General features: G+C 72.2%; 107 protein-coding genes and 2 pseudogenes (2 of these 109 only partly in view). 55 read left to right on the forward strand and 54 right to left on the reverse strand.

Annotation, left to right across the window (positions count from 1 at the left end; genetic code table 11):
* Positions 1-930 carry the 3' portion of an FAD-binding dehydrogenase gene (locus ACFULQ_RS01355; RefSeq protein ID WP_383536443.1) on the forward strand. Its footprint begins 744 nt before the window's first position, so 930 of the gene's 1,674 nt are visible here — the last part of the coding sequence; its start codon lies off the left edge, out of view; its stop codon occupies positions 928-930.
* Between the two features lie 392 nt (positions 931-1,322).
* Here ACFULQ_RS01355 and ACFULQ_RS01360 read toward each other — a convergent pair whose 3' ends face one another.
* Entirely contained in the window at positions 1,323-1,673 is a 351-nt protein-coding gene (locus ACFULQ_RS01360) for a DUF488 domain-containing protein (RefSeq protein ID WP_383536445.1), read from the reverse strand.
* 141 nt (positions 1,674-1,814) lie between these two features.
* Between ACFULQ_RS01360 and ACFULQ_RS01365 the strand changes: the two genes are divergently transcribed.
* The 5 genes from ACFULQ_RS01365 to ACFULQ_RS01385 all read left to right on the forward strand — a co-directional run bounded on the left by ACFULQ_RS01365 (position 1,815) and on the right by ACFULQ_RS01385 (position 7,039).
* Positions 1,815-3,200, forward strand: coding sequence for a M1 family metallopeptidase (locus ACFULQ_RS01365; protein ID WP_383536447.1), 1,386 nt, complete (start codon positions 1,815-1,817; stop codon positions 3,198-3,200).
* A gap of 41 nt (positions 3,201-3,241) precedes the next feature.
* Entirely contained in the window at positions 3,242-3,991 is a 750-nt protein-coding gene (locus tag ACFULQ_RS01370) for a L,D-transpeptidase family protein (RefSeq protein ID WP_383536449.1), read from the forward strand.
* Between the two features lie 18 nt (positions 3,992-4,009).
* Entirely contained in the window at positions 4,010-4,711 is a 702-nt protein-coding gene (locus ACFULQ_RS01375; RefSeq protein WP_383536451.1) for a response regulator, read from the forward strand.
* Positions 4,708-6,519 (forward strand): sensor histidine kinase, encoded by a 1,812-nt coding sequence (locus ACFULQ_RS01380; protein WP_383536453.1) that lies wholly within the window; start codon positions 4,708-4,710, stop codon positions 6,517-6,519. Before ACFULQ_RS01375 ends, ACFULQ_RS01380 begins: the two co-directional genes overlap by 4 nt.
* Before the next feature lie 70 nt (positions 6,520-6,589).
* Positions 6,590-7,039, forward strand: a complete 450-nt coding sequence (locus ACFULQ_RS01385) for a DUF6098 family protein (protein WP_383536455.1) — start codon at positions 6,590-6,592, stop codon at positions 7,037-7,039.
* Between the two features lie 59 nt (positions 7,040-7,098).
* On the opposite strand, the gene ACFULQ_RS01390 is transcribed toward ACFULQ_RS01385, so the two are convergent.
* Both ACFULQ_RS01390 and ACFULQ_RS01395 read right to left on the reverse strand, forming a co-directional pair.
* Positions 7,099-7,353, reverse strand: coding sequence for a WhiB family transcriptional regulator (locus tag ACFULQ_RS01390; protein WP_383536457.1), 255 nt, complete (start codon positions 7,351-7,353; stop codon positions 7,099-7,101).
* A 108-nt stretch (positions 7,354-7,461) separates the two neighbouring features.
* Positions 7,462-8,682 carry a saccharopine dehydrogenase family protein gene (locus ACFULQ_RS01395; RefSeq protein ID WP_383536459.1) on the reverse strand — a complete coding sequence of 407 codons (1,221 nt, stop codon included), beginning with the start codon at positions 8,680-8,682 and terminating at the stop codon, positions 7,462-7,464.
* Between the two features lie 113 nt (positions 8,683-8,795).
* Between ACFULQ_RS01395 and ACFULQ_RS01400 the strand changes: the two genes are divergently transcribed.
* Positions 8,796-9,500 carry a TetR/AcrR family transcriptional regulator gene (locus ACFULQ_RS01400; protein WP_383536461.1) on the forward strand — a complete coding sequence of 235 codons (705 nt, stop codon included), beginning with the start codon at positions 8,796-8,798 and terminating at the stop codon, positions 9,498-9,500.
* Between the two features lie 56 nt (positions 9,501-9,556).
* On the opposite strand, the gene ACFULQ_RS01405 is transcribed toward ACFULQ_RS01400, so the two are convergent.
* On the reverse strand, positions 9,557-10,447 hold the full coding sequence (locus ACFULQ_RS01405) for a LysR family transcriptional regulator ArgP (protein ID WP_383536815.1): 891 nt from the start codon (positions 10,445-10,447) through the stop codon (positions 9,557-9,559).
* A gap of 69 nt (positions 10,448-10,516) precedes the next feature.
* Between ACFULQ_RS01405 and ACFULQ_RS01410 the strand changes: the two genes are divergently transcribed.
* On the forward strand, positions 10,517-11,134 hold the full coding sequence (locus ACFULQ_RS01410) for a LysE/ArgO family amino acid transporter (RefSeq protein WP_383536463.1): 618 nt from the start codon (positions 10,517-10,519) through the stop codon (positions 11,132-11,134).
* A gap of 110 nt (positions 11,135-11,244) precedes the next feature.
* Entirely contained in the window at positions 11,245-12,543 is a 1,299-nt protein-coding gene (locus ACFULQ_RS01415) for an MFS transporter (protein WP_383536465.1), read from the forward strand.
* 3 nt (positions 12,544-12,546) lie between these two features.
* Here the strand turns inward: ACFULQ_RS01415 and ACFULQ_RS01420 are convergent, their stop codons facing one another.
* The 3 genes from ACFULQ_RS01420 to ACFULQ_RS01430 form a co-directional block, all read right to left on the reverse strand.
* The gene (locus ACFULQ_RS01420; RefSeq protein WP_383536467.1) at positions 12,547-13,002 is read right to left on the reverse strand and encodes a cyclic nucleotide-binding domain-containing protein; all 456 of its coding nucleotides are present in this window, start codon (positions 13,000-13,002) and stop codon (positions 12,547-12,549) included.
* A 255-nt stretch (positions 13,003-13,257) separates the two neighbouring features.
* Positions 13,258-14,736, reverse strand: a complete 1,479-nt coding sequence (locus tag ACFULQ_RS01425) for an aminotransferase class I/II-fold pyridoxal phosphate-dependent enzyme (RefSeq protein WP_383536469.1) — start codon at positions 14,734-14,736, stop codon at positions 13,258-13,260.
* Positions 14,737-14,766: 30 nt separating this feature from the next.
* Positions 14,767-15,006, reverse strand: coding sequence for a hypothetical protein (locus ACFULQ_RS01430; RefSeq protein ID WP_383536471.1), 240 nt, complete (start codon positions 15,004-15,006; stop codon positions 14,767-14,769).
* Positions 15,007-15,224: 218 nt separating this feature from the next.
* Between ACFULQ_RS01430 and ACFULQ_RS01435 the strand changes: the two genes are divergently transcribed.
* The 5 genes from ACFULQ_RS01435 (at position 15,225) to ACFULQ_RS01455 (ending at position 18,325) form a co-directional block, all read left to right on the forward strand.
* Positions 15,225-15,668 (forward strand): ATP-binding protein, encoded by a 444-nt coding sequence (locus ACFULQ_RS01435; RefSeq protein WP_383536473.1) that lies wholly within the window; start codon positions 15,225-15,227, stop codon positions 15,666-15,668.
* Between the two features lie 203 nt (positions 15,669-15,871).
* Positions 15,872-16,732: a SigB/SigF/SigG family RNA polymerase sigma factor gene (locus ACFULQ_RS01440; RefSeq protein WP_383536476.1), complete on the forward strand. Its 861-nt coding sequence runs from the start codon at positions 15,872-15,874 to the stop codon at positions 16,730-16,732.
* Positions 16,733-16,751: 19 nt separating this feature from the next.
* Positions 16,752-16,970 carry a DUF5133 domain-containing protein gene (locus tag ACFULQ_RS01445; RefSeq protein WP_383536479.1) on the forward strand — a complete coding sequence of 73 codons (219 nt, stop codon included), beginning with the start codon at positions 16,752-16,754 and terminating at the stop codon, positions 16,968-16,970.
* A gap of 52 nt (positions 16,971-17,022) precedes the next feature.
* The gene (locus ACFULQ_RS01450; RefSeq protein WP_383536482.1) at positions 17,023-17,862 is read left to right on the forward strand and encodes a DUF1206 domain-containing protein; all 840 of its coding nucleotides are present in this window, start codon (positions 17,023-17,025) and stop codon (positions 17,860-17,862) included.
* Positions 17,863-17,890: 28 nt separating this feature from the next.
* Complete coding sequence (locus tag ACFULQ_RS01455) at positions 17,891-18,325, forward strand: hypothetical protein (protein WP_383536485.1); 435 nt, start codon at positions 17,891-17,893, stop codon at positions 18,323-18,325.
* A gap of 69 nt (positions 18,326-18,394) precedes the next feature.
* Here the strand turns inward: ACFULQ_RS01455 and ACFULQ_RS01460 are convergent, their stop codons facing one another.
* From ACFULQ_RS01460 to ACFULQ_RS01470, 3 genes are all read right to left on the reverse strand, one after another.
* The gene (locus tag ACFULQ_RS01460) at positions 18,395-20,626 is read right to left on the reverse strand and encodes an FUSC family protein (protein ID WP_383536488.1); all 2,232 of its coding nucleotides are present in this window, start codon (positions 20,624-20,626) and stop codon (positions 18,395-18,397) included.
* Positions 20,627-20,688: 62 nt separating this feature from the next.
* Complete coding sequence (locus ACFULQ_RS01465; RefSeq protein ID WP_383536491.1) at positions 20,689-20,901, reverse strand: DUF4287 domain-containing protein; 213 nt, start codon at positions 20,899-20,901, stop codon at positions 20,689-20,691.
* A 93-nt stretch (positions 20,902-20,994) separates the two neighbouring features.
* Positions 20,995-22,371, reverse strand: coding sequence for an NAD(P)/FAD-dependent oxidoreductase (locus ACFULQ_RS01470; protein WP_383536494.1), 1,377 nt, complete (start codon positions 22,369-22,371; stop codon positions 20,995-20,997).
* A gap of 243 nt (positions 22,372-22,614) precedes the next feature.
* Here ACFULQ_RS01470 and ACFULQ_RS01475 point away from each other — a divergent pair, with 243 nt between their 5' ends.
* On the forward strand, positions 22,615-22,974 hold the full coding sequence (locus ACFULQ_RS01475; protein WP_383536497.1) for a PRC-barrel domain containing protein: 360 nt from the start codon (positions 22,615-22,617) through the stop codon (positions 22,972-22,974).
* A gap of 16 nt (positions 22,975-22,990) precedes the next feature.
* On the opposite strand, the gene ACFULQ_RS01480 is transcribed toward ACFULQ_RS01475, so the two are convergent.
* Together ACFULQ_RS01480 and ACFULQ_RS01485 are read right to left on the reverse strand one after the other, a co-directional pair.
* Complete coding sequence (locus tag ACFULQ_RS01480) at positions 22,991-23,338, reverse strand: ATP-binding protein (protein WP_383536817.1); 348 nt, start codon at positions 23,336-23,338, stop codon at positions 22,991-22,993.
* 211 nt (positions 23,339-23,549) lie between these two features.
* Positions 23,550-25,454, reverse strand: coding sequence for an AMP-dependent synthetase/ligase (locus ACFULQ_RS01485; protein ID WP_383536500.1), 1,905 nt, complete (start codon positions 25,452-25,454; stop codon positions 23,550-23,552).
* A 152-nt stretch (positions 25,455-25,606) separates the two neighbouring features.
* On the opposite strand from ACFULQ_RS01485, the gene ACFULQ_RS01490 reads away from it, so the two are divergent.
* Positions 25,607-25,840, forward strand: a complete 234-nt coding sequence (locus ACFULQ_RS01490; protein ID WP_383536503.1) for a DUF6480 family protein — start codon at positions 25,607-25,609, stop codon at positions 25,838-25,840.
* A 19-nt stretch (positions 25,841-25,859) separates the two neighbouring features.
* On the opposite strand, the pseudogene ACFULQ_RS01495 reads toward ACFULQ_RS01490, so the two are convergent.
* From ACFULQ_RS01495 to ACFULQ_RS01520, 6 genes and pseudogenes are all read right to left on the reverse strand, one after another.
* A pseudogene (locus ACFULQ_RS01495) lies at positions 25,860-26,949 on the reverse strand (glutamate--cysteine ligase).
* 67 nt (positions 26,950-27,016) lie between these two features.
* A complete protein-coding gene (glgB, locus tag ACFULQ_RS01500) occupies positions 27,017-29,218 on the reverse strand; it encodes a 1,4-alpha-glucan branching enzyme (RefSeq protein WP_383536506.1) in 2,202 nt (733 codons plus the stop codon).
* A 3-nt stretch (positions 29,219-29,221) separates the two neighbouring features.
* A complete protein-coding gene (locus ACFULQ_RS01505) occupies positions 29,222-30,586 on the reverse strand; it encodes a maltokinase (RefSeq protein ID WP_383536509.1) in 1,365 nt (454 codons plus the stop codon).
* A 26-nt stretch (positions 30,587-30,612) separates the two neighbouring features.
* Positions 30,613-32,331 carry a maltose alpha-D-glucosyltransferase gene (gene treS / locus ACFULQ_RS01510; protein WP_383536512.1) on the reverse strand — a complete coding sequence of 573 codons (1,719 nt, stop codon included), beginning with the start codon at positions 32,329-32,331 and terminating at the stop codon, positions 30,613-30,615.
* Positions 32,328-34,304 carry an alpha-1,4-glucan--maltose-1-phosphate maltosyltransferase gene (locus ACFULQ_RS01515; RefSeq protein WP_383536515.1) on the reverse strand — a complete coding sequence of 659 codons (1,977 nt, stop codon included), beginning with the start codon at positions 34,302-34,304 and terminating at the stop codon, positions 32,328-32,330. The genes treS and ACFULQ_RS01515 overlap by 4 nt, the downstream gene beginning before the upstream one ends.
* Before the next feature lie 75 nt (positions 34,305-34,379).
* Positions 34,380-34,679 (reverse strand): DUF5133 domain-containing protein, encoded by a 300-nt coding sequence (locus ACFULQ_RS01520; RefSeq protein WP_330269074.1) that lies wholly within the window; start codon positions 34,677-34,679, stop codon positions 34,380-34,382.
* 292 nt (positions 34,680-34,971) lie between these two features.
* Here ACFULQ_RS01520 and ACFULQ_RS01525 point away from each other — a divergent pair, with 292 nt between their 5' ends.
* Both ACFULQ_RS01525 and glgX read left to right on the forward strand, forming a co-directional pair.
* Positions 34,972-35,466: a pep a2 gene (locus ACFULQ_RS01525; RefSeq protein ID WP_383536519.1), complete on the forward strand. Its 495-nt coding sequence runs from the start codon at positions 34,972-34,974 to the stop codon at positions 35,464-35,466.
* Positions 35,467-35,509: 43 nt separating this feature from the next.
* Positions 35,510-37,606 carry a glycogen debranching protein GlgX gene (glgX, locus tag ACFULQ_RS01530; protein WP_383536820.1) on the forward strand — a complete coding sequence of 699 codons (2,097 nt, stop codon included), beginning with the start codon at positions 35,510-35,512 and terminating at the stop codon, positions 37,604-37,606.
* 16 nt (positions 37,607-37,622) lie between these two features.
* On the opposite strand, the gene ACFULQ_RS01535 is transcribed toward glgX, so the two are convergent.
* Complete coding sequence (locus ACFULQ_RS01535; protein ID WP_383536522.1) at positions 37,623-38,426, reverse strand: VOC family protein; 804 nt, start codon at positions 38,424-38,426, stop codon at positions 37,623-37,625.
* 169 nt (positions 38,427-38,595) lie between these two features.
* On the opposite strand from ACFULQ_RS01535, the gene ACFULQ_RS01540 reads away from it, so the two are divergent.
* Positions 38,596-38,928, forward strand: coding sequence for an ANTAR domain-containing protein (locus ACFULQ_RS01540; RefSeq protein WP_383536525.1), 333 nt, complete (start codon positions 38,596-38,598; stop codon positions 38,926-38,928).
* Between the two features lie 27 nt (positions 38,929-38,955).
* Here the strand turns inward: ACFULQ_RS01540 and ACFULQ_RS01545 are convergent, their stop codons facing one another.
* Positions 38,956-39,744, reverse strand: a complete 789-nt coding sequence (locus ACFULQ_RS01545; protein ID WP_383536528.1) for a SigB/SigF/SigG family RNA polymerase sigma factor — start codon at positions 39,742-39,744, stop codon at positions 38,956-38,958.
* Positions 39,745-39,994: 250 nt separating this feature from the next.
* Here ACFULQ_RS01545 and ACFULQ_RS01550 point away from each other — a divergent pair, with 250 nt between their 5' ends.
* From ACFULQ_RS01550 to ACFULQ_RS01565, 4 genes are all read left to right on the forward strand, one after another.
* Complete coding sequence (locus ACFULQ_RS01550) at positions 39,995-40,450, forward strand: MarR family winged helix-turn-helix transcriptional regulator (protein WP_383536531.1); 456 nt, start codon at positions 39,995-39,997, stop codon at positions 40,448-40,450.
* Positions 40,447-41,268 (forward strand): ABC transporter ATP-binding protein, encoded by an 822-nt coding sequence (locus tag ACFULQ_RS01555; protein ID WP_383536534.1) that lies wholly within the window; start codon positions 40,447-40,449, stop codon positions 41,266-41,268. Before ACFULQ_RS01550 ends, ACFULQ_RS01555 begins: the two co-directional genes overlap by 4 nt.
* Positions 41,228-42,070: an ABC transporter permease gene (locus ACFULQ_RS01560; protein WP_383536537.1), complete on the forward strand. Its 843-nt coding sequence runs from the start codon at positions 41,228-41,230 to the stop codon at positions 42,068-42,070. The genes ACFULQ_RS01555 and ACFULQ_RS01560 overlap by 41 nt, the downstream gene beginning before the upstream one ends.
* Positions 42,071-42,262: 192 nt before the next feature.
* Positions 42,263-42,778, forward strand: a complete 516-nt coding sequence (locus tag ACFULQ_RS01565) for a hypothetical protein (RefSeq protein ID WP_383536540.1) — start codon at positions 42,263-42,265, stop codon at positions 42,776-42,778.
* Between the two features lie 13 nt (positions 42,779-42,791).
* Here ACFULQ_RS01565 and hemC read toward each other — a convergent pair whose 3' ends face one another.
* On the reverse strand, positions 42,792-43,727 hold the full coding sequence (hemC, locus tag ACFULQ_RS01570; RefSeq protein ID WP_383536543.1) for a hydroxymethylbilane synthase: 936 nt from the start codon (positions 43,725-43,727) through the stop codon (positions 42,792-42,794).
* Between the two features lie 112 nt (positions 43,728-43,839).
* Complete coding sequence (locus ACFULQ_RS01575; protein WP_383536546.1) at positions 43,840-45,039, reverse strand: MFS transporter; 1,200 nt, start codon at positions 45,037-45,039, stop codon at positions 43,840-43,842.
* A 112-nt stretch (positions 45,040-45,151) separates the two neighbouring features.
* Between ACFULQ_RS01575 and ACFULQ_RS01580 the strand changes: the two genes are divergently transcribed.
* Entirely contained in the window at positions 45,152-46,141 is a 990-nt protein-coding gene (locus ACFULQ_RS01580; RefSeq protein WP_383536549.1) for a DUF5937 family protein, read from the forward strand.
* Here the strand turns inward: ACFULQ_RS01580 and ACFULQ_RS01585 are convergent.
* From ACFULQ_RS01585 to ACFULQ_RS01600, 4 genes are all read right to left on the reverse strand, one after another.
* Entirely contained in the window at positions 46,138-47,163 is a 1,026-nt protein-coding gene (locus tag ACFULQ_RS01585; protein WP_383536552.1) for a questin oxidase family protein, read from the reverse strand. The genes ACFULQ_RS01580 and ACFULQ_RS01585 overlap by 4 nt on opposite strands.
* A 123-nt stretch (positions 47,164-47,286) precedes the next feature.
* Entirely contained in the window at positions 47,287-48,066 is a 780-nt protein-coding gene (locus ACFULQ_RS01590; protein ID WP_383536555.1) for an NPP1 family protein, read from the reverse strand.
* 129 nt (positions 48,067-48,195) lie between these two features.
* Positions 48,196-49,176: an ATP-dependent DNA ligase gene (locus ACFULQ_RS01595; RefSeq protein ID WP_383536558.1), complete on the reverse strand. Its 981-nt coding sequence runs from the start codon at positions 49,174-49,176 to the stop codon at positions 48,196-48,198.
* A 154-nt stretch (positions 49,177-49,330) separates the two neighbouring features.
* Positions 49,331-50,083 (reverse strand): SDR family oxidoreductase, encoded by a 753-nt coding sequence (locus ACFULQ_RS01600; protein WP_383536560.1) that lies wholly within the window; start codon positions 50,081-50,083, stop codon positions 49,331-49,333.
* A gap of 118 nt (positions 50,084-50,201) precedes the next feature.
* On the opposite strand from ACFULQ_RS01600, the gene ACFULQ_RS01605 reads away from it, so the two are divergent.
* Positions 50,202-50,891, forward strand: coding sequence for a TetR/AcrR family transcriptional regulator (locus tag ACFULQ_RS01605; protein ID WP_383536563.1), 690 nt, complete (start codon positions 50,202-50,204; stop codon positions 50,889-50,891).
* Positions 50,892-51,021: 130 nt separating this feature from the next.
* On the opposite strand, the gene ACFULQ_RS01610 is transcribed toward ACFULQ_RS01605, so the two are convergent.
* The 3 genes from ACFULQ_RS01610 to ACFULQ_RS01620 form a co-directional block, all read right to left on the reverse strand.
* A complete protein-coding gene (locus tag ACFULQ_RS01610; RefSeq protein WP_383536566.1) occupies positions 51,022-51,705 on the reverse strand; it encodes a response regulator in 684 nt (227 codons plus the stop codon).
* Positions 51,702-51,893 carry a hypothetical protein gene (locus ACFULQ_RS01615; protein WP_383536569.1) on the reverse strand — a complete coding sequence of 64 codons (192 nt, stop codon included), beginning with the start codon at positions 51,891-51,893 and terminating at the stop codon, positions 51,702-51,704. Before ACFULQ_RS01615 ends, ACFULQ_RS01610 begins: the two co-directional genes overlap by 4 nt.
* Before the next feature lie 150 nt (positions 51,894-52,043).
* Entirely contained in the window at positions 52,044-53,528 is a 1,485-nt protein-coding gene (locus ACFULQ_RS01620; RefSeq protein ID WP_383536572.1) for an MFS transporter, read from the reverse strand.
* A gap of 279 nt (positions 53,529-53,807) precedes the next feature.
* On the opposite strand from ACFULQ_RS01620, the gene ACFULQ_RS01625 reads away from it, so the two are divergent.
* The 9 genes from ACFULQ_RS01625 to ACFULQ_RS01665 all read left to right on the forward strand — a co-directional run bounded on the left by ACFULQ_RS01625 (position 53,808) and on the right by ACFULQ_RS01665 (position 62,152).
* Positions 53,808-54,461, forward strand: a complete 654-nt coding sequence (locus tag ACFULQ_RS01625) for a TetR/AcrR family transcriptional regulator (protein WP_383536575.1) — start codon at positions 53,808-53,810, stop codon at positions 54,459-54,461.
* 75 nt (positions 54,462-54,536) lie between these two features.
* Positions 54,537-55,259 (forward strand): response regulator transcription factor, encoded by a 723-nt coding sequence (locus ACFULQ_RS01630; RefSeq protein WP_383536578.1) that lies wholly within the window; start codon positions 54,537-54,539, stop codon positions 55,257-55,259.
* A 229-nt stretch (positions 55,260-55,488) separates the two neighbouring features.
* Positions 55,489-56,721: a cytochrome P450 gene (locus tag ACFULQ_RS01635; protein ID WP_383536580.1), complete on the forward strand. Its 1,233-nt coding sequence runs from the start codon at positions 55,489-55,491 to the stop codon at positions 56,719-56,721.
* An 83-nt stretch (positions 56,722-56,804) separates the two neighbouring features.
* Positions 56,805-56,999 (forward strand): ferredoxin, encoded by a 195-nt coding sequence (locus ACFULQ_RS01640; protein WP_383536583.1) that lies wholly within the window; start codon positions 56,805-56,807, stop codon positions 56,997-56,999.
* A complete protein-coding gene (locus tag ACFULQ_RS01645; protein WP_383536585.1) occupies positions 56,996-58,192 on the forward strand; it encodes an NAD(P)/FAD-dependent oxidoreductase in 1,197 nt (398 codons plus the stop codon). The genes ACFULQ_RS01640 and ACFULQ_RS01645 overlap by 4 nt, the downstream gene beginning before the upstream one ends.
* Positions 58,193-58,231: 39 nt before the next feature.
* Positions 58,232-58,759 carry a MarR family winged helix-turn-helix transcriptional regulator gene (locus ACFULQ_RS01650; protein ID WP_383536588.1) on the forward strand — a complete coding sequence of 176 codons (528 nt, stop codon included), beginning with the start codon at positions 58,232-58,234 and terminating at the stop codon, positions 58,757-58,759.
* A 126-nt stretch (positions 58,760-58,885) separates the two neighbouring features.
* Positions 58,886-59,266, forward strand: coding sequence for a DoxX family protein (locus ACFULQ_RS01655; protein ID WP_383536591.1), 381 nt, complete (start codon positions 58,886-58,888; stop codon positions 59,264-59,266).
* On the forward strand, positions 59,263-59,730 hold the full coding sequence (locus tag ACFULQ_RS01660; RefSeq protein ID WP_383536594.1) for a peroxiredoxin: 468 nt from the start codon (positions 59,263-59,265) through the stop codon (positions 59,728-59,730). Before ACFULQ_RS01655 ends, ACFULQ_RS01660 begins: the two co-directional genes overlap by 4 nt.
* A gap of 64 nt (positions 59,731-59,794) precedes the next feature.
* Positions 59,795-62,152 carry a SpoIIE family protein phosphatase gene (locus tag ACFULQ_RS01665; protein ID WP_383536597.1) on the forward strand — a complete coding sequence of 786 codons (2,358 nt, stop codon included), beginning with the start codon at positions 59,795-59,797 and terminating at the stop codon, positions 62,150-62,152.
* 27 nt (positions 62,153-62,179) lie between these two features.
* Here ACFULQ_RS01665 and ACFULQ_RS01670 read toward each other — a convergent pair whose 3' ends face one another.
* Positions 62,180-62,614, reverse strand: coding sequence for a cupin domain-containing protein (locus tag ACFULQ_RS01670; RefSeq protein WP_383536600.1), 435 nt, complete (start codon positions 62,612-62,614; stop codon positions 62,180-62,182).
* A 145-nt stretch (positions 62,615-62,759) separates the two neighbouring features.
* Between ACFULQ_RS01670 and ACFULQ_RS01675 the strand changes: the two genes are divergently transcribed.
* Positions 62,760-63,146, forward strand: coding sequence for a VOC family protein (locus ACFULQ_RS01675; RefSeq protein WP_383536603.1), 387 nt, complete (start codon positions 62,760-62,762; stop codon positions 63,144-63,146).
* 19 nt (positions 63,147-63,165) lie between these two features.
* Here the strand turns inward: ACFULQ_RS01675 and ACFULQ_RS01680 are convergent, their stop codons facing one another.
* On the reverse strand, positions 63,166-63,753 hold the full coding sequence (locus tag ACFULQ_RS01680) for a DNA polymerase ligase N-terminal domain-containing protein (RefSeq protein WP_383536606.1): 588 nt from the start codon (positions 63,751-63,753) through the stop codon (positions 63,166-63,168).
* Positions 63,754-63,778: 25 nt separating this feature from the next.
* On the reverse strand, positions 63,779-64,609 hold the full coding sequence (locus ACFULQ_RS01685) for an aldo/keto reductase (RefSeq protein WP_383536609.1): 831 nt from the start codon (positions 64,607-64,609) through the stop codon (positions 63,779-63,781).
* Between the two features lie 95 nt (positions 64,610-64,704).
* Here ACFULQ_RS01685 and ACFULQ_RS01690 point away from each other — a divergent pair.
* Positions 64,705-64,881, forward strand: a pseudogene (locus ACFULQ_RS01690) (LacI family DNA-binding transcriptional regulator); the annotation flags it as partial.
* A gap of 52 nt (positions 64,882-64,933) precedes the next feature.
* Positions 64,934-65,899, forward strand: a complete 966-nt coding sequence (locus ACFULQ_RS01695; protein WP_383536612.1) for a TauD/TfdA dioxygenase family protein — start codon at positions 64,934-64,936, stop codon at positions 65,897-65,899.
* 37 nt (positions 65,900-65,936) lie between these two features.
* Here the strand turns inward: ACFULQ_RS01695 and ACFULQ_RS01700 are convergent, their stop codons facing one another.
* The 3 genes from ACFULQ_RS01700 to ACFULQ_RS01710 form a co-directional block, all read right to left on the reverse strand.
* Entirely contained in the window at positions 65,937-66,965 is a 1,029-nt protein-coding gene (locus ACFULQ_RS01700) for an LLM class flavin-dependent oxidoreductase (RefSeq protein ID WP_383536615.1), read from the reverse strand.
* Between the two features lie 75 nt (positions 66,966-67,040).
* Positions 67,041-68,543: a metallophosphoesterase family protein gene (locus ACFULQ_RS01705; protein ID WP_383536618.1), complete on the reverse strand. Its 1,503-nt coding sequence runs from the start codon at positions 68,541-68,543 to the stop codon at positions 67,041-67,043.
* Between the two features lie 43 nt (positions 68,544-68,586).
* Positions 68,587-69,483, reverse strand: a complete 897-nt coding sequence (locus tag ACFULQ_RS01710; RefSeq protein ID WP_383536621.1) for an MHYT domain-containing protein — start codon at positions 69,481-69,483, stop codon at positions 68,587-68,589.
* A 274-nt stretch (positions 69,484-69,757) separates the two neighbouring features.
* Here ACFULQ_RS01710 and ACFULQ_RS01715 point away from each other — a divergent pair, with 274 nt between their 5' ends.
* On the forward strand, positions 69,758-70,531 hold the full coding sequence (locus ACFULQ_RS01715; protein WP_383536624.1) for an SDR family oxidoreductase: 774 nt from the start codon (positions 69,758-69,760) through the stop codon (positions 70,529-70,531).
* A 26-nt stretch (positions 70,532-70,557) separates the two neighbouring features.
* Here the strand turns inward: ACFULQ_RS01715 and ACFULQ_RS01720 are convergent, their stop codons facing one another.
* The 3 genes from ACFULQ_RS01720 to ACFULQ_RS01730 all read right to left on the reverse strand — a co-directional run bounded on the left by ACFULQ_RS01720 (position 70,558) and on the right by ACFULQ_RS01730 (position 73,077).
* Positions 70,558-71,322: an alpha/beta fold hydrolase gene (locus ACFULQ_RS01720; protein ID WP_383536627.1), complete on the reverse strand. Its 765-nt coding sequence runs from the start codon at positions 71,320-71,322 to the stop codon at positions 70,558-70,560.
* Positions 71,323-71,420: 98 nt separating this feature from the next.
* The gene (locus tag ACFULQ_RS01725; protein WP_383536630.1) at positions 71,421-72,164 is read right to left on the reverse strand and encodes an ABC transporter permease; all 744 of its coding nucleotides are present in this window, start codon (positions 72,162-72,164) and stop codon (positions 71,421-71,423) included.
* Between the two features lie 4 nt (positions 72,165-72,168).
* Entirely contained in the window at positions 72,169-73,077 is a 909-nt protein-coding gene (locus tag ACFULQ_RS01730; RefSeq protein WP_383536633.1) for an ABC transporter ATP-binding protein, read from the reverse strand.
* Positions 73,078-73,122: 45 nt separating this feature from the next.
* Here ACFULQ_RS01730 and ACFULQ_RS01735 point away from each other — a divergent pair, with 45 nt between their 5' ends.
* The 5 genes from ACFULQ_RS01735 to ACFULQ_RS01755 all read left to right on the forward strand — a co-directional run bounded on the left by ACFULQ_RS01735 (position 73,123) and on the right by ACFULQ_RS01755 (position 78,772).
* Entirely contained in the window at positions 73,123-73,764 is a 642-nt protein-coding gene (locus ACFULQ_RS01735) for a TetR/AcrR family transcriptional regulator (protein WP_383536636.1), read from the forward strand.
* 32 nt (positions 73,765-73,796) lie between these two features.
* Positions 73,797-74,897, forward strand: coding sequence for an ABC transporter substrate-binding protein (locus tag ACFULQ_RS01740; RefSeq protein ID WP_383536639.1), 1,101 nt, complete (start codon positions 73,797-73,799; stop codon positions 74,895-74,897).
* A 112-nt stretch (positions 74,898-75,009) separates the two neighbouring features.
* On the forward strand, positions 75,010-75,837 hold the full coding sequence (locus ACFULQ_RS01745) for a phosphotransferase (protein ID WP_383536641.1): 828 nt from the start codon (positions 75,010-75,012) through the stop codon (positions 75,835-75,837).
* 136 nt (positions 75,838-75,973) lie between these two features.
* The gene (locus ACFULQ_RS01750; protein ID WP_383536644.1) at positions 75,974-76,537 is read left to right on the forward strand and encodes a dihydrofolate reductase family protein; all 564 of its coding nucleotides are present in this window, start codon (positions 75,974-75,976) and stop codon (positions 76,535-76,537) included.
* Between the two features lie 54 nt (positions 76,538-76,591).
* Positions 76,592-78,772: a prolyl oligopeptidase family serine peptidase gene (locus ACFULQ_RS01755; protein ID WP_383536647.1), complete on the forward strand. Its 2,181-nt coding sequence runs from the start codon at positions 76,592-76,594 to the stop codon at positions 78,770-78,772.
* On the opposite strand, the gene ACFULQ_RS01760 is transcribed toward ACFULQ_RS01755, so the two are convergent.
* Both ACFULQ_RS01760 and ACFULQ_RS01765 read right to left on the reverse strand, forming a co-directional pair.
* Positions 78,769-79,524 (reverse strand): dienelactone hydrolase family protein, encoded by a 756-nt coding sequence (locus ACFULQ_RS01760; RefSeq protein ID WP_383536650.1) that lies wholly within the window; start codon positions 79,522-79,524, stop codon positions 78,769-78,771. The two genes, ACFULQ_RS01755 and ACFULQ_RS01760, sit on opposite strands and share 4 nt — an antisense overlap.
* 124 nt (positions 79,525-79,648) lie before the next feature.
* Positions 79,649-80,269 (reverse strand): L-threonylcarbamoyladenylate synthase, encoded by a 621-nt coding sequence (locus tag ACFULQ_RS01765; protein WP_383536652.1) that lies wholly within the window; start codon positions 80,267-80,269, stop codon positions 79,649-79,651.
* Between the two features lie 301 nt (positions 80,270-80,570).
* Between ACFULQ_RS01765 and ACFULQ_RS01770 the strand changes: the two genes are divergently transcribed.
* The 3 genes from ACFULQ_RS01770 to ACFULQ_RS01780 all read left to right on the forward strand — a co-directional run bounded on the left by ACFULQ_RS01770 (position 80,571) and on the right by ACFULQ_RS01780 (position 83,464).
* Positions 80,571-82,103 carry a helix-turn-helix domain-containing protein gene (locus tag ACFULQ_RS01770; RefSeq protein WP_383536655.1) on the forward strand — a complete coding sequence of 511 codons (1,533 nt, stop codon included), beginning with the start codon at positions 80,571-80,573 and terminating at the stop codon, positions 82,101-82,103.
* Positions 82,104-82,287: 184 nt separating this feature from the next.
* Positions 82,288-82,524, forward strand: coding sequence for a hypothetical protein (locus tag ACFULQ_RS01775; protein ID WP_362666239.1), 237 nt, complete (start codon positions 82,288-82,290; stop codon positions 82,522-82,524).
* A 151-nt stretch (positions 82,525-82,675) separates the two neighbouring features.
* Positions 82,676-83,464, forward strand: a complete 789-nt coding sequence (locus ACFULQ_RS01780) for an alpha/beta fold hydrolase (RefSeq protein WP_383536657.1) — start codon at positions 82,676-82,678, stop codon at positions 83,462-83,464.
* 66 nt (positions 83,465-83,530) lie between these two features.
* Here ACFULQ_RS01780 and ACFULQ_RS01785 read toward each other — a convergent pair whose 3' ends face one another.
* Complete coding sequence (locus tag ACFULQ_RS01785; RefSeq protein WP_383536660.1) at positions 83,531-84,274, reverse strand: CbtA family protein; 744 nt, start codon at positions 84,272-84,274, stop codon at positions 83,531-83,533.
* A 16-nt stretch (positions 84,275-84,290) separates the two neighbouring features.
* Positions 84,291-84,509 (reverse strand): CbtB-domain containing protein, encoded by a 219-nt coding sequence (locus tag ACFULQ_RS01790; RefSeq protein WP_383536663.1) that lies wholly within the window; start codon positions 84,507-84,509, stop codon positions 84,291-84,293.
* A 259-nt stretch (positions 84,510-84,768) separates the two neighbouring features.
* On the opposite strand from ACFULQ_RS01790, the gene ACFULQ_RS01795 reads away from it, so the two are divergent.
* Positions 84,769-85,353, forward strand: a complete 585-nt coding sequence (locus ACFULQ_RS01795) for a histidine phosphatase family protein (RefSeq protein ID WP_383536666.1) — start codon at positions 84,769-84,771, stop codon at positions 85,351-85,353.
* A gap of 53 nt (positions 85,354-85,406) precedes the next feature.
* Here the strand turns inward: ACFULQ_RS01795 and ACFULQ_RS01800 are convergent, their stop codons facing one another.
* Positions 85,407-86,039 (reverse strand): class I SAM-dependent methyltransferase, encoded by a 633-nt coding sequence (locus tag ACFULQ_RS01800; RefSeq protein WP_383536669.1) that lies wholly within the window; start codon positions 86,037-86,039, stop codon positions 85,407-85,409.
* A 99-nt stretch (positions 86,040-86,138) separates the two neighbouring features.
* Between ACFULQ_RS01800 and ACFULQ_RS01805 the strand changes: the two genes are divergently transcribed.
* Positions 86,139-86,591, forward strand: coding sequence for a flavodoxin family protein (locus ACFULQ_RS01805; protein ID WP_383536672.1), 453 nt, complete (start codon positions 86,139-86,141; stop codon positions 86,589-86,591).
* A gap of 40 nt (positions 86,592-86,631) precedes the next feature.
* On the opposite strand, the gene ACFULQ_RS01810 is transcribed toward ACFULQ_RS01805, so the two are convergent.
* Positions 86,632-87,354 (reverse strand): response regulator, encoded by a 723-nt coding sequence (locus ACFULQ_RS01810; protein ID WP_383536674.1) that lies wholly within the window; start codon positions 87,352-87,354, stop codon positions 86,632-86,634.
* Entirely contained in the window at positions 87,339-88,637 is a 1,299-nt protein-coding gene (locus tag ACFULQ_RS01815) for a sensor histidine kinase (RefSeq protein WP_383536677.1), read from the reverse strand. The genes ACFULQ_RS01810 and ACFULQ_RS01815 overlap by 16 nt, the downstream gene beginning before the upstream one ends.
* Positions 88,638-88,893: 256 nt before the next feature.
* Between ACFULQ_RS01815 and ACFULQ_RS01820 the strand changes: the two genes are divergently transcribed.
* Together ACFULQ_RS01820 and ACFULQ_RS01825 are read left to right on the forward strand one after the other, a co-directional pair.
* On the forward strand, positions 88,894-89,586 hold the full coding sequence (locus ACFULQ_RS01820; RefSeq protein WP_383536680.1) for an ABC transporter ATP-binding protein: 693 nt from the start codon (positions 88,894-88,896) through the stop codon (positions 89,584-89,586).
* Positions 89,583-91,931: an FtsX-like permease family protein gene (locus ACFULQ_RS01825; RefSeq protein WP_383536683.1), complete on the forward strand. Its 2,349-nt coding sequence runs from the start codon at positions 89,583-89,585 to the stop codon at positions 91,929-91,931. The genes ACFULQ_RS01820 and ACFULQ_RS01825 overlap by 4 nt, the downstream gene beginning before the upstream one ends.
* 51 nt (positions 91,932-91,982) lie before the next feature.
* Here the strand turns inward: ACFULQ_RS01825 and ACFULQ_RS01830 are convergent, their stop codons facing one another.
* Both ACFULQ_RS01830 and ACFULQ_RS01835 read right to left on the reverse strand, forming a co-directional pair.
* Positions 91,983-93,146 (reverse strand): alanine--tRNA ligase-related protein, encoded by a 1,164-nt coding sequence (locus ACFULQ_RS01830; protein ID WP_383536686.1) that lies wholly within the window; start codon positions 93,144-93,146, stop codon positions 91,983-91,985.
* Positions 93,147-93,485: 339 nt separating this feature from the next.
* Positions 93,486-93,857 (reverse strand): ANTAR domain-containing protein, encoded by a 372-nt coding sequence (locus tag ACFULQ_RS01835; protein WP_383536689.1) that lies wholly within the window; start codon positions 93,855-93,857, stop codon positions 93,486-93,488.
* A 211-nt stretch (positions 93,858-94,068) separates the two neighbouring features.
* Here ACFULQ_RS01835 and ACFULQ_RS01840 point away from each other — a divergent pair, with 211 nt between their 5' ends.
* Together ACFULQ_RS01840 and ACFULQ_RS01845 are read left to right on the forward strand one after the other, a co-directional pair.
* Complete coding sequence (locus tag ACFULQ_RS01840; protein ID WP_383536692.1) at positions 94,069-95,028, forward strand: helix-turn-helix transcriptional regulator; 960 nt, start codon at positions 94,069-94,071, stop codon at positions 95,026-95,028.
* 152 nt (positions 95,029-95,180) lie between these two features.
* A complete protein-coding gene (locus ACFULQ_RS01845) occupies positions 95,181-96,896 on the forward strand; it encodes a hypothetical protein (RefSeq protein WP_383536695.1) in 1,716 nt (571 codons plus the stop codon).
* 134 nt (positions 96,897-97,030) lie between these two features.
* Here ACFULQ_RS01845 and ACFULQ_RS01850 read toward each other — a convergent pair whose 3' ends face one another.
* The 6 genes from ACFULQ_RS01850 to ACFULQ_RS01875 all read right to left on the reverse strand — a co-directional run bounded on the left by ACFULQ_RS01850 (position 97,031) and on the right by ACFULQ_RS01875 (position 107,314).
* On the reverse strand, positions 97,031-97,672 hold the full coding sequence (locus tag ACFULQ_RS01850; RefSeq protein WP_383536696.1) for a cutinase family protein: 642 nt from the start codon (positions 97,670-97,672) through the stop codon (positions 97,031-97,033).
* A gap of 81 nt (positions 97,673-97,753) precedes the next feature.
* Positions 97,754-98,986, reverse strand: a complete 1,233-nt coding sequence (locus tag ACFULQ_RS01855; protein ID WP_383536699.1) for a PucR family transcriptional regulator — start codon at positions 98,984-98,986, stop codon at positions 97,754-97,756.
* A 122-nt stretch (positions 98,987-99,108) separates the two neighbouring features.
* Positions 99,109-100,032 (reverse strand): alpha/beta hydrolase, encoded by a 924-nt coding sequence (locus tag ACFULQ_RS01860; protein ID WP_383536702.1) that lies wholly within the window; start codon positions 100,030-100,032, stop codon positions 99,109-99,111.
* 16 nt (positions 100,033-100,048) lie between these two features.
* On the reverse strand, positions 100,049-104,038 hold the full coding sequence (locus tag ACFULQ_RS01865; RefSeq protein WP_383536705.1) for a beta-ketoacyl synthase N-terminal-like domain-containing protein: 3,990 nt from the start codon (positions 104,036-104,038) through the stop codon (positions 100,049-100,051).
* Complete coding sequence (locus ACFULQ_RS01870) at positions 104,035-105,735, reverse strand: fatty acyl-AMP ligase (RefSeq protein WP_383536708.1); 1,701 nt, start codon at positions 105,733-105,735, stop codon at positions 104,035-104,037. Before ACFULQ_RS01870 ends, ACFULQ_RS01865 begins: the two co-directional genes overlap by 4 nt.
* 25 nt (positions 105,736-105,760) lie before the next feature.
* On the reverse strand, positions 105,761-107,314 hold the full coding sequence (locus tag ACFULQ_RS01875; protein WP_383536823.1) for an acyl-CoA carboxylase subunit beta: 1,554 nt from the start codon (positions 107,312-107,314) through the stop codon (positions 105,761-105,763).
* 496 nt (positions 107,315-107,810) lie between these two features.
* On the opposite strand from ACFULQ_RS01875, the gene ACFULQ_RS01880 reads away from it, so the two are divergent.
* The 3 genes from ACFULQ_RS01880 (at position 107,811) to ACFULQ_RS01890 (ending at position 110,617) form a co-directional block, all read left to right on the forward strand.
* Positions 107,811-108,254 (forward strand): DUF485 domain-containing protein, encoded by a 444-nt coding sequence (locus ACFULQ_RS01880; protein WP_383536711.1) that lies wholly within the window; start codon positions 107,811-107,813, stop codon positions 108,252-108,254.
* Positions 108,248-109,840 carry a cation acetate symporter gene (locus ACFULQ_RS01885; protein WP_383536714.1) on the forward strand — a complete coding sequence of 531 codons (1,593 nt, stop codon included), beginning with the start codon at positions 108,248-108,250 and terminating at the stop codon, positions 109,838-109,840. Before ACFULQ_RS01880 ends, ACFULQ_RS01885 begins: the two co-directional genes overlap by 7 nt.
* A 108-nt stretch (positions 109,841-109,948) precedes the next feature.
* Positions 109,949-110,617: a YceI family protein gene (locus ACFULQ_RS01890; RefSeq protein ID WP_383536716.1), complete on the forward strand. Its 669-nt coding sequence runs from the start codon at positions 109,949-109,951 to the stop codon at positions 110,615-110,617.
* Positions 110,618-110,710: 93 nt separating this feature from the next.
* Here ACFULQ_RS01890 and ACFULQ_RS01895 read toward each other — a convergent pair whose 3' ends face one another.
* Positions 110,711-111,745, reverse strand: partial view of a cytochrome gene (locus ACFULQ_RS01895; protein WP_383536719.1) — the 3' portion only. The gene runs 381 nt beyond the window's last position; 1,035 of the gene's 1,416 nt are visible here — the last part of the coding sequence; the start codon falls outside the window, past its right edge; its stop codon occupies positions 110,711-110,713.

The following is a 111,745-nucleotide window of genomic DNA, read 5'->3' on the forward strand; positions in this document are numbered from 1 at the left end:
GTCACCGGCGTCCCGGCCTACGTCGACGGCCGGATGCTCGACATCAGCGCGGACGCCGGTGTCCGGCTGGTCAACCGCGACCGCATGTGGCACTACACCGAGGGCATCCAGAACTGGGACCCCATCTGGCCCGGCCACGGCATCCGCATCCTGCCCGGCCCGTCCTCGATGTGGTTCGACGCCCTGGGCCGCCGGCTGCCCGAGCCGTGTCTGCCCGGCTACGACACCCTCGGCACCCTCAGGCATCTGCGCACCACCGAGGACATCGCGGAGCACGGCCACTCCTGGTTCATCCTCACCCAGAAGATCATCGAGAAGGAGTTCGCGCTCTCGGGCTCCGAGCAGAACCCCGACATCACCGCCAAGGACCGCGCGGGCTTCCTCAAGGAGCGCGTCCTCGGCAAGGGGGCGCCGGGGCCGGTCGACGCGTTCCTGCGCAAGGGCGCGGACTTCGTGACCGCGCCGAACCTCGAGCAGCTCGTCGAGAAGATGAACGGCCTGACGGACAAGGCGCTCCTGGACGCCGCCTCGATCCGCCGCCAGATCGAGGCCCGCGACCTCCAGATCGCCAACTCCTACAGCAAGGACGCCCAGGTGCAGGGCATCCGCAACGCCCGCCGCTACATCGGCGACCGCCTCGGCCGGGTCGCCACCCCGCACCGCATCCTCGACCCCGCCGCGGGCCCCCTGATCGGCGTCAAGCTGCACATCCTGACCCGCAAGACCCTCGGCGGCATCCAGACCGACCTCGACTCCCGCGCCCTGGGCACCGACGGCAAGCCCCTGGAGGGCCTGTACGCGGCAGGCGAGGTCGCCGGCTTCGGCGGCGGCGGAGTCCACGGCTACAACGCCCTGGAGGGCACCTTCCTCGGCGGCTGCCTCTTCTCCGGCCGAGCGGCAGGCCGGGCGGCGGCGAAGCAGGTCGGCTAGCGCCGAGGCAGCGAGCCTGGGCGCGGCGGTCGAGCGCGGGCGGGCCTCCGGAGTGTCGTGCCCGGGTGCCAGGGGCAAGCGTGAGCGGGCCTCGGGAGTGTCGTGCCCGGGTGCCAGGGGCGAGCGCGAGCGGGCCTTGGAGACAACGCGCCCCGGTGGCGCCGCCGCGCATGGTCGGCGGTCGGTGAGCCGGTTCCGGAACCGCCGACCGGCCGCTGCCCGGGGCCGGTCGCGAGCGCGCCACGGAGACAACGCGCCCCGGGTGCCGGCGCTGCCCGCGGCCGGCGGCTGGGGCCGCCGACCCCGGAAACCGGTGCACCGCGCGCAGCCGAGAAGGAGAGCCGGGACCCGTGCGGTGCAGGTCCGTGGGACGGCCTCGCCGCAGGTCCCGGCTAGGACTCCAACAGCCCTGCCAGCACCGTGGCGTGGCTCTGCTCCGGTGTCTTCGACGCGGTCAGCAGGGTGACATCGCCCTCGCGGGCCAACTCCCGGACCCGGTCGAGGAGCTCGACCGCCTCGGGAGCGGTCAGCTCCGCCTCGTACCGCTCGGCGAACTCCTCGTAGGAGCCCTCGCCCGTGTGGTACCAGCGGCGCAGCTCGGTCGACGGGGTGAGCGCCTTCGGCCACTCGTCCACGCGGGCCGCGTCCTTCGACAGCCCACGCGGCCACAGGCGGTCGACCAGGACGCGTACACCGTCCGCGGGCTCTGGCGGGTCGTAGACGCGGCGGACGCGGACGCTCACGGGAGGCCTCTCGACGAAGGGGCGGGTGTGCCGGGAGAGTACTGCGCCGACGGGTGCGACTTGACCTGATCATGGGTGAGTCGCGCAGGTGACGGCCTTTAGTGTGAGGCGACCACCCGCCCCCCATCCGTAGGAGCGCACGTGCCGAAGGCCGCCAGACGCACCTTCGTCCTCGTCACCACCCCCGTCGCCCTCGTGGCCCTGCTGGGCGCCGCGGCACCCCCGTCGACGGGATCCAAGGGAGTGGGCGACCCCTACTTCCCGCTCGCCGGCAACGGCGGATACCACGTCGAGCACTACGACCTGACACTCGGTTACGACCCCGGAAGCCGCCATCTCGACGGCAAGGCGGTCCTCACCGCCCGCGCCACCCAGCGCCTGACCCGCTTCGACCTCGACTTCAAGGGACTGACCGTCACCGGCCTGACGGTCGATCACACCAAGGCCCGCTTCCGCCGCGACGGACAGGAACTCGTCGTCACCCCCGAGCACGCCCTGCGCAAGGGGGAGCGCTTCACCGTCACGGTGACCTACAAGGGCAAGCCCGCCCCCGTCACCGACCCGGACGGCTCGCTCGACGGCTGGATCCCCACCGACGACGGCGCCTTCGTCGCCGGTGAGCCGCAGGGCGCGATGACCTGGTTCCCGGCGAACAACCACCCCAAGGACAAGTCGTCGTACGACTTCACCCTCACCGTCCCTCAGGGACGCACCGCGGTCGCCAACGGCGTCCTGCGCTCCCAGCGGACCGCGCACGGGAAGACCACGTTCCGCTGGCGGCAGAGCGAGCCCATGGCGGCCTATCTGGCCACCGCGACCGTCGGGAAGTTCAAGGTGGAGCAGTTCACCACCCGCACCGGCATCCGCGTCTACAACGCCGTCGACGCGCGCGAGGCCGCCGCCGCGGCCCCCGTCCTCAAGAAGCTGCCCTCCGTCCTGGAATGGGAGAGCAAGCTCTTCGGGCGCTACCCGTTCCGTGCCGCCGGCTCGATCGTGGACCACGCCCCGAACGTCGGCTACGCGCTGGAGACCCAGTCCCGTCCCGTCTACGACAGCGCGCCCGACCTGAGCACCCTCGTCCACGAGAACGCCCACCAGTGGTTCGGCGACTCCGTCTCGCTGACCTCCTGGAAGGACATCTGGCTCAACGAGGGCTTCGCGACCTACGCGGAATGGCTCTACGCCGAGCAGCACGGCGGCGACAGCGCGCAGAAGGCCTTCGACGACCTGTACGCGAAGCCCGCGAGCGACGAGCTGTGGGAGTTCCCGCCCGGCGATCCCGGCAGCGGTGCCAACATCTTCGGCACGCCCGTCTACGCCCGCGGCGCCATGACCCTGCACGTGCTGCGCACGACCGTCGGCGACCGGGCGTTCTTCGGGATCCTGCGTGCCTGGGCGGGCGGACACCGTGACGGCCACGGGACCACCGCGCAGTTCGAGCGACTGGCGGAGCGGGTCTCGGGGAAGAAGCTGGACGGACTGTTCCACACCTGGCTCTACTCGCCGGGCAAGCCGAACCGGCCCTAGAACCTGACGAGTTCCTCACAACTGTCGGTCAGAGTCATTCCATGATCACACGCAGAACCCACATGGCCCTGCTCGCCGCGTCCCTGCTCCTGACGGGATGCGGCGGCGGTGCCGTGGCCAGTACCCAGGGCGCACCCGCGCCCGCACGCGAGACTCCGGAGCCGGAGACCACTCCCTCTCCGGAGATCTCGATCGAGGTCGCTCCGCAGCAGATACCCGGCCTCGGCCCGAAGACCTGGGCGAAGGTACCGGCCGACGCCCGCCAGGCCGTCGTGGTCACCGGCCGCGGCCGCGACTCCTCGGACTCGACCGTCGTCCTGTACCAGCGCACCGAGGCCGGCTGGCGGGCCGGCGAGAGCTGGCCGGCGCACAACGCCCTCAAGGGCTGGACCGACCACCACCTGGCGGGCGACCTGCGCTCGCCGATCGGCGTCCACACCCTCACGGACGCCGGAGGGCTGCTGAAGAACCCCGGCACGAAACTGCCGTACGACCGCTCCACCGGCTTCACCGCATACGGCACGGGCTTCGAGGGCGAGCCGCTGGCCGGGTCCTTCGACTACGTCATCGCCATCGACTACAACCGGCGGCCCGGCACCTCGCCCCTGGACTGGACCCGCCCGATGGGCGCGGGCCGCGGCGGCGGCATCTGGCTCCACGTCGACCACGGCGGGCCCACCCACGGCTGTGTGAGCATCGCCGAGGAGCACATGAAGGAGCTGCTCCTCGCCCTGGACCCGGACCTGCACCCCGTGGTCGTCATGGGCGACCGCACCTCCCTGGCCCGCTGAGCGCCTAGGATCCGCCGAGTGTGCGCACATGTGCTGGTCGCCGAGGACGACGAGATGCAGGCCGAGCTCATACGGCGGTCCCTGCTCGCGGAGGGCCACACCGCCACCGTGGTCCACGACGGGCGGGCCGCCCTGGACGCGGCCCGGCGGATCGCCCCCGACCTCGTCGTCCTGGACCTGATGCTGCCGGTGATCGACGGCTTCGGGGTGTGCCGGGTGCTGCGCCGGGACGCCGACGTCCCGGTCGTGATGCTCACCGCCCGGTCCGACGAGGACGACGTTCTTATGGGCCTGGAACTGGGCGCCGACGACTACATCACCAAGCCGTACAGCCCGCGTGAGCTGATGGCCCGTATCCGCACCGTCCTCAGACGCAGCGGCCGGGGCGCCGACGCCGAGCGCCGCGAGGACCCGGTGGTCCGCTCCGGAGACCTCGCCGTCGATCCGGTGCGGCACGAAGTGCGCTGCGACGAGGCGCCGGTGGAGTGCACGCCGGCCGAGTTCGAGATCCTGCTCGCCATGGTCGCCGAGCCCGAACGGGTCTTTACGCGGCGGCAGTTGCTGGAGGTGACCCGGGGCACCGACCGGGCCTCCACCGAACGGGCCGTGGACGTGCACATCATGAACCTGCGCCGCAAGATCGAGGCCGATCCGCGCCGCCCGGCCCGGCTCCTGACCGTGTTCGGCGTCGGCTACAAACTGAGCGGCGGCCGCGGGTGACCCCCCGGCCGTCGAGCGCCCGGATACCGCTGCACAAGCGGCTGCTGGTCCGGCTGCTGATCACGTCCGGGCTCATCGCGGTGTGCTCGGTGGCCGCGACGGCCTGGCTGGCCGTGGCCACCACCACCCAGGCCCTGCGCGAGGAACAGGGGCAGGCACTCGCCGACGACATGGAGGTCCTCGCCGAGCTCAGCGGGTACGCGGCGACCCATCCCGACTGGACGGGCGTGGCCGCCACCGTGCGGAGGCTGTCCGACAAGACCGGCCGGCGCATCGCCCTGACCGCCTCGGACCGCCGGGTCATCGCCGACTCCGCGCCGACGCGCACCCCGCTGCCCCCGAGCGCGGCCGCCGCGATCGATCCCCTGCACACCGACACCTACAGCGAGCGCGGCGCCCAGATCACCGGTATCGACCCCCGCGCGGTGGGTCCGTACCGGCTCACGCAGGGGGAACGCGTCACGGTCGACGCGCTGGCCCGCAAACGACAGCTCTGTTTCTCCCAGTTCGGTGTCAAGACCGACCTGAGCCGCACACCGAGCGGGCGGATGGTCCTCACCGACCCGGACAGCGGTACCGCACCCGACTACGTCCCGGACGCCTGCGCCGACGGCCGGCTCAACACCCCCACCCTGACGGAGCAGAAAGCGATCAAGACGGCTCGGGAGCTGGCCCGGGACTGTCTGATCAAGAAGGGGCTGAGCATCGAGTACGCAGGGCTGTTGGGGAGCGGACCGGGTGCGGTGGACGTGCGCTCGCCCCTGAGCGGCAAGCTCGGCGACAAGGAGGCGCGCCTGGCGCAGCCCTGTTTCGACGACGCCCTGCGCACCCAGCTCGACCCCTATGTGGCACCCCCGGCCGAACTCTTCCTCGGCACCGGGGACACCCCCGCCGTGCTCTTCGACATGTCCCCGGGCAACAAGGCCAAGGTCGTCGGCACCGCCGCACTGGTCTTCGCCGTCACGGTCGCCGCGACCGCCCTGGTCGCCGGCCGGCTCGTGCGGCCGCTGCGCGCGCTCACCGCGGCGGCCCAGCAACCGCCCGAACTCCATGTCCGGGTGCCCGTCACCACCCGGGACGAGACCGGCATCCTCGCCGCCGCCTTCAACGACCTGACCGAACGCCGGGAGCGACTGGAGGCCCAGCGCAAGGCGATGGTCAGCGACATCGCCCACGAACTGCGCAGCCCGCTCACCAACATCCGCGGCTGGCTGGAGGTCACCCGGGACGGTGTCGTCGATCCCGACCCCGCCCTGCTCGCCTCCCTGCACGAGGAGTCCCTCGTCCTCCAGCGGGTCATCGACGACCTCCAGGACCTCGCGGCCGCCGACGCCGGCACCCTGCGGCTGCACCGCGAGCCCGTGCGCTGCGACGAGCTGCTCCAGCAGGTGGCGGCGGCCTACCGGGTCGCGGCCCCGGCACGGTTGTCCACCCGGTCGCAGGACGGGCTGTGGCTGGACGCCGACCCCGTCCGCATGCGGCAGGCGCTCGGCAACCTGGTCTCCAACGCGCTGCGGCACACCCCGCCCGACGGCACGGTCACCCTCTCCGCGCGCCGGGACGGCGACGACGTCGTCCTGGAGGTCGCCGACACCGGCACCGGCATCGCGCCCGAGGACCTGCCGCACGTCTTCGACCGGTTCTGGCGCGCGGAGAAGTCCCGCAGCCGCCGTACCGGAGGCTCGGGGCTCGGCCTGCCCATCGTCCGCCACCTCGTGGCCGCCCACGGCGGGACGGTCGACGCGGCCAGCGAACCCGGGACGGGCAGCGTCTTCACCCTGCGGCTGCCCGGGGCGCCGACCCCGTAGTGGGGCGGCAGGTTCCCTCCGTGGCCGGCGGGTACCCCGTAAGCCCGCGGCGGGAGAGGGAGGTCATGAGATGGGTGTGTGGGACGGGCTGCCGGTGGTGCGGACGCTGGCCGAGCTCGCGGACCTGACCGAGCGGCACGAGCGGCTGTACGTCCGCTGGTCGCGCGGCCCCGAGGTCGACCTGGCCCGCTCGTCCAGCACCGACGACCTCACCGGTGTGGCCCTGCCAGGCCTCTCGGCCAATCCTCTCGACATGGAGGAGTGGTGGCAGGGCCGGCCGGTACGGCTGTGGGTGGCCCGGCGGCTGTACGACTACTCCCATCTGCCGCACGACAAGGGCCCCGGGGTACGTCCCTGGGTGCTCCAGGGGCGTGAGCGGGGCCGGGGGCCGGACAACGAGCCGCTCGTCGCGGAGGTGCGGCCGATGTGCTGGATCGACCCCCGGGTCATCGAGGAGGCGCGGGACGCGGTGGACGGCCAGGAGACCACCTGGGGCCCACTGCGCCGGACGGGCCACTGAACGGGCCCGGTGCACCGGCCGCATGCGCCGGTGCCCGGGCCCGCCGACGGATCGCTCCGTCAGCCGGACCTTCTCCGCGCGGCACTCGCGCGCCGCGCCATCGCGCGGCGTTCGGTCTCGCTGGTGCCGCCCCAGACGCCGATGCCCTGTCCCGTGTCCAGGGCCCACTCGAGACACTGCTCCTGGACGGGGCAGCGCCGGCACACGGCCTTGGCCTGCTCCGTCTGCGTGGCAGCGGGACCCGTGGTGCCGATCGGGAAGAAGAGGTCGGGGTCCTCATGGCGGCACGCGGCATGGGTTCGCCAGTTGTCCATCAATGTCACCTGCGATCGAAGTCGTACGTGCCCTCGTGCATGCCTTACTCGCTTTCGGGTCACCTGTCGATGCGCCGTGAAACAACCGGGTCCCGTGGGACATCCCGGTCACTGCTCGCGCAGGCCCCACGGGGAGCCGTACGCGGTCAGCAACTCCAGGAAGGGCGCGGCCGGGAAGGCCTCCGGGCCCAGGACGCCGGTACCGGACCAGGCGCCCGCGGCGAGGAGTTCGAGGGCGACGACCGGGTTCACGGCCGTCTGCCACACCACGGCCTGACAGCCGTACTCCGCCATGGACCACTGGTTGTCGACCACGTGGTAGAGGTACACCTCGCGCGCCGAACCGTCCTTGACGCCCTTCACCCACGTCCCCGCGCAGGTCTTGCCGTGCATCCGCTCGCCCAGCGTCGCCGGGTCGGGCAGGCACGCGGCCACGACGTCCCGGGGCGAGACCGCGACCGGACCGGCGGCGCTCGGCACGGTCACCGGCTCGGTGCGGTCCAGCCCCAGCAGGTGCAGCGTCTTGAGCGTCTCGACGAACTCGCGGCCCAGGCCGTACTTGAAGGTCACCCGGCGCGCGCCGACCCAGCGCGGGACGAGCAGCACCTCCTCGTGCTCGACGTTGACGCACTCGACCGGGCCGATGCCCTCGGGGAAGTCGAAGACCTCGGGCTCGCTGAAGGGTTCCGTGGTGAACCAGCCGCGGTCGGCCTCGTAGACCACCGGCGGGTTCAGGCACTCCTCGATGGTGGTCCAGATGCTGAAGGAGGGCGCGAAGTCGTAGCCGTCGACGGTGAGGTTCGCGCCGTCGCGGACGCCGATCTCCTCGATCTCGTCGAACAGCTCGTCGGCCGCGTACCGGGCGAAGACGTCGGACAGGCCCGGCTCCACCCCCATGCCGACGAGGGCCAGGGCGCCCGCCTTCTCCCACTCCTCGGCCTGCGCGAACTGCTCGTCACCGAGCCTGACCCCGCACTCCTCGTAGGGGCGCGAGGGGTGCGGTCGGGACAGGGACATCGCCATGTCGACATAGGTGGCCCCGGCGGCGCGGGCCGCCCGGAACAGGGGCATGACGAACCGGGGGTCGGTGGCGTTGAGCAGGACGTCACAGGCGTGCCGCTCCAGCAGGGCGGTCACGGCCGACTCGTCGCTCGCGTCCACGCGCTCGGCGGTGAACCGGCCGGCCCGGTCGCCGAGCGCGGCCACGGCGGCCTCGGCGCGTGCCGGGTCGTAGTCGGCGACGACCATGGCGTCGAAGAAGGGCCGGCGGGCGGCGATCCGGGTGATGGCGGTGCCGACGCCTCCGGCGCCCACGAGCAGGACACGCATGACAAACACTCCCTTTACGGGTCGAAGGTCGCAGATGTGTGGGGCCCTGGCGCAGATACAACGCCTTGCGCTCGTTTAAGGTCAATGGCGTTGGCATAAGGAGGGAGGGTCGCATGCCCAAGCCCGTCGTCCCCGAGGAGAAACGCCGTCGGCGCCGGCCCACCAGGAGTGGCACCGTGCTGTCGGAGGAGCTGATCGTCGAGACGGCCCTGCGCATGCTCCGCGAACACGGCAGCGGCGGCCTCACCGCCCGCCGCCTGGGCCTCGCCCTGGACGCCGATCCGAGCACGCTCTACCGCTACTTCCGCGGCATGGACGACCTGACGCTGGCCATCGGGGACGCGCTGATCGGGCAGGCGCTGCAGGGCTGGGAGCCGGCGGGGGAGTGGCGGCGGGATCTGCGTGACGTGGGCCTGCGCATCCATGCCGCGTACCTCGCCCACCCCCAGGCCGCCGTACTGACGACCAGCAGGGTCACCGGCCGGGCCAACGAACTCGCCGCGGACGAGGCGGTCCTCGGCATCCTGCGCACCGCGGGCTTCCCGCTCCCCGACACGGTCCGGATCTACCACGCCTTCATCGACCAGACACTGGCCTTCGCGGCCCTGGACGCGGCGTCCCTGGCGCTGCCGAGCGCCGCGCTGGACGAGGACGAGGCCAGGTGGCGGTCGACCTATGCGCGGCTGCCCGCCGACAGGTATCCGAGGATCGCCGAGGCGGCACCCCTCCTGGCGCAGCGCATGATCACCAGCGCCTATCCCACCGCCCTGGAGATGTTCCTGGACAGTGTGGAGAGACGGTTGGACAGCGCCCCGTAAGGGTCGCGGCGAACCGCGCGACCGGCCACAACGGGCCCCAGTCGCCCGACGGCAGGTCATCGGAGCGACTCCGAAGCCGCGGCGGCCACCGCCGAGGCCACCGTGGCCAGCGCGGGCGAGTCCAGCTTCCACTGCTGCCAGTACAGCGGCACGTCCACCGGCCGGTCCGGCGCCAGCCCGACCAGCCGCCCGTCCCGCAGCAGCGCGTCCGCCTGCACCTCCGGCACCATCCCCCACCCCAGCCCCAGCGCGACCGCCTCCACGAACCCCTCCGACGTGGGCACCGCATGCCGCACCCGGCTCGCCCCACCGCACCCGAGGCCGCGCAGAAACCCGTCCTGGATGTCGTCACTGCGGTCGAACGTCACCACCGGCGCCTGCGCGAGCACGTCCCGCAGCGTTCCCCCGAGATGCCGCGAGGCGAACTCCGGACTCGCCGCTGCGAGGTAGCGCATCCGCCCCAACTGCCGTACGGAACACCCCGCCACGGCCTCCGCCGAGGACGTCACCGCCGCCATCACCACCCCCTCCCGCAGCAGCTCCGCCGTCCGCTTCTCGTCCTCGCGGCGCAGCTCGAAACAGAGCCGCTCCCGCTCGGGGACCCGCGTCAGCGCCGACAGGAACCAGGTCGCCAGCGAGTCCGCGTTCACCGCGACCGAGACCCGGGTGATCTCCCCCTCGCCCGGCATCCCCAGCTCGGCGAGCGCGTCCCGCTCAAGGCGGGCCAGCTGCCGCCCGAACCGCACCACGACCTCACCCGACTCGGTCACCCGCACCGGCTTGGTGCGCACCAGCAGCACCCGCCCGGTGCGCTGCTCCAACGCCTTGACCCGCTGGCTCACCGCCGACGGCGTCACATGCAGCGCCGCCGCAGCGGCGTCGAACGTGCCCTCGTCGACCACCGCGAGCAGAGTCCGGACCTGATCCAGGGGAAGTTCGGTCATCATCACGACAACTAATGATACGTAAGAATCTTTAGCTGTACCTGCGGTGATCGTCTCCGTACCGTCGAAGCCATGTCAGCCTCACTGTCCGCCGCCGCCGCAGGGTTCGGCACCGGCCTCTCGCTCATCGTCGCCATCGGCGCCCAGAACGCCTTCGTCCTGCGCCAGGGGATCCGCCGTGACGCGGTCCTGGCCGTCGTCGGCATCTGCGCCCTCTCCGACGCCGTGCTCATCGCCCTCGGCGTCGGCGGAGTCGGTGCCGTGGTGGTCGCCTGGCCGGGCGCGCTGACCCTGGTCGGCTGGATCGGCGGCGGCTTCCTGCTCTGCTACGGCGCCCTCGCCGCCCGCAGGGTCCTGCGGCCGGCCGGGTCCGGGCTGCGGACGGAGGGCGAGGCGACGGGCTCCCGCCGGCGCGCGGTGCTCACCTGCCTGGCGATGACCTGGCTCAACCCGCACGTCTACCTCGACACCGTGTTCCTGCTCGGCTCGGTCGCCGCCGACCGCGGCCCGCTGCGCTGGACCTTCGGGCTGGGCGCGATGCTCGCGAGCCTGTGCTGGTTCGCCGCGCTCGGCTTCGGGGCCCGGCTGCTCAGCCGCTTCCTGGCCAGGCCGGCCGCCTGGCGGGTCCTCGACGGACTGGTCGCCGCGACGATGGTCGCCCTCGGCGCCACGCTGGTGGCCGGAGCGTGAAGTCCGCGCGTCTGCGTCCCACAAGCTGAGACATCCCGTCCCGAACTCCTGGACGGTGCTGCCATAGTGAACCCTGGCCCCGATAGATGTAACGAGCAACCAGGAAGCGCGTGGACACCGGCGAGAGCAGCACCGAACCCCAGACCCCGCCCGCGGACGAGGCGCCGGCGCCCCGGCGCGGCTGGCGCCGCTGGGCCATGGACACCCGACCGCTGGGCATCCCGGCCTACCGCCGCCTGTGGAGCTCGACGATCGTCACGGCCGTCGGCAGCCAGCTCACCGCCGTCGCGGTGCCCAAGCAGATCTACGACATCACCGGCTCCTCGGCCTGGGTCGGCGCCGCGAGCATGGCCGGGCTGCTGCCGCTGATCGTGTTCGCGCTGTGGGGCGGCGCCGTGGCGGACACCATGGACCGCCGCAAGCTGCTCCTGATCACCAACAGCGGTATCGCCGTCACCTCGGTCCTGTTCTGGCTCCAGGCCGTCACCGGACTCGACTCGGTGGCCGCCCTGATGGTCCTGCTCGCGCTCCAGCAGGCCTTCTGGGGCCTCAACTCCCCTGCCCGCAACGCCTCCATCGCCCGTCTGGTGCCCGCGGACCAGCTGCCCGCGGCCAACGCCCTCGGCTCCACCGTCATGCAGACCGGCCAGGTCATGGGACCGCTGCTCGCGGGGGTGCTGATCCCGGTGATCGGTCTGCCGGAGCTGTACCTCCTCGACGCCCTGGCCCTGTGCGTGACGGTGTGGGCGGTGTACCGACTGCCCTCCCTGCCACCGCTCGCGACCGCGGTGGCGCGCCGGGCCGGCGTGCGCGAGATCGCCGAGGGCTTCCGGTACATCTCCGCGCACAAGGTGCTGCTGCTGTCCTTCCTCGCCGACATCATCGCCATGGTCTTCGGCATGCCCCGGGCGCTGTTCCCGCAGCTCGCCTCCGAGACCTACGCCCCCTACGGGGAGGGGCTCGCGCTCGGCCTGCTGTTCGCCGCGATCCCGATCGGCGCGGTGGTGGGCGGGCTGTTCTCCGGCACGTTCTCCCGGGCCCGGCGGCACGGCTGGATGGTCATCGGGGCGGTCGTCGCCTGGGGTGCGGCCATCACCGGGTTCGGGCTGAGCGGCAGTCTGTGGCTCGCCGTGGTGTTCCTGGCCGCGGCCGGCGTCGCCGACATGGTCTCGATGGTCTTCCGCGGGGCGATCCTGCTCTCCGCCGCCACCGACGAGATGCGCGGGCGGATGCAGGGCGTCTTCACCGTCGTCGTCGCGGGCGGCCCCCGCCTCGCCGACGTCCTGCACGGCACCGCGGGTTCGGCCTTCGGCGCGCGCACCGCGGTCGTCGGCGGTGGCCTGCTGGTCGTCGTCGTCATGCTGGGCCTCGCCTTCGCGATGCCGGCGCTGCGCCGCTACCGGATCTGAGGCCTACAGCGCACTCCTGCGGTGCGAGCCGTACTGCTCCATGAGCTTGCCGCGCGTCGTCTCCAGCCGGTGGGCGAGGATCTCCGCCACCGTGCGCACCAGGATCATCCCGAGCTGCCGGTCCTCCTCGCACAGCCGCAGCACCGCCGCCGCGTCGAACTCGTAGGCCCGCACCGGGCTGAAGGCCTCCGCGCCGAAGTCCCACTGGTACGGCGGGAACAGCCAGGACCAGCCGAGCAGGTCGCCCGAGCCGAGCCCGGCCACGGTGACCCGGTGGTGGGCGGTCACGTCCTGGGTCAGCGAGACCGCCCCGGAGCGGATGACCCAGAAGCGGTCGGCCGTCCCGCCCGCCTCGAAGATGCGGTGGTCCTCGGGGAAGGAGACCTCCTTGGCGAGCGTCATCAGGCTCTGGCGCTGCGGCTGCGGCAGGGCGGTCAGCAGTTTCGTCGCTTTGGTCATGACGCGGGGCTCCTCGCCGGCGAGGGATTCCGGTGTTGTGCCTATGCCCATTTCAGCCGCTGCCACCGTCCGGGGCACCTCGGCGGAGGGGAGGATCTGCCCACGGCATGGAAAAGCCCTGGCTGGACGGGGGAGGCCAGCCAGGGCAGTCAGAGGTGGTGCGGAGGAGGGTGTCGACCCCGTCACCACGTATGGATGAACCGTAAACCATCCATGGCGATTTCGCGCAATCGAATCCGGGTCGGGTGACCGGTTTCACTCGGAGTCGGCGTTTACCACCCTGATCGTCTCCAACTCGGCGTCGGCGGGATCGGGAAGGTTCATGCCCGCGGCCAGCCCGGTCCGCAGATACTCCAGCACCGGTTCGGTCAGCCGCTCACCGGGCAGCACGGCCGGGATCCCCGGCGGATAGGGCGTGATCATCTCCGCCGCGATCCGTCCCGCGGCCTCGCCGACCGGAACGTTCTCGGCCGGCCCGAAGAACGCGTCCCGGGGCAGCCGCACCTGCTCCATCCGCAGCTCGGACGGCTCCGGAACCGCCACCCGCGGGGCCGGACCCAGCTCCGGCGCGGCCCGGGCGAGATCCCTCAGCGCGTCGAGCAGCTGCCCGGTGGTCTCCTCGTCGTCGCCATGGGTGATCTGCATGCCGATGCGCCGGTGGTCGGTGAGATGGGCGTCGATGCTCCGGTGCTCGCGCAACCAGTCCGCCGCCTGGTACCCGGTGATGCCGAGCCCCGTGATGTCGATGACGCAGGGCAGCGGATCGAAGTCGTCGGCGAGGCCGGGCCCGCAGAAGTCGTCCCGGTCGTGGACGTGCATCCCCTCGATGTCCTCGATCGCCGGCCGGACCCGGGCCGCGAGATCCAGCGCCCCGCCCATCAACTCCTTGCCGTGCAGCGCCATCTGCCGGCGCCAGCCGTCGATACCGGCGTACAGCAGCACCGAGGGACTGGTGGAACCCAGCAGATCGGCGCGCATCTTCAGCAGGTCCGGCGGGACAAGAGAGCCCTGGAGGTGGAACACGGACCCCTGCTCCAGACCGCTGCCCATCTTGTGGATGCTGGTCACGCAGATGTCGGCGCCCGCGTCCATGGCCCAGGACGGCAGATCGGGGTGGAAGGGCAGATGCGCGCCCCAGGCCTCGTCCACGATCAGCGGCACCGAGCGGCGGTGGCACACCTCGGCGATGTCCTCCAGCGCCGCGCAGCCGCCGTACGGCGTCGGACTGACGACCAGGGCGCCCTTCGCGTCCGGGTGGGCCTCGAAGGCCCGCTCGAAGTCGGCGGCGGACGGCGGGTGCGCGAGATGGCGCTCGGCGTCCCATCGCGGGTCCACCCACACCGGCTCGATCCCGGACAGGATCAGCCCCGACACCACCGACTTGTGGGCGTCCCGGCCGATCAGCAGCTTCTCGTGCGGGCCCGCGACGGCCAGCATGGCCGCCTTCACGGAGAGGGAACTCCCGCAGGTGGTGAAGAAAGTGTGCTCCGCGCGCACCGCGTCGGCCAGCAACTCCTCGGCCCGCTCCAGCACCCGCCCCCGGGTCAGCCGGTCGTCCAGACCGCCCGAGGCCAGCACATCACCGAGGAAGACCGCGTCACCCAGCACCTCCCGCACCTCGGGGTCGGCCCCACGGGCCTGTTTGTGGCCCGGCGGAGCGAACGACAGCCGGCCCCGGCGGTGGTAGTCCGCCAGGGCTTCCAGAACCGGTGCTCGCGTGTGGTCGACAGTCATGTGGCCCCGGGTGCCCGGACCCTACCCGCGTCAATCAGCCGGTCCCGCACCACCCGCCGGCCCGCGGCTGCCCGGCCTCAGCACCTCGTCCAGCACACGGGTCACGGCCTCGTAGGCCAGCGTGCGTACGGTCGCCTCCCGGGCGGCGTCCGGGTCGGCGGCCCCCAGCTCCTCGCTCCGGGCCCGCCAGGACCGCTCCTCCTCGGCCGCACAGGCCCGGGCCCGCTGGATACGGCGCAGCAGTTCGTCTGAGTCCACGACATCCGTCATGCAGTCCGCGTACCCCCGTCGAGCCGACGAATGACCGGGAGATCCGCCCGGAACAGGGAGGTTTGACCGGACGGGCAGAGGTGAGCCGATTAGGGAGGCCCACGGAGAGCGCGCAGCGTACACCGCGGTTCACCGTGTCCGCGGGCCGGGCCGGGCCGGGCCCGACTCCTGCTTCACCGACCAGACAGCCAGTCGATCCACCGATCAGGAGCCACGTCATGTGCGAGGAGCACAGGACCGACGCCACCCCCGAAACCTCCGTGGCGTACCGTCACGCACCGACACGTACCTACCGGCCCGCCGAGGCGCGCCGGGCCGTCGAGCGGGCCGTGTCCGAGCGGTGCCGCGCCACCCACACCCCCTGCGACGCGCAGGCCCTCTCGGACGCCCTGCTCGTCACCTCGGAACTCACCACCAACGCCATCCTGCACGGCGGCGGCATCACCGACTTCGACGTCACCGTCGAGGGGCGCGGCGTGCGCGTCTCGGTGAGCGACCGCAGCACCGCGCTGCCGGTCGCCAAGGAGCCCGTCGACCGGCAGGGCAGGTGGCGGCCCGGCGGCCACGGCTGGCCCATCGTCTGCCGCCTGGCCCACGACGTCCGCGTCACCGATCTGCCCGCGGGCGGCAAGTGCATCACCGCGATGGTGCCCCTGAGCTGATCCGGCACCGCCGGGACCACTTCGGAAACGGAGTTGGTCCAGCGGTGTTTGGGCCCCATGCAGCAGGGCAGACGCAGTTTCGTGCTTCGGACCGGAGGCGCGCCAGCGGGAGCCGTACGGCTGCTGCGGGCCCCTCTTCGGCGGTCCCGGCGGCGTACCTCCCGCGGTCAGTCCCTGAACCCGTTCTTCAGGAGCGAATCCGCATGCTCACCGACACGTCGACCAGCCGTCCCACCACCCAGGACCGTCCCACCACCTCCGGCAGGCGGCGCCATGACGACGCCCCCGACACCATGGCCCTCTTCGCCCGGCTGGCCGGGCTGGAGGAGGGGCCCGAACGAGACGCCCTGCGCGACGAACTCGTCACCGCCTGGCTGCCCATGGCCCACCGCATCGCGGGCCGGTTCCGCGACCGCGGGGAGTCCCTGGAGGACCTGCGCCAGGTCGCGGCCCTCGGGCTCGTGAAGGCCATCGACCGGTTCGAACCGGAACGCGGTGCCTTCGAGAGCTATGCCGTGCCCACCATCACCGGCGAGGTCAAGCGCCACTTCCGCGACCGGATGTGGGCCCTGAGGGTGCCCCGCCGGGTGCAGGAACTGCGCAACAAGGTGCGGGTGGCCCGACGCGAACTCACCCAGAACCCCGGTTCCCCCGAACCGTCGCCCGCCGACCTCGCCGCCCACACCGGCCTGACCGAGGAAGAGGTCACCACCGGCCTCGAAGCCCTCGAAAGCTTCAGCACCCTGTCCCTGGACGCCGAACTGTCGGCCGGCGACGACGGCTACAGCCTCGCGGACACCCTGGGCGGCCCCGACACGTCGTACGACGTCGTGATCGACCGCGAGTCCGCCAAGGAGGGCCTGCGCAGGCTGCCCGAGCGTGAACGCGCCATTCTCTACATGCGTTTCTTCGAGGACATGACGCAGAGCCGCATCGCCGACCAGCTCGGCATCTCGCAGATGCACGTCTCCCGGCTCATCAGCCGCAGCTGCGCGCGCGTGCGCGACGAGGCGATGGCGGACCGGGCGAGGCGGCATGCCGCCGACGGGCCGGCCGAGGCCTGAGACGACAAGGGGGAGCCAGATGCTGATACCCGACCCCGCGTTCCTGCGGCGGCTCGTCGAGGACTACGAGGCACTGCGGGCCGCGGAGGCCCGTACGGTCTCCGAGCCGAGCCCACGGGCGCGGGACCTCGCCTACACCCTCTGTGTGTCGACCGGCACCCGGGACGTGCGGCTGGCCCTGGAGACCGCCCACCGTCTCCTCGGGGCCGTCCCCGAACGCGCCCGAATGGCCGACTGACCGCAAGCCGCGCGACCGCCCGCCCAGGGCGTCCGGACACCCAGGAGTGGACATGAACACGAGCTCCATGGCACAGACCGGCCGTATCGAGGCCAGGCGGGCGGCCCGCGGCTCCCTGGTGGAATGGGCCGCCCGGGTGGGCTTCACCGCCCGCGGGGTGATCTACCTGCTGGTCGGGGTCCTGGCGCTCCAGATCGCCTTCGGCGACGGCGAGCGCCAGGCCGACCGGGGCGGCGCCCTGGAGACCATTGCCGACAAACCCTTCGGTTCGGTGGTCCTGTGGGCCCTGGGCATCGGGCTGGTCGGCATGGCCCTGTGGCGGCTGTCCGAGGCGCTCTTCGGCGCGGCCGGACCCGACGGCCGCAAGGCCGGCAAACGGCTGCTGTCGGCGGGGCGCTTCCTCTTCTACGCGTTCGTCGCCTACTCCGTGCCGTCCTTCGCCGTCGGCTCCGGCTCCGGCGGCAGCGGATCGAGCGACAAGCAGTCCAAGGACATCACCGCCCGGGCCCTGGAGTGGCCGGCTGGCCAGTGGCTCGTGGGCGCCGCGGGCGTCGGCGTGGCGGTGGCCGGTGTGTGGATCGCCGGACGGGCCCTGCTGCGGTCCTACCACGACAAGCTCAAGCTCTACGAGATGAGCCCGCGCGTCCGCAAGCTGGTCGACGTGACGGGTGTGGGCGGCGGAGTGGCCCGGGGCGTGGTGTTCGCCGCGGCGGGCGCGTTCGCCGTCCGCGCGGCGGTCGACTACGAGCCGAAGAAGGCGAAGGGCCTCGACGACACGCTCCGTTCGTTCGCCGACACCCCGCTCGGGCCCTGGCTGCTGGTCCTGGTCGCGGCCGGACTCGTGCTGTTCGGGGTGTTCTCCTTCGCGATGGCCCGCTGGCGGCGGGTCTGAGCGGCTGCTCGTGGGGAACCCGAGGCGTATGAACGAACCCGAGCTTCCGCCCGACGGTAGGCCCGTGGACGTCTACCTGGACCTTCTGCGCATCCGCATGGCCTCGGAGGACTACGAGCTCCTGCTCAGCGTGGTCCGCCCGGTCCTGCGGGCGATCGACGAACATCAGCTGCCCGCCCTGGACTTCGCCCTGGAGGACAGTCAACAGGACGGGCTGCCCCAGGAGATCCGCGACGAGGCCGCACTGGTCATCGCCACCGCCGTCACCGGGCGCATGGACAACAAGGTGATCGAACTCCACGTCGACGAGAAGACCGACCCGATCCGGGTGGTGACCGACGCGGACACCGCCGACGATCCGGTGCGCCTCGGCGAGATCGCCGACTACATCCGCGAACGCCGGCGGCTCGACGACGAGTTGCGGGGCATCGCCGAGGTGAGCGGTCTGCCCACGGAGCTGTAACGCGGTCTGCCCGCGCAGTCGTGAACGCCGGGCGCCCTCCACCGGCTGCGCCGAACGCCGGGGCGCCCGCTACCTCTTCGGCGCCGAAACCGGCACGTGCAGCGGCCGGGCCAGACCCACCAGGGTCTCGTCCAGCCGCTGCACGTGCCGCAGCACCCGGTCGGTGACCCGGCCGAACCGCGGCGTGCCGGGGACCTCGCTCTCCAGCAGCGACGCGATGCTCGGCCCGGTCTCGACCGCGGCGGTGGAGCGCTCGTCGGCCACATGCGCGGCGATCGCCGCGATGTTGTCCCCGATGCGCCGGCCCGCCCGCCGCAGCCGGGGATCCGCCGCGATCGAGGGGTGGGTGGGCAGCAGTTCGGCCGTCGCCGCCAGCGAGCGCGCGTGGTACGCGCACGTCTCCAGCAGCGCCACCACATAGCGAGCGGTGTCCCGCCGGGCCCGCAGCGGTGTGATCGGATGCGTGAGCGGCTGGGTGGCCGCCCGCAGATCGGCCAGTGCCTGGTCCAGGCCGCGCGCCTGGTCGAGCAGTTCGACCGGGGTGCCGCCGCTGAGCTGGTCCACGGCGGCCTCGGTGACCTCGTCGAGCCGCTCCAGGACGGTGACGAGCAGGTCGTTGGTACGGCGGTCCGTGCGCACCGGCAGGACGAACGCCGCCGCGATCACCCCGCAGGCCGCCCCGAGCGCGGTCTCCTCCACCCGCAGCACCAGCACCGAGAGGCTGTAGGTGTGCAGCAGGGTGTAGAGCAGGCCCAGGGCGGCGGTGACGAAGAACGACATCAGCGTGTAGGAGAGCGGCGCGGTGTAGAACATCGCGAACACCAGCACCAGGACCAGGGCGAACGCGGTCCAGGTGTGCTGCCCGACCGCCCCGGCCAGCACGATCCCGGCCAGCACGCCGAGGACCGTGCCCAGCAGCCGGCGGTAGCCCTTCACCAGGATCTCGCCCGTGGACGCGGTGTTGAGGAAGACGATCCAGCAGGTCAGCACCGCCCAGTACCAGCGGTGGCTGGAGAGGAACTCCCCGCCGACGATGGCGAGCGAGGATCCGACGGCCACCTGCACCGCGGCCCGGGTCGTGGGCCGCTTCAGCCCGGTGAGCTCCTCCTGCGCCTCGCCGTCCGCCTCGTCGGCGTCCAGGACGGCGTCCTCGGCGTCCAGTTCCTCACGCGAGCGTGCCGTCGCGGGGGAGTCGTCCGACTCGTCCTGCGGACCGTCCAGGGCGATCCTCAGCCCCAGCACCGCCCGGGCCGTCTCGCCGATGCCCCGGAAGACGTCCTGCACGGCCGGTGGCGCGGGCGGCAGCCGGTCCTCCTCGCGGTAGCCGAGGAGCCGATTGCGCACCTGGGACAGGGCGGTACCCGACCGGGTGGCCCCCGGCCGCAGCACCAGCAGCCGCAGCGCCTCCAGGTCACGGCGCACCTGCGCCATCGCCTCGTCCCGGCCCGGCATCCGGTCCGCCCGCGGGGCCGGCGCGCCCGGCAGATGCAGGGTCAGGGTGTCCGCCCGCTCGGAACTGCGGGCCGTCAGCACCAACAGGCCGAGCCGCTCGGCGGCGATCTCGGCGTCCGCGATCCGCCGCTGCACCAGCCGTGCCGTGGCCTCGTCGGCGGTCCCCTCCTCCAGCCGCCCCTGGATCATCAGCGCCGTCTCGTGCAGCCGCGCCGTCCCCTCACGTACGGCCTCCAGCGCCTGGTCCATCTCCTCGGGCCCGGCGTCCAGCAGCCCGAGCTGCGCGGACACCAGCTGGGCCAGCCGGGCCCGGAAGGCCTGCCGCAGCCGCTCCAGCAGGCCCGCCGGGGTCTCCGGCACCAGCAGGAACCGCGCCGCCGCACTGCACAGGAAGGCGACGCCGAGGACGCCGTACAGCTCGGGCAGACCGGAGACGGTGGCGCCGATGAACAGGGACACGAAGTAGATCTGGAAGCCGATCAGCCCGAGTGCGGTGCCCCGCTCGCCGAACCGGCGGCCGTAGACGGCACAGAAGATCAGCACCACGAAGAAGAGGTCACCGGCCACCACCCGGGAACCGAGCAACGCCCCGAGCGTCAGGGAGACCAGCGCCACCGGCAGGCCCAGGGCTAGGGTCACCGCCTGCGGGACGCGCTGCTTCTCCCGGACGGCGAAGGTGGCGACCATGGCGGCGATGGCACCGGCCACCAGATGTGGGACGCTCACCCCGAGCAGTCCGAGCACGGCCAGCGTGAGCGCGATCGCCGTGACCGTGCGCAGACCGGCGGCCAGTCGCAGCAGCCCCGGGTCCGACGCGGCGATCCGGTCCCGCAGCCTCGCTGTGTTCACTCCGCCGTACTCGCTCCCGTGTCACGTCATGATCCGTTTCCAGCATGGCACGGCGGAGTGGATCACTTCCCCTTGGCCTCCGCGAGGGTGTGGGCCACCAGCGCGTTGGCGTGTCCGTGACCCAGTCCGTGCTCGGTCTTGAGCCAGCCGACCAGCTCCATGTGCCGGGTCAGCGGCGAGGAGCGGATCAGTTCCTGCCACTCGGCGATCGGGCGGCCGTACTTCTTCTCGATGGAGGGGAAGTAGCTCGCGGGGCCCTTCACGGTCTCTGCCATGGCGGTGTCCTTTCGGCCGGCGTTGTGCTGTCCCCACTGAGACCGCCGACCGGACGGAAACCGATCGGCGGCCCCATGTGAGGTGCGCCACACCTACGGGTCCAGTCGCTTCGTCCCCTCGACGTGCGCCCTGACCTGTTCCGGCGTCAGATACGCGTCGGTGTACTCGAAGTCCTTCAGCTTGGCCGGCTTGCGGGCCTGGAAGCCGGTGCGGACGAAATCGTCGCCGGCGAGGGCGTTCAGCGTCCAGTTCGTCGCCACTCGGACCTTGGCGACGTTGGTGCGCAGCGCCGCCCAGTGGTAGCCGCGGGCGGCGATCTGGGCGGGCAGTCCGCGCAGTTCGATGCCGAGCGGCTTGGAGACGGCGTCCGTGCCGCCGAGGTCGACGACCAGACCGAGGTCCTTGTGGACGTACGGCTTCAGCGCCTGGCCCCGCAGCGTCGCGATCACGTTGTCGGCGACCACCTTGCCCTGCCGCATGGCGTGCTGAGCCGTGGGCGGGCACACCGCGCCGTCGTCGTCCTTCGCCTTGTCGGGCACGGCGGCGGAGTCACCGAGCGCGAAGACGCCGTCCTGGCCGGGCAGCGTCATCTCGGCCGTCACCGCGAGCCGGCCGCGAATCGTTTCCGCGCCGAGCGTGGCGATCAGCGGGCTCGCGACGACCCCGGCGGTCCAGATCAGGGTCCTGGTGGGCACCACCCGGCCGTCGGTGAAGGTGACCTCCTCGGCGCCCGCCTTCTCGACGGACACGCCCAGCGACACGTCGATGCCGCGCCGGCGCAGGATTTCCTGCGCGCTGCGGCCCAGTTTGTCGCCCAGCTCCGGCATCAGCTTCGGGGCGATGTCGATCAGATGCCACTTGATCAGCGCGGGGTCGATGCGCGGGTAGCGCTTGACCGCGGCGTGCGTGAGCTTCTGCAGACAGGCCGCGGTCTCGGTGCCGGCGTACCCGCCGCCCACCACCACGAACTGGAGCCGCGCCGCCCGCTCGGCCGGGTCGTGGCTGGCGTCGGCCAGGTCGAGCTGGGAGATGACGTGGTCGCGGATGTAGGCGGCCTCGGCCAGCGTCTTCATGCCGAAGGCGTGCTCGGTGAGGCCGGGGATGTCGAAGGTCCGGGTGATGCTGCCGGGCGCCAGCACGATGTAGTCGTAGGGCTCGTTGACGATCTCGTCCGTGATGGTGCGGATCACACAGACCTTGGACTTGAGATCCACGCCGATCGCACCGCCCGGGATGATCCGGGTGCGGTACTTCTTGCTGCGGCGCAGGGAGACGGCGATCGACTGCGGCGTCAGCACGCCGGAGGCGACCTGGGGCAGCAGGGGGAGATAGAGCTGGTAGGCGAACGGCGTCACCAGGGTGACGTCCGCCTCGTCCGGCGAGAGTTTGCGTTCCAGCCGGCGCACGCACTCGACACCGGCGAAGCCGGCGCCGACCACCAGGATCCTGGGTCGTGTCACGGTGTTCATCCCTTTCTGCGGCTCCAGGCGGTCTGCCTCGAACGCCCTTCGTCTGCCCATGCGGACGCGACGAATGCGTCGAGGACCACCATGCCCGTCCTGACCTGAAAACGCACCGGGAGAAAGGTGACGGAAGAGCGCGGAGCGGAGGCGGGGAAACCGCTTGTGAGGGCACCGATCGCCGAATGCGCGTGCGGCAGACGGGTAGTTGGTGCAGTGGGACCCGAGCAGCGTGCGGAGGGAAGGAGCAGCGTGACCACCGACAGAATCTGGACGTACGCGCCGGACAGCGGTTACGTCGAGGGACAGGACCTGACGGGCTTCGGCGTCGTCGCGAGCGACGGCACGATCGGGCAGGTGGACCGGCAGGCCGCCCCCGAGGGACTGGCCCACCTCGTCGTGGACACGGGCGTCTGGGTCTTCGGTCGCAGCGTCCTGGTTCCGGTGGGCGTGGTGACCCGCATCGACACCGAGGGCCGCCGGGTCACGGTGGCCTGCACCAGGTCGGAGGTGAAGGCGGCCCCGCGCTTCCGTACCGACAGCGAGACCCGGGACCGCGCCTACCTGTCCGAGGTCGGCGCCTACTTTCTGCGGCTCACGGCCACCGCCTGACCTTCCCTCGGGCACCTCACCACGGCAGGAAGACGTGCACGTCCTTGCCGCGCTCGTCCGGCACCACGCTGACCTGGTCGCACAGGGCGTGGATCAGATGCCAGCCGATGCCGCCGCCACCCGTGCGGGGATTGAAGGAGCGCGGGGCGGGCGGCGTCGGGTTGGTGTCGCGCAGGGTCACGTGCACGCCGTCGAAGGTCCGCCGCATCCGCAGCGCGAACGGCCCGGGCGCGTACTGGACGGCGTTGGCGGCCAGTTCGGTGACGACCAGCAGGATGTCGTCCCAGTGCTCGGGGCTCGCGGGCGGCACGCTCTCGCCGAGGTCGCAGAGGAATTCCTCGGCAGCGAGCCGCGCACCCGTCACACAGTGCGGTTCGCCCGCGAAACGGGTGGTGCGGCTCGGAATCGCCTCGGAAGTCAGTGTCTCTCCCAACGCGGATCGGGCGCCGTGTCGCTCACGCGGCCCAGCGTCTGCGGAGTTGTCGGACATCGGTCATGGTGTCATTGATCCGTGTTCCCGGCGGCGCGCGCCCCAATCGTTTCCACCACCTGGAACGCGCCCCGGCGGCCCCCGGTCAGCGGAACACGTTGTCCGAATCGTCCCAGCTCAGCAAGTCCTCGGTGGCGGTGCGCCGGGCGCCGGCCGAGCGGGCCTGGTACATGGCGTCGATCTCGGCGGCGTACCGGTGCACGATCTCGTCCCGGCGCAGCTTCATGGACGGCGTCAGCAGCCCGTTGGCCAGGTCGAACGGCTCCGACAGCACCCGGAACACCCTGATCGACTCCGAGCGCGAGACGGTGCTGTTGGCGGCGGCCACGGCACGGGCGATCTCCTCGCGCAGGGCGTTCTCCTCCCGCGCCTCCCGCGCCGAGGGGTCCTGCTGGGCGACCATCACTCCGCGCCAGTGGGCTAGGAACACCGGGTCCAGGGTGAGCAGGGCTCCGACACAGGGCCGGTTGTCACCGACGACCACCGCCTGGTGGATCAGCGGATGCATCCGCAGCCGGTGCTCCAGGGCGGCGGGAGCCACGCTCTTGCCGCTGGTGGTGACAAGGATGTCCTTCTTGCGGCCGGTGATCGTCAGATAGCCGTCGGCGTCCAGCCGGCCCAGGTCCCCGGTGGCCAGCCAGCCGCCGTACAGCGCGGCGCGGGTGGCGGCCTCGTCGTTGACGTATCCCTGGAACACCGACGGGCCGCGCACCAGGATCTCCCCGTCGTCCGCCACCCGCAGATCCACGCCCGGCAGCGGCCGGCCCACGGTCCCGGACTTCTCCCGGCCCAGCGGCTGCATGGTGATCCCGCCGCAGGTCTCGGTCAGGCCGTACCCGTCGTGGACGTAGAGACCGATGCCCTCGTAGAACAGGGAGAGCTCACGGTTGAGGGTCGAGCCGCCCGAGGTGCCCCGGCGGGCCCGGCCGCCCAGCGCGGCTCTCAGTCTTCGGTACACCGTCCGCTCGTACAGGGCGTGCTGGAGCCGCAGGTCGAACCCGGGGCCCGGGCCCTCGCCGAGGCGCTGCCGCTCACTGGCCAGGGCGAAGTCGCGGGCGGTCTCGGCGGCCCGCTCGAACAGGGCACCGCGGCCCGACTGCTGCGAGGCGCGCAGGAAGTTCTTGTAGATCTTCTCGAAGACCGAGGGCACCGCGTAGAAGTACGTGGGCCGGAACGACTGCAAGGAGGCCGCCAGCGCCTCCTCGCCCAGGTCGGGCTCGTGGGCCATGAGGAAGCCGCCCCGGATGCACAGGCCCTGGACCATGAGGCCGTAGACGTGCGAGAAGGGCAGGAAGGCGAGCACGGACGGCTGCTCGCCCGGCGCGGCCGTGATCTCCCGCCACCCCTCCAGCAGGGTGTCGCACGGGCTCGCGAGGCCGCGGTGACTGAGCGCGCACCCCATCGGATGCCCGGTGGTGCCGGAGGTGTAGGCGACCACCGCCGTGGAGTCCGGGAGCACGATGCGGCGCAGCGACTCGACCGTGGCGAGCGGGATCACCTCGCCGCGCTCGGCCAGCTCCTCCAGCGCCCCCGCGTCCAGCTGCCACACGTGCCGCAGCCGGGGCAGCGCGGCGCACACCGAGCCGACCGTCATGACCGACTGCTCGTCCTCCACCACCACGGCCACACAGCCGGCGTCCCGCAGGATCCACTCGACCTGGTCGCGCGAGGCCGTCGGGTAGATCGGCACGACCTCGGCGCCGACCGCCCACAGGGCGTAGCTGAGGACCGTCCACTCGTAACGGGTGCGGGCCATGATTGCGACCCGGTGGCCCGGCGAGATCCCGCAGGAGACCAGCCCCTTCGCGAGGTCCACGACCTCGTCCCGCAGCTCCACCGCCGTGACCTCCTGCCAGCCCGCCGAGGATCCCTCGGGGCGGCGGGCGAGCACGGGCAGGGTGGGGTCGAGCTCCGCTCTCTCGAAGACGCTGTCGGCCAGACCGCCGCTGGAGCGCGACAGGGTCCGGGGAGCGAGGGCGAAGTCGCGCATGCGCTGCTCCTGACGTGTACGGGCTGTGACTGCGCCGACGAGCTCGGTCATCCGCGGTGCTCGAATCTAGCCCAGGAGGCAGCAGGGGGTGCCGGTATTGCGGAAGTAGGCGGTCACCTGTGATCTCGTCGAGATCGGGGGACTCGGACCCCATGAGTTACACGAATCCCGACCCCGAACCCGAGCGCACCACCGGCCTGGAGCCGGGCGGCGGCGTACCCCCGGGGGAGACCCCGCCAGCGGAGAGCAGCCTGCCCGAGGCCGGTCCCCGGGAGACGCACAACCCGACCAAGGGCTGGGCCAAGGGCCCGCTGACCCTGATCCTCCTGCTGGTGGTCGTCGTCGCCGCGTTCTTCCTGGTGTACGCCATCATGCTGGCCCTGTGACCCCTACGTCCGGGTGACCCTACGTCTGGGTCAGACGCACGCACTCGGTGACCACGTCCCGCAGGCTGCCGGTGCGCTCCAGCAGCTCGCGCTGCACCCGGGCGCCGTTGCCGTGCCGCAGCAGCTCCTCGGAGTACTCGCGGGCCCACTCCAGGTCGCCGCTGTCGGCGAGCGCCTCCTCGACGTGCTCCAGCAGGGCCCGCACCACGGTGTCGGTGGGCATCCGGTGCATCGTCGCCGGGTGCAGCAGCTCCCCGGACAGCCCGGAGCGCGCCGCCTGCCAGGCGGCGAGCCGCAGCAGGCTCACGCTGTGCGTCACCGGCTCCCCCCCCGGCCCGCCACTCGCGGGCGGCCGTCTCCACCAGGCCGCGGGCGAGCGTGGCGAGCAGGACGGCGGTGTCCGCGTGCAGACAGACGTCCGCGACCCGGATCTCCACCGTCGGGTAGGTCCGGGACAGCCGCGCGTCGAAGTAGATCATCCCCTCGTCGAGGATGACCCCGGTCGCCACCATGTCGGCGACCCGCCGGTGATAGCGCTCCGCCGAGCGGAAGGGCTCGGTGGGACCGGCCGACGGCCAGCGCTGCCACACCCGGCTGCGGTAACTGCTGTAGCCGGTGTCCTTGCCCTGCCAGAAGGGCGAGTTGGCGCTCAGCGCGGCCAGCACGCTCAGCCAGGGCTGGATCCGGTCCACCACCGCGACGGCCTCGTCGTCGGACTCGACGGACACATGGACGTGGCAGCCCATGACGAGCTGCTCCTGGGTGGCGATGCCGTACTGGTCCGCCATCCACCGGTAGCGGCGCCCGATGCCCACGGAGGGGCTGACGGGCAGCGGCGAGGTGGCGAGGGCCGCCACGGCACAGCCGCTCTCGCCGGCGAGCCGGGCCGCCTCCTTGCGGCAGCGCACGATCTCCGTGCGGAGCGCGTCCATCCCCGACTGCGGGTGGGTGGCGAACTCCAGCATCTGATTGTGCAGTTCCTTCTCGAAGACGTCCTGGTCCGCTTCGTCCTGCGCGGCCCGGGCGAGTACCGCGGCGGACAGCGCCTGCGGTTCCCCGCTCTCCGGGTCGACCAGGAGGAGTTCCTCCTCCACTCCCACGGTGCGCACGTGAGCAGCCCTTTCTGCCGAGACGACGGTGTGGTCCGTACGCCCCGACTGCCCACCGGACGGTTGATCACACAGGCGTCATCCACACGGTGGCCAGCGGCGGCAGGGTGAGCGTCACGGCACCGTCCTCGGGCTTGACCGGATCGGGAGCGACGAGGCCGCTGCCGCCGTAGCGGTCCGCGTCCGTGTTGAGCACCTCCTGCCAGGCGGGGACGTCGTCGGGGACGCCGAGGCGGTAGCCGTGCCGCACGACGGGCGAGAGGTTGGAGACCGCGAGGAGGGGGTTGCCCACCGTGTCGTAGCGCAGGAACGCGAAGACGTTGTCCTCGGCCGCGTCCCCGATCACCCACCGGAAGCCGCCGGGGTCGGTGTCGCGCTGCCACAGCGCGGGCGTCCGGAGATAGACGGTGTTCAGGTCGCGCACGAGATCACGGACGCCCCGGTGGTCCGGCTCGGCGCTGTACGCCGGGTCGAGCAGCCACCAGTCCGGGCCGTGCTCCTCCGACCACTCGGCGCCCTGCGCGAACTCCTGCCCCATGAAGAGGAGTTGCTTGCCGGGATGCGCCCACATGAAGCCGAGGTACGCCCGGTGGTTGGCGCGCTGCTGCCACCAGTCGCCCGGCATCTTGGACACCAGCGCCTGCTTGCCGTGGACGACCTCGTCGTGGGAGATCGGCAGCACGTAGTTCTCGCTGTACGCGTACACCATCGAGAAGGTCATCTCGTTGTGGTGGTACTTGCGGTGCACCGGCTCGTGGCTGATGTAGCCGAGGGAGTCGTGCATCCAGCCCATGTTCCACTTCAGGCCGAAACCCAGGCCCCCGCCGTCGGTCGGCCGGGTCACGCCGTCCCAGGCCGTGGACTCCTCGGCGATGGTGACGACTCCCGGTGCCCGGCGGTAGACGGTCGCGTTCATCTCCTGGAGGAAGGCGACCGCGTCGAGATCCTCCCGGCCCCCGAACACGTTCGGGCTCCACTGGCCGGAGTCGCGCGAGTAGTCGAGGTAGAGCATGGAGGCCACCGCGTCGACCCTGAGGCCGTCGATGTGGAACTCCTCGCACCAGTACACGGCGTTGGCGACGAGGAAGTTGCGCACCTCCACGCGCCCGAAGTCGAACTCGTACGTGCCCCAGTCCGGGTGCTCCGCGCGCCGCCAGTCCCCGGGCTCGTACAGCGGGTCCCCGTCGAAGCGGGCCAACGCCCAGTCGTCCTTGGGGAAATGGGCCGGCACCCAGTCCATGATCACACCGACGCCGGCCCGGTGCAGGGCGTCGATCAGGTACTTGAAGTCGTCCGGGGAGCCGAGCCGGGAGGTCGGCGCGTAGAACCCGGTGACCTGGTATCCCCAGGAGCCGCCGAAGGGGTGCTCGGCGACCGGCATCAGCTCGACATGGGTGAAGCCCAGGTCCTTGACGTAGGCGGGGAGCTGCTCGGCGAGCTGGCGGTACGTCAGTCCCTTGCGCCAGGACGGCAGATGGACCTCGTAGACCGAGAACGGCGCCTCGTGCACCGGGACCTCGCCCCGTCCGGCCATCCACTCCTGGTCGCTCCACTCGAAGTGCGACGAGGTCACCACCGACGCGGTGTCGGGCGGTACCTCGGTGCCGCGCGCCATCGGGTCGGACTTCAGGAAGCGGTCGCCGTGGCGGGAGGTGATCTCGAACTTGTAGCGGGTGCCCTCGCCGATCCCGGGCAGGAACAGCTCCCACACCCCGGACGCGCCGAGCGAGCGCATCGGGAAGGCCTGTCCGTCCCAGAAGGTGAACTCCCCGGCGACCCGGACCCCTTGGGCGTTCGGCGCCCAGACGGTGAACCGGGTGCCGGTGACGCCCTGGTGGGTCATCGGCTCGGCGCCCAGCGCCTTCCACAGTTGCTCGTGGCGTCCCTCGCGGATCAGATGGAGGTCGGTCTCGCCGAGCGCGGGCAGGAAGCGGTACGGGTCGTGCACCTCCTGCTCCCCGTCCGCGTACGCCACCAGCAGGGTGTAGTCGGGGATCGCGTCGAGGGGCAGCAGACCGGAGAAGAGGCCGTCGCCCTCCGAGGCCAGCGGGCTGCGCTTGCCGTCGATCACGACGCTCACCGCGCGGGCGAACGGGCGCAGCGCCCGGAACACGACCCCGCCCGCGACCGGGTGGGCGCCGAGCAGCGCGTGCGGGTCGTGATGGGCGCCCGCCAGCAGCCGGGACCGGTCGGTGGCATCGAGCGGCGGGGCCGGGGCACCCTTCGCGGGTGCGGACGGCTCGGGCAACGAAGTGTCACGCAGGGCCACGGCTCAGTCTCCTCTCACGGCGAGGCGCTCGATCGCCGCCATCGGCACAGGCAGCCAGTCGGGTCGGTGTCGCGCCTCGTACAGGACCTCGTAGACGGCCCGGTCGGTCTCGTAGGCCCGTAGCAGGCCGTGCTTCTTGCGCGGGTCCCAGCCGGCGAGGGCCGCGTAGCCCGCGCAGAAGGCCTCCCGGCAGCGGCGTGCCCACTCCGGACGCCAGGGGCGGCGCTGCCGGGCGGCGTAGTCGAAGGAGCGCAGCATGCCCGCGATGTCCCGCACGGGAGACTGCGCGGTGCAGCGCTCGACGAGCGGCCGGGACGGCTCGCCCTCGAAGTCGATGACGAACCACTCGCGGCCCGCCCGCAGCACCTGCCCCAGATGCAGGTCGCCGTGCACCCGCTGCGCAGGTGGCCCGGCGTCGCAGGTGGCCAGCGCGCCGAAGGCGTTCCGCAGTCCCGGCACGAACGGCCGCAGCGCCGGCACGCTGTGCGCGGCGGAGTCCAGGCGTTCGGCCATCGCGGCCGCCGTGGAGCCGTTGTCGCCGTGGGCGCCGTCACCGGGGAACGCGGCGGCCAGCGCGAGGTGCACCTCGGCCATGGCCCGCCCCAGCTCGTGCGCCTGCACGGTGAAGTCGTCACCGGAGGCCAGCGCGTGCAGGGCCAGCGTCCAGCCGTCGGAGGCGTCGCGCAGATACGGCTGGAGCACGCCGAGGGTCGCCTCCTGCGGATGCGTGGTCCGGAACCAGGCCACGGGTGCGGGCACCCGGCGGCAGCCCTGGCCGGCCAGCGCGACCGGTACCTCCAAATCGGGGTTGACCCCGGGCTGGATCCGGCGGAACACCTTCAGGATGAACTCGTCGCCGTACACCAGCGAGGAGTTGGACTGCTCCGCCTCCAGCAGCCGCGGGGGGAGTCCGGCGGGCACCGGCACCGAGGGGGTGCCCTCGAAGCGCAGGGGTCCGGCGGTGCCGGGCTGCCGCAGCCGTTCGAGGAGCAGCTGAGCCGAACGCGGGTCGTGCAGGGCGTCGTAGATGGTGAGCCCGGCCAGCGGGCCCTGCTCCGCGCGCCCGATCAGGGCCCGGCCGAGCCGCGGCGCGAGGTGTTTCCGCACGCCCAGCAGCAGCTGGTAGCAGTCCCCGGCCGGGGTGGCGCCGCCCGGCGCGGGCACTCCGCCGTGACTGGCGTGGACCAGCAGATGCAGACAGCCCGGGAACAGCTCGGTCATGGACAGCAGACCGAGTTCGCTCACGGGCCGGTCCTTGCCCGCGAACCAGCGCTGGCGGGGCAGCCACTGGCGCAGCAGCCCGCCCAGCGAGGCCATGAGGTCGCTCGCCGGTGCGGGTCTCGGGCCGAGGGGTGCGGTCTTCGGCATGGTGACGCGTCCTTTCGTCGGCACGCTCAAGAGCGTCGGCCGATGCGGGATGCGACTCGGGAGAGCCGGAACCAGTAGAAGCCGTGCCCGCCGAGGGTCAGCAGATACGGCAGTTCTCCGATGGCCGGGAAGCGCACCCCGCCGAACAGCTCGACCGGGTGCCGGCCGGCGAACTCGCGGAGGTCCAGCTCGGTGGGCTGGGCGAACCGCGAGAAGTTGTTCACGCACAGGACCAGGTCGTCCTCGTACTCCCGCAGGAAGGCGAGCACGGCGGGGTTGGAGGACTGGAGCTCGGTGAAGGTGCCGAGGCCGAACGCCGGGTTCTGCTTGCGGATCTCGATCATGCGGCGGGTCCAGTGCAGCAGGGAGGACGGCGAGGCCATGGACGCCTCGACGTTGGTGACCTGGTGCCCGTAGACCGGGTCCATGATGATCGGCAGGCTGAGCCGGCCCGGATCGGCGGTGGAGAAGCCGGCGTTGCGGTCGGGGGTCCACTGCATGGGCGTGCGGACGGCGTCGCGGTCGCCGAGCCAGATGTTGTCGCCCATGCCGATCTCGTCGCCGTAGTAGAGGATCGGCGAGCCGGGCAGGGCCAGCAGCAGGGCGGTGAACAGCTCGATGGTGTCCCGGTCGTTGTCCAGGAGGGGGGCCAGGCGCCGCCTGATGCCGATGTTGGCGCGCATCCGCGGGTCCTTGGCGTACTCGGCCCACATGTAGTCGCGTTCCTCGTCGGTGACCATTTCGAGGGTCAGCTCGTCGTGGTTGCGCAGGAAGATGCCCCACTGGCAACTGGCCGGGATCGCGGGGGTCTTGGCGAGGATCTCGGAGACCGGGTAGCGGGACTCGCGGCGCACCGCCATGAAGATGCGGGGCATGACCGGGAAGTGGAAGGCCATGTGGCACTCGTCGCCGCCAGCCTGGTAGTCGCCGAAGTAGTCGACGACGTCCTCAGGCCACTGGTTCGCCTCCGCCAGCAGCACCGTGTCCGGGTACATCGCGTCGATCTCGCTGCGCACCCGCTTCAGGAACTGGTGCGTGGCGGGCAGGTTCTCGCAGTTGGTGCCCTCCTCCGCGTAGAGATAGGGCACGGCGTCGAGCCGGAAGCCGTCGATGCCCAGGTCGAGCCAGAAGCGGAGGGCGGCCAGGATCTCCTCCTGCACGGCCGGGTTCTCGTAGTTGAGGTCCGGCTGGTGGGAGAAGAAGCGGTGGAAGAAGTACTGCTTGCGGACCGGGTCGTAGGTCCAGTTGGAGGCCTCGGTGTCGACGAAGATGATCCGGGCGTCCTGGTACTGCTTGTCGTCGTCGGCCCACATGTAGTAGTCGCCGTAGGGGCCGTCGGGGTTGGCGCGGGACTCCTGGAACCACGGGTGCTGGTCGCTGGTGTGGTTCATGACGAAGTCGATGATGACGCGCATGCCGCGCTGGTGGGCGGCGTCGACGAACTCCACGAAGTCGGCGAGGTCACCGAACTCCGGCAGTACGGCGGTGTAGTCGGAGACGTCGTAACCGCCGTCCCTGAGCGGTGACTTGAAGAACGGCGGCAGCCACAGGCAGTCGACACCGAGCCACTGGAGGTAGTCCAGTTTGGCGGTCAGGCCCTTGAGGTCGCCGACACCGTCGCCGTTGCTGTCCTGGAAGGAACGGACCAGCACCTCGTAGAAGACCGCGCGTTTGAACCAGTCGGGGTCCCGGTCCTTCGCCGGGGTGTCCTCGAAGGTGTCGTGGACGGGCTCGTTGACAGTCACGCTGTGGATCCTCCGATCTGAGGCGCCGACCTCCGGACCTGGAACACGTGAGCGGGTGCCCGGCCGGGCTCCAGGCGCACGTAGTTGGTTCTGCTCCAGCGGTAGGTCTCACCCGTCAGTTCGTCGTGGACGGAAAGGGACTCGTGCCATTCCAGGCCGAGTTGTGGCATGTCCAACGAGACCGTGGCCTCCTGGGTGTGGTGCGGATCGAGGTTCACGACCACCAGAACCGTGTCGTCACCCGTGCGCTTGCTGTAGGCGATGACCGAGTCGTTGTCGGTGTCGTGGAAACGGAGGTTCCGGAGCTGCTGGAGCGCCGGGTGGCGGCGTCTGGTGGTGTTGAGCCGGGTGATCAGGGGGGCGAGGCTGTCGGGGGTGTCCCAGTCGCGGGTCTTGAGCTGGTACTTCTCCGAGTCGAGGTACTCCTCGCTGCCCTCGCGCAGCGGGGTGTGCTCGGCCAGCTCGTAGCCGGAGTAGATGCCCCAGGTCGGCGAGAGGGTCGCGGCCAGCACCGCGCGCAGCGCGAACGCGGGCCGGCCGCCGTGCTGGAGGAAGGCGTGCAGGATGTCGGGGGTGTTGGCGAAGAAGTTCGGCCGCATGTAGGAGGCCGCCTCCCCCGACAGCTCCGTCAGATACTCGGTGAGCTCCTGCTTGGTGGTGCGCCAGGTGAAGTACGTGTACGACTGCTGGAAGCCGATCTGGGCCAGGGTGTGCATCATCGCCGGCCTCGTGAACGCCTCCGCCAGGAAGATCACGTCCGGGTCGGTGGCGTTGATGTCACCGATCACCCGCTCCCAGAACACGACCGGCTTGGTGTGCGGATTGTCCACCCGGAAGATCCGCACCCCGTGGTCCATCCAGTGCCGCAAAACCCTCGTGGTCTCCGCGATCAGGCCGTCCATGTCCGCGTCGAAGGCGATCGGGTAGATGTCCTGGTACTTCTTCGGCGGGTTCTCCGCATACGCGATGGTGCCGTCGGGGCGGTGGTGGAACCACTCCGGGTGCTTGTGGACCCAGGGGTGGTCCGGGGAGCACTGCAGAGCGAAGTCCAGCGCGATCTCCAGGCCCTGCTCGGCGGCCTGCTGCACGAACCAGTCGAAGTCCTCGATCGTGCCCAGATCCGGGTGCACCGCGTCATGGCCGCCCTCCGGCGAGCCGATCGCCCAGGGCACCCCCACGTCGTCCGGCCCGGCCGAGAGGGTGTTGTTGCGGCCCTTGCGGAAGGTGGTGCCGATCGGGTGGATCGGCGGCAGGTAGACCACGTCGAAGCCCATCGCCGCGATCGCCGGCAGCCGCCGGGCCGCGGTACGGAACGTGCCGTGCGGCCGCTGCGGGGTGCCCTCCGAACGGGGGAAGAACTCGTACCACGAGCCGAACAACGCCCGCTCCCGCTCCACCAGCAGCGGCAACGACTCCGACGCCGTGATCAACTCACGCAGCGGATGGCGGGCCAGCACCGCGTCCACCTCGGGCGTGAGCGCCCCGGCCAGCCGGGTGGCGACCGGCAGCGAGTCGTCGGCGAGTGTCTTCGCCGCCGCCAGCAGCACCGCCCGCTGCGGGCCCTCCGCGACGCCCGCGGCCGCACGGGTGTAGAGCTCGGCACCCTCCTCCAGGACCAGTCCCGTGTCGAGGCCGGCCGGCACCTTTATGCGGGCCGTGTGCCGCCAGGTGCTCACCGGGTCGCTCCAGGCCTCCACCCGGTACGTCCAGCGCCCCTCGACGTCCACCGTCACCTCGGCGACCCAGCGGTCGCTGCCCGGGGCCGCCTCCCGCATCGGGGTCCAGGGACTGTGCCGGCCCTCCGGGTCGGTGAGGACGACGTTCGCGGCGACCGCGTCGTGTCCTTCGCGGAACACGGTGGCGCTGACCTCGAAGGTCTCTCCCACGACCGCTTTCGCCGGGCGCCTGCCCGACTCGACGGCAGGACGGACGTCCCGTACCGGGATGCGGCCGATGACCGGGGTGGTACTCATGCTCTCGCCTCCGTCGTGCTCGAGGCCGGGCACCGAGGGCGCCCGGCCGGGGATCGAAGCTGCGCCGGAAGGGGGTTACCTCCCCGCGGGGGAACGTTCCGCCGATCTCGGTGGACCCCGTCTGACCGCGGCGCTCGCGTGCGGGAGGTCGCTCTGCTCCTGCAGATAGGCGATCACGCTGCTGCGCAGATAGCGCTCGGCCGCGTCGGCCGCCTCCCGGGCACAGCGCTTGCCCATCAGGACGCACAGCGTGTAGCCCGAGTCCTCGAAGGTGCTCCGGACGGCGCGGTCGGCGGGGGAGGCGAGCATCCGGCGCTCCCAGGCGCGGTAGCGCCTCAGTTGCCTGGCGACTTCGGCTTTGGCCGGTAGCAGCATGGCGCCGTTCACCTTTCGGAGCTGGAGCAGATCCGGGACTCGCGAGATCTTCACTCATGGTGCACGGGTAACGACTCAGCGTCTTGTTGGGTCTTCAACGACCTTTATGCCGTCTCGTCCCGCCACATCCGCGTGATTGCGCCCCATGACTCGCTCGTGTTGCACGAATGGCGTAGCACTCCCACTCTGGAGTGACTCTGAAGCGAACAGCGCTCACGCTCCGTGTGTTTCGGGGCCCGGTCCCGCGGGGGCCGGGAGGAGCGGGAGCTTCGCCGGTGAGGAGCGAGCGACGATGAAGACCGCAGTGCCCTGCTACTACCACCTCGACGTGGAGGTCAGCCCGGAACGGGTCGGGCAGGTCCAGCGCATCCTGGCCGCCCATCTACGGCTCTGGGACCTGGAGACCCTGGTCGAGCCCGTCTGCCGCGGTGCCGTCCTGCTGCTGAAGGCCATCGACGAGCACGCGACGGACAAGAACACCTCCATCGAGCTGTGGTGGAACGGTCAGCACCTCATCACAGCCATTGGCGAGAACGACAGCGATCTGCGCCCGGACCTGGATCTGCGCGCCTGCCTCGAACGCATCGCCGCGATGAGCGACGGCTGGGGCTGCTGCGCCACGGAGACCGGCAGCAAGGTCATCTGGTTCTCCCAGCGGGCCCGTTCCGGTGAACGCGTCCCGCTGGTGCCGACAGCCCCCGCGCCCAGCCTGCGGGAGGTCCTCCAGGTGCCGCGCGAACTGCCGGTCGCGGCCCTGGCCGCGGCTGCCGCCGACGGCGGGAGCTGACGTGCCGGCGTCCAGGAGGAAGCCGTCCAAGAACGGGAAGCGGGTGCCCGCCTGGAGCGGGCGCCCGTACCCGCTGGGCGCCGCCTACGACGGCGAGGGCACCAACTTCGCGCTGTTCAGCGAGGTCGCCGAGCGCGTCGAACTCGTCCTGGTCGACGACAAGGGCGGCCACAGCACTGTCCCGCTGACCGAGGCCGACGGATTCGTGTGGCACGGCTATCTGCCGGGGATCGGACCGGGTCAGCGCTACGGCTATCGGGTGCACGGCCCCTGGCAGCCCGAGTTCGGCCACCGGTGCGACCCGTCGAAGCTGCTGCTCGACCCGTACGCCAAGGCGGTGGACGGGCAGACGGACACTCACCCCTCCCTGCTCACCCCCGGCGCCGACAGTGCCGGGCACACCATGCTCGGTGTGGTCACCGACCCTGCCTTCGACTGGGGCGACGACAAGCCGCCGAGCCGGCCCTACGCCGACAGCGTGATCTACGAGGCGCACGTCCGAGGGCTCACCCGCACCCACCCTGACGTGCCGCCCGAACTGCGCGGCACCTACGCCGGTCTCGCCCACCCGGCGGTGATCGACCACCTGACCTCGCTCGGTGTGACGGCCGTCGAGCTGATGCCGGTGCACCAGTTCGTGCAGGACGGCGTGCTCCAGGACCGCGGCCTCGCCAACTACTGGGGCTACAACACGATCGGCTTCTTCGCGCCCCACAACGCCTACGCCGCCCACGGCACCCGCGGGCAGCAGGTCACCGAGTTCAAGGCGATGGTGAAGGCGCTGCACGCGGCCGGGCTCGAAGTCATCCTCGACGTGGTCTACAACCACACCGCCGAGGGCAACGAGAAGGGGCCGACCCTCTCCTTCCGGGGCATCGACAACGCCTCCTACTACCGGCTGGTGGACGGCGACTGGGGCCACTACTACGACACCACCGGCACCGGGAACAGCCTGCTGATGCGGCACCCGTACGTGCTCCAGCTGATCATGGACTCCCTCCGGTACTGGGTCACGGAGATGCACGTCGACGGCTTCCGCTTCGACCTCGCGGCCACCCTGGCCCGGCAGTTCCACGAGGTGGACCGGCTGTCGGCGTTCTTCGACCTCATCCAGCAGGACCCGGTGATCAGCCGCGTCAAGCTGATCGCCGAACCGTGGGACGTGGGGGAGGGCGGCTACCAGGTGGGCAACTTCCCGCCGCTGTGGTCGGAGTGGAACGGCAAGTACCGGGACGCCGTACGGGACTTCTGGCGCGCGGAGCCGCACACGCTCGGTGAGTTCGCGTCCCGGCTGACCGGGTCCTCCGACCTGTACCAGCACAGCCGGCGGCGCCCGCGCGCGAGTGTCAACTTCGTGACCGCGCACGACGGTTTCACGCTGCGCGACCTCGTCTCCTACAACGACAAGCACAACGAGGCCAACGGAGAGGGCGGCCGGGACGGGGAGAGCACGAACCGGTCCTGGAACTGCGGGGCGGAGGGGAAGACCGACGATCCGGCGGTGCTGGAGCTCCGGGCCCGCCAGCAGCGCAACTTCCTCGCCACGCTGCTGCTCTCGCAGGGCATCCCGATGATCGGCCACGGTGACGAACTCGGACGCACCCAGGGCGGCAACAACAACGCCTACTGCCAGGACAACGAGGTCTCCTGGATCGACTGGGCGCTGAGCGAGGAGCAGCGTGAACTCGCCGCGTTCACGCGGTACGTGATCGGGCTGCGGGCGGCGCATCCCGTGCTGCGCAGGCGCCGCTACTTTCGCGGTGAGACCGTGACGCATGCGGGGCAGCCGCTGCCGGACCTGGTCTGGCTGCTGCCGGACGCCCGCGAGATGACCGAGGCGGACTGGCAGCGGTCCGACGCGCACTCGGTCGGTGTCTTCCTCAACGGCGACGCCATCGCCGAACCCGATCCGCGCGGCCGGCGCGTGGTCGACGACTCGTTCCTGCTGCTGCTCAACGGCTACTGGGAGCCCGTCGACTTCCGCCTCCCGGACGCCACGTACGGCGAACGCTGGACCACCCTCCTCGACACGGCCGAGCCCCAGGGAGCGGACGAGTCCGAACACAAGGCCGGCACGGTGATGCCGGTCGAGGCGAGGAGTCTGGTACTGCTGTCCCGACCGTCCCATGGGGGCGGCTGACAGTGCGAGGAGGCTCTCAGTGAGGGCGGCGGGACGTCACCGTGAACTGGGCTCCGTCCGGGTCTCGTAGGACGGCCTCGGTGCTGTGCTTCGTCAGGACGCTGCCGCCGTGGGCCTCGGCGGCCCTGGCGCAGGCGGTCACGTCGGTGACCGCGAAGTGGACCTGCCAGTGCGGGCGGATCGTGGGGTCGGGCGCGGAGCCCAGGGCTCCCGACTCGATACGGGCCACCACGTCGCCGCCGCTGCGCAGCACAACCTCGCCGCCCTCGTAGCGGACCTCGCAGCAGCCGGGGCGTTCCGTGGCCCAGTCGAGGACCTCGCCGTAGAAGATCGCCGCGTCGAACGCGTCACGGGTGTGCAGCCGCACGAAGGCCGGCTGGGCCCGGCGCCACACCTCCCAGTTGGCGACCAGCTCGCCCTCCCAGATGCCGAAGGTCGCGCCGTCGCGGTCGGAGAGCAGCGCCGCCCGCCCCGGTGGGAACGACAGCGGGCCCACCGCCAGCGTGCCGCCGCGCTCCTGGACCCGGGCGACCGCCTCGTCCGCGCTGGGCACCGCGAAGTACGGCGTCCAGGCCACCGCCATCTGCCACATCGACGCCACCGCCGCGATCCCGGCGACCGGCGTGCCGTCCACCAGCGCGACCCGGAAGCGCTCGCCGAGCTTGGCCGGCTTCCACTCCCAGCCGAGGACGGCTCCGTAGAAGTCCTCCGTGGTCTGCTGGTCGTGGCTGGTCAGGCTCACCCAGCAGGGCGCGCCGAACACATGGTGCGTGGACACGACGTCCGCGGTCGTGCCGGGAAGTCTCGGGTCATGGTTCATGGCGGTCGCGTCCTGCTCTCGTCGGGCTGCGGCCAGTGGGTCTCTCATCCAGTGTCGTTCCGGAACCGCTGTGGCCGCCTGCCGAGTACCCCGGGTCAGCCGCCGAAACGGTGCCCCGTCCGGCCTCCTGCCCGGTGCCGGGGACCCGTCCGGGTGACAGGATGGACGGGTGTCAGGCGTACCCGAGGAACCCGCCGCGGAACCGGACCGGATCTTCGAGCTCCAGGAGGAGATCGACCAGCTGAAGGAGGCGGTCGCCTCCCACGCTGTCGTGGACCAGGCCATCGGTATGGTCGTCGCGCTCGGCAGGGTGACCCCGGACGAGGGCTGGGCCGTACTGAAAGAGGTCTCCCAGCACACCAACATCAAGCTGCGCAACGTCGCCGACCTCATCCTCATCTGGGGCAGGTCCGGAGAAATCCCCAAGGAGATCCGCGTCGAGCTCCAAGAGGCCCTGGAGCGCTACGGCCCGACACAGATCCCGGGGGCGCCATCGGAGTGACGGCGCCCCAGGAGTCCGCGGGTGGGATCAGCCGGCGTCGGACAGGACCTCCTCGCGCAGCCGGTCGAAGCAGGTGCTGAGCAGCCGGGAGACATGCATCTGGGAGATGCCGAGCTCCTCGGCGATTCCGCTCTGGGTCATGCCCCGGAAGAACCGCAGATACAGGATGGTCCGCTCGCGCTCCGGCAGGGCTTCCAGACAGGGTCTGACGGCGACCCGGTCGACGACGACGTCGTAGGAGGGGTCGGGGCCGCCGAGCGCGTCTCCCAGGGCGTAGCCGTCCGTGCCCGGCATCTCCGCCTCCAGCGACAGCGCCGAGAAGCACTCCAGCGCCTCCGCCCCGGTGCGCACCTCGTCCTCGGTCAGCTGGGCCCGCTCGGCGATCTCGGCGACAGTGGGGGACCCGCCGGGGGCCTGCGCGAGCTCCTTCGAGGCCTGCCGGACCCGGTTGCGCAGGTCCTGCACCCGGCGAGGCACGTGCAGGGTCCACATGTGGTCACGGAAGTGCCGCTTGATCTCGCCGGTCACGGTCGGCACCGCGTACGCCTCGAAGGCGCTGCCGCGGGCCGGGTCGTAGTGGTCGACGGCCTTGACGAGGCCGAGGGCGGCCACCTGGTAGAGGTCTTCGAGGGACTCCCCACGGCCCCGGAAGCGGACGGCGATCCGCTCCGCCATGGGCAGCCAGAGCTCCACCAGCTCGTCCCGCAGCGCCTTGCGCTCCGGACCTTCGGGCAGCTCCGCCAGACGCTCGAACGCCGCGTTGGTGTCGGGGGCGTCGTCGTGCGGGTGGGGCTTGGTTCGGGTGGCGACGGTCATGTCGCGCACCTCCCTGAGCGGGTGCTGGATGGACAGACACCGTGGGAGGAGCGCACGCGGACTGTGAGGCAGTTCCGGAACCCGCTCGGTGGGCTCCCACGGAGGTGCCTCCTGTCCGAAGCACTGTGGTACGGATTCCCGCTATCGGGTGAAACAAAACAAAAGCCCTGATGATCCTATATAGGGCTGAGGTGTGAGCTTGACCGGTCCTTGGTCGAGATTACCTCTGACACAGAGGTAATCTCGGCGCATGGACGAGGAGACCTTTCCCGAAGAGCTGGCCGACGCCCTCGTCGGAATCCAGAGGCTGCTTCGGCGCAGACTGCGCGCCGGACTGACCGTGCCGCGGCTGCGCGGCGCCGAGGTCGAACTGCTGCGCCTGGTCGAGGCACGGCCCGGTATCGGCGTCTCCGAGGCCGCCAAGGAGCTGCACCTCGCCGGGAACTCCGTCTCCACCCTCGTCAACCAGCTCGTCAAGGAGGGCCATCTGGTGCGCGAGACCGACCCCGCCGACCGGCGCGCCGCCCGCCTGTTGCTCACCGAGCGGGCCGAGACCCGGCTCAGGGACTGGAAGCAGCGGCGCGACGCACTCGTGGGACGGCAGGTCGCCCGCCTCGACGAGGCCGATCAGGAAGCCCTGCGCGCCGCCCTGCCCGCCCTGCGCGCCCTTGCCGTCACCCTGCACGAGGAGGCCGAGGAATCATGACAGCCGACGCTGTCGCCTGCACCGGGCTCGACTACGCCTTCGGCGCCACGAAGGCCGTGGACGGACTGGACCTGACCGTGACGGAGGGCGAGGTCTTCGGACTGCTCGGCCCCAACGGCGCGGGCAAGACCACCGCCATCCGCTGCATCACCACCCTGCTCCCGGTGCCGGCCGGCATGATCCACGTCTTCGGCCGCGACACCGCCGAGGACGCGATGGCCGTACGGCGCCTGCTGGGCTACGTCCCGCAGCAGCTGTCCGCCGACGCGAACCTGACCGGCCGGGAGAACGTCACCCTGTTCGCCCGCGTCTTCGACGTCGCCCGCAAGGAACGCGCCGAGCGGGTGGCCCAGGCGCTGGCCGCCGTCGACCTCACCGACGCCGCCGACCGGCTCGCCGGCACCTACTCCGGCGGCATGGTCCGCCGCCTCGAACTCGCCCAGGCCCTGGTCAGCGCGCCCCGGCTGCTCATCCTCGACGAGCCGACCATCGGCCTCGACCCGATCGCCCGCACCGGCGTGTGGGAGCACATCAACGCCGTACGCGAGGCGACCGGCATGACCGTCCTCGTGACCACCCACTACATGGACGAGGCCGACCAGTACTGCGACCGGGTCGGCCTCATGCACCGCGGCCGCGTCCGCGCCCTCGGCACCCCCGAGGAGCTCCGCCGGGGGCTGGCCGAGAAGCGGGGCACCGACACCCTGCCGACGCTGGAGGACGTCTTCCGGGACGTCGCCGGCAGCGGGCTCGAAGACGAAGGAGGGGATTTCCGCGATGTCCGAAGCACCCGCCGCACCGCGAACCGTGTCGGCTGACATCGGCCTGCTGCTGAAGCCGCCGGAGCCCCGCGCGGGCTGGCGGCTGCTGCCCGCCCGGGTGGTGGCGATGTGCGCCGTCGAACTGCAGAAGCTCCGCCACGACCGCACCGAGCTCTACACCCGCGCGGTCCAGCCCGCCCTGTGGCTGCTGATCTTCGGCCAGACCTTCACCCGCATCAAGGCGATCCCCACCGGGGGCATCCCCTACATCGACTACCTGGCGCCCGGCATCATCGCCCAGTCCGCGATGTTCATCGCCATCTTCTACGGCATCCAGATCATCTGGGAGCGGGACGCGGGCATCCTCAACAAGCTCCTGGTCACCCCCACCCCGCGCTCGGCACTGACCACCGGCAAGGCCTTCGCGGCCGGAGTGAAGTCACTGATCCAGGCCGTCGTCGTGGTCATCATCGCCGCCCTGCTCGGCGTCTCCCTGACCTGGAACCCGCTGAGGCTCCTCGGCGTAGGCCTGATCGTGATCCTCGGCTCGGCCTTCTTCTCCTGTCTGTCGATGACCATCGCCGGCATCGTGCTCAGCAGGGACCGCCTGATGGGCATCGGGCAGGCCATCACCATGCCGCTCTTCTTCGGCTCCAACGCCCTGTATCCCCTCTCCGTCATGCCGGGCTGGCTCCAGGCCGTCAGCAAGGTGAACCCGCTGAGCTACGAAGTCGACGCCTTGCGCGGCCTCCTGCTCGGCACCCACGCCCATCTGGCGCTCGACTTCGGCGTGCTGGCCGTGGCCGCCGCGCTCGGCATCACCGCGGCCTCGTCGCTTCTCGGCCGGCTGGCGCGTTGATCATGCGTGGGGAACGTGATGTGCGGCACGCCCGTGGAAGGATTTTTCCGGCCGCCTGGCGGATTCTTCCTGCGCACGGCTTGATCAGCGATCAAAGGGGGTGAATTCCCTGGCCACAGCGCATTCTGCTCATTTGACAGTGCATTGAGCACACAGATAGGAAGCAGCTCTCTGAGGTCGAAGAGGTGCACTGTGTACGAGCCGAACGTGGTCGGGGACTGGCAGGAGTACGACGAGCATGCCGGTCTGCGTGTCCGCGTCCACCGTCTGGAGGCGGCCGAGCCGCCGCGGGGACGCGACGACGCCGCCGAAGGGCTCACCTACTTCAGCGTCCGCGTGACCGTCGAGAACCGCGGTGAGAAGCACCCGACGGTCCACCTGGAGGACGGCCAGATCGACGTCCGGATCGGTCCCGACGGGGAGAGCGCCTTCATCGACTGGCGCAACTCGCAGTTCATCGAGGGCTTCGACGTCTACCCGCTGCGCCGCGCCACCGCCGTGCTGTTCGCGGCGGGTCCCGAGGCGAGCCTGAACCAGATCGACGTGCAGATCCAGCTGCGGGTCGACGACGAGTGGGCCGACCGCCGGCTGTGGGCCGGCGGCATCGGACTCGACGAGCGGGCCGCCCACCCGGGCGCGGGCCGCGAGGGTCTGGCCTGCCAGGTCAGCAACTTCCTGCGGGACCAGGCCGAAGAGGGCACCGCCTGATCCCGCGCCGGGATCAGTGCGGGATGCCGTCGATGATCTCGCGGGCCCCCTGACGCAGCAGCGCCACGGCCACCGAGGTGCCCAGGGTGGCCGGATCGAGCCGGCCCGCCCACTCGTGGGCGTTCAGCCGCGTCTTGCCGTCCGCGGTGAAGACACAGGCCCGCAGGGAGAGTTCGCCGCCGTGGTCCACGCGCGCGTACCCGGCGATCGGGCTGTTGCAGTGGCCCTGCAGGACGTGCAGGAACATGCGCTCGGCGGTGGCCTCCCGGAAGGTGTCCGGGTCGCCCAGCGCGCTGACCGCGTCGATCAGCTCGGTGTCGCCCTCGCGGCACTGGAGCGCGAGGATGCCCGCGCCGATCGGCGGCATCATCGTCTCCGGCGAGAGGATCTCGGTGATGACGTCCTCGCGGCCGATGCGCTCCAGCCCGGCGACCGCGAGCAGCAGCGCGTCCGCCTCACCCGCCGCCAGCTTCGCCAGCCGCCGGTTGGCGTTGCCGCGGAAGGGCACGCACTCCAGATGCGGATGGGTGGCGGCCAGCTGCGCCACGCGGCGCACCGAGGAGGTCCCGATCCGGGTCCCCTCCGGAAGCTCGTCCAGGGTGAGCCCGCCCGGATGGATCAGCGCGTCCCGGACGTCGTCCCGCTTCAGGAACGCGGCGAACGTGGTGCCCGCCGGAAGCGGCCGGTCGGCGGGCACGTCCTTCACGCAGTGGACCGCGAGATCCGCCTGGCCGGCCAGCAGCGCGGCGTCGACCTCCTTGGTGAACGCGCCCTTGCCCTCGACCTTCGACAGGTCGCCCATCCACTTGTCACCGGTCGTCCTCACCGGCACGACCTCGGTGCGCACACCGGGATACAGGGCGGTCAACTCGCTTCTGACACGCTCCACTTGAGCCAGCGCCATCGGCGAGTCGCGGGAGACGATACGGATCAGTTCCGGGAGGGACATGCGGGACACGATAGACCCTGCGGAGGTCCGGTGTTTGACGCTCAAGGAGTAATGGGTAGGGAGTAGCGCCACTTCTGCCTGACGGGGCGATCCGGCTCTGCACTCCCGGCCGTCACCGGGCGCTCGGTTCCGGCGCGTCCACCGTCGTCCGGGAGGCGACGGCCGCCGGCCAGGAGAGCACCAGCAGCGCCACCGCCGTGAGCAACCCCCCGACCAGGAACGTCCCGCGGGTCCCGGTCCAGGGCAGCAGCACTCCGCCGAGCAGCGCGCCGGCGGCCACCCCCACGTTGAACGCCGCCGAGTTGGCCGCGAGAGCCGTCTCGGTGCGTCCCGGGGCGACCAGCAGCACCTGGCTCTGGGTCGCCATGAACGTCGGTGCCACCGAGGCGCCCAGCAGCATGAGCAGGACGACGGTCGCGACCTGGCTGCCGCCGCCCGCGTACAGGCCGGTCAGGGCCACGGTCTGCCCGGCCACCGGTACGGTCAGCGTGGCCCGCGGATACCGGTCCAGCAGCGGCCCGACCGCCGTGACCCCGGCCAGCGCCGCCGCCCCGAACGCCAGGAGCACGGCGCTGACCGCGTCCCGCCCGAAGCCGCTCACCTCGTCCAGGAAGGCGACGAGGTACGTGAACCCCGTGAACGCGCCCGTCACCGAGAGGGCGGTGGTGGTGAGCACGACCGCGAACCGGCGCCGGTCCGGGGCGGCGCCGTAGGCCGCGTGGCTCTCCTGCGGACGCGAGCTCGGCAGCAGCACGGCCACCGTGACCAGCGAGACGACGGCGAGCGCACCGAGCACCGCGAAGGGCACCCGCCAGCCGCTGTGCCCGCCCAGCCAGGTCCCGGCCGGCACCCCGGCCACCGTGGCCAGCGAACCGCCGACCGACAGCAGTCCGATGATCCGGCCCCGCCGCTCGGGCGGGAACAGCCCGACCGCGACCGGCCCCATCACCGCCCAGAACAGCGCCTGCGCCAGCGCGGTCGCCACCCGGGCGGCCAGCAGCAGGCCGTACGACACGGCCGTGAGCGCGGACAGCCAGCTCGCCAGCGCGAGCACCGCGAGCAGGCCCGACATCAGGTACCGGCGCGGCACCGACCGGGTGACGTGCGCCAGCGGCAGCGAACCGACGGCCACCGCCAGGCCGTAGCCGGTGACCAGCGTGCCCACCGCCGTGAGCGAGACCCGCAGATCGTCCGCCATCAGCGACAGCAGGCCCACCGGGAGGTTCTCGGTGGTGTTGAAGGTGAACGCGGCCAGCATCAGTGCCGCGACGACGGCGGCCCTGCGCCAGGGGGCCGGACGTACGCTGCCCATCCAAGTGCCTTCCGGGGGAGGGGATCAGGGACGGCCAGCGTGCTGCGCCGGGCGGCGCCGATCTACTCTTTCGGTCCAGGACGAATCACTCACCGCCGTCGGGGAGGCTGGTGTGGCGCTGACCCTGCGTCTCGGGAACGACGACCTCAGGCGGTGCCGGTTCGCGGTCTCACCGCTGTGCCAGACCCATGAGGCGCTGCGCATGCTGCGCCGGTCCGCCCGGCACGGCTACCACCGGGCCTGGCTGCGCCGGGCGGCACCCGCGGTGGCCGGGCTCGACCTGTCCCCGCTGTGGCTGTTCATCCCCCCGGTCGGCGGCTACACCCCGGACTTCCTGGGGCCGCCGCCCGAGGAGGCGTATCCCCGCTTCGAGGACGAGCTGGCCCGGGTGCGCGCCACCGATCCCGGCCTCGCGCACGAGGAGATGGCCCGCTCGCTGGCCTGCACCCCGGGCCTCGCCGAGTCGGCGCGGGGCCGGGCCGCCCTCGACGACCCGGCCGGTACCGTACGGCGCCTCGCCGATCTCACCGAGCAGGCCTGGCAGGCGCTGGTCGCCCCGGACTGGGCGCGTCACCGGGCCGTGCTGGAGGCCGACATCGCCCATCGCTCCCGGCAGGTGGCCACCGCGGGCCTGGACGCGCTGTTCGCCGATCTGCACCCGGACGTCGACTGGGCCGACGGCAGTCTCACCCTCCCGGTGCGCGGGGACATGACGGACGCCCAACGGGCCGACGGGCGGGGCGTGCTGCTCATGCCGAGCGTGTTCGTCTGGCCGGACGTGGTGAGCGGCTTCGCCCGGCCCTGGCAGCCGACGGTCATCTATCCCGCCCGCGGCATGCGCGCACTGCACTCCACCGGGGTGCCGCGCCCTCCGGAGGCGCTCGCCCGGCTCCTGGGGCGCCGACGCGCCGCCCTCCTGGCCGGGTTGGACACCCCTGCCTCGACCACCGACCTGGCCCGCCGCCACGCTCTCGCCCCCTCGACCGTCTCCGCCCATCTGGCGGTCCTGCGCGAGGCGGGCCTGCTGGCTTCGCGGCGGCAGGGCCTTCAGGTGCTGTACGGGCGGACGCCCTTGGGCGACGCGGTGATGAGCGGAGCCTAGGCCCGCGGCTCGCTGAGCTCGACCGAGCGCAGGGCGGCCGCGAGAGCCCGCTCGTCACCGACGTCGAGGGCCGTGTCGGTGAGCTTGATGACGTGTTCGTCGCCATGGGCGAGAGCCCGCTCCAGGACCTCCTCGGGCGCGAGACGCGTCGGCGGGGCGTGGTCGACCGGCTCCACCGGCGCGTAGATCGCCGTGACCGCCGCCGACGCCCGCCAGGCCGCGTGCAGACTGGGGGCCCACTGGTCCCGGGGGAGCGAATCGAGCGTCCGCAGCACGGCGTTGGGGGCGGTCGCCGCATGGACGAGCATGGTCGGCTCACCGTGGCCGTGGGTGGCGTAGCGGTGGGTCGCGGCCCGGACGAGGTCGGCGAGCCGCTCCTTGGCGGTGTCCGGGTCGGTGACCTCGTCCGCCCACACGGGCAGCCGGCGCACCGCGGCCAGACGGTTCCGGAAACCCACATGCCCCGGCTCGATCGCCGGTACGGCGTCCAGGGCCTGCCCGGCGGTCGCCGGGCCCGGCAGCGACACGAGGCCGGTCACGGTCTGGTGCCGGGCGGCCCAGTAGCCCAGCGCGTGGGCGAGTTCGGTGCGCCGGGGCGCGTTCTCCTCGGCGGCCACCGCGCGGACGGCGTGGCCGACCCGGATGACGGTGTGCGTGGCGCCGCCGTACAGGCCGGGCAGCAGGCGCGGCCACCACTCGGCGAGCACGTCCTTCCAGGGGCGCTCGGCGAGCGTGCGGGAGAAATGGTCGGTCCAGTCCGCGATCCGGCGTGGATCGCCCAGCGCGGAGCGCCAGTTGTCGTCCGTGACGGGGGCCGTGCGGTCGGGGAAGTCCTCCAGCCTGTCCTGGTACCGGTCCAGCCACCGGTGCACCGAACTTGCCTGTCCGTGCGCGGCGAGCGCCTCGACGACCATGGGCGCGTGGTTGGACAGCCAGCCCTGGCGCTCCGGGCCGGACGCGTGGACGCGTTCCAGGGCCTCTTCCAGGTGTCCGCTGGTGTCGCTCATCTCGGTCGTGTCCATGAACGGGACGCTATGCCGGGGGAGATCGGCGGGGATCGGGCGCGGGACGGAACCCGGCGGTGCCGGGAGTCCTAGGTCCCGCGCCCGAACGCGCCCGCGGGCGCCGGAAGGGCGCTGTCGGGATCAGGCGTTGGGGTCGAAGGAGATCCCGGACGGCTTCGCCGAGGTCAGGTGGGAGGCGAAGGCGGAGTCCTTGAGACCGAAGTTGGCGCTGCCGAAGTCATAGGCGCTCAGCTTGTCGCGCAGCGCCGTCGACGGGTAGCCGTTCCAGCCGACCAGCGGCGGGTACTGCCAGGTGCCCTTGGCGTTCTCCGGCGGCTCGTCGTTGGAGTTGGCCAGCCGGAAGCAGTGCGTGCTGATGCCGTCCTTGTGGTAGACGATCTTCGCGTGCGTGCCGGCGAAGCGGACGCCGGAGGCCGCGGTCACCGTGAACGAGCCGTGGTTGGAGGTCGACACGTACTGGACCGTGCCGTTCTGCACCCAGATCACGACGTGCTCCCAGTCGTGCCGGTGCCCGCCGATGCTGGTGTTCGCCAGCGCCTGGTCCTTCTCGAAGTACAGGCCGTACAGGTAGGCGCACCAGCCGTTGTTGCACTTGTAGCGCGAGTACGTGTTGGTGTTGTCCAGGTCCGCGGCGTCATGGCAGTCGCCGCTGAGCGAACCCGTGGGCTTGAGACCGCCGTTGATGGTGCCGTCGGGGCCGATCGCGGGCGTCGAGTAGCAGCCGTCCGTGTCGTAGTCGAAGGCCGGCTGGTAGGTGAACTCGGCGCTCTCGGCGTTGGCGGGCAGCGCCGTGGGCGGGGCGGCGAACGCGACCGAGGGGAAGGCCACCACGAGCGCGGCGGCGCTGGCCAGGCCGGTGAGCCATCTCGTGCGGTGCCTCTTGAACGACGGTGACGTCACTGCGTCCTCCTGGTGTCCGGGGGCGGCCCAACGGCCCCGGGTTACTGGGGAGTTCAGCTTCCCGGCTTTTCATGTCCGCGCCAAGAGGGAGAAGGCATCGCTCCGGTTACGGCCGGCCCAATACTCGGATCATGGAGGTGGCTCGGGGAGGTCGGCGGCTGAGTCCTCCGGGGCGAGGTCGGGCCGCAGTCGCAGCCAGGAGGGCTGACGCAGCAACCCGGCCCGGGTACGGGTGCTGTAGCGGACCTCGCCGACCAGCCGGGGCAGCACCCAGCGGGCGCCCGGCGCCGGCGGCACGGGATCGAAGGGGCACACGTCGGTCGCCGCGGCCGCCAGCAGCGCGGCGAGTTCGATCCGCTCCGCCTCGCTCCAGCCGGTGCCCACACTGCCGACGAACCGCAGCCGCCCTCCGGCCCGCTGACCCACCAGTACCGCGCCCGGCAGACCGGTGAGCCGTCCCTTGCCCGGCAGCCAGCCGCCCACCACGACGTCCTCGCTGCGCATGTTGCGGATCTTGATCCAGGCGCGGGAGCGCACCCCGGGTTCGTACACCGAGTCCAACCGCTTGCAGACCAGGCCCTCCAGTCCGTGCTCACGCGTGGCGCGCAGGGCCTGCTCGCCGTGGCCGACGAGGGCGGCGGGCGTCGACCAGTGGGGACCGGTGAGCCCCAGCTCCTCCAGACGTGCCCGCCGCTGGGCGTAGGGCAGGGCGAGCAGGGAGCGCCGCCCGAGATGCATCAGGTCGAACAGCACGACATGCACGGGCGCTTCGGCCGCCCGGCGCGCGGCCCTGCCGGGAGCGTGGGCGAGCCCCATGCGCGGCTGGAGCAACTGGAAGTCCGCACGCCCGTGTTCGTCCAGCGCCAGGATCTCCCCGTCGAGCACGGCCGCGGTGGAACCGAGGGCGCTGCCCAGCGACGCGAGCTCGGGGTAGGCGCCGGTGATCTCCTCCCCGGACCGGGCACGCAGCACCACACCGCCGTCTCCGGCGAGGTACACCACGACCCGCTGGCCGTCCTGTTTGGTCTCGTAGGCCCACCGGGCGTCCTGCGCGACGGGCGGCAGGGTGCCGGGCGTGGCCAGCATGGGCGGGATCAGCGGGAGGGTCACGGGTGAGTTGTCGACACGAGCACCTTTCGCCACGCACCTCGGGTGCAGGGTTCCCCTGAACGGGCGCCCCCGGAGGTGAGCGCCGGAGGTGAGCGCCGGAGGTGAGCGCCGAGGGTGGGACGCGGCGGACGGGGGGAGCCGGGCTCGTGCGGGGTCAGATGATGCCTCCGTTGGCGCGCAGCACCTGGCCGTTGACCCAGTGGCCGGCCGGACTGACCAGGAACGACGCGACGTTGGCGATGTCCTCGGGGGTGCCCAGGCGCTCCAGCGGGGGCTGGGCCGCGAGGCGGGCGACGGTCTCCTCGTCCTTGCCGTCCAGGAAGAGGTCGGTCGCGGTCGGGCCGGGGGCCACGGCGTTGACGGTGACGTCACGGCCGCGGAGCTCACGGGCGAGGATCAGGGTCACGGCCTCGACCGCGCCCTTGCTGGCCGCGTAGGCGCCGTAGCCGGGAAAGGCCAGGCCGACGACCGAGCTGGAGAGGTTGACGAGCGCCCCGCCCGGGCGGAGCCGGCGCGCGGCCTGCTGGTCGACGACGAAGGTGCCGCGGATGTTGGTGCGGTACAGCGCGTCGAGTTCGGCGAGGTCGAGGTCCGCGATCGGGGACAGGGGCATCCGGCCCGCGGAGTGGACCACCACGTCGACGCCGCCGTAGGTCGCCTCCGCCAGGTCGAACAGGGCGGCGACCTCGGTCTCGTCGGCGACGTCCGCGCGGGCGGCGTACGCGGTGCCGCCGGTCTCCTCGATGCTGCGCACGGCCTCGTCGGCCGCGTCCTTGTTCCCTGCGTACCCGACGACGACCGCGAATCCGTCGGCGGCCAGCCGCTGGGCGATCTGCCGTCCGATGCCGCGCGATCCGCCGGTCACGATCGCGACGCGCTGTTCCGTTCCGTGCTGCTGAGTGGTCATGGCCGCATCCCTTGCCTGTTAGCGCTGCTACGACGTCTTCGTATCGACGATAACACAGAAACGTAGCGGTGGTAACCCCCGACTCGTATCGGTGCTACGAATGCCGTACGGTGGGGGCATGGATGCGAGGGAAAAGATCCTGGAAGCGGCCACCGAGCTGCTGGCGGGCGCGTCGGCCGCCGATGTCTCCACGCGGGCCGTGTGCGAGCGGGCCGGGGTGGGGGCGCCGATGCTCTACCGCCTCTTCGGCGACAAGGCCGGGCTGCTGGCCGCCGTGGTCGACCGGGGCTTCGAGCGCTACCTCGCGTCCAAGCGTGCGGCGCGGCCCGGCGAGGATCCCGTCGAGGACCTGAGGGACGGCTGGGACAACCACATGCGGTTCGCTCTGGAGCACCCGAGCCACTACCGCCTGATGTACTCACCCGAGCTGACCGTGCCCCCGGCCGCCGCCCAGGAGGCGCACGACCTGCTCCACGGCATCCTCGAGCGCTGCGCGGCCGAGGGGCGGCTGACGGTGCCGCCCGCGCTGGCCACCAAGATGATCATGTCGGCCAACGTCGGTGCGGCCCTGTCGATGCTGACCCGACCCGAGCAGTACGCCGACGGGAAATTCGCGGAGCGGCTGCGGGACGCGGTGCTGGACTCGGTGACCCGGCCCGCCGACACCGCCGTACGGGACGAGGGGCGTCAGGTGTCCGTGGCGGCCGCCACGCTCGCGGCGAGACTCCGGGCCGACCTGCCGCCGACGCTCACCACGGCGGAGTCGGCCCTGCTCCAGCAGTGGCTGGAGAAGCTCTCCGAGGAGTGAGGGGGCGGCACTCAGCTGCTCGGCCTGGGCGGCCTGGCGGCGCTCCCGAGGGCACCGCTCTCGGGGCGAGGACTCCTGGGGGCAAGGGCTCCCCGGGGTCAGCGCTCCTTGCGGTCAGCACTCCTCGGGGTCAGCGCTCCTCGGGCGGCAGTGCCTGCACCAGGCCCGACTGGTAGGCCATCACGACCAGCTGGGCCCGGTCCCGTGCGCCGAGTTTGGTCATCGCGCGGTGGACGTGGGTGCGGACGGTCAAGGGGCTGACGAAGAGTTTCTCCGCGATCTGCTCGTTGGAGTGCCCCTCGGCCACCCAGGCCATCACCTCGCGTTCCCGGGTGGTGAGGCCGGTCAGGTCGTCCGCGGCCGCGAGCCGGGTGCCGATGCCGGGGGCCGAGAGGAAGCGGGTGATCAGGGTGCGGGTGGCGCCGGGGGAGAGCAGGGAGTCGCCGGCCGCCACGGTCCGGATCCCGGCGAGCAGGTCCTCGGCGGTGACGTCCTTGCCCAGGAAGCCGCTCGCCCCGGCCCGCAGCGCCTGGGCGACGTACTCGTCGATCTCGAAGGTGGTCAGGATGAGCACCCGGGTGCCGGACAGCTCCGGATCCGCGCAGATCACGGAGGTGGCGGCCAAGCCGTCGGTCCCCGGCATCCGGATGTCCATGAGGATCACGTCGGGGCGGTGCACACGCGCGAGGTCCACCGCCGCGGCGCCGTCGGTGGCCTCCGCGACCACTTCCAGGTCGTCGCACGAGTCGATGAGGATCCGGAAGGTGGCCCGCAGCAGGGCCTGGTCGTCGGCGAGCAGCACGCGGATGGTCATGGTGTCCGTTCCTGGCGTTCCGGGGCGGCGGGGGTCAGCGGGAGCACGGCAGGCCCCACCATGTCCGGCCGGTCGGTGCCGGGGTCGCCCTCGTGGCCGTGCGGGAGCGCGGGCAACCGCAGCCCGGTCGTCATCGCGACGACCGTACGGACATGATCGTCGGCATAGCGCCGCAGGGGCATGCTCATCGGCTCTCCGGTCGTGTCCTGGAACGGCTCCAGTCTTCCTGACCGCGGCGTACTCGTCGTCGTATCTCCGCCGACAATCACGCCTACTGAGAACGCAGTACGCGCCGGGGGCGTCTCCTCCCTGGGCAGGAGACGCCCCCGGCGTGAGGCTCAGTGCCCGGAGGCAGCCCCCGCGGACGTCTCCTCCGCGGCCGACGCGGGGGAAACCGCCGACGTCGCCGCGCGCGGGCGCGGGATGAACGACGCGATGGCGAAGGCGAGGAGCGCGGCTCCCGCGCCGATCGCCATGACGGTCTTGAAGCCGTTCTCGGACGGCAGCGCGTAGCCGCCGAGATCGATCGTCATCTGCGCCAGGACGACACCGGCGATGGCGCTCGCGGTCGACGTACCGATGGACCGCATCAGCGTGTTGAGGCTGTTCGCGGCCGCCGTCTCCGAGGCGGGCACGGCGCCCATGATCAGCGCGGGCATCGAGCCGTACGTGAACCCGATGCCGGCGCCAATCACGCAGGAGATCAGGACCAGGTGCCAGACCTCGGACATCAGCACGATGTTGAGCCCGTAGCCCGCGGCCACGATCAGCGCGCCGATCATCAGCGTCACCTTGGGGCCCTTGGCCTTGGAGACCGCCGCCGAGACCGGGGCGAGGGCCATCATCACCAGGCCGGACGGAGCCATGACGAGACCGGCGGTCAGCAGTGACTTGCCGAGGCCGTAGCCCGTCGTGGTGGGCAGCTGGAGCAGCTGCGGCAGGACCAGCGACATCGCGAACATCGAGAAGCCGATCGCGATCGAGGCGAGGTTGGTGAAGAGCACCTGACGGCGGGCGGTGGTGCGCAGGTCGACCAGCGGCTGGGCGGTGCGCAGCTCGAAGAAGCCCCAGGCCAGCAGGATGATCATGGCCGCGGCGAACAGGCCCAGCGTGGTGCCGCTGGTCCAGCCCCAGTCGGCGCCCTTGGAGATGGCCAGCAGCAGGGAGACCAGTCCCGCGGCCATGCCGACCGCGCCGACCGCGTCGAAGCGGCCGCCGGTGCGGACCCTGGACTCCGGCACGAACGCCAGGACCAGGACGAGGGCTATCGCGCCCATCGCGGCCGACGCCCAGAACAGGACGTGCCAGTCGAAGTTGTCCGCGATCAGCGCCGCGGTCGGCAGGCCCAGGGCGCCGCCGACGCCCAGGGAGGCGCTCATCAGCGCGGTGGCCCCGGCCAGGCGTTCGGCGGGCAGTTCGTCGCGCATGATGCTGATGCCGAGCGGGATGACGCCGGAGGACAGGCCCTGCAGGGCACGGCCGATGATCATCGGTCCCAGGGCGTCGCTGAGTCCGCAGACCACCGATCCGACGACCAGCATCACGACGCTGACCAGCAGCATCCGGCGCTTGCCGAACATGTCGCCGAGCCGGCCGACGACCGGGGTGGCCACGGCGGCGGCGAGCAGCGTCGCCGTGACCGCCCACGCGGTGTCGGAGGCCGGCGCGTCGAGCAGCTTGGGCAGCTCCGGCACGATCGGGATCACCAGGGTCTGCATCAGCGAGACGACGATTCCGGCGAAGGCCAGCACCGCCACCACGGCACCCGGCCGCGGTGGGGTCACGGCACCCGCGTCGGCGGATCGGGCGGGAGCGTCGGACATGAGTGTGCCTCCATGCGGGGGAGCGGGCCGGTCGAGTCTCGGCCGAAGTTAAGTCAGGTGCTTGACTTACCATACTGTCCCCGGCTGTCCTTGCCGTACGGCGGCCGTCGGCCGGCTCCGTCGAAGCCGCCCGGCTGTGCCGCCGGTACCCCCGCCCTCGTGCGGCCCCAGGTTGCGTAGGCTTCCCGCACTGGAGCTCGCCGCACGGTCGGCGGACCTCGGGCGGTTCGAGGGACTGGCCGTCGGAGGGTTCAGCGAAGTCCCGGTGCGGTGGTGAGCATGGCGGGCAGGACGGTACGCGAGGAACAGGTCAGTGCCACCAGGGAGCTGATCCTGACCGCCGCGGAGCGCCTCTTCGCCGAGCGCGGTGTCCTCGCGGTGTCCAACCGCCAGGTCAGCGAGGCCGCGGGACAGGGCAACAACGCCGCGGTCGGCTACCACTTCGGCACCAAGGCCGACCTGGTCCGGGCGATCGCCCGCAAGCACCACGTCCGCATCGAGGAGATCAGGGCGCGGCTGCTGGCCGAGGCCGGCGACTCCACCGACGTACGGGACTGGGTGGACTGCCTGGTCCGGCCCGTGCCCGAGCATCTGGCCGCGCTGGGCAGCCCCACCTGGTTCGCCCGGTTCTGCGCGCAGGTCATGACCGACCCGGTGCTCCAGCAGATCATGGTCGAGGAGTCCATGACCTCGCCGTCGTTGCAGAGGATCGTCGAGGGGCTGCACCGCTGTCTGCCCGAACTGCCCGCCGAGGTCCGTGCCGAGCGCGGCGAGATGGCCCGCCATCTGATCGTGCACATGTCCGCCGACCGTGAACGGGCCCTCGCGGAGAACACCCCCACCCCCCGCGCCAGCTGGCACGACGCGGCCACCGGCCTCGGTGACGTCGTGGTCGCCCTGTGGACGGCCCCGGTCACCCCGACCGGGCGGTAGGGGTCGAGTTACTTGAGTTAGGCAAGGAGAGGGTTAGGGTGGGGGAGCGCCGTCCCCCACGAAACGGTCCCCCGCATGCATGGCAGTTCCAGCGAGAGACCGGCACTCGCCCGCGGTGCCGGTCAGCGCCTCCTGATCGTCGCGGGCACCTCGGACGCCGCCGAACTGCTCTCCACCACACTGGAGTTGGCGGGCTACCGGATCGTCGCCGTCGCGGCTGCCGCCGAGGGCCTCGCGCGGCTGGCCCGGGAGCGCTTCGACCTCGTGGTCGTCGACGCCACCCTGCCCGACGTGGCGGAACTGGGGCGCGTACGGCCGACGTTGGCCCGCCGTCCCCCGGTCCTCCTGCTGATCGACTACGCGTCCCTGGACCGGATCGTGCCCGAACTGGGCCTCGGGGAGCGGGACTACGTCACCAAGCCGTTCCGGGTGGCCGACCTCCTGGCCAGGGTGCAGATCCTGCTGCGCGGCACCGGGGCCGGTCCGGCCCGGGGTGACGGACTGACGTATCGCGACCTCGTCCTGGACGACGCCCGGTGCGAGGCCCGGCGCGGGACCCGCCTCCTGGACCTCACCCCCGCCGAGTACCGGCTGCTGCGCCATCTCCTGGTCAACGCCCACCGGGTGCTCTCCAAGGAGCAGATCGGCCGGTACGTCTGGGGCGAACACCGGGGCGACAACGCGATCGAGCAACTCGTGTCCCGGCTGCGGCGCAAGGTGGACCAGGAGCCGCCGGGGCTGATCCACACCCGCCGCGGCTTCGGCTACTGGCTGGGACGCGTCGACGTGCGGGCGTGAGCGCACGCCTGCAAACGCGCCAGCCGGTGCGCCGGAGCCGAGCGGCACCCTTCAAGTCCCTTGTTCCTGAGCCCAGTTGATGCCTGTGATCCGAGTCACGTCAGCTTCCCGTCAGGCTGTCGGCGGGAAGGCGTCAGCCCGCTCTGTTTGCCTGTGCTCATCGAGGCCTCGACCACTTCGCCCCGGCGCTCCGCCCCTTGGACGAAGCCCCCCACCACCGAGGAGAACCATGGCCGACACCCTGGCCGGTCCCGCGCACGGCGGCGCGGACACCGTCCCCGAGTTCCCCATGCCGCGTGCCGCCCGCTGTCCCTTCGACCCGCCGCCCGCCCTCAAGGCACTCCAGGAAAAGGGGCCGCTCACCAAAGTGCGCCTGTGGGACGGCAGCGAGCCCTGGCTGGTCACCCGCTACGCCGAACAGCGGCAACTGCTCGGCGACCCCCGCGTCAGCGCCGACACCGACCGGCCCGGATACCCCACCAAGGCCAGCCCCGAGGCGGGCGAGGGCAAGCTCAGCTTCATCATGATGGACGACCCCGAACACGCCCGGCTGCGCCGGATGGTGACGGCCCCCTTCGCGGTCAAGAAGATCGAGGCCCTCCGGCCCGCCGTGCAGCGGATCGTCGACGGGCTGATCGACGACATGCTGGCCGGGCCCGCCCCGGTCGACCTGGTCGAGGCGTTCGCCCTGCCGCTTCCCTCCCTGGTCATCTGCGAACTGCTCGGCGTCCCCTACGACGACCACGAGGTCTTCCAGGGCAACACCAAGACGATGGTCCACCGGGGCGCCACTCCCGAACAGCGGGGTGCGGCGAGCCGGGAGATCGCCGCGTATCTGGCCGCACTGATCACCGAGCGGCTCACCGACCCCCGGGACGACCTCCTGTCGAGCATCGCCGGGCGGGTCACCGCCGGGGAGATCGACCACCGGGAGGCCACGGAGATGGCGCTGCTGATGCTGGTCGCCGGTCATGAGACCACCGCCAACATGATCGCCCTCGGGACCGCCGCCCTCCTGCAACACCCGGACCAGCTCGCCCTGTTGCGCGAGAGTGACGACCCGCGGTTCGTCGCGTCCGCGGTCGACGAGCTGCTGCGCTACCTCAACATCACCCACCTCGGGCGCCGCCGCGCGGTCACCGAGGACATCGAGATCGCCGGCCAGGTCATCAAGGCCGGGGAGGGCGTGATCATGGTCAACGAGATCGCCAACCGCGACCCCGAGGTGTTCGAGCACCCCGACCGACTCGACCTCACCCGCGACGCCCGCCGTCACATCGCCTTCAGCTTCGGCGTCCACCAGTGCCTGGGCCAGCCCCTCGCCCGGATGGAGCTCCAGGTGGTCTACGGCACCCTCTACAAGCGCATCCCGACCCTGCGGCTCGACTGCGTCTTGGAGGACGTGAAGTTCAAGCACGACGCGTTCATCTACGGCGTCCACGAGCTGCCGGTGGCCTGGTGACGGCTCCGGTCCCGCGAACAGGTCCCGCGAGCGAGTCCCGCGAACGACCAGGAACAACCAGGCGATCGAGCGAGGGGAATCCCATGAAGGTGGAGCTGGAGGCCGACAAGTGCGTGGCCTCGGGGCAGTGCGTGGTCGCGGCCATGGAGGTCTTCGACCAGGACGACGACGGCATCGCGATCCTGTTGACCGAGGAGGTCGGCCCCGAACTCGCCGACGACGTACAGGAAGCGGCCGCGATCTGTCCGGCCGCGGCGATCCGGCTGGTCCGACCGTGAGGCGGATCGCCGTCGTCGGAGCCTCGGCCGCCGGACTGGCGGCGGCCGAGACACTGCGGCGCGAGGGCTACGACGGCACCCTCACCCTCGTCGGCGACGAGCCCGAACCGCCCTACGACCGGCCGCCGTTGTCCAAGCAGGTCCTGGCCGCGGAGTGGGAGGCCGACCGGCTCGCCCTGCGCACCCCCGCCGACCTCGCCGCTCTCGACCTGGACCTGCGGCTCGGTGTCGCGGCGGCGGGCCTCGACCTCGTCGGCCGCGCGGTGCGGCTGGCGGACGGCTCCGAGGTGCCGTACGACGCACTGGTCGTCGCCACCGGGGTCCGGCCGCGCCGGCTCCCCGGTGAGGGCGCACACGTACTGCGCACCCTCGGCGACGCGCTCACGCTCCGCGAGCGGCTGTCCCCGGGGCGGCGGCTGGTCGTGGTGGGCGCCGGCTTCCTCGGTGCGGAGGCCGCCGCGGTGGCCTGGCGCCTCGGCGTCGAGGTGACCGTCCTCGAACCCGCCGCCGTACCGCTGGCGCACGCGGTCGGCGTGGACGTCGGGCGGATGCTGGCCGGGGCCCACACCGAACGGGGTGTGGACCTGCGGTGCGGGGTCACGGTCTCGGAGGTGACCGAGGACGGGGTCCGGCTGGCCGGCGGCGAGGAGATCGAGGCGGACGAGGTGCTCGTGGCCGTAGGCTCGCTGCCCAACACCGAGTGGCTCGAGGGCAGCGGGCTGGCGCTCGGCGACGGGGTGGTGTGCGACGCGTACTGCGAGGCCGCCGAGAACGTGTACGCGGCCGGTGACGTGGCCCGCTGGCACAACCCGCTGTTCGGTGCCTCGATGCGGATCGAGCACCGCACCCACGCGGCCGAGCAGGGGATGGCCGCCGCCCGCAACCTGCTCGCCGGGCGGGAGGCGCGCAAGACGTTCGCGCCGGTGCCGTACTTCTGGTCGGACCAGTACGACCTGAAGGTCCAGGCGTACGGCTTCCTGCGCGGGCACGACGAAGTCGCCGTCGTGGAGGGCGACTTGGCCGAGCGCCGGTTCGTCGCCGCGTACCGCAGCGGGGACCGGGGCGGCGGTGTCCTCGCGGTGGGCATGGCTCCCAAGGTGCTCCGGCGGTGGCGGCAGGCCGTCGTGACCGGCGCGAGCTGGCACGAGGCCGTGTCGTCCCTCCGCAGTACCTCGTCGCAACGCTCGCCGTAGATTACTTGAGTTACGCAACAAGATGGTAAAGTGGGGTGCATGCCCTCACAGCCGCTCCCCGACGTCCCGGCGTCCCCGGAAGTCATCGAGATCGAGCGGGCGCTCACCCGCATCACCTACCTGAGCACCCGCGCGCGGCAGCACGACCGGCTGATGTCCCTGGCCGAGGTGCCGCTGGACCGTGCGGCCGTGGCCCTGCTGCGGCAGGTCGCCGACACCGAGCCGATGCGTCCCGGGGAGCTGGCCAACCGGCTGGGCGTGGAGGCCTCGCACGTCACCCGTACCGTCCAGCAGCTCCAGAAGTCGGGCTACGTCACCCGCGTCCCCGACCCCGACGACCGGCGCGCCCAGCGCATCCAGCTCACCGGGGCCGGGCAGCAGGCCATCGACCGCATCCGCGACGCCGGCGCCCGCGGCATGCAGCTGGCCCTGTCCGACTGGTCGCCCGAGGAGCTGCGCACGCTCGCCGGCCTCTTCCACCGGATGGTCGACGACTTCCTCTCCTACTCCTTCGACGACGAGACCGAGGAGCCGACGCCGGCGCCGACGTCGACCGGGACCACCTGAGCCGCACCCCTGGGCCGGCGGTCGGCGCGGGGGCCCGCCATGCCGGTCCCCGTACGGGCACAGGCCGCTGCAGGAGGCGTTTGTACCGTCCAGTAATGTGCGCGGCAGCCCCCCGAAGGAGGAACCGTGCCACGGTCCCCACGTTCGCCCCTGCTGCTCGCCGGCCTGCTGGCCACCGCGGGCGTCGCCCACTTCGCCACCCCGCGTTCCTTCGACGCGACCATTCCGCGGGCCCTGCCCGGCGAGCCCCGCACCTGGACCTATGCGAGCGGCGCCGTGGAGCTCGCGCTCGCCGCCGGTCTGGCACTGCCCAGGACCAGGCGCACCGCCGCGCTGGCCAGCGCCGCGTTCTTCGTCGGGGTCTTCCCGGCCAACGTCAAGATGGCCGTCGACTGGCGCCACCGCCCCGCACCGCAGAAGGCGGCGGCCCTCGGACGGCTGCCGTTGCAGATACCGCTCGTGCTGTGGGCGCGCAGCGTCGCGAAGAACGAGGAGGGCCGGGCATGAGCAAGGCGATCGAGACCGGCGACACCGTCGAGGACTTCCAGCTCGCCGACGAGACCGGCACCCCCCGCAAACTCTCCGAGCTGCTGGCCGACGGCCCGGTCGTCCTCTTCTTCTACCCCGCCGCCCTGTCCGCCGGCTGCACCGCGGAGGCCTGCCACTTCCGCGACCTCGCCGGCGAGTTCGCCGCCGTCGGCGCCCAGCCGGTCGGTATCAGCGGCGACACCGTCGAGCGCCAGCAGGAGTTCGCCGGGCAGCACACCCTCGGCATACCCCTGCTCTCCGACCCCGACGGCACCGTGCGCGAGCTGTTCGGCGTCAAGCGCGGCTTCTCCCTGGCCCCGACCAAGCGGGTCACCTTCGTCATCGCCGAGGACCGCACGGTCCTGGAGGTCGTCCGCAGCGAGCTGCGCATGAACACCCACGCCGACCGCGCACTCGAAGCGCTGCGCGCACACCGTAAGTGACGGACCGGACCCGGTTGCCCCGTTTCGGTTGATGCGGTCCGACATAAGGACCATCCTTGACGATATGGAGCACGTCTCCGCTACGGCGGTCACAGACGCCGCAGGCGTGGTGACGGGCTGGAGCGAGGGCGCCCGGCGGCTGACGGGGCACACGGCCGAGGAGGTCGTGGGCCGGGCGGCGCGAGAGCTGCTCGCCGAGCCCCCGCCGGAACCGGCCGTGGCGGCGCTGAAGGGGACCGTCGTCCTGCGACACCGCGACGGCTCCCCGCTCACGCGCTTCGTGGAGGCGTGTCCCGTCCTGGGCACCGACGGCACCCCGACCGGATACGTCCTCACCGCCCGGCCCCCCGGCTCCGGCGAGCCGACCATCGCCGGGCAGGCCTTCCAGCAGGCGGCCATCTCCATGTCCGTCTTCGACACCCGCCAGCACTACCTGCGCCTCAACGACGTGGCCTGCCGGGTCATGGGGGTGCCCGAGGAGGACCTGCTGGGCCGCTTCTTCTCGGACACCGTCGAGGACGCCGAACACAGCCGCGGCTTCCTGGCCACCCTGCGCCAGGTCGCCGAGACGGGCAGGCCGGCCCGCTACGAGAGCTTCACCGGAGCGCCCGCCCTCAACCGGGAACACGCCTGGACCATCGAGATGTGGCCCGTACGGGAGGACGGCACCGAAGAGCTGACCGGCGTCGCCCTGGCCGCCTTCGACAACAGCGACCAGTTCTGGGCCCGCAGGCGGCTCGCCCTGCTCAACGAGGCGGCTGCCGGCATCGGTACCACCCTCGACGTGGTGCGCACCGCCGAGGAACTCGTCGAACTGCTCGCACCCCGGTACGCCGACTTCGTCAGCGTCGACCTCCTCGACTGGGTGCTCGGCGCGGACGAACCACCGACCGTGCTCGAAGGGGACATCGTCCTGCGGCGCGTGGCCCACGGATCCGGCCACGAGGGCACCCCCGAGGCCGCCGTCCGCCTCGGCGAGGCCGACGTCTACCCGGCGTTCTCGCCGCCGGCCCGGGCCCTGCGGGAGGGGCGGGCGGCCCTCAGCCACGCCGGCGAACCCGCTTTCATGCGCTGGGTCGCCGAGCGCAACGCCCGCGCCCCGGCCGGTCGCTCCTACCGCAAGGGCGTCCACTCCATGCTCGCGGTGCCCCTCATGGCCCGCGGCACCACCCTCGGCGTGGTGGTCGCCGTGCGCATCAACCACCCCGACGACTTCGGCCAGGACGACGCCGTCCTCGGCGAGGAACTCGCCAGCCGCGCCGCCGTCTGCATCGACAACGCCCGCCGCTTCGCCCGCGAGCGCACCACCGCCCTGGCGCTCCAGAACAGCCTTCTGCCGCGCGGGCTGCCCGGACAGGCCGCCGTCGAGGTCGCCCACCGCTATCTGCCTTGCGGCTCCCTGGCCGGCATCGGCGGCGACTGGTTCGACGTCATCCCGCTCTCCGGCAGCCGGGTCGCCCTCGTCGTCGGTGACGTCGTCGGCCACGGCATCCCCTCCTCGGCCACCATGGGCCGCCTGTGCACGGCCGTGCGCACCCTCGCCGACGTCGACCTGCCGCCCGACGAACTCCTCACCCACCTGGACGACCTGGTCACCCACCTCGCCTCCGACGACCGCCCCGACGAGGGCGGTGAGGTCGCCGAACTGGGCGCCACCTGCCTCTACGCCGTCTACGACCCGGTCTCGCGCCGCCTCACCGCGGCCGCCGCCGGCCACCCGCCGCCCGCCCTCGTCCTGCCCGACGGCAGCACCCGGCTCCTCCCGCTGACCGCCGGGCCCCCGCTCGGCGTCGGCGGACTGCCCTTCGAGGCCACCGAGATCGAACTGCCCGAGGGTGCCGTCGTAGCTCTCTACACCGACGGGCTGATCGAGGACCGGGACCGCGACGTCGACCACGCCACCGACGAACTCTGCCGGGCGCTGACCGCGAGGACCGACACCCTCGACGACCTGTGCGACACCGTCCTGAAGGCCGTACTGCCCGAGGAACCCGGCGACGACGTGGCGCTGCTGCTGGCCCGCACCCGGGCCCTCGGCGCGGACCGGGTCGCCACCTGGGACGTCGAACCGGACCCCGCGCACGTCGCCGCCACCCGGCAGGCCGCCACCGAGCAACTCGCGGCCTGGGGACTGGAGGAGGCCTCCTTCGTCACCGAACTCGTCGTCAGTGAACTGGTCACCAACGCCATCCGCTACGGCGAACCGCCCATCCAGCTACGGCTGATCCGGGACCGGACCCTCATCTGCGAGGTCTCCGACGGCAGTGCCACCTCCCCGCACCTGCGGCGCGCCCACGCCTACGACGAGGGCGGCCGCGGGCTGCTCCTGGTCGCCCAGCTCACCCAGCGCTGGGGGAGCCGGCAGACCGGCAGCGGCAAGACGATCTGGGCCGAGCAGTCGCTGGAACCGCTCGACTTCTGATCACCGGGCCGGCCGGGCTCACCGGCTTCACTGGAAGGAGCAGCCGGGGTTCGGCACGTCCTCCGAGTACGGCGAGCCGTGCGGCAGCACGTACAGCACTTCCAGGATCAGCGGGGTGGTGCCCTCGTTGCGGCCCAGGTGCACATCGCCGGGTCCGCCCGGCTCGCGCACGACCGTGCCCTGCGGGTACACGCCGTCACTCGCGCAGTCGGAGTGGTAATGGGAGAGCGTGCCCTGCTTCACGTACCCGTAGACCGGCCCGTCGTGGTAGTGCCAGCCGGTGGCCTGGCCCGGCGGCACGGTGATCTCCCTCAGGACGTAGTCGGTGTCGCCCACGGTCTTCTGGGCGATCAGCGTCCCGACCACTCCGGGTCCCGGCGGGGTCGCGTGGGCGGTGCCGCCCGCCAGCACGGTGGCGGTGACGACCGCGCCGGTCATGGCGGTACGAAGCGCGATGCGCATGGGGAAGGCCTCCTGGCTCGGATGCGTGAGCGACGACGTGTCGCAGTGGCGTCGCTGTGAACATAGAGGCAGGAAAGGCGAGTTGGGGCGAGTTGAGGCCGAAAACCCGGATGACACGGTAGGTCGGCACGGTGAACATGGCGGGATGGCGCGACTTCACGACGTCGTCTTCGACTGTGCCCACCCGGCGGCCGTCGCCCGCTTCTGGGCCGCCGCCCTGGACGACTACGCGGTGGCCCCCTACGACGAGGCGGAACTGGCCCGACTGCGCTCCCTGGGGTTCAGCGGGCCCGAGGACGACCCGACCGTGCTGGTCGAGCCGGCCGGCGGCGGACCCCGACTGTTCTTCCAGCTGGTGCCGGAGGCCAAGCGGGTGAAGAACCGCGTCCACCTGGACCTGCTGGCCGCGGACCCGGAGGCGGAGATCCGGCGGCTGACCGCGCTCGGCGCGCGGGTGCGGGCCCGGTACGAGGACCACGTCCTGCTGACCGATCCCGAGGGCAACGAGTTCTGCCTCGGCGCGACGGACTGAGCGCCGGCCGGGCGGCGGCTCAGTCCGTCGCGGTGTGGACGGCGACCTGCGCGAGCGTACGGCCGGTCCGTGCCGAGCGGGCCCGGCGCGGGTCCGGGGTGCCGTGACCGTGCGCCGGACCCTTGGTGGTCCGCACCAGCAGCCAGTTGTCCTCACGGAACCGGGTGAGCGCGTACTCGCCGCGCAGTTTCGAACCGTGCAGGCGGAACGTGGCGTGCCCGTGCTCCAGGGACTCGGCGAAGTCGACGGGGTTCCCCTCGCGGTCGTGGCTGAGCGGCTCGTACGTGCCCTGGTCCCACACGATCACGGTGCCGCCACCGTACTCGCCCTCGGGGATCACCCCCTCGAACTCCTCGTACTCCAGCGGATGGTCCTCCGTCGGCACGGCGAGCCGCTTGTCCTTCGGGAGATCGGAGGGGCCCTTCGGGACCGACCAGGACTTCAGCACGTCACCGACCTGGAGCCGGAAGTCGAAGTGCATGGTGCTCGCGTCGTGGATCTGCACGACGAACCGCGGCTCCTCGCCGCCGGGCCCGTTCCGTCCCTCGGGCTCACCGGTCCGGCCGAAGTTCCGCTTGCCGTGGTAGTCCCGCAGACGCTCGTTCATGCACCCCGAGTGCCCCTTGTGCGGCTCAGAACTCCTCGTGCACCTCCGGGTCCCCGCCCAGGCGCCGGTGCTCGCGGTCGGCGATCGCCGCCATCTCCGCCTCGGTCAGCTCGAAGCCGAAGACGTCGAGGTTCGCGCGCTGCCGATCGCGGTCGCCGGACTTCGGGATCGGCAGGGCCCCGAGCTGGACGTGCCAGCGCAGGATCGCCTGACCGGGGGTGACCTCGTGCGCCCGGGCCACGGCGGTCACGGCCGGGTCGTCCAGGAGGTCCGAGCCCCGGCCCAGCGGGCTCCAGCTCTCGGTCACGATTCCCTTGTCTGCGTGGTAGGCGCGCAGCTCGTCCTGCGGGAAGAGGGGGTGCAGCTCGATCTGGTTGACGGACGGCAGGACCCCGGTCTCCTTCTCCAGCCGCTCGATGTGCGCGGCCGTGAAGTTGGAGACCCCGACCGACCGCACGAGACCGTCCTCACGCAGCTTGATCATGGCCTTCCAGGAGTCGACGTACTTGTCGACGCGGGGGAGCGGCCAGTGGATCAGGTACAGGTCCACGTACTCCAGGCCGAGGCGGGCGCGGGACTCCTCGAAGGACGCCAGGGTCTCCTCGTAGCCGTGGTGGCGGCCCGGGAGCTTCGTCGTCACGAGGATCTCCTCGCGCGGGACACCGCTGCCGGCCACGCCCCGGCCGACACCGGTCTCGTTGCGGTAGTTCGTCGCCGTGTCGATGAGCCGGTAGCCGCTCTCCAGGGCGGTGCCGACCGCCCGCTCCGCCTCGGCGTCGTCCATCGGCCAGGTGCCGAGCCCGATGGCCGGGATCCTCGTACCGTCGTTCAGCGTGTGCGTCGGGATGCTGATCACGTGCGGACCTTCCCTTGACTGTGTCGTCCCCCCAGCCTCACGGATAGGGTGAGCGGTGATCAACCTGACGGGCGGGGACGAGGACAGCGGACGGCTTGGGAAGCACCGAGGAGAAGCGGTCGGCGGGCTCCGGGCGTGCCACGTCACGGGACGTCGCCCGGCTCGCGGGCGTGTCCCACACCGCGGTCTCCTTCGTCTTCAACGGCCGCGCCGAGGGAAACCTCTCACCCGCCACCCAGGAACGCATCCGCGAGGCCGCAGCGGAGCTCGGCGCCGTACGAAGGGGCTCGGTTCACGACGGATGCGGCGAGCTACGGAGCAGGCATGACGACGGACAAGGGCACGGCTGAGTGGGACGCGGGCGTCGAGGTGAACCCGGTCGCGGGGCACATCGGGGCCGAGATCACCGGTGTCGATCTCGCCGGTGAGCTCGACGACGCGGCGGTCGCCGCGATCCGGGCCGCGGTGCTGCGGTGGAAGGTGGTGTTCTTCCGCGGGCAGAAGCTCGACCACACCGGGCACGTGGCCCTCGCCCGCAGGTTCGGTGAGCCCGTCGTCCCGCGCAAGCGGGGCAGCGCCTCGCCCTCGGACTTCCCGGAGATCGAGACCACGGCCGACCGGCTGGAGCTGGGCGGGAAGTTCGGCATGGAGCACGAGGAGTGGCTGCAACGCCGGCGGCACACGCTGCTGCGCGGCTGGCACTGCGACCACGGTGCCCGCATCGACCCGCCCGCCATGACGATCCTGCGCGCCGAGACGGTCCCGCCGTACGGGGGCGACACGCAGTGGGCCAACCTCGCGGCCGCCTACGCCGGACTGTCGGGGCCGGTGCGGGAGTTCGCCGACGGTCTGCGCGTGGAGCACCGGCTCGGCGTCGGCTACCAGCCGCGGCCCGGCGACGACGCCTACGTGCGGCATCTGCTGGACCACCAGGTGGCCTCCCTGCACCCGCTGGTACGGGTCCACCCCGAGACGGGGGAGCGGATCCTCTACGTCAACGGCTACTACGTCGAGCAGATCGCCGGCCTCTCCCGAGCCGAGAGCCGGGCGATTCTCGACATGCTCCTCGAACAGGCGGTACGCCCCGAGTACACGGTCCGCTTCCGCTGGGAACCGGGCAGCGTGGCCTTCTGGGACAACCGCGCCACGATCCACCTGGCCCCCAGCGACAACGCCCACCTGGGCTTTCCCCGGACCATGCACCGGGTGATGCTGGCCGGGGACGTGCCGGTGGGGGTGGACGGCAGGGCGTCGGAGGCGATCACGGGGACGGAGGTGGGGCGGTGGTGACGGGCAGTGGTGACGGAGGCACCCTCCTCGAGCCGCCCTACACCCCCGGTCGCCACCCCAGCGCCGGACCCAGCTTCGTCGCCATGTCCGTCAGGATCTGTACGTAGTCCTCGTGCTCGAAGGTGAACGGCAGGGCGAAGGCCACCTCGTCCACCTCGCGGAACGCGGCGTGCGCGTGGAGGCGTTCGGCGATCTCCTGGGACGTGCCGACGATGTCCGGCGCGAACAGCAGCCGGGCCGGACCCTGGGGCGAGGCGGTGCGAGGGGTGCGCTTCGCCGCGTACTCCTCGTACCTGGCCCGCTGCTGAGGTGAGGCGGAGTCGGTGGGGATGACGACCAGGCCCTGGGAGACACGGGCCTCCTCGCCATCGGGGTGGGCGGCGCGGAAGGCGCGGATGTGCGCGAGCTGGATCTCGGCGAAGTCGTACGGCCCCTCGGGCGCCTCCGCCTTGACGACACTGCTGGTCAGGAAGTTCATGCCGTGCTCCCCGGCCCAGCGCGCCGAACTCAGGCTGCCGCCGCCGTACCAGAGCCGTCGGCCCAGGCCGGGGGAGTGCGGCTGGACGCGGTCCGAGAAGACCTCGAAGCCCTGCACCCCGCTGAAGTCGCTCGCCGGCTTGCCCCGTACCAGGTCGAGCAGGCGCCGCACCCGCTCGTAGGAGAAGTCCTCGGCGTCCGCCGTGTCCGGGTACAGCGCCCCCTTGACCTCGTCGAAGTGCATCGGCGGGCCCACGCTCACGCCCGGGTTGATCCGGCCCCCGGACAGGATGTCCACGGTCGCCAGGTCCTCGGCGAGGCGCAGCGGGTTCTCCCAGCCGAGCGGGGTGACGGCCGTGCCCAGCTCGATGCGGCGGGTGCGCTGGGAGGCCGCCGCCATGACGGCGACGGGCGAGGAGATGCCGTACTGGAGATGGCGGTGGCGCAGCCAGGCGCTGTCGAAGCCGAGCCGCTCACCCAGTTCGATGATCTCCAGTGTCGACTCGTGGCCGCGGCGCGGATCCGCCTCGTCGAACAGTCCGATGGTCAGGAAGCCCAGCTTGCGCAGGGGGCGGGGGGTGGACGGCACGGGCTCCTCCGGGACGCTTGATGAATCAAGTAGTACTGCTGGGGCAACTCCGACGCCGTCCACCGTGTTCCCGTCTCAGCGCAGCGGAATGATCACCTCGTCCTCGACGGGCGGCTCGATCTCCTGGGCGAGGTTGCCGGTGGCCGCGAAGCAGCGCAGGTGCACGGCCTCGGGGGTGACGTCCAGCCGCAGGAAGCACTTGAAGAACGGCGGGCTGTAGGTCGCCGAGCTCGGTGAGAAGAGCTGTGTGTAGATCTTGCGCACCGGGAGCCGGAACCGCGAGGTGCGGTCGGGGCGGCCGCCGGCGCCCAGCAGACTGGCGATGAGCCGGGTGCGGAAGGTGACGCGGGCCGGCTCGCCCGGCAGGCGGGTGGGCGGGATGCCGAGCCGCTCGGCGATCACCGCGGTGGCCTCGGCCTCGGTGAGGGTGAAGAACCGGCGCAGGCGCAGGCGGCGGCCGTAGAGCCTGCTGTAGAAGGCCAGCGAGTCGCCGCGCAGCGGATAGCAGCGGAAGTCCTGCTCGGTGACGTCGGCGATCGACACCCGCGGGATGGTGTGGGTGGCGTGCATGAACGCACCGCCGCCGCCCGAGACGACGTACTGGATGGTCCGCCCGTCCACGTCGACCGGGTAGCGCTGGTAGTTGTGGATGTCGCCGCCTATCGCCGCGACGAAGTGGTGCTCCGGGGCGCGCACGATCTCGTCGACCGTGCCGCCGCCCTCGATGGCGCAGGGGTGGTGCTCGCCGTCCACGTACAGGGGCGAGCCCGTGATGAGGATCTTCGGGCGGGGGCCCTGGGAGACCTCGCGCAGCCACGCGCCCTGTTCGGCGTCGAGGGTGCCGAGCAGGCCGGTGTCGATGCCGATGATGCGCAGCTGTCCCGCGTCGACGGCCCAGTACGGGCCCGGCTGGACGGCCTGTTGGACCGGCTTCGCGCGCAACCGGCGTGCCTCGTCGAGGCGTTGGCCGTCTTTCGCGCGCGGTCGGTGCCAGAGCAGGGAGCGCAGCCGGGCGCGGGTCAGGGGACTTGGCGCGGGCTCGGGATCGAGGGGCGGGGCGTCGTCGCAGAAGACGCGCATGAAGGCGCCGAGGTCCTCGTACCAGTCGTGGTTGCCGGGTATCGCGTAGATGGGCGCCGGATAGTCCTGGTAGGGGCGGAAGAACTTGGTGCCGTAGTCGTCCGCACTGCCCACGGGGTAGATCACGTCACTGGCGACGACCGCGAACCGGGTGTCCTGACTGACCTTCAGAAACCCTGGGACGACGGCGTACTGGGGATCGTCGCCCTCTCCGGTGTCGCCGATGACCATGAACGAGAAGCGCTCGGGGTCCTCGCGGCGGATCACCTTGTCGGCGGGTGCCCCGGCCGCCGCCCGCTGGGCCACCCAGCGGTTTCGGGTACGGCCCGTGGGGTCCCCGAGCCAGGAGGCGACCACGCCGTTGCGGGCCGCCCACAGCGTCCTCGGGTTCAGCCAGGAGATCTTCTCGACCTTGGGCGGCATCAGCCGCTTGTACTCGCCGAGTTGGGCAGAGCCCCAGCCGGCGCCTTCGGCGGTATCGCGTGAGGAGTCAGACACCGGTGCACCGTAACAACGATCTAGAACCGGCCCGACGGGGGAGTCACCTTCGCGGGCCGCGGGGTACGGCCCAGTTCGGATCCTGCGGTGCGCGGGCCTGGACCACCCGGTGCTCCTGGACCTCCTGCCTGTCCTGGTTCTCGAAGAGCGAGTCGGACTGCGGGGAGGTGTGCGCGGCCGAGGCGGACGCGCGGTTCCAGTCGCCGTCGCCGAGCACCAGGAGCGGGTCGAACATGACCACGACTCCCGCCAGCAGCAGGAAGATCGCCGGTCCCAGCAGCATGGGCAGCAGCAGCGAGGTGGGTGAGTCGCCCGCCCACGGTCCGCCGGTCCTGCCGTGCACATGGACGCTGACCGCGGACATGCCCGTGTAGTGCATCCCCGTCACCGCGACACCCATGATCAGGCTGGCCCCGAGACTCGTCAGGAAGCCCCGGATGGTGACGGCGGCCCACAGGGCGGCGGTCGCGGCGACGATCGCGATGACCACGGAGAGCGCGACGATCGCGGGGGCGTAGTGGATCGTCCCGTTGAGGTGCAGCGCCGCCATGCCGAGGTAGTGCATGGCCGCCACGCCGAGCCCGGTGATCACGCCCGCGAAGGACAGGTTCCGGGTGCTGGCGCCCCCGTAGCCGACGATGAAGACGCCGATGCCCACGACGACGATCGCCACGGCGAGACTGAGCACCGTGAGTCCGACGTCGTAGCGGATCCGGGTCTCCACCACCTGGAAACCGATCATGGCGATGAAGTGCATCGTCCAGATGCCGCAGCCGATGGAGGCGGCGCCGAGCGCCAGCCAGCCGGGCTTCCACGACTGGTCGCTGAGCAGCGTCCGCACGATGCAGCGCAGCCCCAGGGCCCCACCCAGGCACGCCATCAGATACGCGGCGACCGGAGTCACCGCGCCGTAGCGGAAGCCGTCGACCGTACCTTCCATGAGCCAACTCCCCCCAGAGTCTTGGCTGGTTGTGGAGGAAGGGTGACGGCTGGGGATCGCGTTAATCAAGACATTACCGTGGGTAAGCGAAGAACTCCCTGGGAGTGACGTTGAACTTTAGTCACACGGCGACGAGTTTCGGCCAAGCGGGCTCATGGGGCTCGCGGATGTGCCAGAGTTGACCGATCTTCAGCATTTCCGTGTTCCCGGGCGCCCGGTTCCGATCAGGAAAAGCGGTTGTCGGTCCGTCGTGTGTCGGGGACGATCTCGGCCCGTGACGACACGCACCGAACCTCCCGCCCGTCCGCTCGCCCTGATCACCGGTGTGGGTCGCACCGTCGGCATCGGCGCCGCCATCGCGCGGCAGCTGGCGGCCTCCGGGTGGGACATCGCCTTCACCTACTGGCACGCCTACGACGCCCGCATGAGCTGGGGCACCGAACCCGGCGCGACCGAGGTGATCGAAGGGCTGCTGGCCGAGCGGGGTGCCGCGACCGCCGGGATCGAGGCGGACCTCGCCGATCCCGACACCCCGGCCCGGGTCTTCGACGAGGCGGAGCGCCGGCTCGGCCCGGTCACCGCACTGGTCATGAGCCACTGCGAATCCGCGGACTCCGGTCTGCTCGACACCACCGTCGAGAGCTTCGACCGGCACTTCGCCGTCAACACCCGGGCGACCTGGCTGCTGATCCGGGAGTTCGGCCGCCGCTTCACCGCACCGCCGGGCACCGGCCGGATCATCAGCCTCACCAGCGACCACACCGTGGGCAACCTGCCCTACGGGGCGAGCAAGGGCGCGATGGACCGCATCACCCTGGCGGCCGCCCATGAACTCGCCCACCTGGGCGTGACCGCCAACGCCGTCAACCCCGGTCCCGTCGACACGGGTTGGATGTCCGAGGAGATCCGGGCGCACTGCCTCGCGGCCACCCCGCTCGGCCGCCTGGGCACTCCGCAGGACACCGCGCACCTGGTGGACTTCCTGTGCTCACCTCGGGGGCAGTGGGTCAACGGCCAGCTGCTCCACAGCAACGGGGGCATGGCGTAAGGGGAGTTGTACCGCTGTATCCCGCCTCACGTGAAGAACTCGCCGAGCAGGGGCAGCAGCAGGGACGTCCGCCGCATCAGGGCCATGTGCGTGGTGGCGGGGAGGACGGCCAGCTGTGCCTCGGGGATCAGCCGGTGCATCTCCGCCGCGTGCTCCACGCGTACGAAGTCGCTGTCGCCGACGAGCAGCAGTGTGGGCGCCCGCAGCCCGCGCAGGTCGTCGGCGGTCCAGGGCAGCGGGGCCTGCGCCGCCGCGGAGACCTTGGCGAGGAAGTCCTGGAAGTGCCCGGGATCCGGGGCGACGGCCGCGTAGGCGTCGGCCATCTCCTGGAAGTCCGCCTGGCTGGGCAGCCGGGGCGAGCTGTAGTCCGGGACGCGGACCTCCTCGTGGACACCTTCCTGCGTGTACATGGCGGCCGCGAGCGCGAGCCGCCCCACGCGCTCGGGATGCCGGACGGCGATCTCCAGCGCGACCAGCCCGCCCAGGCTGAACCCGAAGAAGTCGGCCTGCCGCACACCGAGTTCGTCGAGCAGCGCGACCACGTCGGTGGCCAGGTTCGCCACGGTCAGGTCACGGTCGATGTCGGCGGTGCGGCCGTGCCCCTGAAGCTCGGGAGCCACCACCCGCCGGCCGGCGGCCAGCTCGGACAGCACACCCGAGAAGGTCAGGTCCACGGTGAGAACCCCACCGTGGAGCAGCACGAGGGGACGGCTCTCCCCGCGGTCGGCGCCATGGACCTCGTAGTACATCTCCAGCCCGTTGACCTTGGCGTAGGCAGAGCTGCTCGGCATCGTCATCACGTCCGTTCTGGGGAGTCGTATGTGAGGAGGACCGGGGCGGGGCGGGAAAGTCATCGCGGGGACCCGGCGGAAGGCTCGGTGAACCTGCCCTAGAGCGCCACCACCCGACCGCTGCGGCCTTGAAGCCGGACCGAGGCCACCGTCGCGCACACCGCCGCCGTGCCGAACAGCGTGCCGCAGGCCACCGCCGCGGTGTGGGTGTCGCCCGCGAGAGCGGCTCGCAGACCGTGCGCGGCCCAGTAGCCGGGGGAGACCGGCGCGACGTCCGCGACCCAGGCCGGCAGGACGGCGAGCGGGACGAGCGCGCCGCCGACGCTGCTGAGGAGCATGCCGCCGATGTCGTAGGCGGCGGAGAGCTCACCCATCGACCGGACCAGCACACCGAGCAGTGCCCCGAGGCCGAGCAGTGTGCAGCTCCAGCTGAGCAGGACGCCGAGCAGCAGGAAGGGGTGCGGGACGCGCAGCCCGAACGCGCACACCCCGAAGCCGACGATCAGCAGTTGCTGGGCGAGCAGCGCGGTGAGGACGGGTGCGGCCTTGCTCAGGAGCAGCTCCGCCGGGTGCAGGGGGGTGCCGCGCAGTCGGTCCCAGGTGCGGCCGAGGCGTTCGGAGAGGATCGCGTTGCCCGAGATGCTGAGCGCGAGCAGCGAGAAGGTGACCAGGGTGCCGACGACCGCCTGTTCGGTACCGGCCGCCCGGCCCTGCGCGGAGAGGTAGAGCGGGCGCAGCAGGGTCATGAAGACCAGCGGCAGGATCATCCGGCTCAGCAGGGGGCCGGGTTCGCGCAGCATCAGCAGCGTGTTGTGGCGTATCAGGACGCTCAGGCGGGTCATGGACTCATGCGGCGGCATCGCGGGGTTCCGTCCTCTCGGGCGCCGTGGCCTGCGACGCCGTGGCTTCCGACACTGTTGCTTCCAGGGAGTGGTAGAGGTCGTCCAGGCCGGGTCGGTGGATGTCGACCGAGACGGGTGTGCGGCCGGAGGCGAGCAGGGTCGCCAGGTCGGCGCCGGGATCCGCGCTCGGCATGCGGACCTCGGGTTCGGCCGGATCGGCGAAGGTGACCCTGAGCTCTCCGGGAAGATGCCGGGTGAGCTCCTCCTGAGTGCCGCGCGCGATGACCCGGCCGGCCCGTGCGAGCGCCAACGTGGCGTCCAGGTCGACGAGTTCGGGGAGGTAGTGGGTCGTGTAGACGACGGCGGCACCGGCTTCGGCGCGAGCCTTCACGGCGGCCAGCAGGGCCGAGCGGGTCTCCGGATCGGCGCCGGCCGTCGGCTCGTCGAGCAGCAGCAGGGGTGGTGAGCCGACCATCGCGGTGGCCGCCTGGACCCGGCGCCGCTGCCCACCGGACAGGACGCCCACGGGCCGGTCCGCCACCGCCGACAGCTGAAGTTCCTCCAGGACCCGTGTGATCCCGGCCTCCCGGCGCCGGGCGCGGAGCCCGGCCAGCCCGGCGAACAGCCGCAGGTTGTCCCGCACGGTGGCACTGCCGTACAGGGCGAGCTCCTGCGGAGCCACCCCGACGAGCCGCCGTGCGGCCCGGCCCTCGCTCAGTGCGTCGTACGGCCCGACGCGGACGCGGCCCGCGTCGGGCCGCACCAGGCCGGTGACGATCTCCACGAAGGTCGACTTGCCGGCGCCGTTGTGGCCGATCAGGCCGACGATCTCGCCCGGCTCGACGGTCAGGTCGAAACCGTCGAGCGCGCGATGACGGCCGTAGGACTTCACGAGGCCGTGTGTGACGAGCATCCGCCCTCCCCATGTCTACGGTGTATACGTCTACACTGTAGACCCATGAGTGGCAGACGGGAAGAGATCCTGGACGCGGCCCTGGCCATCGCCGACGAGCGGGGCCTGGAGGCGGTGTCGATGCGTGCGCTCGCCGAGCGGGTCGGCGTCACGCCGATGGCGCTGTACCGGCACGTCAAGGACAAGGCGGCGCTGCTGGACGGCATGGTCGGACGCCTGCTCTCCGCGCTCCTTCCGACGGACGCGGCGCCCGGGGCTCGGGAGCGGGCCTGGGACGAACGGCTCGACGCCCTCGCCCATGCCTGCCGGGAAGTGACCCAGCGTCATCCCTGGGCGGCGCACCTGCTCTTCTCCCGCCCCGCCGTCACACCGGATGCCGTGCGCGCGGTGGACATCATCTACCTCGCCCTCATCGAAGCCGGGGTCCCGGAGCCGCAGGTGCCCCGACTGGAGCGACTGATCAGCACCTTCGTCATCGGCTTCGCCACCTCGGAGGCCTCCGGCCGCTTCACCCCCGGCGCCCTCGACCCGCGCGGCCGCCGCGGACAGCTCCCGGACAGTGAACTCCCGGGCCACAGCCGACTCGGCCCTTGGCTGGACCTGCCGGTCGACCTCACGGCCGAGTTCGAGGCGGACCTGGCGGACATCCGGCGGCTGGTGCTGGGGGCTGCGCGGGGAGAGGCGTGAGGGGGGACGGGATGGTGAGGGGGCGAGTGGCCGTGTCAGCAACCGGAGTGGAGCCGGCCGGCGGGTCGGGCGTGCTGGTCGGTGTGATCGGGCCGTTGGCGCGGCCCGGCTGGGTCGAGGCGGGGCAACACCTGCTGGCCGGGATCGAGGTGGGCGTCGGTGAGGTGAATGTCGGCGGTGGGGTCGATGGTAGGGCCCTTGAGCTGGTGGTCCGGGACACCGCGGCGGATCCGCGGCGGGCCGAGGCCGCCGTCGACGAGTTGGCCGGGCTGGGCGTGGTCGCCCTCGCCGGGGAGTACCACAGCGTCGTCGCTCGCGCCGCCGCGGCCCGCGCCGACGCGCTCGGTCTGCCGTACCTGTGCTCGTCCGCGGTCCTCGACGCGCTCACCGAGCGGCCGACGGACCGGGTCGCGCGGCTGTCGCCGCCGCAGTCCCGCGGCTGGCGCGTCTACGCGGACTTCCTTCTCGACGCGGGGCACACGCGTATCGCCGTCGCGACCCAGCCGAGTGTGTACTGGGCGTCCGGAGTGCGCATTCTGCGGGACCACCTCAGCGCGCGCGGCGGAAGCGTCGTCGAACTCGACGTGCGGGAACATTCCCCGACCGCCCTGTGCGACGCGCTCGTCGAGCATCGCGCGACGGCTCTCCTCCTCCTGGTCGGCTCCCCGGACCCCGCGGTGCCGATCGTCCGTGCCGTCCGCCGCGACCGGCGTCTCGCCGAGATCCTGATGGGCGCTCCGGCCGGCCAGCCGGAGTTCCCCTCATGGGGGACGCTGCTGGGCGGCGACGGTACCGGGATTCCCTTCCTGCGCTATCTGCCGCAGAAACTCGGCCCACTTGGCGTACGGGTCGAGGCGGCCCTGCGCGAGCGGCTGGGCCAGCCCCCTTCGTTCGTCGCGTACGAGGGCTACGACACGGTCGCCGTCCTCGCTGACGTGCTGCGAAGGCACGGCACGGACCGGACGCGGATCGCCGGGTCCTGGCCGGGCGTGGCCGTCGAGGGCACCCGGGGCCGGATCGAGTTCGGACGTACGCCCGGGAGCAACGTCTGGCAGTGGGCCGGGGCACCGATCCAGGTCGTGGACCGGGACCCGGCCCACCCGGACCGCTTCCGTGTCCTCCACGCCGACTGAGGGCGCACGAGGCGTCGAACTCGGTGGGGGCAGCGCGCTCGCCTTGGTACGGTGCGCCTGTTGCAGCCGCCTGGACGATCAGGCCGAAGCTCACGGGGAGGGCCGGGGGATCATGCAGGTCTCGGACGTTCCGCGGGCCGTGGCCGCGGCCAGGGCGACCGCCACCGCACTGGGCCTCACGGCCGACGACGCGATCGTTCTCCATGACTCGAACAAGCTCACTCTGCGTCTGCTGCCCTGTGACGTCCTGGCCCGGGTGGCGCCGGTGGCGGATCAGGTCGCACAGCTCGAGGTCGAACTCGCTCAGCGGCTCGCCGAGGTGGGATGCCCGGTGGCCGCGCTCGACCCTCGGGTGGAACCGGGCGTCCATGAGCGCGACGGCTTCGTGATCACCCTGTGGACCCACTACGACCCCGTGACGCCTCCGGAGATCCCGCCCGCCGACTACGCCCACGCGCTGACGCGTCTGCACGCCGGCATGCGTGAACTCGCCGTCCCGACCCCGCACTTCACGGACCGAGTCGAGCAGGCTCAGCGACTCCTGGCGGACCGTGAGCGCACGCCCGCCCTCGCCGACGCGGACCGGGAACTGCTCGGCGACACCTTGCGAAGCCTGCGGCGAGCGATCGGCGAACGCGACGCCGCCGACCAGTTGCTGCACGGCGAACCGCACCCGGGAAACCTCCTCCCCACCCAGTACGGGCCGCTCTTCATCGACCTGGAGACCTGCTGCCGCGGCCCCGTCGAGTTCGACCTCGCCCACGCGCCCGACGAAGTCGCCGGGCACTACCCGGGCGTCGACCAGGGCCTGCTGCACGACTGCCGGCTCCTCGTCCTCGCGATGATCACCACCTGGCGCTGGGACCGGCACGACCGACTCCCCAACGGCCCTCGCCTGCGCGCCGAATGGCTCGACCGGATCCGGGCGGCGCGCGTCTAGCCTCCGCTGCGTGGGACACCGTACGGAGGGTCTGCCGGGCGTGGTGGTCGACCGGCCGCCCGGTGTGGCTGACCGATGATTTTCGCGCCCCGTGCTGGTCTGTACGTCCAAGAGCGACGCACGGGAGGCCGACGCCATGCGGAAACTGACCTTCGCCATGAACATCAGCGTGGACGGCTACACCGCCGCGCCCGGCGACGACCTCGGCTGGAGCGTGCCGAGCGACGAGCTGTTCCAGTGGTGGTCAGACCGGGTGGACCAGACGGGCCTGGCGCTGTACGGGCGCAGGCTGTGGGACGGGATGAGCTCCCACTGGCCGACCGCCGACAAGGAGCCGGGTGCCACCCCGGCGACGATCGAGTACGCCCGCCGCTGGCGGGACATGCCGAAGGTGGTGTTCTCCGCCACGCCCCGCTCGGTCGACTGGAACACCCGTCTGGTCACCGGCGACGCGGTCACCGAGATCACCCGGCTCAAGGCCGACGACGGTGCCCCCATGGAGATCGGCGGTGCCACCCTCGCCTCGGCCGCCATGCGGGCCGGGCTGATCGACGAGTACGTGCTCGTCACCCATCCGGTCCTGGTGGGTGGCGGCACGCCGTTCTTCACCGCCCTGGACCACTGGGTGAATCTCAGCCTGGTGGAGACGCGGACGTTGTCGGGCGGCGTGACCGTGACGAAGTACGAGACCAGGCACTGAGCGCCTTTAATCGAACTTGCGTTTTATTTATGGGGCCGGTGGTAGGACACCGTCATGCCCCTCACCACCCTCCCCGAACAACTCGTCCGCACCCTCCGCTTCACCCGTGGCGTGCCCGGGCGGTTCGTCGTCTCCGGCGGTGGCGAGACCGTGCTGTTCCTGCGTGGTCGCACCGGTGACGACCCGGTGACCTGTCTGTGGGCGCTGGACGTCCCTTCCGGGAGGGAGCGGTTGCTGGCCGATCCCGTACGGCTGCTCGGGGCCGGGCAGTTCGAGCGGAGGGGGCGGGTGGGCGGCATCGAGGCGTACGCCGCCGACGCGGCGGCCGGGGTCATCGCCTTCGCCCTCGGCGGTGGGCTGTGGAAGGTGGACTCGGGCAAGGGGGAGCCACGGCGGCTGCCCGTGGTCGGACCGGTCACGGACCCTCGTCCCGACCCCACCGGCCGCCGCATCGCCTACCTCTCGCACGGCGCCCTGCGGGTGATCGAGGCGGAGGGCGCGGGGGACCGACCGCTGGCCCGACCACCCACCTTCGACGTCGAGTTCGGGGTCGCCGCCCACACCGCCGCCACGTCCCTCGACGACGCCCGAGGGTACTGGTGGTCGCCGGACGGAAGCCGGCTGCTGTTCGCGCGGACGGACTGCGCGGCGGTCCAACCCTGGCCGACAGCCGATCCGGCCGACGGAGGCGACCTGACCGACCTGGGCACCCCTCCCGACCGGCCCGACCGGCCCGACCGGCCCGACCGGGTCGGCGCGGGCGACGCGGCCCGCGAAGTCCGCCGCACCGCCCTCGCCGGCACCCCCAACCCCGACGTGACGCTGTGGCTCACCGGGCCCACCGGGCTCGACAGCCCTCCCGTGCAGGTGAGTTGGGACCGGCTCGCCCATGAGTACGTCGTGGGCGCCGGATGGGACGCGCACGGACCGTGGGTCCTGGTGCAGTCCCGTGACCAGTGCACCGTCCGCCTCCTCGGCATCGACCCCGGCGACGGCCGGACAGCCGTCCTGGACGAGCAGCGCGACGCACACTGGGTGCACCTCGTCCCCGGACTGCCCGCCCGTACGGCCTCCAGCGCCCTTCTCACCCACCACGACACGAGCGGCACCCGCCACCTCGCCCGGAACGGAACACCCGTCACGCCCAAGGGACTTCAGCTGCGAGCTGTGCTCGACATCGACGGCGAGGACGTCCTGTTCACCGCCTCCGACGACCCCACCGAGACCCACCTGTGGAGCCACAGCCCCAAGTCGGGCCTACGGCAAGTGAGTTCCGGACCCGGTGTGCACTCCGGCGCCCGACGCGGCGGCACCCTGGTCCGTATCACCCGGGACGCCGAACGGCCCGGCGGGCGCGCCGAGGTGCTGCGCATGGGCCGACCGGCCGTCACCGTCCTGTCGTACGCCGAACGCCCGGTGCTGGACATCCACGCCGAGCAACTCGTCCTGGGGCCACAGGCGTTGCGCGCCCGCCTCCATCTGCCGTCCTGGTACCGCAGGGGCAGTGGCCCGCTGCCGGTGCTCGTCGACTCGTACGGCGGGGCGGCGCTCCAGCGCGTCACCGCGGAGCTGGACTGGCGGGTCCTGCTCTCGCAGTGGTTCGCCGAGCAGGGATTCGCCGTGCTCACCACCGACGGCCGCGGTACGCCCGGCCGCGGGCCCGCCTGGGAACGCGAGGTGTACGGCGACCTGTTCGGCCCCGTCCTCGACGACCAGGTCACCGCCCTGCACGACGCCGCCCGCCGGTGTCCCCAACTCGACCTCGGCCGGGTCGCCTTCCGGGGCTGGTCCTTCGGCGGTGCGCTCGCCGCACTGGCCGTGCTGCGCCGCCCCGATGTCTTCCACGCCGCCGTGGCCGGCGCGGGCGTCGCCGACCAGCGGCTCTACCACGCGCACTGGCGCGAACGGTTCCTCGGCCATCCCGACGCCCACCCGGAGCGGTACGACGCCTGCGACCTGCTCCGCGAGGCACCGCGGCTGACCCGGCCGCTGCTGCTCGTCCACGGGCTCGCCGACACCAACGTCCCGCCGGCCAACACCCTGCGCCTCTCCGCGGCGCTCAAGGCCGCCGGACGCCCGCACGAACTCCTGCTCCTGCCCGGCATCGGTCATCAGCCGATCGGCACGACGGTCACCCGACAGTTCCTGGAGCGGCAAGTGAGCTTCCTGCGGCGCCACTTGGGCATCGAGCCGGCCACGCCCCGCTCCGACGCCGGGACGCCGCGCCCGTCCTAGAACGTGCGCTTGAGCAGGTCGAGCAGTGCGGCCCAGTGCCGCTCGTCGCCCTCAGGGTGGTACGCGGCGGTGTCGGCCTGGGTGAACCCGTGCGGGGCGCCCTCGTAGACCTCGCAGCGGTGCCGTACACCGGCCTCGGTCAGCGCGGCTTCGAGGCGCTCGATCTGCTCGGGCGGCAGCGAGTGGTCGTTGTCGGCGTGGCCGAAGTACAGCTCGGCGGTGATGTGCTCGGCCACCAGGTGCGGGCTGTCCGGGGTGTCCGTGGCCAGGCGCGCACCGTGGAAGCCGGCCGCCGCGGCTACCCGGTCCGGGTAGGTGCCCGCGGTGAGCAGGGACAGCCGCGCGCCCATGCAGTAACCGGTGACGGCGACCGGGCCCTCGGCGACCTCGGGCCGCTCGGCCAGCCAGCGCAGATACGCCCCGGCGTCCCGCATCGCGAGCTCGGGCGTCAGCGCCTGCATGACCGGACCGATCCTCTCGAAGATCTCCGGCCGCGCGCCGGGGTCGATGAACTCGGGCAGCTCGAAGACCGGGGTGCGTCCGTGCCGGTAGAAGACGTTGGGCACGAGGACCGTGTAGCCGGCCTCGGCGAGCCGGTCGGCCATCGACCTCAGCTGGGGGCGCAGCCCGAAGGCGTCCTGGAAGAACAGGACGGCGGGCCGGGACGCCCCGTCGGCCGGGTGGGCCAGATAGGCGTCGGCGATGCCGTCCTCGGTGGGGATGTCGACGTCGGTTCCCTGAACGGAGGTCATGGGAGGTGCCTCTCTGCGCATACGACGGCGAGCGGGTCGCCGGCCCGGCGGAACCGGGGCCGGGCACATGGTTGCACGCACCACCCAACCGGCCGCCGCAGCCCCCTCCCACTTGAGGACCGCTTTACTCGAACCGGCTGGTGTCGCCCGCCCCGTACCGCACGATCTCCGCCTCGCCGTCGGAGAAGTCGATGACCGTCGTCGGTTCGGTGCCGCAGTCGCCGGAGTCGACGACCGCGTCCAGTACGTGGTCGAGACGGTCCTTGATCTCCCAGCCCTGGGTCATCGGCTCCTCCTCGTCGGGCAGGAGCAGGGTGCTGGAGAGCAGCGGCTCGCCCAGCTCGGAGAGGAGCGCCTGGGTGACGACGTGGTCGGGGATGCGGACGCCGACCGTCTTCTTCTTCGGGTGCTGGAGCATCCGCGGCACCTCCTTCGTCGCCGGGAGGATGAAGGTGTAGCTGCCGGGAGTCGACGCCTTGATCGCGCGGAACACGTCCTTGTCGACCCGTACGAACTGGCCGAGCTGGGCGAAGTCCTGGCAGACCAGGGTGAAGTGGTGCCGGTCGTCGAGATGACGGATGCTGCGGATCCGGTCGATGCCGTCACGGCTGCCCAGCCGGCAGCCGAGCGCGTAGCAGGAGTCCGTGGGGTACGCGATCAGGGCGTCCGACCGGATGCTCTCGGCGATCTGGCTGATGGCGCGGGGTTGCGGGTTGTCGGGGTGCACGTCGAAGTACTTGGCCATCCGCCGAGCTTATGCCGTCGTGGCGGGACGGGGACGCAGGCCGGGAAGCGGCGACTCCGCCGACCCGGCCCGGACCGGGTCCGGTGCCTCGTCCGTCTCGAACTCCTGCACAGCGAGGACAACTCCGCCCAGTAGGGACACCCCCTCCCCGCCGCTCCACCACACTCTCCGCGCGAAGGGCACCTTCACGCCCGCCTTCTCCACACCCGACCGCGTCCGGCCCCACGACCCCCCGCCGTCCGTGAGGTAACGTCCCGAACGGTATGCCGTAAAGGACGCGACGGGCGGGGAGAAGGGTGACGTGGCTGGTCAGGGGGGCGCGACCAGGGGGAGTCGGGGGCGGGACGCCGGGGGCCCGCCGTGGGCCCGGGAGCTCCTGGACCATCTGCGGCCGACCGGAGGTGACATCCGCAGGCTCGTCACCTGGCTCGCGGAGACGGTCGACGGCACGGCCTCCCTCCACGACGGCGCCGGAACCCTCGTCGCCGGACCCGGCATGCCCCTGGACGAGACCCTGGTCGCGGACATCCGCGCCGGCCGCATCGCCTCCGCGGCCTCGGCGGACGAGGGCGGCCACCTCCGCCTGCTCAGGATCGAGCACCCGAACCCCGCGGAGGCCGGCGTGCTCGCGGTCTCCCGCCCGGCCCCCTTCGACCGGCGCGCCTCCGACATCCTCGCGCACACCGCGCAGGTCCTCGAACTCCTGCTGCGCGCCCGGGAGACGACCGCGGCCGGGCGGCGCCTGAAGCGGGCCACGTCCGATCTGCGCCTGGCCATACTCCAGTTGCTGATGGTGGAGGACACCGTCTCCGCGCGCCGCGTGGCCGCCGGGTTGTGGCCGGGGCTGCTCGACACCGACACGGCCTGGGTCTACGTCCTCGAGGGCGACGCCGCGGAGCGCGACCGGCTCGCCGAGGAGTGCCTCGGTGTGACCGGCGACCGGGCCCTCGTGGTGCGGTGCCCGGCCATGGACGAACACGTGATCATCGTGACCACCGGTGACACCGCGGGCGATGCCCTGCGCTCGTTGGTCCACCGCAACCCGGGCACCCTCCTCGGCGGCAGCACCCGCCAGAGCCTCGCCCGGACCGCCGCCGCCTACGGCCAGGCGGTGAGCGCCCTCGCCGTGGCGCGCGTACGGCCGGACAAGGCGGCCGTGTACGCCGAACGCAACCATCCCGAACGGCTCATGGACCCGATGGCGCTGCGCGCGTGGACCGCCCGGCTGCTGCACCCGCTCGACACCCTGCCGCACCACACCCGCGCCGAGCTGCTGGTCACCACCCGCCTCGGCCTGGAGTTCACCGCCGTGAGCGCGGCGAAGGTGCTGGGTGTCAGCCGCAACACCGTCCGCGCCCGCATGGAGCGCGTCGAGTCCCTGCTGCGCACCGACTTCACCGACCTGACCGTCCGCGCGACCGTCCATCTGGCCCTGAGCACCCAGGTCAGCCTCGCGGACGGGCAGGGCGACCCCTCCGCCGCGCGGCAGGCCCGCGCCCGGCTGGGTGATCTGCTGACCGGGCCCGCGCTGGAGACCTGGGCTCGGGAACTGCTCGGACGCCTGGACAGCGACGCCCGCGATCTGCGCCGCACCCTGCGCAGCTGGATCGCGGCCGGCGGGAACGCGGAGCGGGCCGCGCAGACACTGGCCGTGCACGCGCAGACCGTGCGGGAACACGTACGCAGCGCCGAACCGGTCCTCGAACGCCGGCTCATCGCCTCCGGCAGTGATCTCTACGAGGTCGTGCTGGCCCATCTGGCGACCGGGCAGCTCGAACCCCCCGTCCTGTTGCGGGACGATCCGGGCCATCCGGACTCACCTGTGCACGGGTGAGTGCTGTGCCGCGCACAGCGGGCATCGGCGCGATTCCCAGGAGTCCGCAGGTCACGTAAGTTCGACGCACCGCAGGGGGATCGACCGGAACGGGGGACCGGTCGCGCCCCCTGCGAGGCGTTTCTCCCGCGTACGACGGGTACTCGTCCGGCTCCGGAACGACTACCGCTGGAGGAGGCCCGGAATGACCAGCAGCACGGAGACCGGCGGCGCGACCGGCACGCCGGACAAGGACTACAACCTCATCTGGTATGTGGAGGCGTGCCTGAGCAACGCGCTGCGGCTGGAGAGCTACATCCAGGACGCGGAGCGCGGCAAGGACACCGAGGTCGCCGACCTGTTCCGCAAGGCCCAGGCGGACAGCCGCAAGGGCGCCGAGATCGGCAAGGGACTGCTGCGCGCACGGCTGAACGGCGGCTGACCCCACAGGTGAGGAAGGGCCGGACAGACGGGTGTCCGGCCCTTCCGCCGTGCCCAAGACGTGAGGACTCCCGGTTTCCTGGTGACGGCGGGCCCGGCATGCGGCTACCGTACCGGTCAGTAACCTGACCGGATCCAGGAGGCGACCAGCCGTGCCGCAGCTAGAGCTCGACGGGGCAGTCCTGTTCTACGACGACGAGGGCCCCCGCGACGGCGACGCCGCACCCCTCGTCCTCATCCACGGCTGGACCGCGAACCGGCACCGCTGGGACCACCAGCTGGCCCACTTCTCCCGCACCCGCCGGGTGATCCGGCTCGACCTGCGCGGCCACGGCGACAGCGGCGGAGCGGGCGTGCGCAGCATCGAGGAGCTGGCGCGGGACGTCCTCGCCCTGCTCGATCATCTGGAGGTCGACCGGTTCGTCCCCGTCGGGCACTCGATGGGCGGCATGATCGCCCAGACCCTCGCGCTCTCCCACCCCGGCCGGGTGGAGCGGATGGTGCTGGTGAACTCCATCGGCAGGATGACGTACAGCCGGGGCCGGGGTCTGCTGATGGCGGCCTCCACCCGCGTCCCGTTCAAGCTGTTCGTCGCCACCAACATCCGGCGCGCCTTCGCGCCCGGCCATCCCCGCGAGGAGATCCGCGCCTGCGTCGAGGCCTCCGCGGCGCTTCCGCGGGAGGTGGTCATGACGCTCTACGGCGCCATGCGGGCCTTCGACGTCCTGGACCGGGTGGGGGAGATCGCCGTACCCGTGCTGCTCGTGCACGGCTACCACGACATCCAGTTGCCGGTGGCGCAGATGCTGCGCATGGCGAAGGCGTACCCGGACGCGGAGGTCCGCATCATCGACGCGGGCCATGAACTCCCGGTGGAGAGGCCCGCGGAGCTGACGGCCGCGCTGGACCGGTTCCTCACCGAGAAGGCGCCCGTCGGCTGAACGGCGGCGGTCCGCTCGCCTGCCGCGTGGGTTCCGCCGGGCGCGCCCCCGACGGAACCCACGCCGTCAGGCGGCGAGTGCGGAGACCTCGCTCCGGGCCGGCTTGGGTTCGAGGACCCGTTCGGCCAGGTAGCCGAAGAGCAGTCCGAAGCCCGCCCACAGCACGGCCTGGACACCGAGGGAGGCCAGCCGGAACTCCCACAGGTCGGTGGCCGGGAAGCCCTTGGGGGTGTTGTCCCCGGCGGGCAGCACGACCATCGCCACCGCCACCACGGTGACGAAGGCCACGCCGGCCGCGGTCGAGGCGTTCCAGTTGCCCCAGGCCGGGGCCAGCCTCCGGCCCAGCAGGACCGCGCCGATCCCGAGGAGCACACTGAGCGCGATCATCAGGACGAACAGGGCCGTGCGCTGGTCGATGGTGTCCGGGTCACCCACCGCGGGCGGGTTCGCCGGGTACTTGAGGGTCGGCACCAGGTAGACGGTCAGGAAGCCGCCGAGGGCGACCAGACCCGCCGTCGCCCGCGCCCCGAACCGGCCGATCCGGCCCAGCGCGAAACAGAACGCCAGTGACACGAGACCGCCGATGGCGACCCCGAACACGAGGACTCCGGTGGCGAGTCCGGCCGTCGACTGCACGGAACGGCTGACGAGTTCCTCGCCGTGTTCGTGCGCGCCGGACTCCTCGAAGGCGATGGCCGCGTCCACCGGGCCCTCCCCGACCAGGTAGGCGAAGACGAAGGCCAGGACGCCGGCGCCGAGGCCGGCGAGCATGCCGCGCACCAACAGGGTGCGTACGACTGTGGAGTTCATGGTGGTTCGCCCCGCCTCAGTGGCAGGGGAAGCCGAGCAGGTGGCGTGCGTCGTGCACCCACTCGTGGACGCCCTCGCCGGAGACGAGTGCGGTGGCGCCCTGTTCGGCGCCGACGAAGTACAGCAGGACGAGCATCAGGATGCCGAAGAAGACGGCCCAGGGGACGAGCGCCCGCACCGGCAGCGGGGTGATCGCAGGGGTGGTGGGCGTGGGGGCGGCAGTGGACTGCGCCATGGCGAGACCTCCTCGGGAACAACGCGTCCCGCATCGTGTGGAGCACTCGACGACGGCGTGGGGTCTGACTCACCACCGCCTCGCGGCCTTTCGGCCGAGGGGTGGCACACAGTGGCGCGACCGTGCCGGGCTTGCACCGGACTTCCGTGGCGCCGTCGTCCTTGTCGTCCCAGATGGTAGGGGCAATGGCGGCATCGGCCAACATGGCGTACGCCACCTACGATGAACCGCCCCCCGGCGACCCGACGAAAGGGCCCGTATGACCGTCCGGCTCACCCTGCTGTGCGCGGCCGCCCGCACGGAGCACACCGTGCGCTTCGCCGACGACCCGCTCGACGAGCGGGCGTTGCGCGAGGCACGGGCCGTCGCCGCGGCCGTCCCGGGAGCCGCCATCGTCTGGACGGCACCCTCGAGGCGATGCACCGAGACGGCCCGGGCGCTGGGCCGGGAGTCCGCGACGGTCCAACAGGCCCTGCGGGACCTCGACATGGGCTCCTGGCACGGCCGCACCCTCGACGAGGTCGCGGCCACCGACCCGGCCGGGCTGGGCAGTTGGCTCACCGACCCGGAGGCGGCGCCGCACGGCGGGGAGAGCGTCACGGCGCTGTGCCGCCGGGTGGGCGCCTGGCTGGACGCGCTGCCGTCCGACGCGGGGCGGGTGCTCGCGGTGGTCGAACAGGCGGTGGCCCGGGCCGCGGTGCTGCACGCCCTCGCGGCGCCCCCGCAGGCGTTCTGGCGCATCGACGTCCCCCCACTGGCCACCGTCGACCTCACCGGCCGCGCCGGCCGCTGGAACCTGCGGATGCCGGCCCTGGCGGTCAGCCCGGGGCCCCCTGCGCCGTGAAGCGGCCGCACGAGACGGTCGTACGGCGCGGGTCGACGGCCCAGGACTCGGGGTCACCCGGGAAGTCGGCCGTACACGAACAGGTGCGGCTCGGGCGCGGCCTCGGGGTGGTCCGGGATGAACTCCACGACCTGCTCGAACTCCACCACGAATCCCGCGTCGCGCGCCACGGCCACCACGTCCTCGGCGGCGAAGCTGGTGGCCCGGACCGGCCGGCCCATGAACTCGATCGCGAGGTCCTCCACGTCGGCGGGCACGGTGGCGAGCACCAGGCTGCCGCCCGGGCGCAGCGCCCGCGCGAGCCGGGCCAGCACCTTCGACTGGTCCGCGCGGGACATCTGGAGCAGCGAGAAGTACACGCACACCGCGTCGAACGCGCCGTCCTCCAGCGGCAGTTCGCGGATGTCGGCGAGCCGGAAGGCGGCCCGCGGCACCTGCCGGGCGGCGAGATCCACCATGACGGGGGAGACGTCCACCCCCAGGACCTCGTGGCCCGCGTCGGCGAGGGTCGACGCCGTGGGGCGGCCGGTGCCGCTGCCGACGTCCAGGACCCGGCTGCCGGGCGCGAGCCGTTCGAGCAGCCACGCCAGGGACGCCAGATGCGCCTCGGAGCGGGCGAACGCCTTCTCGTACGTCAGCCCCAGCGCGTCGAAGACCACTGCTGCCGGCTGTCCCTCTTCGGCCACGACCTGCTCCCCCCTCGCGGTGTCCGGGCATCGTAGCCCGGCGGCACCCGGACCCGGTCCGGCTTGCGGACGAAAGCCGAGGCAGGGCAGGGTTCGACGGTGGCCACCTTGCTGATCGTGCATCACACGCCCTCGCCCAACTGCCAGGCGATGTTCGAGGCCGTCGTCTCCGGAGCGACGGCCCCGGAGATCGAGGGCGTGCGCGTCGTGCGCCGCGCGGCCCTGTCCGCCACCGCCCCGGACGTGCTGGAGGCGGACGGCTACCTGCTCGGCACCCCGGCCAACCTGGGCTACATGTCGGGCGCCCTCAAGCATTTCTTCGACCAGGTCTACTACCCCTGCCTCGACGAGACGCGCGGCCGCCCGTTCGGCGTCTACGTGCACGGCGGCAACGACGTCACCGGAGCCCTGCGCGGCATCGAGTCGATCACGACGGGTCTCGGCTGGCGCCGTGCGGCCGACCCGGTGACCGTCACCGGCGAACCCGCCAAGTCGGACATCGAGGCGTGCTGGGAGCTGGGGGCGACGGTCGCGGCGGGGCTGATGGAGTGACGCGCCCTCAAGAACCTCCCACCGTCGGTGGCCCCTGCGGTCAAGAGCCCCCCGGCGTGATCAGCCCGCTTTCATAGGCCAGCACCACGGCCTGCACCCGGTCCCGCAGATCCAGCTTGGACAGGATCCGCCCCACGTGCGTCTTCACCGTCGTCGGGCTGAGGAACAGCCGGTCGGCGAGTTCCGCGTTGCTGAGCCCCGTCGCGAGCAGTCGCAGCACCTCTAGCTCTCGTGGGGTGAGCCCGGAGAGGTCGCGTCGCACGTCGGCGGTGGCCGCCGCCTCCTCACGGTGGGCGAAGCGCTCGATCAGGCGTCGGGTGATCGCGGGCGCCAGCAGGGCGTCCCCGGACCGCACCAGCCGTACGGCGGCCACCAGGTGCTCGGGCGTGACGTCCTTGAGGAGGAAGCCGCTGGCTCCCGCCGTGAGCGCCGCGTACACGTAGTGGTCGAGGTCGTACGTGGTCAGGATGATCACCCGGACCTCGCCCGCGGAGTCGTCGGCGAGGATGCGCCGCGTGGCCTCGATGCCGTCCATGCCGGGCATCCGGATGTCCATGAGGACGACGTCGGGGCGGCTGCGCCGGACCGCGGCGACCGCCTCCGCCCCGTCCGCCGCCTCCGCGGTCACCTCGATGCCGTCCGCGGCCAGGATCATCCCGAACCCGGTCCGTACGAGGGCCTGGTCGTCGGCGATGACCGCTCTCAGCCTGTCCTTGCTCACCTCGTCCTTGCTCACCTCGTCCTCGCTCACGCCGTCCGCCACGGCAGCTCCGCCCTGATCCGGAAGCCGCCGGCCGGTGTCGGACCGGCCGTCAGCTTCCCGCCGTAGACCGCGAGGCGCTCGCGCAGCCCGATCAGCCCGCGCCCGTTCCCGTCCGCGGGGACCCCGTCGCGGACCCCGCCGGTGTCCCTGACCTCGATCTCCAGCAGGTCGTCGGACCAGCCGACGGTGACCACGGCCTCGGCGCCCGGCGCGTGCTTGAGGGTGTTGGTCAGGGCCTCCTGGACCACCCGGTACGCCGTCAGGTCCACACCCGGCGGCAGAGGTTCCGAGGGCAGCGACACCGCCACGCCGACCGGGGTCCCCGCGGCCCGCACCCGGTCGATCAACGCGCCCAACTGCCCAAGCCCCGGCTGCGGTTCGAGACCGTCGGCGGGGGAGTCCGGCCGGCCGGTGTCCGTGGCGGCCAACAGGCCCATCACATGCCGGAGTTCGGCCATCGCGGCCCGCCCCCCGGCCTCGACCGCGAGCAACGCCTGCTTGGAACGCTCCGGCGCCACGTCCATGACCTTGCGCGCCGCCCCCGCCTGGATCACCATCACGCTGACATTGTGGGTCACCACGTCGTGCAACTCGGCGGCGATCCGGGCGCGTTCCTCCTCCACGGCCCTGCGGGTCGCCTCCTCATGCACCCGTTCGAGCGCGGCGAACCGGTCCCGGCTCGCGGCGAGCCGCCGCTGCCCGAACCGGACCACGCTGGCGAGGACCCCGGCCACCAGCAGCACCACCCCGGGGCTCGACCAGCCCGGCAGCACCGGATCCGTCGACCGGAAGGCCACCCCGGCCAGCACGGCCGCCACCACGAGACCGGTCATCGCCCCCGCCCGGTAGCGGCTGTACATGACCGCGCTGTACGTGCCGATGACACAGGTCAGCACATTGATCCAGGAGGCGTCGTCACCGATGCCGAGCGCCGCGCCGACCACCACCGCGAACACGGCCAGCGGAAACCGCCGCCGCGCCGCCAGGGGCAGCGCCGACAGCACGACCAGGGCCCAGGGCTGGGTCGGTTCCCCGCCCTCCGCTCCGGGCGCGGGCGGCCGCGGTGGCGACGGGGGGACCGGCACCCCGTACTCGACGTGCGACACCCGCACCGGCCCGTCGCCCGGATAGCGGGCCGCCACCACCAGCGCGACCACCGTCAGCAGCACGGCCAGCAGGACGTCGAAGTACACCGACCGCCGCGACAGCGACGCGCCCTTGGCCTCCGGCCGCAGCGCGAAACGCACCTGCCGACGCCATCCCCGCAGGTACTCCGTCTCCATGCGCCCATTCTCGTGGCCCCGAAGCCCCTCGCGCGTCCCTCCGCATGACCAGCACCCCCTCCGCCGGGCGTACTTCGCAGGGATGACCCCGCTCCGGCTCCTCCCCGCGGAGGGCCGGATCTCGGCGCCCCGGCCGACGCGCCGCGGACCCGCCCGTCCGTACCTTCGCCACGCCGACGCAACCGCGTGGCACCCACGCGTCTCGCCGGTCTCGGCGCGGACCGCCCGACGACATCCCAGTAGGGGGCTCTCTCCCATGACCCAAGTCATCGAACTGAAGGGCGTGGCCAAGCGCTACGACGACTGCGCCGCACCCGCGCTCGGCCCGCTCGACCTCTCGGTGGCCCAGGGCGAGGCCCTCGCGGTGACCGGACCCTCCGGCAGCGGCAAGTCCACCCTGCTGAACCTCGTCGCCGGGCTCGACAAGCCGACCGAAGGCACGGTGACCGTCGGCGGACAGCGGATCGACCGGCTCGGCGAGCACGCCCTGGCCCGGTTCCGCCGTGAACGGATCGGCATGGTCTTCCAGTTCTTCAACCTCCTCGACGACCTCACCGTCCTCGACAACATCCAGCTCCCCGCCCAGCTCACCGGAGTCTCGCGGCGTACCGTGCGGGCCCGCGCGACGGAGCTGATGGAGGTCCTCGGCATCCACAAGCACGCCCGCGCGTACCCCGGCCGTCTCTCCGGCGGTGAACGCCAACGTGTCGCCGTGGCACGGGCGTTGGTGAACAACCCGGCCCTGCTGCTGGCCGACGAACCGACCGGCGCCCTCGACAGCGCCTCGGGCCAGGACGTCCGTGCACTCCTCGTCGACCTGCACCGCGGCGGGCAGACCATCGTGCTGGTCACCCACGACCCGGCCCTGGCCGAGGCCTGCGCGAGCCGTACCGTCCACCTCGTCGACGGTCATGTCGCCCTCGACTCCCGGGCGGAGGCCGTGCGATGACCGGACCGCTCGTCCGGGTGATCCGCTCCGGGGTGGGCCGGCGCCGGGTGCAGACCGTGGTCATCGCGATCGCCACGATGATGGCCGTCGCGGCCGCCGTCGTCGCCGGTTCCCTCATGGTCGTCGCCGACGCGCCCTTCGACCACGCCTTCGCGGAGCAGCAGGGCGCCCACCTCACCGCCGGGTTCGACCCGGGCAAGGCCACCGACGAACAGCTCGCCGCCACGGGGAGACTGGACGGGGTCACCGCGAGCGCCGGGCCGTATCCCAGCGCGATCCTCCAGGTGACGGACTCGCTCGGCCGCAAGCCCCCGGCGATGACGTTCGTCGGACGCACCGGCCCGCACGCCGCCGTGGACGACCTGGACCTCACGGCCGGCCGGTGGGCGAGCAAACCCGGTGAGATCGTGCTGAGTTCCTCCTACCAAGGGCCAGCCTTCAAGGAGGGCGACACCCTGACGGCCTCCGGTACGACGCTCACCGTCGTCGGCTTCGCCACCTCCGCCAGCAGGACCGCCGACGCCTGGCTGACTCCCGCACAGCTCAGGGCACTCGGCTCGAAGGACGTACCCGTCACCCGGCAGATGCTCTACCGCTTCGACGCGGCCGGCTCGAAGGCCGACATCGCCGCCGACCGCAAGAAGCTCGCCGCCGCCGTCCCCGCCGGGGCGCTCCTCGGCACCCGGTCCTACCTGGACACCAAGCGCGCCGCCGACAGCGGAGCCGCCCCGACCATCCCGTTCCTGGTCGCGTTCGGCGTCCTCGGCATCGTCATGTCCGTGATCATCGTCGGGAGTGTCATCAGCGGCGCGGTCGGCACCGGCCTGCGCAGGATCGGCATCCTCAAGGCCATCGGCTTCACCCCGAGCGAGGTCGTCCGCGCCTACGTGGCCCAGGCGCTCGTCCCGGCGGGCGTCGGCATCGCGCTCGGTGTCGTCCTCGGCAACCTGCTGGCCCTGCCCCTCCTCGACGACACCGAGCAGGCGTACGGCACCGCTTCTCTGTCGGTCGCCTGGTGGGTGGACGTCGTGGTCCCGGCCGGCGCGCTGCTGGTCGTCGCAGCCGCCGCCTTCGTCCCCGCGCTGCGGGCCGGGCGGCTGCGCACGGTCGAGGCCATCGCCGTCGGCCGGGCCCCACGCACCGGACGCGGACAGTGGGCACACCGCGCGGCGGGCCGCCTGCCCCTGCCCAGAGCCGTGACCTACGGCCTCGCAGGCCCCTTCGCCCACCCGGTCCGTACCCTCGCCATGCTGCTCGCCGTCGCGTTCGGCACGATCGCGGCGACCTTCGCCGTCGGGCTCACCGCCTCGCTGAACGAGGTCGGCCGGATACAGGACCCCGAGGACCGGGCCGCCGTCACCGTGTTCACCGGCGGCCCGACCGTGGCCCGCGGCGAGCACGTCCCCGCGCCCGGCACCACGGAGCCCCGGCAGGCCGATCCGGCACAGGTGAGCGCCGCCATCGAGGCGCAGTCGGGCACCGCCTCCTACTACGGCGAAGCCCAGAAGGACGCCACCGTGACCGGGGTGACCGGAAGCGTCCGGGCCACCCTGTTCCACGGCGACTCGAGCACCGGCGCCTACGCGACGACCTCCGGGCACTGGCTCGACGGCACCGGGCAGGTCGTCGTGCCCGGCCAGTTCCTGGAGACCACCGGCACGGAGATCGGCGACACCGTGCGCGTGACCGTCGGGAAGGAGACGGCCGCCCTGCGCATCGTCGGCGTGGCCTTCGGCAGCACGGACGACCAGCTGGAGATCCAGGTGAACGGCGCCGACTTCCCCGCGACCGAGCCCCAGGTGTTCCTGGTCGACGTGAAGGCGGGCGTCTCCCCGACCGCGTACGCCGAGCAGCTCTCCGCGCGGATCCAGCCCCTCGGCGCCGAGGCCACGGCCACCTCCCCGTCCCGGCAGGGCAACATGGTCCTGATCCTGAACACCATGGCCGTGCTCCTCACGCTCCTGCTGGTCTGCGTGGCGGGCCTCGGCGTGCTCAACTCCGTCGTCCTCGACACCCGGGAGCGCGTCCACGACCTGGGCGTGTGCAAGGCGATCGGCATGTCACCCCGGCAGACCGTGAGCCTCGTCCTCGCCTCGGTGGCCGGCATCGGCGTGCTCGGCGGCCTCGTCGGCGTCCCCGCCGGATACGCGCTGCACGGATTCGTGCTGCCGGTGATGGGACACGCGGCGGGCACCGACCTGCCCCGGTCCGTCCTCGACGTGTACGGGACCCCGCAACTGCTCCTGCTGGGCCTGGCCGGCCTGGTCATCGCCCTGCTGGGCGCGCTGCTCCCGGCGGGCTGGGCGGCCAGGGCCCGTACGGCGACGGCGCTGCGCACGGAGTAGGAGTACGTGTCACTCCGGCCGGCGCAGGCGTCACTCCGGCCGGAGCAAGCCTCACTCCTGCCCGCGCAGGCCGACCACCAGGTCGCGGGGGAGGCCGTGGGTGTCGTGGAGGTAGTCGTAGTCCTCGTCGCTCAGCGGCCCCCGGTACCTCGGCCCCGACAGCAGCCGGCGCCCGCGCTCCAGCAGCCGGTCGAAGCCGCGCTCCTCCTCCAGCAGCGCGTCCCGGACGGGACCTGTCCCGCGGGTCTGCCGGAAATGGTCCAGCGTGTGCTGGAGGAGCTCCACCGGCAGGTCGGTGAGGGTGCCGGACGGGTCCTGGCGCCGCAGGGCGGTGAGCAGTCGGCGGACCAGCCGGCGCAGCACGTATCCGCGCCCGGTGGCGGACGGCCGTACCCCGTCGCCGATGACGACGACGGCGGAGCGCAGATGGTCGCCGACCAGGCGCAGCGAGGGCTCGTCCAGGGACCACGGCAGCAGCCGCCTCCAGGGCTCGAACAGGTCGGTGTCGTGGACCGAGTGATGGCCCTGGAGGACGGCGACCAGGCGCTCCAGCCCCATGCCGGTGTCGACGCCGGGGCGCTCCAGGGGCTGGAGCGAGCCGTCGTCGAGACGGCGGTAGCGCATGACGACGTGGTTCCAGACCTCCACCCAGCGCGGGTCCGAGGTGGGTGTGCCCTCGGGCGGGGTGTCGCCGGTCCACACGAAGATCTCCGAGTCCGGACCGCACGGGCCCACGGGACCGTTGGACCACCAGTTGTCCTGGCGGGTGAGCTCCACCGGGACGCCCGACTCCTCCCACGTGCGCAGGGAGTCGAGGTCGGGGCCCACCTGTTCGTCACCGCCGAAGACCGTGGCGTGCAGTCTGTCGTGGGGGATGCCGAAGCCCTCGCGGAGCAGCTCGTACCCCCAGCGAAGGCTCTGCGAGTGCCCGTAGTCGCCGAGCGACCACGAACCGAGCATCTCGAACACCGTCAGGTGCGTGGCGTCGCCGACCTCGTCGAGATCGGTGGTGCGCAGACAGCGCTGCACATTGACCAGCCTGCGGCCCCGGGGGTGGGGGCGGCCCTCCAGGTACGGCGTGAGCGGGTGCATCCCGGAGGTCGTGAACAGCACCGGGTCGCCGGGCGGCGGCAGCAGCGTGCTGCCCGTGATCAGGTGGTGTCCGCGCTCGCGGTAGAAGTCGGTGAAGACGCGTACGGTCCGGTCCGTGTCCATGGCGGGGGTCCTTCGGTCTCGTGGGACCGGAAACGACCGCGGGAAGGGGCGACGACCAGAGGTCCTGCACCGGCGGTCCGTTTCCGGCCGCCGGGGGAGTGGGTGAGGTCAGGCGTCGGCAGCCGGCGAGCTGGTCGCTCGCGCGGCTGCGGTGTGGGTTCGGCTGAAGACCTCCATGCGATCGAGCGTACGCACGGGGCCACGGGCCGTCACCGGGTTTTCCCGGCGAGGACGCCGCCCGTGAGTCGGACGTCCGTGCCCGTGCGCCGCCCGTCCGTCGGACGTCCGTGCCCTTGCGCCGCCCGTCAGGGCGAATGCCCGCACCACTGGGCCCACCCGTCAGTCGGATCTCCGCGCCAGGACGCCGCCGTAGCCCTCGCACCAGTGCTCCTGCCGCACCAGTGGCCGACCCCCGTGCACCGCGCGTGCCTCGGTCAGTGCGATGCGCAGGGCCGGGCGTATCTCCGGGGGCAGCGCGCCGACCTTCGGCCAGTGCACGACATGGAGGGCGACGTCCCGCAGCTTGGTGTTGGTGCGCTGGGAGACGGTCTTCAGGACCTCCCAGCCGTGCTCGGGGCGCAGACCGCTCAAGGCGACGAGGACCCCGATCGCCTGGTCGACGACGGCATGGGAGACAGGGGCTTGCCGGAGCTGGGAGACCTCCTCCTGGAGTTCCTCGATCTTTCCGACCAGCTCTTCGCGTTCCGTCATGTACCGCCCTGTCGCCCTCTCCCCCTACCGCACGGCGACTCCGCCGGCCGCCGACTCTCCAGTCTTGACGGCCAGGTCCGGAGGCCACGAGCCGCCGAGCGCACACCTTGTGACCAGGCAGGACAGAAAACGAAACGCCGCCCAGTACCTTTGTGGCATTCGCGGGTAGGGGTGAAGGAGAAGACGAGCCGAGAGTGAAGGACCCGACTGCGTGGAGACGCTCACCTTCGACAGTGACGACCTGGAGCGCACCGAGGAGTTCCTCAGCCAGGCGTACGCGAGGATGCGCATCGGCAACGGCACCCCGGACAGCAGCCGCGCGCAGATCCACCGCGCCGCGATCGACACGGTCAGCGTCGACGAACTCGACCTGGACTTCGACATGAGCTACGCCGTGACCCCGCTGGGGCGGATCTGCCTGTGCGTGGTCCACGACGGCACTATCGAGGACCACGTCTACCAGGGCGTCTCGGACTCCTTCGGACCCGGCGACGTGGTCTCCTTCGCGCCGCCGGACCTGTCCTACGCCGGCCGGATCCACGCGGCCCGCTACAACATCACCATGCTGGACCCCGAGCTGCTCACCCAGGTCGCGGGGACCGCGGACCCGCTGCGGCCGGAACCGGTCCGGCTGACCGGGCACCGGCCGCTCAGCCCCGGCGCGGGCGACCGGCTGCGCGCGACCATCCGCTATGTGCAGGACCACGTCCTCGCGGACCCCTCCGTGGCCGACCAGCCGCTGGTCGCCTCCACCGCCGCCCAGCACCTGGCCGCGACCGTCCTGGCCACCTTCCCCAACAGCGCGTCGACCGACCCGACGGGCCCCGACCGCCAGGACGCCCATCCGGCCGCCCTGCGCCGCGCCCTCGCCTTCATCGAGGGCCACGCCGACCGGCCCCTGACCGTCGCCCAGATCGCGGAGGCGGCCCACGTCAGTGTCCGTGCCCTCCAGTACGCCTTCCGCCGGCACCTGGACACCACCCCGCTCGGGTACGTCCGCCGGGTCCGCCTGTCCCACGCCCACGCCGAACTGGCGGCCGCCGACCCCGAGCAGGGCGAGACGGTCACCGACATCGCCGCCCGCTGGGGCTTCTACCACCCCGGCCGCTTCGCCACCCTCTACCGGAGCTCCTACGACCGCTCACCGCGCCGCACCCTCCACGACGGCTGACGTCGCCGCGCGCGGGCACGACACCTGTCGTCGCCGCCCCCGGGCACGACACCCGACGTCGGATCTGCGCCTGGTGACAAAGCGCTCACCAGGCCCTGCGTTCTTGTGAGCAACCCCCGAGCGGCCCGCCCGTGGCGTCCTACCGTCCCGGCATGAACACGAGTCGCAGCAGAGCAGGAACGTGGCGTACCGCGGCGCTGGCGGTGCTGCTGACCACCGGGACGTTCACCGGCACGTTCACCGGGTCGGCGACCGCCGGGAGCACGCGCACCGAGACAGCCGTCGGATCGAGCGGGGGCGTGACCGAGACCCTCGTCCGCGTGAAGGCACCCCTGCCGGCGTCCTTCGGCGCCCGGCCCGCGGCGTGCGACTGGCTGTCGTACCTGCGCTACCGCTCCTCCGCCGGCCCGGCGTCAACGGCCGACGCCGACCGGGTCCTCATCGCCCAGCCCGGCATCCTGGAGGGCGCCGGAGCCTTCGACAGCGTCGCCCGCAACACCGTGACCCGCGCCGCCGAGCAGGGCCGGCACATCGAGTTCTGGGCCCTGGACCGGCGCTCCAACTGTCTGGAGGACCACACCGGAACCGCCTCCGGGGACCAGCACACCGCCGTCGACTACTACTACCGGGGCAAGCAGGTCGAGGGCCGCACCTTCGCCGGGTTCCTCGGCAACGACCGGCTCGGCTGGATGGCCGACCTGGGCATCGAGCAGACTGTCCGGGACGAGTACGACCTACTGGCCGCCGAGCTGCCCGACCAGGAGGTCCGCCAGAACAAGGTGCTATGCGGCGGCCACTCGCTCGGCGGGGTCATCACCGGCTACTTCGCCGCCGCCGACTTCGACGGCGACCCCGCCACCACCGCCGACGCGGGCCAGAACCAGTGCGCCGGGTACTTCGCCCTCGACACCACCGTCTCCACCTCGCTCGCCGACCTGAGCGGCAGCATCCCGGAGAACACCAACTTGCCCGACATCGGCCTCGGTTACGGCGTCGTCCAGGCCGGACTCGACAGCGGCCTCTTCCCGCGCTCGCTGTCCGCGCCCGTCCTCCTCAACCCCGAGACCATGACCCTGCTCGCCATCGCGGGCGTCGGCGCCGTACAGGATCCGGACGGCGAGGCCGACCTGCCCGGCTATCTGCCCCGGAACACCAACATCGAGGCCACCAACCGCTTCCTGTTCTCCAAGGACACCGCCACCTTCCTCACCGGCTCACCCGCCGTGAAGGACTTCCGGCTCACCAACGAGGCCGTGCTCGGGGCCCTCATGGACGACCAGTCCGTCCCGCTCGCCTTCCTCCAGAGCAGCGTCGGCTTCTTCGACGGCGGACCGGTCACCGACAAGAACTTCCCCGTCACCAACGGGAGTTCGGCGCAGCCGGGGCTCTTCGGCACCGAGTACAAGGCCATCCCGGCCGTACCGCACGGCCCGCTCTACACCTGGCGGAACTTCGACCGGGTCGGCGACGCCGACGACCCCGGGTACAAGGCGTCGGACGGGACGCCGTTCACCGCGGCGGGCAAGGAGGTCACCGACATCCAGGAGCTGGCGCGCAGCATGGGCACGCAGCCGCTGGACTTCACCGAGCAGTACTTCCCGACCAAGCTCGTCACCGACCTCCAGCTGTCCACCTCCCCGCAGGTGAAGCGGCTCGTCGTGCACCCGGACGGGCTCACCGCCCACCCGACGCTCACGGTCCTCGCGGGCGACGGGCTGCTCGCGGGCCGGGTCCCCGCCGATCTGCACCCCGTGGTCGCCGACGGCTACCAGCACCTCGACGTGCTGACCGCGGCGCCGGTGCAGAACAACGGCCGGCCCGAGCCGGTGTCCACCGCACTGAGCGAGTTCGCCCGCGCTCCCCGCTAGACGCCCCCTTGGGGGAAGGGCCCGGGAGAAACTCCTCCCGGGCCCTTCCTCTCGCCGTGGATGCACTGCCGTCGACCGGCTGCCGTATCCGCTGCCATCCACCGGCTGCCGAGCATCCGCTGCCGCCGATCCGCTCAGATCCTCCCCGCCGCGAAGGTCGCCGCCGCGTCCGCGTTCGCGGTGTAGCCGAGGTGCGCCAGGGTGTCGTTGCCGCCCGCCTCGCAGATCGGGTCGCCCTTGGCGCAGAAGTCGATGGTGCGGCTCTGGTACGTGCCGGTGACGCTCTTGCCGATGGCCCGGATCGGGTTGCCGAACAGCAGCACCGCGGCGACCTTCGGCTCCACCGCGGCGGGCAGGGTGGCCACGATGGGACTGCCGACCACCGCACCGGCGCTGCTGATGCCGATGGAATTGTCGACGACGTTCGCGCCCTGTGAATAGCCGACCAGGATGAAACGCTGGTTCGGACACGCGGACGCCTGGCTGTTCACGTGGTTCACCAGATCCGCGTTGCCCTGCGCGGCCGAGGTGAGGGAAAGGTCCGCGGGATAGTTCACCCTGTAGCTCGACAGATTCCGGCCCGTCAGTTTCCTTTGCAGGGCGGAGAACACCGGATCGCCGACGATGAAACCGAGCGTGCCCGGCTCGAACGTGCCGCGAGCGGCGACGACGTCGATGTCCGAGCAGGCCGCGGCCGCTGCCGACGGTGCCGTGACGGTGGCCGCCGTGGCCCCTGCGACCAGGGAGAGCGCGGCGAGGCACAAACGAATACGCATGGGGGGATCCTTTGCGGGTGGGGCGTGTGAAACGCCTGTGGAAAGGATGTCCCGAACGTATTCGCTTGACCAACGGAGGTGTTATGGACGGGAATTCAGGAATTCCTCGTTCTTTTGTGCCGTGGTGAGTGCCAGAATGAGATCCAGACGGGCGCCGGGATCATGCAGGACCTCACCGAACACCTTGTCCAGCTGGCGCAGCCGATAGCGCACGGTCTGCGGATGGACATGGAGACGCGCGGCGACGTCGGGCACGTTGCTGCCGCTGAGCAGCCAGGCCAGCAGGGTCTCGGCGAGCCGTTCGCGCTGCCCCTGCGACACCGCGTCGAGCGGCGCCAGGGCCCGGGTCCGTAAGCGGTCGAGCATCGGTTCGTCGCTGTGCAGCAGCAGCGTCGACAGGTGGTCCGCGCAGCGCACCACTCCTTGCCGGGGGAGGACCCCGCGCCCCATCAGCCCCAGGGCCCTGGTGGCCCAGCGCAGCGACCGGGCGGCCTCCGCGAGCGGTACGGTCGGCCCGATCGCGGCCGGCCGCCCGCGCAGCGCGAGCCCGAACGCCCGGCCCCCGAAACGCCCCTGGCCGTCCGGGTCGGGGAACAGCATCCGCGGCGGCCGTGCCTCCATGTCCACCAGCGCCCCGGCGGCCGCCAGCGGCCACTCCTCGTCCCGCTGGTCCGGGGTGCCCGCGAGCGCGACCACCGCGACCTGCCCGGGCACCGACCACCGGGCGCCGTGCGCCAGGTCCTGCACCGCCGCCGGTGCCACCGGCCCGTCGCCGAGCAGCAGGTCCAGCAGCCGTCTGCGCCGCCGCTCCAGTTCGTCCGTGCTGTGCGCGCGGGTCTCGGCGTATCCGGCCGCGGCCGCCTCCGCGACCTCGTGCACGGTACGGAAGGCGAGTTCGCCCAGCGCCGTGACCACGGCGGAGTCCAGGCCGAGTCTCTCGGCCGTACGGCCCATCAGCCGCCAGGCGTGCAGTCCGCCGACCCGCACGGCGGACTGGAGGGCGTCCAGGCTGCGCCCCTCCAGGGCCTCGCCGCGCCCGAGTTCGTAGTAGGTCTCCCGGATGGCCTCGCCGCGGCCGCGCGGGTCGGCGATGTGGTCGACGAACAGCGTGAGGGCCTGCACCACACCGGCTCTCAGGTGCTCCCGGTAGGTCCCGTCGGCGGGGCGCGCGTACTCGGGGACCTGTCTGCGGACCTCCTCCTCGACCTGGTCGGCGACCTCCTCCAGCTGGGCGCGGAGCAGTTCGGCCAGATCGGGCGGTACCGCGGTCGAGCCGCGGTCCTCCGGCACACCGTGCGGGGCGGGGGTGGCCAAGGGGGGCCCTCCTTTCACCCGGAAGCGGCTCACCCGCGGGGCGTTGCCCGTGGGGCGAGGGGGAAGTCCCGTGTTGGACGGACGTCCCCTGCGTTGCGTTCCGTGTCCCGACGGTACCGACATCACTCCGGCACCCCCAGCCCCCGCGCGAGCATCGGCCACGATGCGGTGAACTCCTGCTTCCAGTACGCCCAGCCGTGTCCTCCTCCTGAGTAGAAGTGCGTGGTGACCGGGATGCGCAGCAGGGCCAGCGTGTCGGTGAAGCCGTGCGCGGAGGGCCACAGGAGGCTCTCCAGCGCCTCGGGCAGCCAGTCACCGGTGCCGCCCGCCAGGCCGCTGCCCTGGGAGACGTACAGCGCGGTGCCACGCAGCCCAGTCGCGCGGTCGCGCGGGTTGAAGTCCCGCCAGGTGAGCAGGTTCAGGATCGGGTTGCCCCACAGCGAGGCCGGAGCCAGGTTCTCACGGGCCACGATGGCGTCCATCAGGGCCGGGACGCCGGGCGCCATGGTGTCGAGGATCCCGCTGTAGGAGGCCGCCGCGGTGAACACGCCCGGGTGCCGGGCCGCGTGCGCCATGGCGCCGTAGCCGCCGGTGGAGACCCCCGCGACGGCCCGTACGCCCGAGGCCCGGTAGCCGCGGGCGAGCAGCGCGGGGACCTCCGTCAGCTGGAAGGTCTCGTAGTCGGGTCCGCCGCGCCAGCGGGTGGGGATGCCGGTGGGGCCCGCGTCGGGCATCGCGACGATCAGGTCCCGGCCCGCGGTGAAGGCCTCGATGTCCGTCTCCCGGGTCCAGGACGTGTAGTCGTCGTGGGCCCCGTGCAGCAGGTACAGCACCGGGTAGGTGCGGGTGGGCTGCGCGTCGAAGCTCGTGGGCAGGATCAGCCGCACCGGAGCGCTGCGGTCGAGCGCGGCGGAGGACACGGACACGTCCACGGTGCGCGACGACAGCGCGGAGGCGGGCCGGGCGCCGATCAGGGCGGCCAGTGAGGCCCCGGCCGCGGCCTTGGTGACGGTACGTCGGGACACTGCGGTGGGGCGACGGGGCATGGCGGCTCTCCTCGGATCACGTGCGGGGGGTTCTCGCGGCGAGTTCTCGGCCCAGGTGCGCGGCGATCTCGTCGACGTGCGGCGGGTCGAGCAGCGACAGATGGTGTCCCGCGACCGGCACGACGGTCAGCCGCGGGCACACCTCGTCCCAGCCCAGCGCCTGGTCGTCGCGTTCGTAGGCCGGATCGCGCACGGTGTGCGGGGCGGCTTGCGTGGCCCGGTACAGGACCACCGGCCCCTCGTACCGGCCCGGCCGGTGGGCCTCGCCGATCCGCAGGTCGAGATACGAGGAGCGCTGGTGCCGAAGGGCGGCGGCGGGCACCTCGGCGCGGGCGCGCAGGATCCCCAGGACGGTGTCGATCCGCTCGCCGTCGTCGTCCATCGCGAGGAGTGCGTCGTACGGCAGCTCCAGCTCGACCCCGTAGGCATCGCGGACGTGCCGGGCGAACCCCTCGAAGTGGGCGCGGACCCGGTCGGCCGCGGTGTGGTCGGGCCGGGGGAGGGGCCGTACGGAGTCGATCAGCGCCACGAGCTCCACCTCCCGCCCCAAGGCGGTGAGTTGGCGCGCGGTCTCCTGGGCGACGAAGCCGCCGAAGGACCAACCGCCCAGCAGACAGGGCCCGTCGGGGTGGAGTGCGGTGACGGCCTCGGCGTAGCGGCGTGCCTTCTCGGTCACCGTGCGGGCCTCTTCCAGGCGTTCGAGACCGTACACCGGCCGGTCGTCGCCGAGCCGTTGTGCCAGTGCCCGGTAGACGTCGCTCGTGCCGCCGGCCGCGTGCACCAGGAAGAGCGGGGGCCGGTCCCCGGTGCCGTGCAGCGGGCGCACCACGTCCGGCCGGACCCGGTCGGCCAGCTCCTGGACGGTGGTGGCGCCGAGCAGGTCGCGCAGGGGCAGTTCGACGGCGAACTCGCGCTCCAGGGCGGCCCGGATCCGCACCGCCATCAGGGAGTCCAGGCCGAGGTCGGCCAGCGCGGTGGCGGGGGTGACCCGGCCGGCCGAGTGGCCGGTGACGGCGGCGATGTGGTGGCACAGACGGCCGGCGACGGAGGTGTCCTGCTCGGCGCAGGCCTCCCCGGCGCGGACCTCCTCGGCCGGTGCCTTCGGGGAGGCGGGCGTCCGGACCGGAGACGCTCCCCGGCCGTCCGTCCACCAGTGCCGGACATGCCTCCAGCGCGGCGCGGGCAGGTCGACGACCCGCCCCGCGGGCAGCGGCAGCCGTGCGCCCGCGCAGTACAGGGCGCCCACCCGGGTGAGGAGGTCGGCGCACCCGTCGGCGTCCCGCCGCAGCGTGCCGATCGCGAGAGCCCCGGGCGCGTTCTCGGTGACGGCCCGGCCCAGGACCGGGTGCGGGGAGATCTCCACGAAGGCGGTGTGGCCGTCGGCGGCGGCCGCGGCGACGGCCCGGTCCAGCCGTACGGGCCGCCGCAGGTTCGCGGCCCAGTGAGCGGCGTCGAAGACACAGTCGCCGCGCGGGTCGTCCAGGACGGTGGAGTACACGGGCACCCGGGGTGCCCTGCCCCCGACGTCGGCCAAGGACTCGGTCAACTCGGCGAGGAGCGGCTCGACCTGGGGCGAGTGACCCGCGCCGACGACCCGCATGGACCGCGCGGTGCGCCCCTGCCCCTCCAGCCGTCGCACGAGGCGCGCCACCGCCGCCTCCTCGCCGGTGACGACCTTCTGACCGGGCGAGGAGTGGACGGCGACCTGCACCCCGGGGAAGTCCCGTGCCAGAGCGTCGAGTTCACCGTCGTCGAGGTCGACGACCGCCATCGCCCCGCCCCGCAACCGGCTGAGCAGCCGGGCCCGCACGGTGACGATCCGGGCGCCCTCCGCGGCGTCCAGGGCGCCCGCGCACACCGCCGCCGCCACCTCACCCAGGGAGTGGCCGATGACGGCCGCGGGCTCGACGCCCTGGGAACGCCACCACTCGGCGAGCGCCACCTGGAGTCCGAACAGGACGGGCTGGGCCACCTCCAGCCGGTCCAGCCCGCTGCCGGACGCGAGACGGTCGTGCAGGGACAGTCCGCACTCGGCGTCGAGTTTCTCCACGGCGGCGGCGAAGGCGGGCTCCTCGGCCAGCAGTCGGCGCCCCATCCCGGCCCACTGGCTGCCGTACCCGGAGAAGACCCACACGGGGCCCGGCCCCATGAGGTCGCGCTCACCGGTGACGACCCGGTCGTGCGGGCGCCCTTGTACCAACGCGTCCAGTCCGTCCGCGAGTTCGGCACGGTCCCGGGCGACGACCGCCGCGCGTACCCCTCCGCGGCCGGCCCGGCCGGCGAGCGTGCGGGCCACGTCGGCGGGGTGCGCGGCGGCGGTGCGCAGCCAGTCGGCGAGCCGGGCCGCGGTGTCCCGCAGCCGTTCCTCGTCGACGTCGGACAGGACGTGCAGCCGGGCCCCGGGCTCCTCGGCCGGGCGGGAGGGCAGCACGCCGGGCCGCCATTCCTCCAGCACCGCATGGGCGTTGGTGCCGCCGAACCCGAATCCGGAGACCCCGGCGGTGGCCGTACCGGCGTAGCGCGGCCAGGGCTCCTGCTCCGTGACCACCCGCAGCCGTACGTCGTCCAGGGCGCTGCCCCCGGAGCAGTGCAGGGACGGCGGGATGAGGTCGTGGTGCAGGGCGAGGACCGTCTTGACCAGCCCGGCGATGCCCGCGGCGGACTCCAGGTGCCCCAGGTTCGACTTCACGGAGCCCAGCAGCAGTGGCTGGTCGGGATCACGGCCCGCACCGAGCACGGCGCCCAGCGCGCCCGCCTCGATGGGGTCGCCGAGCGGGGTGCCGGTGCCGTGCGCCTCGACGTAGTCCACCTGCGCCGGGGCCAGTCCCGCCCGCGCGTAGGCGGAGGCCAACAGGGCCTGCTGGGCGGCCGGGTTGGGGGCCAGGAGACCGTTGGAGCGGCCGTCGGAGTTGACGGCGGTGGCGCGGACGACGGCGAGGACGCGGTCGCCGTCGCGCTCGGCGTCGGACAGCCGTTTCAGCAGTACGGCCGCGCAGCCCTCCCCGCGTCCGATGCCGTCGGCGTCCGCCGAGAACGGCTTGCACCGGCCGTCCGGGGCGAGGGCACCCGCGCGCCGGAACGCCACGGTGATGGCGGGGGAGAGCAGCAGGTTGACGCCCGCCGCGATCGCCGTGTCGCTCTCGCCCGTGCGCAGGCTCACGCAGGCGTGGTGCACGGCGACCAGCGAGGAGGAGCACGCGGTGTCCACGGCCATGCTGGTCCCCCGGGTGTCCAGCACGTACGCCACCCGGCCCGCGGTCACGCTCAGCGCGCCGCCCGCCGGCGCCCAGGGGTCGACGGCCGCGGGGTCGGCGCCGGTGAGCGAGCCGTACTCCGGCGCCGAGACCCCGACGAAGACACCGGTGGCGGTGCCCGCGAGGGAGGCGGCCGGGGCGGCGGCATGGGCGAGCGTCTCGTGGACGACCTCCAGGAGGATCCGCTGCTGCGGGTCCATCACGGCGGCCTCGCGCGGGGTGATCCGGAAGAACTCCGCGTCGAACCCGGCGATGTCGTCGAGGTAGCCGCCGTAGGGGAGCGCGTCCTCGGGCGGGAAGGCGGTGAAGTCCCGCCAACGGTCCTCGGGCACCCGCCGGATCGCGTCGACCTCGTCGGTCAGCAACCGCCAGTAGTCGCCCGGGCCGTGGACCCCGCCGGGCAGGCGGCAGCCGAGGCCGACGACGGCGATCGGCTCGCCGAGCGCCGACCCCGCCGGTGCCGCGGCGACCGGCGTCGGCACGGGTCCCGGTCCGGTTCCGGGTCCGGACGCCGTACGGCACAGATGCGCCACCAGCGCCTCCCCGGTCGGCGCCTCCCACAGCAGCGTCGCCGGTAACTCGCGCCCGGTCAGCCGGGACAGTTCCCCGGCCAGGACGACCGCGTCCCGCGAGGCCATGCCGAGATCCGCCAGCGGCCGGTCCATCGGCACCTCGGTGACCGGTGTCCCGGTCCACTCGGCCAGCCGCTCCACCACCAGCCGGCGCACCGCACCGGCGTCCACGGCTCTCACGCGGCACCGTCCACCGCGTAGGCCCCCGCCAGATACCGCTCCCGCGTGAGCGCCCGGGACACCTTGCCGCTGGACGTGCGGGGCACGGTGCCCGGCGCCACCACGACGACGTCGGCGAGCCGCAGCCCGTGCCGGGCTGACACGGCCGCGCGCACCGCCCGCACCAGAGCCGGTACGTCGATCTCGGCGAGGCCGGTGGTGCGGGCGTGCTCGGCGACCACGACCACCCGCTCGCCCGAACCGCCCGCCACCCCGAACGCGGCGAGCCGGTCCCGCCGCAGTGCCGGATGGGTGTCCTGGACGGTGGCCTCCACGTCCTGCGGGTAGTGGTTGCGGCCGTCGACCACGATCAGGTCCTTGAGCCGGCCGGTGACGAGCAACTGGCCCTCCAGGACGGTCCCGAGGTCACCGGTGCGCAGCCAGCCGTCCGCGCCGAAGACCCGCCGGGACTGCTCCTCGTGGTTCCAGTAGCCGCGGCCCACGTTGGGACCGCGCACCTGGATCTCCCCGACCTCGCCCTCGGACAGGACGGCCTGCGAGAGCGGGTCGGCGATCCGGATCCGCTGACCCGCCGGGGCACCGCAGCCCGCCAGCAGGACGGCCCGGGGATCGTCGGGCCGCGCGGGCAGCGCCTTGCCCTCGGCGAGCGCGTCCCGGTCGAGCGCGAACCGGCGCAACGGCTGCCCGGGCGCGGCCGCGCTGACGAAGACGGTCGCCTCCGCGAGGCCGTACGAAGGACAGTGCGTCCCCGCGGCGAGCCCCTGCTCGGCGAAGGCCGCCTGGAAGCGGTCGGCCGTGGTGGGGCGGACCGGTTCGCTGCCGTTGATGAGCGCGAAGACGCCGTCCAGCCGCAGCCGCTCCTTCTGCGCGTCGGTCACCGCCGAGGCGCAGTAGTCGTAGGCGAAGTTGGGCGCCGCGCTCAGCGCCCGCGGATGCGTGGACAACAGCCGCAGCCAGCGGGCGGGTTCGTGCAGGAAGGCCACCGGGTCCATGAGCACCGACAGCAGCCCCCGCACGACCGGGGCGGCCACACTCAGCACGAGCCCCATGTCGTGGTAGAGCGGCAGCCAGCCCACACAGGTCACCGGGTGGGCGTCGGCGCCGTACGCGGTCAGTGCCTGTCGGGCGTTGGCGACGACGTTGGCGTGCCCGATCTCCACGCCCGCCGGGGTGCGCGTGGACCCCGAGGTGTACTGGAGGTAGGCGATCTCCCCGGCGACCGGCTCCAGGTCGCTCGCGGCGGCGTCCGGCACCTGGTCCACGGCGACGACCCGGTCGCCCAACTCGCTCACCTGCTCCAGGTGTCGGCTCGTCGTCAGGATCACGGCGGGCCGCGCGTCGGCCAGGACCGCCGTGAGCCGGTCGTCCTGTCCGGGCAGGCCCGGGGGATACAGCGGTACGGCGACGAGGCCCGCGGTGAGCGCCGCCAGGAACCCGGTGACGTACTCCAGCCCCTGGGGGCACAACAGCGCCACCCGGGCCCCGGGCCCGGCCTCCTCCGCGAGCCGAGCGGCCACGGCACGGACCCGCGTGTCCAGCCGGCGCCAGGTCAGGGTGCGGTGCACGCCCCGCGAGTCCGGGGCGGGATGGTCCACGAAGGTGAACGCCCGTCGGTCGGGGGTGGCCTCGGCCCAGTGCCGCAGGTACTGCGGCAGCGTGCGGAACGCGGGGGCGAGCGGGGGACGGCGGCTGTCCATCAGGCAGGTCTCCTCGCGAGGCGGGTCAGAGCGGGATGTTGCCGTGCCGGCGCTCCGGCATCGGGGCACGCTTGCCGCGCAGGGCACGCAGCGCGCGGCAGAGGTGGGCGCGGGTGTCGCGCGGGGCGATGACGGCGTCGACGTAGCCGCGCTCGGCGGCGAGGTAGGGCGTGCCGTGGGTGTCCTCGTAGGCGGCGACGAGACGGGCCCGCAGCGCCTCGGGGTCGGCGGCGGCGGCCAGTTCACGCCGGTGCAGGACGCCCACCGCGCCCTCGGCGCCCATCACCGCGATCCGCGCTGTCGGCCAGGCGAGGTTGATGTCGGCGCCCAGGTGCTTGGAGCCCATCACGGCGTATCCGCCGCCGTACGCCTTGCGCACCACCACCGTCACCTTCGGCACGGTCGCCTCGGCGTAGGCGTACAGCAGCTTGGCGCCGCGCCGGATGATCCCGGCCTGCTCCTGCCGGACCCCGGAGAGATAGCCCGGCACATCGGCGAAGGTGAGCAGCGGAATGCCGAACGCGTCGCAGAACCGTACGAACCGCGCCGCCTTCTCGGAGGCGTCGATGTCCAGCACCCCGGCCGCGTGCAGCGGCTGGTTGGCGACCACCCCGACGGACGTGCCCTCGACGAGCGCCAGCGCACAGATGATGTTCGGCGCGAACAGCTCCTGGACCTCCAGGAGTTCACCGTCGTCGACGACCGCCCGCAGGACGTCCCGCATGTCGTAGGCCTGCCCGAGCCGGTCCGGCACGATCTCGTCGAGCGGGACGTCCGAGGGCGGCGGCAGGGGGGCGTACTGCGGTGGCCGCTCCAGGTTGTTGCCGGGCAGGTACGACAGCAGCTCCCGTACGGTGTCCAGGGCCTCGGTCTCGTCGGCGGCGAGGAAGTGGGCGTTGCCGCTCAGGGAGTTGCTGGTGCGGGCGCCGCCCAGCTCCTCGGCGCTGGTGCGCTCCCCGGTGACCGCCTCGATGACGTCGGGCCCGGTGACGAACATGTGCGAGGCGCCGTCCACCATGACCGTGAAGTCGGTGATGGCGGGGGAGTAGGCGGCCCCGCCGGCGCACGGGCCGAGGACGACCGAGATCTGCGGGATCACCCCGGACGCCTGGACGTTGCGGCGCACCAGCTCGGCGTAGAGGGCGAGGGAGACGACCCCCTCCTGGATGCGGGCACCGCCGCCGTCGTTGAGCCCGATCACAGGGCACCCCGTCCGCAGCGCGAGGTCCATGAGGGCCACCGTCTTCTCGCCGAAGGCCTCGCCCATGCTCCCGCCGAAGACCGTGGAGTCCTGGGAGAACACACAGACGGGACGGCCGTCGATGGTGCCGCACCCGGTGATCACCCCGTCCCCGTAGGGGCGGTCGGCGCCGTCCCCGGTCGGCCGGGCCCGCACGAACAGGCCGGTCTCGGTGAACGAACCGGGGTCCAGCAGCAGGTCGATCCGCTCCCGGGCACCGAACTTCCCACGTCTTGCGGGCCGGTCCCCGGCGACGGCCCGCGCCCGGCGGGCCTCCAGCGCGAGGACGCGGTCGGCGGTGCGGTCGGGCAGGCGTGTCGTCGTCACCTCTACTGTCACTGCCACCTCCGAAGTGGCCTACGAATATGGCAGCGCCCCCTGGCCGTGCCGAGCCCCACGCGGTTCTGTTTGCGCGAGGTGAGTCCCGGGAGGCCGGCCTTGCTCCGTGGGTGACAAGTGCCGACCGACCGCGGGGGCGTCCCCTGTGCACTGCATTTGAGACAACCTGGCCGGAGCGAAGGTGCAGACCTATTCCGCGGGCCCGCCTTTTCGCAGGCTGTGGGATGGCGCGTACACGTATCGGAGCGCGGGAATGAGTCAGTTTCCCGATCGGGTTCGACCTGCCGGTTGATAGTTCAACGGGGGCGCTGCAACAATCCCGGTCCTGGCCACGTCGTCACCCCGACCCCTCGGCCGTACGCCCCACAAGGCTCCTCGTCAAGCGCGCAATTCTCATCGCGTGAATTCCGGATTCACGAATCCCCCACAGTCCGCCCAGAGCACGGCTCCGGTGTGCCTTTGTCGGACGGCCGGCGCGGCAGCGAAGAAGGTGCATGTGTCACGGCATTCCACGGGGCTCGGCGGGCCGCCGTTCCCCTACGAAACGGGTCCCGAAGCCGGTCCCGGCGGCGAGCGGCACGCGGTGTCCGGCCAGCCCGCGTATCAGACGCTCCGCCGCACCCACCGCCGGTTCGGTGTCCGGGCCACCGCACTGGCCGTCGGCGGCTTCCTGCTGTACGTCCTGCTGTCCAGCTTCCTGCCCGGGCTGATGAACACCTCCCTGAGCGGCCACCTCACGATCGGACTCGCCCTGGGGCTGGGGCAGTTCGCGCTGATGGGCGTGATCGTGTGGCGCTATCTCGTGCATGTGCGCACGGCCGTCACCCCGGTGGTCCGCGGCCTGCGGGGCCTGGTCCGGCACCAGGAGAGCGCGGGCCGCGAGCGGGGTGCCTTCGCGGCGCGCACCACCAGGCGCGGTGGGGAGTTCCGCCCGTGGTGACGACCGGCGCCTCCGTCGTGGACCGCCTCAGCCTTCAGCTGACCCTGGTCCTGTTCCTGTCCGTGGTCGTCGTGACCCTGTTCACCGCGCTGCTGACCGCGCCCCAGCGCGACGAGATCGGCGAGTTCTACCTCGGCAACCGGCTCATGTCGCCGCTGCGCAACGGCCTGGCCATGTGCGGCGACTACCTGTCGGCCGCGACCCTCCTCGGCAGCACCGGCCTCGTCGCCCTGACCGGCTACGACGGGCTGCTCTACCTGTGCGGCACCGCCGTCGCCTGGATGATGGTCCTGCTGCTGATCGCCGAACCCCTGCGCAACACCGGCAGGTTCACCCTCGGCGACACCCTGGCGACACGGCTGACCCGGATGCGGCGGCCGGTGCGGCTCGCTCTCGCGCTGTGCACGCTGACCATCACCGTGCTCTACCTGGTCGCCCAACTCGTCGGCAGTGTCGCCCTGTTGACCCAGTTCACCGGCGAACCCAGCGCCGCCACCCGCACCCTGTGCGTCGTCGTCATCGGCACCGTCGTCATCGTCTACGCGGCCATCGGAGGCATGCCGGGAGCCACCTTCATCCAGGTCGTCAAGGCCGTCATGCTCATCTCCGGGGTCACCGTGACCGCCGTGATGGTGCTCCACCGCTTCGACTGGAACATCGAGAACCTCCTCGCCGCCGCCGCGGACAACAGCGGGCAGGGCGCGCGGTTCCTGGAACCCGGACTGCGCTACGGCGCCGGCGTCACCAGCAAACTCGACTTCCTCAGCCTCCAGTTGGCCATCGTGCTCGGCCTCGCCGCCCTCCCGCACGTGATGATGCGGCTGCTCGCCCCGAAGTCGGTCGACGTCCTGCGCACCTCGGTGGTGTGGGCCATGGGCCTGGTCAGCCTCGTCTGTCTGGCGGCCGGCCTCCTCGGTCTCGGCGCCACCGCCGTCCTGGGCAGCGACACCATCGCGCGCAACGACCGCACGGGCAATGCCGCCGTCCTGCTGCTGGCGCACGACCTCGGCGGCGCCGTCCTGACCGCCCTGCTGTCCTGTCTCGCCTTCGTCACCCTCCTCGCGGTCGCCGCGGGCCTCACCCTGGCCGCCGCGTCCTCCCTCGCCCACGACCTCTACGGCGAGGTGATCCGCAAGGGCAGGGCCACGGAGACGGAGGAACTGGCCGTGGCCCGGCTCGCGGCCGCCGTCATCGGCATCCTCGGCATGCTGCTCGCCCTGGTCTCCTGGGGCGCCAACTCCGCGACCCTCGCCTTCCTCGCCTTCGCCATCGCCGCCTCCGCGATCCTCCCGACCCTCGTCTTCACCCTCTTCTGGCCGCGCTTCACCGCCCAGGGCGCCCTGCTCAGCCTCTGCGGGGGCCTGCTCTGCTCGGTCCTCCTGGTCGTCCTCTCCCCGGTCGTCTCCTCCGCCCCCGCCTCGCTCTACCCGAACGTCGATTTCGCCTGGTTCCCCTTGCAGAATCCCGGAATCGTCTCCATCCCGGCGGGCTTCCTCCTCGGCTGGCTGGGTTCCGTACTCAGCCGTCCCGAAGCAAAGGAGACATACGAGGACTTCGAAGTGCGCAGCCTCATCGGGGTCGACTAGCCGATTTCCCCCACATTTCCGGGAAGCAATGTGTTGAACACGTGGATATTTCGTTCGCGGCTGATCAAGGGTTGCGGCGACAACTCGCGTGCAGTAATTAGGTGATGTATGAACTTGTTCAACCGTGGCACCATGTTCCGCCGCACGGACCGCACGGAACCCGCCGCCGTCTCCCAGCCCCCCACCGGGTCGTCGGCCACTGCCACAGCCGTCCTTCCGGACCCCGGACTGGCGGCCCTGACCGGGGAATGGACCATCGACCCCGCGCACAGCAGGATCGGCTTCTCCGTGCGCCACGCCATGGTCACCACCGTGCGCGGGGCGTTCCTGGAGTACCAGAGCCGCCTCTACTTCGACGGCCGCGACCCGTCCCGCTCGATGGCGGAGATCATCATCTCCACCGGGAGCGTGGACACCGGAGTGGAGCAGCGCGACGGGCACCTGGTGGGCCGTGACTTCCTCGACTCCGCGAGTCATCCGCGGATGCGGTTCGTCAGTACCGCGGTGGAGGTCGCGGGACCCGACGTCTACCGGATGACGGGCGACCTCACCATCAAGGGCAGGACCCGGCCCGTGGTCCTGGAACTGACCTACATAGGCCATGTCACCGACCCGTTCGGCTACCAGCGCGTCGGCTTCGACGGCACCACCACCATCAACCGCTCCGAGTGGGGCCTGACCTACGACAGCAAGCTCGCCGAGGGCGGCGCGATGGTCAGCGAGAAGGTACGCCTTCAGTTCGACATCGCGGCGATCCGGACACCCCCGGTCGGCTGACGGCGCCCCCGGCGCACCAAGGGGCCACGCACTCGTCCGAGTACGTGGCCCCTCCGGGTTCCTCAGGCCCCTGTCACCGCCCGCGGAGCCCTGTCACCGTCCCCGCACCAGCCCCGCCAGATAGCGCCACAGCGACGAACGCGGTCGTACGGCGGCTTCGTCGCCCGGGTTGGCCGGGATGGCCGGGCCGGAGCCGGCCGGTGCCGGGAGCGGTGGGCCGGGGGGTACCGGCAGGGCCTGCGCGTCCGAGAGGGTGTACCGCACCGGCAGCGAGCGCAGCCCGCGCATGAACGGCGAGGACCGCCACGGCAGTTGGTCGACCGGCAGGGACAACTCCAGTCCGGACAGCCGCTCGAAGAGCCTGCTCACCCCGATCGCCGCCGCCCCACCGGCCAGTTCCCGGGCCGGACACTGCCGGGGCCCGGCACCCCACGACAGATGCGCCCGGGTGCTGATGGTCGACTCGGGGCAGACCTTCGCGGCGAACGCCGGGTCCGCGTGCGCGGCCCCCACCGACACCCACACCGGATCGCCCGCGGCGATGACGTAGTCGCCGAGCTTCATGTCGGTGAGCGGGAACCGCGGCACGAAGTTGATCAGCGGCGGCTTCTGCATCACCACCCGGTTCATGGTCTCCCTGATCAGCCCCGCCGAGAGGCTGGCGCTCGCGGGCAGATTCCCGGTGATGACCTCGACGACCGTGTTGGAGATCAGGATGCCGACGTGGTCCGACGTCATCCCGAGCAGCATCATCAGCTCGCGCGACAACTCCTCGATGCTGAGCCCGGGATGGGAGGCGAGCAGATAGGACGGGAAGTCGTTGCCCGGCTCCCTCATCTTCGACTCGCCGAGCTCCGAGAGCGTGGCCAGCAGCCGTTCCAGTGCGGGCCCCGCGTCAGGGCCCGCGTCCAGCACCCGCCACATGTCCATCAGCGCGTCGTCGTGCTGGGAGCCGGGGAAACCGAGCAGATGACTGGCGACCATGAGCGGCAGCGGCCGCGAGAACTGCGCGGACAGATCCGCCCACCCGGTGCGGCCGCCCTGGGTGAACAGCGTGATCAGTTCGTCGGCGTCCCGGGTGATCTTGGCCTTGAGCTGCTTGGCCACCGGATGCCGAGGGTCCTGGAA

The organism is Streptomyces sp. NPDC057253 (assembly GCF_042669125.1).
Classification (GTDB): domain Bacteria; phylum Actinomycetota; class Actinomycetes; order Streptomycetales; family Streptomycetaceae; genus Streptomyces.

What these genes read in the sequence shown, in the direction of transcription:
- ACFULQ_RS01585 (WP_383536552.1), bottom strand. Translation starts at nt 47,163, where the DNA reads ATGGACACGACCGAGATGAGCGACACCAGCGGACACCTGGAAGAGGCC.
- ACFULQ_RS01755 (WP_383536647.1), top strand. Translation starts at nt 76,592, where the DNA reads ATGCCCCTCACCACCCTCCCCGAACAACTCGTCCGCACCCTCCGCTTC.
- ACFULQ_RS01395 (WP_383536459.1), bottom strand. Translation starts at nt 8,682, where the DNA reads ATGCGTGTCCTGCTCGTGGGCGCCGGAGGCGTCGGCACCGCCATCACC.
- ACFULQ_RS01465 (WP_383536491.1), bottom strand. Translation starts at nt 20,901, where the DNA reads ATGGCAGAGACCGTGAAGGGCCCCGCGAGCTACTTCCCCTCCATCGAG.
- ACFULQ_RS01665 (WP_383536597.1), top strand. Translation starts at nt 59,795, where the DNA reads ATGGAGCACGTCTCCGCTACGGCGGTCACAGACGCCGCAGGCGTGGTG.
- ACFULQ_RS01450 (WP_383536482.1), top strand. Translation starts at nt 17,023, where the DNA reads ATGAACACGAGCTCCATGGCACAGACCGGCCGTATCGAGGCCAGGCGG.
- ACFULQ_RS01600 (WP_383536560.1), bottom strand. Translation starts at nt 50,083, where the DNA reads ATGACCACTCAGCAGCACGGAACGGAACAGCGCGTCGCGATCGTGACC.
- ACFULQ_RS01410 (WP_383536463.1), top strand. Translation starts at nt 10,517, where the DNA reads ATGTCAGCCTCACTGTCCGCCGCCGCCGCAGGGTTCGGCACCGGCCTC.
- ACFULQ_RS01620 (WP_383536572.1), bottom strand. Translation starts at nt 53,528, where the DNA reads ATGTCCGACGCTCCCGCCCGATCCGCCGACGCGGGTGCCGTGACCCCA.
- ACFULQ_RS01630 (WP_383536578.1), top strand. Translation starts at nt 54,537, where the DNA reads ATGCATGGCAGTTCCAGCGAGAGACCGGCACTCGCCCGCGGTGCCGGT.
- ACFULQ_RS01820 (WP_383536680.1), top strand. Translation starts at nt 88,894, where the DNA reads ATGACCCAAGTCATCGAACTGAAGGGCGTGGCCAAGCGCTACGACGAC.
- ACFULQ_RS01860 (WP_383536702.1), bottom strand. Translation starts at nt 100,032, where the DNA reads ATGCCCCGTCGCCCCACCGCAGTGTCCCGACGTACCGTCACCAAGGCC.
- ACFULQ_RS01675 (WP_383536603.1), top strand. Translation starts at nt 62,760, where the DNA reads ATGGCGCGACTTCACGACGTCGTCTTCGACTGTGCCCACCCGGCGGCC.
- ACFULQ_RS01635 (WP_383536580.1), top strand. Translation starts at nt 55,489, where the DNA reads ATGGCCGACACCCTGGCCGGTCCCGCGCACGGCGGCGCGGACACCGTC.
- ACFULQ_RS01870 (WP_383536708.1), bottom strand. Translation starts at nt 105,735, where the DNA reads ATGGACAGCCGCCGTCCCCCGCTCGCCCCCGCGTTCCGCACGCTGCCG.
- ACFULQ_RS01455 (WP_383536485.1), top strand. Translation starts at nt 17,891, where the DNA reads ATGAACGAACCCGAGCTTCCGCCCGACGGTAGGCCCGTGGACGTCTAC.
- ACFULQ_RS01640 (WP_383536583.1), top strand. Translation starts at nt 56,805, where the DNA reads ATGAAGGTGGAGCTGGAGGCCGACAAGTGCGTGGCCTCGGGGCAGTGC.
- ACFULQ_RS01535 (WP_383536522.1), bottom strand. Translation starts at nt 38,426, where the DNA reads ATGAACCATGACCCGAGACTTCCCGGCACGACCGCGGACGTCGTGTCC.
- ACFULQ_RS01525 (WP_383536519.1), top strand. Translation starts at nt 34,972, where the DNA reads ATGAAGACCGCAGTGCCCTGCTACTACCACCTCGACGTGGAGGTCAGC.
- ACFULQ_RS01420 (WP_383536467.1), bottom strand. Translation starts at nt 13,002, where the DNA reads ATGACCAAAGCGACGAAACTGCTGACCGCCCTGCCGCAGCCGCAGCGC.
- ACFULQ_RS01575 (WP_383536546.1), bottom strand. Translation starts at nt 45,039, where the DNA reads ATGGGCAGCGTACGTCCGGCCCCCTGGCGCAGGGCCGCCGTCGTCGCG.
- ACFULQ_RS01440 (WP_383536476.1), top strand. Translation starts at nt 15,872, where the DNA reads ATGCTCACCGACACGTCGACCAGCCGTCCCACCACCCAGGACCGTCCC.
- ACFULQ_RS01470 (WP_383536494.1), bottom strand. Translation starts at nt 22,371, where the DNA reads ATGAACACCGTGACACGACCCAGGATCCTGGTGGTCGGCGCCGGCTTC.
- ACFULQ_RS01370 (WP_383536449.1), top strand. Translation starts at nt 3,242, where the DNA reads ATGATCACACGCAGAACCCACATGGCCCTGCTCGCCGCGTCCCTGCTC.
- ACFULQ_RS01735 (WP_383536636.1), top strand. Translation starts at nt 73,123, where the DNA reads ATGAGTGGCAGACGGGAAGAGATCCTGGACGCGGCCCTGGCCATCGCC.
- ACFULQ_RS01615 (WP_383536569.1), bottom strand. Translation starts at nt 51,893, where the DNA reads ATGAGCATGCCCCTGCGGCGCTATGCCGACGATCATGTCCGTACGGTC.
- ACFULQ_RS01795 (WP_383536666.1), top strand. Translation starts at nt 84,769, where the DNA reads ATGACCGTCCGGCTCACCCTGCTGTGCGCGGCCGCCCGCACGGAGCAC.
- ACFULQ_RS01505 (WP_383536509.1), bottom strand. Translation starts at nt 30,586, where the DNA reads ATGCCGAAGACCGCACCCCTCGGCCCGAGACCCGCACCGGCGAGCGAC.
- ACFULQ_RS01545 (WP_383536528.1), bottom strand. Translation starts at nt 39,744, where the DNA reads ATGACCGTCGCCACCCGAACCAAGCCCCACCCGCACGACGACGCCCCC.
- ACFULQ_RS01400 (WP_383536461.1), top strand. Translation starts at nt 8,796, where the DNA reads ATGCCCAAGCCCGTCGTCCCCGAGGAGAAACGCCGTCGGCGCCGGCCC.
- ACFULQ_RS01490 (WP_383536503.1), top strand. Translation starts at nt 25,607, where the DNA reads ATGAGTTACACGAATCCCGACCCCGAACCCGAGCGCACCACCGGCCTG.
- ACFULQ_RS01765 (WP_383536652.1), bottom strand. Translation starts at nt 80,269, where the DNA reads ATGGCCAAGTACTTCGACGTGCACCCCGACAACCCGCAACCCCGCGCC.
- ACFULQ_RS01555 (WP_383536534.1), top strand. Translation starts at nt 40,447, where the DNA reads ATGACAGCCGACGCTGTCGCCTGCACCGGGCTCGACTACGCCTTCGGC.
- ACFULQ_RS01815 (WP_383536677.1), bottom strand. Translation starts at nt 88,637, where the DNA reads ATGGAGACGGAGTACCTGCGGGGATGGCGTCGGCAGGTGCGTTTCGCG.
- ACFULQ_RS01775 (WP_362666239.1), top strand. Translation starts at nt 82,288, where the DNA reads ATGACCAGCAGCACGGAGACCGGCGGCGCGACCGGCACGCCGGACAAG.
- ACFULQ_RS01695 (WP_383536612.1), top strand. Translation starts at nt 64,934, where the DNA reads ATGACGACGGACAAGGGCACGGCTGAGTGGGACGCGGGCGTCGAGGTG.
- ACFULQ_RS01670 (WP_383536600.1), bottom strand. Translation starts at nt 62,614, where the DNA reads ATGCGCATCGCGCTTCGTACCGCCATGACCGGCGCGGTCGTCACCGCC.
- ACFULQ_RS01605 (WP_383536563.1), top strand. Translation starts at nt 50,202, where the DNA reads ATGGATGCGAGGGAAAAGATCCTGGAAGCGGCCACCGAGCTGCTGGCG.
- ACFULQ_RS01785 (WP_383536660.1), bottom strand. Translation starts at nt 84,274, where the DNA reads ATGAACTCCACAGTCGTACGCACCCTGTTGGTGCGCGGCATGCTCGCC.
- ACFULQ_RS01825 (WP_383536683.1), top strand. Translation starts at nt 89,583, where the DNA reads ATGACCGGACCGCTCGTCCGGGTGATCCGCTCCGGGGTGGGCCGGCGC.
- ACFULQ_RS01660 (WP_383536594.1), top strand. Translation starts at nt 59,263, where the DNA reads ATGAGCAAGGCGATCGAGACCGGCGACACCGTCGAGGACTTCCAGCTC.
- ACFULQ_RS01830 (WP_383536686.1), bottom strand. Translation starts at nt 93,146, where the DNA reads ATGGACACGGACCGGACCGTACGCGTCTTCACCGACTTCTACCGCGAG.
- ACFULQ_RS01425 (WP_383536469.1), bottom strand. Translation starts at nt 14,736, where the DNA reads ATGACTGTCGACCACACGCGAGCACCGGTTCTGGAAGCCCTGGCGGAC.
- ACFULQ_RS01405 (WP_383536815.1), bottom strand. Translation starts at nt 10,447, where the DNA reads ATGATGACCGAACTTCCCCTGGATCAGGTCCGGACTCTGCTCGCGGTG.
- ACFULQ_RS01445 (WP_383536479.1), top strand. Translation starts at nt 16,752, where the DNA reads ATGCTGATACCCGACCCCGCGTTCCTGCGGCGGCTCGTCGAGGACTAC.
- ACFULQ_RS01610 (WP_383536566.1), bottom strand. Translation starts at nt 51,705, where the DNA reads ATGACCATCCGCGTGCTGCTCGCCGACGACCAGGCCCTGCTGCGGGCC.
- ACFULQ_RS01435 (WP_383536473.1), top strand. Translation starts at nt 15,225, where the DNA reads ATGTGCGAGGAGCACAGGACCGACGCCACCCCCGAAACCTCCGTGGCG.
- ACFULQ_RS01385 (WP_383536455.1), top strand. Translation starts at nt 6,590, where the DNA reads ATGGGTGTGTGGGACGGGCTGCCGGTGGTGCGGACGCTGGCCGAGCTC.
- ACFULQ_RS01520 (WP_330269074.1), bottom strand. Translation starts at nt 34,679, where the DNA reads ATGCTGCTACCGGCCAAAGCCGAAGTCGCCAGGCAACTGAGGCGCTAC.
- ACFULQ_RS01485 (WP_383536500.1), bottom strand. Translation starts at nt 25,454, where the DNA reads ATGCGCGACTTCGCCCTCGCTCCCCGGACCCTGTCGCGCTCCAGCGGC.
- ACFULQ_RS01550 (WP_383536531.1), top strand. Translation starts at nt 39,995, where the DNA reads ATGGACGAGGAGACCTTTCCCGAAGAGCTGGCCGACGCCCTCGTCGGA.
- ACFULQ_RS01710 (WP_383536621.1), bottom strand. Translation starts at nt 69,483, where the DNA reads ATGGAAGGTACGGTCGACGGCTTCCGCTACGGCGCGGTGACTCCGGTC.
- ACFULQ_RS01750 (WP_383536644.1), top strand. Translation starts at nt 75,974, where the DNA reads ATGCGGAAACTGACCTTCGCCATGAACATCAGCGTGGACGGCTACACC.
- ACFULQ_RS01680 (WP_383536606.1), bottom strand. Translation starts at nt 63,753, where the DNA reads ATGAACGAGCGTCTGCGGGACTACCACGGCAAGCGGAACTTCGGCCGG.
- ACFULQ_RS01625 (WP_383536575.1), top strand. Translation starts at nt 53,808, where the DNA reads ATGGCGGGCAGGACGGTACGCGAGGAACAGGTCAGTGCCACCAGGGAG.
- ACFULQ_RS01720 (WP_383536627.1), bottom strand. Translation starts at nt 71,322, where the DNA reads ATGCCGAGCAGCTCTGCCTACGCCAAGGTCAACGGGCTGGAGATGTAC.
- ACFULQ_RS01390 (WP_383536457.1), bottom strand. Translation starts at nt 7,353, where the DNA reads ATGGACAACTGGCGAACCCATGCCGCGTGCCGCCATGAGGACCCCGAC.
- ACFULQ_RS01725 (WP_383536630.1), bottom strand. Translation starts at nt 72,164, where the DNA reads ATGACCCGCCTGAGCGTCCTGATACGCCACAACACGCTGCTGATGCTG.
- ACFULQ_RS01730 (WP_383536633.1), bottom strand. Translation starts at nt 73,077, where the DNA reads ATGCTCGTCACACACGGCCTCGTGAAGTCCTACGGCCGTCATCGCGCG.
- ACFULQ_RS01845 (WP_383536695.1), top strand. Translation starts at nt 95,181, where the DNA reads ATGAACACGAGTCGCAGCAGAGCAGGAACGTGGCGTACCGCGGCGCTG.
- ACFULQ_RS01790 (WP_383536663.1), bottom strand. Translation starts at nt 84,509, where the DNA reads ATGGCGCAGTCCACTGCCGCCCCCACGCCCACCACCCCTGCGATCACC.
- ACFULQ_RS01650 (WP_383536588.1), top strand. Translation starts at nt 58,232, where the DNA reads ATGCCCTCACAGCCGCTCCCCGACGTCCCGGCGTCCCCGGAAGTCATC.
- ACFULQ_RS01430 (WP_383536471.1), bottom strand. Translation starts at nt 15,006, where the DNA reads ATGACGGATGTCGTGGACTCAGACGAACTGCTGCGCCGTATCCAGCGG.
- ACFULQ_RS01760 (WP_383536650.1), bottom strand. Translation starts at nt 79,524, where the DNA reads ATGACCTCCGTTCAGGGAACCGACGTCGACATCCCCACCGAGGACGGC.
- ACFULQ_RS01515 (WP_383536515.1), bottom strand. Translation starts at nt 34,304, where the DNA reads ATGAGTACCACCCCGGTCATCGGCCGCATCCCGGTACGGGACGTCCGT.
- ACFULQ_RS01850 (WP_383536696.1), bottom strand. Translation starts at nt 97,672, where the DNA reads ATGCGTATTCGTTTGTGCCTCGCCGCGCTCTCCCTGGTCGCAGGGGCC.
- ACFULQ_RS01745 (WP_383536641.1), top strand. Translation starts at nt 75,010, where the DNA reads ATGCAGGTCTCGGACGTTCCGCGGGCCGTGGCCGCGGCCAGGGCGACC.
- hemC (WP_383536543.1), bottom strand. Translation starts at nt 43,727, where the DNA reads ATGTCCCTCCCGGAACTGATCCGTATCGTCTCCCGCGACTCGCCGATG.
- ACFULQ_RS01890 (WP_383536716.1), top strand. Translation starts at nt 109,949, where the DNA reads ATGAACTTGTTCAACCGTGGCACCATGTTCCGCCGCACGGACCGCACG.
- ACFULQ_RS01560 (WP_383536537.1), top strand. Translation starts at nt 41,228, where the DNA reads ATGTCCGAAGCACCCGCCGCACCGCGAACCGTGTCGGCTGACATCGGC.
- ACFULQ_RS01835 (WP_383536689.1), bottom strand. Translation starts at nt 93,857, where the DNA reads ATGACGGAACGCGAAGAGCTGGTCGGAAAGATCGAGGAACTCCAGGAG.